The sequence below is a fragment of the Mycobacterium simiae genome (assembly GCF_010727605.1).
Lineage (GTDB): Bacteria > Actinomycetota > Actinomycetes > Mycobacteriales > Mycobacteriaceae > Mycobacterium > Mycobacterium simiae.
The window spans coordinates 570200-685262 of the sequence record NZ_AP022568.1 but is presented as its reverse complement, the minus strand read 5'-3'; the positions used below and the strand labels follow the sequence as shown (position 1 = coordinate 685262).

The window sequence follows — 115063 nt, the reverse complement described above, 5'->3', positions numbered from 1 at the left end:
GCGGACACGATGCCGTAGCCGTAGATGGTCGCGTGCTCGACGGACAGCGCATCGCTGAGCGCCGCGTTGTCGGCGTCCTTGCCGGAGCTCATATGGACGGACCCCCGGGCACCAGCGCAACGGTGTAGGACGCGGTGCACGACGCGGCGATGGAGGCGAGAAGTCCGGCACGGTACCCCGACTGCGTGCTGACCAGACGCGTGGCGTTGTCGGCCGAGGCCCGCAGCGCATTGATCACATCGGACACCGGTGGGGGCGGCGGCGGGGGTCCGGCCGGGGCCGCCGGACTCGCACTGGTCGTCTCGCTCGACGAGCTCGACGACGAAGTGAACTTGCCGGCCGCTCGCGAAATCTCGGTGGACAGCGCCCGGGCGTGGGCTGCGCGCTGGTTGGCGACCACCGACAACGCTGCCGCGATCTGCGGCGGATTGCCGACGGCCGCGGCGGCCGCACCGGCCAGCGCGCTGTCGTGTCTAGCCTGGTCCAACGGCCCCAACAGCTCTTCGACGGCGGGGGGTTTCGGTGGGGCGTCGCCGCAGGCGGAGGCGACCACCCCGAGCGCGGCAAGCGCGGCACCCCCGGCGAGCACGCCCCGCCGGCTGCTGACGGGTCCTGCGCTAGGCACAGCAATATCCTGCCATTCACACCGGGCCGGCCCTGATGCCAGGACCGCATCCTTTCGCGAACCTTTCGCGAAAGGATGCGGACCTCCGCGATCACCTCGTCATACGCGATTCCTGGCGTATCGTTAGTTTCTGGTTCTCGCGGAACGGCAGCCGCCCCGTTCCACCGGGACGCCGGAAGCCGCTTGAAGATGGCAGGGCGGCGCCACCCAGCCAGATGACCGGACAACTCAAGATGAGGAGCTCGCCGTGACCACCGGGCTACCGTCTCAGACGCAGGTGATCGAGCTACTCGGTGGCGAGTTCGCGCGCGCCGGCTACGAGATCGAAGACGTGGTCATCGATCCCCGAGCGCGCCCGCCTCGGATCACGGTCATCGCCGACGGCGACACCGCACCGGACCTGGACACCGTCGCGGCGTTGTCACGTTCGGCGTCGACGCTGCTCGACGGCCTGGACAGCGGCGCCGACAGCTACGTGTTGGAAGTGAGTTCGCCCGGCGTGGACCGCCCGTTGACCAGCGAGAAACACTTTCGCCGTGCACGTGGCCGCAAGGTCGAACTCGAGTTGTCGGACGGAACGCGGTTGACCGGGCGGGTGGGCCAGACCGGCGCCGGCGCGGTGGCCCTGGTCGTCCGCGACGGTCGCGACTGGGCGGTGCGCGATATTCCGCTCGCCGAAATCACGAAAGCCGTTGTCCAAGTTGAGTTTTCGTCGCCATCCCAAGCTGAGTTGAACCTTGCCGGTGTGGGTGAGGCGGACAGGACGGAGGCCGGAACATGAACCACGCCGGCGACGACGCAGTGGGCGCGCCCCCGGCCGCGAAGCGGCGAGGGCAACAGCGAGGGGGACAGCGAGGGGGACGTAGCGAGGTGGGGGCACCTCCAGCTGGTGGGGGAAAGGAGCGGCGCTGATGAATATCGACATGGCCGCGTTGCACGCCATTGAGGTCGATCGGGGTATCTCGGTCAACGAACTGCTCGAAACCATCAAGTCGGCTCTGCTGACCGCCTACCGGCATACCGAAGGCCATCAGGCGGACGCGCGCATCGAGATCGACCGCAAGACCGGCGTCGTGGCCGTGATCGCCCGCGAGGTCGACGAGGACGGCAACGTCATCAGTGAATGGGACGACACCCCCGAGGGTTTCGGCCGCATCGCCGCGACCACCGCGCGTCAGGTGATGCTGCAGCGCTTCCGTGACGCGGAGAACGAGCGGACCTACGGCGAGTTCTCCACCCGCGAGGGGGAGATCGTCGCCGGCGTGATCCAGCGGGACAGCCGGGCGAACGCCCGCGGCCTGGTTGTCGTCCGGATGGGCACCGAGACCAAGGCGTCGGAGGGCGTCATCCCGGTGGCCGAGCAGGTACCCGGCGAGACCTACGAGCACGGCAACCGGGTGCGCTGCTACGTGGTCGGCGTGACCCGCGGCGCGCGCGAGCCCGTGATCACGCTGTCGCGCACCCACCCCAACCTGGTCCGCAAGCTGTTCTCGCTGGAGGTGCCCGAGATCGCCGACGGGTCGGTCGAGATCGTCGCGGTGGCCAGGGAGGCCGGTCACCGCTCCAAGATCGCCGTGACGTCGCGGGTACCGGGACTCAACGCCAAGGGCGCCTGCATCGGCCCGATGGGACAACGGGTCCGCAACGTGATGAGCGAGCTGTCCGGGGAGAAGATCGACATCATCGATTACGACGAGGACCCGGCCCGTTTCGTCGCCAACGCCTTGTCGCCGGCGAAGGTGGTGTCGGTGTCGGTGATCGACCAGACCGCCCGCGCGGCCCGGGTGGTGGTGCCCGACTTCCAATTGTCGCTGGCGATCGGCAAGGAGGGGCAGAATGCGCGGCTGGCGGCCCGGCTCACCGGGTGGCGCATCGACATCCGCGGTGATTCGCCCGCCACGGCCGGCGAACAGCCACACGGCCGTCCGGAGCACGGTGCCAGCCAGCCGATGGCGCACGACCACTGACCCACATCGTCGGCGCGCGTTCGACTTTGGCGCGCGGATTCGGGTGGCAACCGGCGAGACGGCATCGCGGGCGGCGTGCGCGATCGGGTCCCGGCGCGACTGTGCACCCGCGGGTGGTTCTGACGATCGATTCGGTGACGCTAGACTGAGCCGTGATCCAGCGCGAGCCTTCGGCCCCCCGGGCCACACGGGCGCACGGTCACCCGGATGAACCCCGTGGACCTGTGCGGACGTGTGTCGGGTGCCGAAAGCGAGAGTTGGCCGCCGAATTGCTCCGAGTGATAGCTGTGCCAAGTGGGAACGGCGATTACGCCGTAATCGTTGACACAGCGACTAGCCTGCCGGGGCGGGGTGCCTGGTTGCACCCCGTGCCGCGGTGTGTACACGAGGCGATTCGGCGGCGGGCTTTCACCAAAGCGTTGCGCATCGACCGTCCTCCGGACACGTCCGCGTTGCTCGACCACGTGGAAGCGCTCGACTCGCTCGGCAACAGAACAGGTAGCAAAGAACATGAGCACACCGTGAAGTCCCGATGACTCCCACCTCTATGCGTTACAGCTAGCACCCGAGGCGCGGCCCCACGACTGTCGCCTCTTAGACAGGAGATGTAGTGGCAGGTAAGGCCCGCGTACACGAGTTAGCCAAGGAACTCGGTGTCACCAGCAAGGAAGTTCTCGCCCGGCTGAATGAACAGGGCGAATTCGTCAAATCAGCATCCTCGACCGTAGAAGCGCCGGTGGCTCGCCGGCTGCGCGAGTCGTTCGGCGGTGGTAAGCCCGCGGCCGCCGGCAAGGGCGCCGCGAAGAGCCCCGACAAATCTCTCGACAGGGCCCTGGACAAGGCGATTCAGAAGCCCTCCGGTAACGGCGAGGCGGTCAGCGCCCCCGCGAAGCCCGCCGACAACGCCGTCAGTGGTAGTGCTGCTGCCGCGCCCGCGCCGGCGTCCCCGGCCGCCGGCACTCAGACACCCGCGGTGCCGACGCCCGCTCCGCGCCGGCCGGCCCCATCGCCCGGGCGCCCGGCCGCGCCGGCGCCGGGCCAGGCGAAGCCGGCCACCCCCGGTCAGGCCCCCAGCCAGCAGCCTCCGCAGCCCGGTGCCACGCCCGGCCCGCGACCCGGCCCGATCCCGCGGCCCGCGGCGCGGACCCCGCGTGTCGGCAACAACCCATTCTCGTCGGCGCAGCCCGTCGACCGGCCCATCCCGCGGCCACAAGCGCCGCGTCCCGGTGCGCCCCGGCCGGGGGCACCGCGCCCGGGCGGTGCGTCGCCCGGCAACATGCCGCCGCGCCCCGGTGGTGCCGGGGGCCAGTTCCGCCCCGCCCGCCCCGGTGGTGGCGGTGGTGGTGGCCGTCCCGGTGGTGGCCGTCCCGGCGGTCCCGGCGGCGGTGGCGGCGGTAACTACCGTGGTGGCGGCGGCGTCGGTGCTGCGCCCGGCGGCGGCGGTGGTGGTTTCCACGGCCGGCCCGGGGGTGGCGGTGGTGGCGGTGGCCGTCCCGGTCAGCGCGGCGGTGCTGCCGGCGCGTTCGGCCGCCCCGGCGGTGCCCCGCGGCGCGGCCGCAAGTCGAAGCGGGCGAAGCGTGCCGAGTACGAGAACATGCAGGCGCCCGTCGTCGGTGGGGTGCGGTTGCCGCACGGCAACGGCGAGACCATCCGGCTGGCCCGCGGCGCGTCGCTGTCCGACTTCGCCGACAAGATCAACGCCAACCCGGCCTCGTTGGTGCAGGCGCTGTTCAACCTCGGCGAGATGGTGACCGCCACCCAGTCGGTGGGCGACGAGACACTAGAACTGCTGGGCAGCGAGATGAATTACGTCGTCCAGGTCGTCAGCCCGGAGGATGAGGACCGCGAGCTGTTGGAGTCCTTCGACCTGACCTACGGCGAGGACGAGGGCGGCGAGGAAGACTTGCAGACCCGGCCGCCGGTGGTGACCGTGATGGGTCACGTCGACCACGGTAAGACCCGCTTGCTGGACACGATTCGCAACGCCAGCGTCCGCGAGGGCGAAGCCGGTGGCATCACCCAGCACATCGGTGCCTACCAGGTCGGCGTTGATTTCGAGGGCAGCGAGCGGCTGATCACCTTCATCGACACCCCCGGCCACGAGGCGTTCACCGCCATGCGTGCCCGCGGTGCCAAGGCCACCGACATCGCGATCCTGGTGGTCGCCGCCGACGACGGCGTGATGCCGCAGACGGTGGAGGCGATCAACCACGCCCAGGCGGCCGACGTGCCGATCGTGGTGGCGGTCAACAAGATCGACAAGGAGGGCGCCGACCCGCAGAAGATCCGCGGGCAGCTCACCGAATTCGGTTTGATCCCTGAGGAATTCGGCGGCGACACGATGTTCGTCGACATCTCGGCCAAGCAGGGCACCAACATCGAGGCGCTGGAGGAGGCGGTGCTGCTGACCGCCGACGCTGCGCTGGACCTGCGAGCCAACCCCGACATGGAGGCTCAGGGTGTGGCGATCGAGGCACACCTGGACCGCGGTCGCGGACCGGTGGCTACCGTGCTGATCCAGCGCGGCACCCTGCGGGTCGGCGACTCGATCGTGGCCGGCGATGCCTACGGCCGGGTACGCCGCATGGTCGACGAGCACGGCGAGGACGTGCACGAGGCGCTGCCGTCGCGGCCGGTGCAGGTCATCGGTTTCACCTCGGTGCCCGGAGCCGGTGACAACCTGCTGGTGGTCGACGAGGATCGCATCGCCCGGCAGATCGCAGACCGGCGCAGTGCCCGCAAGCGCAACGCCTTGGCCGCGCGGTCGCGTAAGCGGATCAGCCTGGAGGACCTGGACTCGGCGCTGAAGGAAACCAGTCAGCTGAACCTGATCCTCAAGGGCGACAACGCCGGTACGGTCGAGGCCCTGGAAGAGGCCTTGATGGGCATCGAGATCGACGACGAGGTGCAGCTGCGTGTCATCGACCGCGGCGTCGGTGGCATCACCGAGACCAACGTGAACCTGGCGTCGGCGTCGGACGCGGTGATCATCGGCTTCAACGTGCGTGCCGAGGGCAAGGCGACGGAGCTGGCCAACCGCGAAGGCGTGGACATCCGGTACTACTCGGTGATCTACCAGGCGATCGACGAGATCGAGAAGGCCCTGCGCGGCATGCTCAAGCCGATCTACGAGGAGAACCAGCTGGGCCGCGCCGAGATTCGGGCGATCTTCCGGTCCTCGAAGGTGGGCATCATCGCCGGCTGCCTGATCACTTCCGGCATCGTGCGCCGCAACGCCAAGGCTCGGCTGCTGCGGGACAACATCGTGGTTGCCGACAACCTGACGATTTCCTCGCTACGCCGGGAGAAGGACGACGTCACCGAGGTCCGCGAGGGCTACGAATGCGGTATGACGCTGACCTATTCCGACATCAAGGAGGGCGACATCATCGAGTCGTTCGAGCTGGTCGAGAAAGCGCGCACCTGACGGCCGACATTGCAGTGACGCACCACCCGGGTGGGGGACGAAGCGATGAGGAAGGCGGTGATTCGGGATGGCTGACCCAGCACGGGCGCGCCGGCTGGCTAAGCGGATCAACACGATCGTCGCGTCGGCGATCGAGTTCGAAATCAAAGATCCGGGCCTGGACGGGGTGACCATCGTCGACGCGAAGGTGACCAACGACCTGCACGACGCGACGGTCTTCTACACCGTGATGGGCCGCACGTTGGATGACGAGCCGGATTATGAGGCGGCCTCGGCCGCGCTGGAACGAGCCAAGGGCACGCTGCGCACCAAGGTCGGGGCCGGCACCGGGGTGCGGTTCACGCCGACTTTGACGTTCATGCGCGACACGACGTCGGACAACGTGCAGCGAATGGAGGAGCTGCTGGCCCGTGCCCGCGCCGCCGATGCCGACCTGGCGCGGGTACGGGTGGGAGCCAAACCGGCTGGGGAGGCCGATCCGTACCGCGACAGCGGGCCGGCAACCGAGCCCACGTGGGGGGCAGCGGTCGACGCTGAGGAGACCGGTGACGACCACAGACCCCAAGACTGACTTGGCCCGCGACCGGGTTGCCGCGGACCGCATCGATGCGGCCGAGGCCGCCGAACTGCTTTCGGCCGCAACGACGGTCGCGGTGATTTGCCATGTTCATCCCGATGCCGACACCATCGGCGCGGGCTTGGCCCTGGCCACCGTGCTGCACCGCAGCGGCAAGGAGGTCGAGGTCAGCTTCGCCGCACCGGCCACGTTGCCGGAGTCGTTGCGGTCGCTGCCGGGCTGCCATCTGCTGGTCGACCCGGACGCGATGCGCCGCGATGTCGATCTCGTTGTGACCGTGGACGTTCCGAGCGTCAAACGGCTCGGCGCGCTGAGCGATTTGGCCGGCCCGGGTCGGCAGCTGTTGGTGGTCGACCATCACGCCTCCAACGCGATGTTCGGCACCGCGAACTTCGTCGACCCGACGGCGGACTCCACGACATTGTTGGTGGCCGAGCTGCTCGACGCGTGGGGCAAGCCGATCGACCGCGACGTCGCGCACTGCATCTACGCGGGGCTCACCACCGACACCGGGTCGTTCCGGTGGGCCAGCGCGCGCGCGTTCCGGTTGGCGGCCCGGCTGGTCGAGGTGGGCGTGGACAACGCGAAGATCAGCCGGACACTGATGGACACCCATCCGTTCGTGTGGCTGCCGCTGCTGTCTCGGGTGTTGGGCTCGGCGCGGCTGGTGCCGGAGGCGGTCGACGGACGCGGGCTGGTCTACGCGGTGGTCGGCAACGACGACTGGAACAACTCCCGCCCGGAGGAAGTCGAAAGCATCGTCGACATCGTGCGCACCACGCAACAGGCGGAGGTGGCCGCGGTCTTCAAAGAGGTTGAGCCGCAACAGTGGTCGGTCTCGATGCGGGCGAAGGCGGAGGTGGACCTGGCCGCGGTCGCGTCGGTGTTCGGCGGCGGTGGCCACCGGCTGGCCGCTGGCTATTCGACCGTGGGGTCCATCGACGACGTGGTGACCTCGCTGCGCGCCGCACTCGGCTGAAGCTGACCAAAAGGGCTCGCTAGAACGCCCAACTTCCGTCGGATTGCAGGACGAATCCGTGGTCCCCGCTGGTGGTGTCCAGACAAGCGAGCAGATTGTCCGCGCCCACCGCGCAAGTCACGTTGAGATAGGACAGTTTCTGGCCCACGTTCAGCGTCTTGGCGGTGTAGGGCAACGCGGCCGGATTGCCGCCGCACCCGCTGTAGGTCATTCGGCTCAGTTCATAGCCGGGTCCCTTGAAAGTCACCGACCCCTCCACGCAGTCGCCGGGTCTCGGGTGAGCGCCGCCGGGAAAGGGAATGTCGTCCATTCCCGGAACTTCGCCATTGCACTTAATGTCTTGCGACGGCCGTGGCGCGGGCGCTGGCCCACCGTAGAAGTCACACACCACTGAGTTCGGGGTCGAGAAATTAATTCGCGGCGAGTTGCCGGGAAGCGAGGTCGTGATATAGCCGTCCACCGCGACTGTGGTGAACGCGTCGAGATTGGGAAATCGTGGTGGCGGTTGCGCGCCCGCGTGCTGCCCGACGGCGATCGAAACGGCCATGACCAGGGTCAGGACGCCGACTACTCGCATGCTGAGGCCGACGACACCCCACATCGTTCCTCCTGCCGTGCGCAAATGGTTTCGGCTCGTTAGGGGGATCGTATTGGTTATCGCCTTTACTGGCGATAAAAAGTTGCGGGCCCGGCCATTTGCGCATGGCCAGCTCATGGACGAATGAATTGCGTCATCACCGAACCGCGGCTAACGGACTTGAGCACGCCCGCGTTGCAATACCGCTTCCCGATTCGCGGCGATGTCGTCGCCCGTGGTGCGGAATTGCCGGGCCGCCATCGCCTCCAGCCATAACCCCTCGTTGGTCTGCGACTCGTCGATGCGGTGGTAGGAGGCCAGCAGGGCACGAACCGCGCCTTGGTTGTTGCCGACGATGGCGGCCGCCACCTGGCGTGCGGTGGGCAGCAGATGGTCGTGCTCCACCACCTCGGTCACCAGGCCCGCCCGCAGCGCATCGGCGGCCGAGAGGTAATCGCCGGTCATGCTCATCCGCCGGGCCAGCCCGACGCCCACCTTCTGCGGCAGCCGCACGCTGAGGCCCCAGGTGGGCAGCAGGCCGACCCGGGCGTGGGTGTCGGCGAAGCGGGCCTGCTCGGAGGCGATGACGATGTCGCAGTACAGGACCAGCTCCAGCCCGCCGGTGACCGCGGCGCCGTTGATCGCGCCGATCACCGGCTTGGTCATCGACGGCCAGCGTGGCGAGATGTCCGGCAGCACCTCCTGGCCGCCGAGCTCTTTGAGATCCAGGCCCGCGCAGAATACCGGGTCCGCACCGGTCACGATGACGACGTCGACGTCGTCATCGGTCTCGGCATCGGCCAGTGCCGTGAAGAACCGGTCCCGTAGTGCCGAGGACAAGGCGTTGCGCGACTGCGGCCGGTTCAGCGTCAGGGTGCGCACCCGCTCTTCGGTGTCGATCAGCAGGATATCGTCGCTCATGGCATCACCGTAGAGGGTGACGTGAGCCCCCAGTACGGTCGGCCGGGTCTACGGGATCGCCGTGGCGGGTGCCCGTCTCAGCTGACGGCGCTCTCCAGCTCGCCGAGCCGAGCCTCGACTTCGGCGAGCCGCGCGCGCAGCGCCCGCTCTTCGTTCCGGCGTTCGGTCACCTCGCGCATGATCGCGGAAATGCCCACGATGCGGCCGTCGTGCTGCAAGAGGGCAACACTGAACTCGATCGATAGCCGGTGGCCGTCTTGGTGAGTGGCCGGCACGCTCAGCAGCTGGTCGCCGTAGCGGGTTTGTCCGGTGGCCATGGTCTTGTGGTAGCCGTCCCAGTGCCGCTTGCGCAGCTTTTCCGGGATGATGATGTCCAGGTTTTGGCCGAGCGCTTCGTCCGTCGAGTAGCCGAACATGCGCTGGGCTCCGTCGTTCCACAGTCGAATCACACCCCCGGCGTCACACACGACGATAGCCTCGGGCGTGGCGCTCACCACCGCCGCGGCGATCCACTCCTCGGTGATGTCGGCGATGCGAGCCTTTTCTGCTGCGCGGCCTGCGTCTGGGCTGTTCACTTTCTTCCTTTCTGTGATCCTGCCGACGTTGGTCCCGGGCCGACGTGAATGAGGCACTACCGACTGGTAGTCTACTGCATAATGCATACTGCATACAGTCCCAACTAATTCAGTTGGGCTTTCGGCGCGGTTGGCAGGCAAGGAGGAGGCCCGGTGCTGCTACGTCAATTGGAGTACTTCGTCGCGGTCGCAAGAGAGCGACACTTCGCCCGGGCCGCCGAGGCTTGCTACGTCTCCCAGCCCGCGTTGTCGGCATCCATCGCGAAGCTTGAACGCGAGCTCAACGTCACGCTGATTAATCGTGGACGCAATTTCGAGGGCCTGACCGTGGAGGGCGAACGTCTGGTCGTCTGGGCCAAAAGGGTGCTCGCTGTACACGACGGCCTGGTGGCTGAGGCGGCCGCGTTGCGATCCGGGATTTCGGGCGTGTTGCGATTGGGGGCGGGTGCGACGGTATTGACGACCGCGGCGCTGCCGATCGCCACCTTCTGTTCCTTGCACCCGCTGGCTCGGGTGAAAGTCCGATCGCATTTGCCAACAACGGAATTGGTACGACAGCTTCGCAATTTCGAACTCGACGTGGCGATCGGACATTTCGATGAACGGGACCATTCCGGTCTCGAGCTGATCCCGCTCTACGAGGAACAGTGCGTGTTACTGGTCTCGGGAAAGCAGCTTGCGCCGGCATCCGGAACCATCACGTGGGCTGAGGCGGCTCAGGTTCCACTTGCGCTGCCCGCACCGGAGGTTGGCTTCCGGCAATTCATCGACGACGCGTTTGCGAACGTGGGCACGACGGTCGTGCCGCAGATCGAGACCGACTCGATGGCGTCGCTGTACGCTCACGTCGCCACGGGCGCTTGGGCAAGCATCGTGCCGCACACCTGGTTTCGGGCAATGCCGGTGACCGGCGCATTGCGGGGATTGCGTTTGGTCGAACCCGAACAGCGGACCGAGATTTCGATAGCCATCCATGCTTCGGCGCCGGGTTCGTGTGCTGCCCGGGCGTTCTTGAACGTCGCGGTCGGATCACCGCTTGGGCCTGAAGAATTCAGTTTCGGTGGTCGTGAGGTAGGCGGTGAATTCGATCCGAATCTGGATGTGGTGCCAGCGAGCGCACCGGCGAGGGAATCCTATGTGGCGTGATCACGCCGTGGTGGGTGCTCCGACCCGCCCGGACCGATGCGGCCGTGATAACTCTCGCTTATCGCTTGAATACCACTAGGTCTTGGACGCGTGGTCCAGGCTAGGGAAAAGTAAAGAGCAGTAACACAATACGAAAAAGGCATGTACTGCCGGAAAGGTTGCTCGTGACGACGGCGGCTACCATCGAAGACACCGACGCTGAGGATGCCGGAGGTCTCACCGATGGAATTCATTTGGTGGTCGACGCGCTTCGGCTCAACGACGTTCATACGATCTATGGGCTCGTCGGTATTCCTATCACCGACTTGGCGCGGACGGCACAGGCATCGGGTATCCGCTACATTGGCTTCCGTCATGAGAGCGCTGCCGGACACGCCGCGGCCGCGGCCGGCTTCCTGACCCAGAAGCCCGGCATCTGCCTGACGGTTTCGGCGCCCGGCTTTCTCAATGGACTCGTCGCACTGGCGAACGCCACCACGAACTGCTTTCCCATGGTGCAGATCTCGGGTTCGAGTGAGCGCCATCTCGTCGACCTGCAGCGCGGTGACTACGAAGAGATGGACCAGCTGGCGGCAGCCCGTCCCTTCGTGAAGGCGGCGTACCGAGTATCTCGCGCCCAGGACATCGGCCGCGGCATCGCCCGGGCGTTGCGGACCGCGGCATCCGGGCGGCCCGGCGGCGTCTACCTCGACATCCCGGCCGCCGTGCTGGGCGAGGTGATCGACGCGAAGTTCGCGGCCCAAACGTTGTGGCGCGTAGTCGATCTAGCTCCGAAGCAACTGCCGAACGTGGAGTCGGTGGACGCGGCAATCGAGCTGCTCGCCGGCGCCGAGCGCCCGCTGATTGTCCTCGGTAAGGGCGCCGCATACGCCCAGGCCGACGAGCAGATCAAAGAATTCGTGGAGAGCACCGGAGCGCCGTACCTGCCCATGTCGATGGCCAAGGGACTGCTGCCTGATGACCACCCGCAGTCGGTGGCGACTTCGCGGTCTTTGGCGCTGCGCCGTGCCGACGTGGTCTTGCTGGTCGGTGCGCGGTTGAACTGGCTGCTCGGACACGGCGATGCGCCGCAGTGGAACCCCGACGCCAAGTTCATCCAGATCGACATCGAGGCCACCGAGATGGACAGCAACCAGCCGATTGCCGCTCCGCTGGTCGGTGACATCGGCTCGGTGATGCAGGCTCTGCTGGAGCGCTCCAAGCCCGGTCAGATCAGCACGTCGGCCCAGTGGCGGGAGGAGTTGTCCGGCAAGGCGAAGCAAAACATCGCCAAGATGACCGACCGCCTTGCGGCCGCACGGGAAGCCCACCCGATGAAGTTCCTGGGTGCGCTGCAGGCCATACGTGATGTGCTGCAAGACAACCCGCAGGTCTGCCTGGTCAATGAAGGGGCCAACGCGCTGGACCTGGCGCGCAACACGATCGGTATGTACCGGCCGCGGCGCCGTCTGGACAGCGGTACCTGGGGCGTGATGGGCATCGGGATGGGGTACGCCATCGCGGCGGCAGCGGAGACCGGTGAGCCGGTGGTCGCGATCGAGGGAGACAGCGCCTTCGGCTTCAGCGGAATGGAACTGGAGACCATCTGCCGCTACAACCTGCCCATCGTCACGGTCATCCTCAACAACAGTGGCGTATACCGCGGCGATGAGGCATCGGGGTCCGATGACGACCCGGCTCCCACGTCACTGCAGGCGCATCACGAATTCATGATCAAGGCCTTCGGCGGAACCGGTTACCGCGCCGAAACGCCCGACGAAGTCGCCGCGGCGCTTCGGGAGGCGTTGGCCTCCGGTCGGCCGGCGCTGATCGACTGCTTGATCGACCCGTCCGATGGAACCGAGAGCGGCAACATCGCTCACCTCAACCCGAAAGGGATCACCAACAAGGGCTGAAATCCGTTGGCATGTCGGCCTAACAATCAGGTCGTCGACACAAGGTAACTGGAAAGCACAGAAAGAAAGGAAATCCGATATGGCCGAACTGCCTTTGTCTGGGATCAAGGTCATCGACTTCACCGGCGTCCAGGCGGGGCCAGCTTGCACCCAGATGCTCGCGTGGTTTGGAGCAGACGTCCTCAAGGTCGAGCGGACCACTGGCGGTGATGTCACGCGTAATCAGCTGCGGGACATACCAGAAGTCGACGCTCTGTACTTCACCATGCTCAACAGCAACAAGCGCTCGCTGGCGATCAACACGAAGTCACCTGAGGGCGTCGAGGTCATGGAGAAGCTGATCCGCCAGGCCGACGTGCTGGTGGAGAACTTCGCTCCTGGCGCAATGGACCGCATGGGCCTGTCCTGGGACAAGTTGCAGTCATGGAACCCGCGATTGATCTTCGGTTCGGTCAAGGGCTTCAATGACGACTCGTCGTGGAACGACCTCAAGGTCTACGAGAACGTGGCGCAATGTGCCGGCGGTGCCGCTTCGACCACGGGGTTCTGGGACGGCCCGCCGACCGTCAGCGGTGCGGCGCTGGGTGACTCGAACACCGGAATGCACCTGTTGATCGGCATTCTCACGGCGCTGATCCAGCGGGAGAAGACCGGCAAGGGGCAGAAGGTCTCGGCCTCGATGCAGGACTCCGTGTTGAACCTATGCCGGGTCAAGCTGCGCGACCAGCAGCGCCTCGAACGGGTCGGATACCTGGAGGAGTACCCGCAGTACCCCAACGGCACGTTCAGCGACGCGGTGCCCCGTGGCGGAAACGCCGGCGGCGGCGGTCAGCCGGGCTGGGTGCTCAAGTGCAAGGGCTGGGAGTCCGACCCCAACGCCTACATCTACTTCACCATCCAGGAACAGAACTGGAAGCGGACGGCCGAGGCGATCGGGCGCCCGGAGTGGGCCGAGGACCCGGGCTACAACACGGCGCTTGCTCGCCAGGACAAGATCTTCGACATCTTCGCCGAGATCGAGAAGTGGCTCGCCGACAAGACGAAGTACGAGGCCGTCGACATCCTGCGTAAGTGGGAAGTCCCTTGCGCGCCGGTCCTTTCGATGAAAGAGATCGCCGTGGATCCCGATCTGCGCAAGAGCGGCAGTGTCGTCGAGGTCGAGCAGAAGGGCCGTGGGACATACCTCACGGTCGGCAGCCCGATCAAGTTCTCCTCGTTCAAGCCTGAGATCAAGGGTGCGCCGCTGCTGGGTGAGCACACCGACGACGTGCTGGCCGAGTTGGGTTACGACGCCGACACCATCGCCGAGTGGCGCAAGAACGAGATCGTGGTCTAAAAAAATACCGCCGTGCGCTTGGTGCGCTCCCCAAATCGCCGGGTCGCGGCGGGGATGGCCCCAGGGATCTGTTCCCTGGGGCCATCTCTCATTAGTGATGCATTAGTGGCCGACACCCGATGGGATTCCGGCGCCATGGGCTTGGTGTGTTGCCCGAATCGGCGGGCCGCAGACGAGACCCGGAGACCAGACCCGCGAACCAGACCCGCGGACGAGACCAGGCCCCAGGGCTTGGCTACCTGGGGCCTGGTCTCGTCATTCGCGGAAATCTGTGAGCGACGCTGCAGCGCTTCGTATTCCGGCGGCTTTGCGCACTCCCGGCAGAGCTAGTTCGGCAGCCGGCACACCGGGTAGCCGGGCCGCTGCAGCCGGCGCGGTGCGATGGCCGTGCAAAGGCAGATTAGGCCGCCGACCACCAGGGCCAGGTCCAAACGTCTGGACGGAATCAACAGCGCGGGCAGTCCCACCCCGAGTAGGCCGCCGAATATCTTGGCGCTGTAAACGAGCCCGAAGTTCGCAACCGCGCTGTGCTCGCCGAAGTAGTCGGCAACCAGGTTGATGAACAGCGAATAGAAGGCTCCGCCGGCCAAGCCGCCGAGTGCGGCGAATGCAATCAGCCCGACGGACGAGCCCGTCGATGCCGAGTACGCCAGCCCCAACAAGGCGATTCCCCCGCCGAGCAACGCCAGACTCAACGTCTGACGCCGGCCAAATCGGTCCGAGTAGCGGCTGGCGATGCCCCGACCGCCGCCGTTGACCAGTGCCAGCACCGCGACGGCAGCGGCGCCGACGGAAAGCGGCAGGCCGTGCGCGCTGGCGATGCTGGGGATGTAGACGATGGTCAGCAGCGCCGCCGACGAGGCCACCACCGCGATGAGGTAGGTGAGCACGAAGGCACGGGTCCGTGCCGTCTCGGGCGGCGAGTACTGGCGAATCGCCGGGGCGTTGCCCAACAGGCTGCGGTTTACCTGCTTGTCGACTACCCATCGTCTCGGGTCGACCTCGATCGGCCACCAGTCGGGCGGCGGGTCCTGGAAAAAGGCGCCGCACACCGTCACGACGACCAGCACGCACAGGCCGACTGCCGTGAAGACCGCGTCCAGGTTGTCCGGGCGGAGGACCAGTGCGAACAACATGACGAACGGCACCGCGCCGGCCCCGAAGGCGCCCGACACCAACGAGACCTTTGCGCCGCGGTGCTCGGGATACCACCTCGCGACGGTGGAAAGGCAAGTGGCATAAACGATTCCGGCACCGGTACCACACAGCACCGAGTAGCCGAGCATGGTGAACCCGAGATCGCCCGTCCACGACAGTGTCAATGGGCCCATGGCTGCCAAATCGGCACCGATCAGCATCGCCGTCGACGGCCCAATGCCCAAGCGCCGCCGTAGCGGTGGAGTGGCCGCGGAGGCGGCCGCCTGAAAAACGACCCATAACGCCAACACCCAGAAGGCGCCGGGGGTGACCGCATGAGGTGGCTGCTGCATGGCTACCACGGCGACTCCGTAGCCGAACTGGAGCACGCTGATGCCGGCCATCGCCGTCCACGGCAACCACAGCATCCAGCTCCGGGAGCGGGCCATGATGTCGTGCGGTCGCTCGCCGATGCGGTACGAGCACCCGTGTGCTCTGATCTGTAGGACCGACAGTCCATCTCCAGCGGTCATGGTGGTCTCCCTTGTGCATACTGTATACACTTTTCTACCCGGTTAACCCATGTGTGTCTAGGGGGAGATGGGTGCGCCGGCGTCAGCAGGGCCGCCGGGAGTTGTGAGCGCTGGGCGCAACGCTATTCGGCAAAGAAGTTTGCCCGACTAATTCCGCGCCGGCCGCGGCCATTCAATCGGCAGCGGGGAAGTCGCGGCCGGACGGCAGTGGTTGCTAGGCCTAGACAATTGAGTGAGTTTTAGTGACACTTGTCGTATACGGTATACAGTCTGCAGTAGGCACAATCGAATCCCGGCCGTTGCAGCGCAGCCACTGCTTCGGAGTCTTGCGGTGCGCGGGGGATCGACCGGGCGAAAAGCCCCGGAAAGTTGAGGTAATGGTGGGCACTGCATCCCTGTCGTGCGACACCCGGAACCACAACGGGCGGCCGCTTAATCGGCGTGGAGGGCTACGCATTCCGCGTCCATCACGACAATTCTCAGGGAGATCTCATGGGTAAGGCATTAGACGGCGTCCGGGTCTTGGACATGACTCATGTTCAGTCGGGCCCGTCTGCGACGCAGATGCTTGCCTGGCTCGGCGCCGACGTCATCAAGCTCGAAACGCCCAGGGGTGGGGACATCACCCGCAGCCAGCTCCGCGACATCCCTGACGTCGACAGCCTCTACTTCACGATGCTCAACTGCAACAAACGCAGCGTGACCGTGAACATGAAAAGTGAAGACGGTCAGGAAATTTTCAGCAGATTGGTAGCTCGCTCCGATGTTTTGGTGGAAAACTTCGGACCGGGCGTCGTCGACCGCTTCGGGTTCAGTTGGGAGCGGCTGCAAGAAATCAACCCGGGCTTGATCTATGCATCGATCAAAGGCTTCGGGCCGGGCAAGTACTTCGATTTCAAGGCCTACGAAATCATTGCTCAGGCCATGGGTGGCGCCATGGCCACAACGGGTTTCGAGGACGGTCCGCCCACTGCTACGGGTGCGCAGATTGGCGACTCGGGCACAGGAGTGCACCTTGTCGCCGCGATTCTGGCTGCGCTGCTGCAGCGCACCAATACCGGTCGTGGACAACGCGTCGAGGTTGCGATGCAAGCCGCCGTACTCAACCTGTGTCGGGTCAAACTGCGCGACCAACAGCGCCTCGCGCACGGCCCGCTGCACGAATATCCCAACGAGCACTTCGGCGACGAGGTGCCGCGCGCGGGCAACGCGTCCGGCGGGGGGCAGCCGGGGTGGGCCGTGCGTACCAAGGGCGATGGACCTAATGACTACCTCTACGTGATCATCCAGCCTGCGGTGTGGGCGCCGCTGGCCCGTCTCATCGGGCGGCCCGACCTCGCCGAGCATCCGGATTGGGATTCCCCCGAGGACCGACTACCCAAGTTGGACAAGGTTTTTGCCCTGATCGAGGACTGGAGCCAACGTCACAGCAAGTTCGATGCGATGGAGGCGCTGAACTCGATCAACGTTCCGTGCGGTCCGGTGTTGGGCACCAAGGAGCTGATCGAGGACCAAAGCCTTGCCGACCTCGGTGCGATTGTCAGCGTCGAGCACCCCGAGCGTGGAACCTTCAAGACCGTCGGCAGCCCGCTGCGGCTGTCTGACTCGCCCGTGGAGGTCGAGCGACCGCCGCTGTTGGGGGAGCACACCCAACAGATCTGTATGGAGCTCGGCTATTCACCGGAGGAAGTAGAGCAGTTCAGAAGCGCGGGAGTGGTCTGAGCGCGCGAGCTGACGCGGACGCGAGACGCATCTAGAGATCCACTGGCTCGGCGGAGAAGGACCCGGTTGTGGGAATTGACCGCGTGCGACTCGGTGTGACACCGAGGTGGCTCATCGCTGGCCGGTCGCGGTTGTGGGCGCTCCGCGCGGCGCACCGAGTGCGAAGTGCGCACGAAACCACCGGCCGCGCACCGCCATAGGTCACGTATCCACGTAACCACCGAACGCCAGCAATTCGGCGGCCCGCCGTTCGATGCATGCGGCCGCCGAGCCATCCCCTCTTCTTTATTCTCCGAAAGTGAGTCAATGATGTCTTCAACTCTCGCAACGTATCGCGAGGTAGTCGATGACAACGGTCGCGTCTATCGCATCGGCGAAACCGACCGCGAACTGCTCGGCAGATCGCGGGTAACCATGGTGTGGCTGCCATGGATTGCGATGATGGCGGTCAGCGTCTTCGAGTACGGTTACGGTGCCGCGGCCGATACACTGCGTCACGCCCATCACTGGAGCCTGTCCGAAACCTTTTGGCTGCTCTCGGTTTGGGCTGTCTTCCAGGCGGCCGTCGCCTATCCCGCCGGCCGGCTGAGGGAGAAGGGCGTCACCTCGGCCAGGTCAACCATGATCGCCGCCGCCGTGTTGTCGGCGCTGGGATTCATCACCGTGGCTCACAGCAGCAACTTGGTGGTGGCTTACCTGGGGTTCGCCCTGTGTGGCGGCTGCGGAGTCGGATTGGTGTATTCGACAGGTATCACCATCGTCGGCAAGTGGTATCCGGAGAAGCGCGGTGCGAAGACCGGATTCGTATGCGGTGGATTCGCCTACGGTGCGGTGCCTTTCATCTTCATCTTCAGCTACGCGCTGCACCCCAACACCTACGTATGGGTGCTCGATCTGGTTGGGGCCTTCATGCTGGTGGTTGTGGGGATATGCGGCTACTACTTCCAGGACCCCCCGAAGAACTGGTGGCCCGCAGATGTCGACCCGTTGCAGCACGCCGCCGCCGCCGCTACGTCCAGTCTCAAGAGCCTGCAGAAGAACCCGCCTGCCGTCCGGCAATACGGTCCAGTGGAGGCGATCAAGACCGGCATGCTGCCGTTGATGTGGCTGTCGTTGGGCATCACCACCGGGGTCTCGCTGTTCGGCATCAGCTACATGGTGCCGTTCGCCAAGCACCTCGGCTTCGGGGCGATGATCGTGGCTTCGTCGGCCGGCGCGCTCTCGATCATCAACGGTGTGGGTCGCGCAGCGACCGGGGCCATCTCGGACCGGATCGGCCGTAAGCAGACGCTGCTGGTCGTGCTGCTGGTGTCGGTCGTCGCCCTGATCGGCCTGCTGTACACCGGGCTTGCCAGAAACGAGGTCGCCTTCATCTTCTTCGCCGTGCTGGTCGGATTCGGCGGCGGTGCTTTCTACCCGCTGTTCGCCACGTTGACGACCGACTACTTCGGCGAGAACAACAACGCCAGCAACTACGGAATCGTCTACAGCGCCAAGCTCGTCGGTTCAATCCTGGGAATTGGCGTGGGCGCCAGCGTCATCGACGCTTGGGGCTACACGGGGGCCTACTGGGTGGCCGCGGCGAGCGCGCTGCTGTCGGCTGCCACCGCGGCGTTGTTGCGGCAGCCCGGACGTCGGGCGAAGGAAGTCTCGGTCTCCGAGATCGTCGGTCAGGCCACGCCTTCGGCGCCATCAGCGGCCTCCTGACGCCGCTGATGGTAGATCTCCCGGGTGCGTTCGGTGTGGCGCCGCATGAGGTCCGCGGCGCGCTTGCCGCTGCGTGCGGAGATCGCCTCGATCAGCTCGGCGTGTTCGTCCCACGCGTCTTTGCCGCGGGATAGCGCGATGGGCTGGTAGTACCACCGCACCCGGCGCCCGACCTGGCCGATGAGGTTGGCCAGGACGCTGTTGGCCGACATCGCAACGATATGGGAGTGAAAGGCATCGTTGGCGGTGACAAGGGCTTCCTTGTCACCGCCGGCGAGTGCCTTTTCGCCGGTTTGGTGCAGCTCCCACAGCCGCTCCACCTCGGCCGGTTTCGCACCACGCGCGGCCAATCGAGCCGACTCGGCTTCCAGCAGAGTGCGTACGCTCAGCAGTTCGTCCGCCTCCGCGTCGGTGGGTACGTGTACGAACGCGCCTAGGGCCGGGCGAAGATCGACCCATCCCTCGCTTTGCAAGCGCTGCAATGCCTCTCGAATGGGTTGCCGGCTTACACCCAGTTGAGCGGCCAGCTCGTTCTCGACCAGATGCTGTCCGGGGCGCAGCTCACGTGTGATGATCAGCTCCATCAGCGCCTCGTAGGCGGCCTCCCGCAACGGCGCCGGACGTTCCAGCCTCATTCGCGATCCCGCCCCATTTCGCGCGCCGGTGGTGACCATGAATTATCCCACTCCCCATTCGATGTTTTTCGTAGACAGCATACAATCCGGGCCCTTCAATTGTGGGCCTTCGACATTGTGAAATGCGCAGCAGTTTCCCACCAAAAACGCTGGTGGCGCCCAGAGTGCATACGGGATGCAAAAAACCGGCCTAGGTAGCCGGGGTTTGCTGGATGTCTCCGAATTGGGGCGGCGTGCGGCGAAGTCTGGTGCCGCGGGTATGGGTATACCTGCGGCGCGGCAAAAGAACGGGGTTGGCGAGCCATCGATCTGCTCGCCAACCCCGTGAAGATCGGCACCGGCTCAATCGGTGCCGTCGGCATTAGCTGGATGCCGGAGGACAATTTGTCCTAGGCCGCGCCGGACTTGGCGGTCGCGGTGTAGGAGCGTGCCCCGACGCCGGCCAGTGCACCACCGTCGACGATGAGGTACTCGTCGCGGATCGGCTTGCCGTTGAAGTAGCATTCCAGGATTTCCCGGGTGCCGGCCGCGTACCGAGCCTGCGCCGACAACGTGGAACCCGAGATGTGCGGCGTCATGCCGTGGTGGGGCATGGTGCGCCACGGGTGGTCAGCCGGTGCCGGCTGGGGGAACCAGACATCCCCGGCGTACCCGGCCAGTTGGCCGCTTTCCAGCGCCCGCTTGATGGCATCCCGGTCGCAGATCAGCGCGCGCGCCGTGTTGATGAGGTAGGCGCCCCGCTTCATGGTGCCGATCAGCTCTTCGTTGAACAGCCCGCGGGTTTCGGGGTGCAGCGGCGCGTTGATGGTCACCACGTCGAGGTGCGGGACCATGTCCTGCACGCTGGGGTGGAAGGTCAGGTTCAGTTCCTTCTCCACCTCGGCGGGCAGCCGGTGCTTGTCGGTGTAGTGCAGGTGCACGTCGAACGGCGCCAGCCGCCGCAGTACCGCCAGCCCGATCCGGCCGGCCGCAATGGTGCCGACGTGCATTCCCTCGAGGTCGTAAGACCGTTGCACGCAGTCGGCGATGTTCCAGCCGCCGTCGATGACCCACTTGTAGGACGGCAAGTAATTGCGGACCTGCGACAGGATCATCATCACGACGTGCTCGGCAACGCTGATGCTGTTGCAGAACGTGACCTCGGCGACGGTGATGCCGTTCTCGATGGCCGCATCAAGGTCGGTGTGATCCGAACCGATACCCGCAGTGACCGCAAGTTTCAGCTTGGGCGCGCGCGCGATCCGCTCGGCGGTCAGATAGGCCGGCCAAAACGGTTGCGAAATAACGATTTCGGCGTCCGCGAGGTGCTTGTCGAACTCGGAGTTTTCGCCATCCTTGTCCGAGGTCACGATCAGCTCGTGACCGAGGCTCTCCAGGTAGGGGCGCAGCCCCAGCTCGCCGGAGACGCTGCCCAGCAACGTGCCCGGGGTGAAGTCGATGGCCTCCGGGGTGGGCAGCGTTTGCCCATCGGGGTAACGCTGTAGAGCGGGCAGGCCGTCGCGCGGATACTCGCTGGGATATCCGGTTACTGGGTCGTCGTAAAGGACGCACACCACTTTTGACATAGAAATTCGATTCCTTTCATCCGCCGATGCTCGGCTCTCTTCTTGCCGCCACGCTGACGTGGCGGTCAAGTATGTTCGGCTGTGCGTGCCGTTGATTCACAAAACCTTTAGCTCCTCGGAGATTTCGGCAACTGAGGACTTGGCGTCGCCGAACAGCATCGATGTTTTCTCGTTGAAATACAGCTCGTTCTCGATGCCGGCGAATCCAGGATTCATGGATCGCTTCAATACGATGACGGACTTGGCCTGATCGACGTCCAGAATCGGCATGCCGTAGATCGGCGAGGCCGGATTCGACCGTGCCGCGGGGTTTGTCACGTCGTTGGCCCCGATGACCAGAGCGACGTCGGCGCGGCTGAACTCGCCGTTGATCTCGTCCATTTCCTTGAGGTGCTCGTACGGCACGTCGGCCTCGGCGAGCAGTACATTCATGTGCCCGGGCATCCGGCCCGCCACGGGATGGATGGCGTGCCGGACCTCCACGCCGCGTTCCTCGAGTAGCCCGGCCATTTCGCGCACCGCGTGCTGGGCCTGAGCCACCGCCATTCCGTAACCGGGCACGATGATTACCTGGCTGGCATAGCCCATCTGCAATGCGGCGTCGGCGGCGCTGGTCTGGCGCACGGTCTGGTCGCCGCTTGCCTCCCCGGCAGCCGCGCCCGCGCCTGAGGCGCCGAATCCGCCCGCGACGATGGCAGGAATCGAGCGGTTCATCGCCTTGGCCATCAGGTTGGTCAAGATGGTGCCCGAGGCACCGACGATCATTCCCGCCACGATCAGCGCGGTGTTGTCCAGGGCGAGCCCGGTTGCCGCCGCCGAGAGCCCGGTGAGCGCGTTGAGCAACGAGATCACCACCGGCATATCAGCGCCGCCGATCGGCAGCACCACCATGAAGCCGAGCACCGCCGCGAAGACGAGCACACCGATGAACAACAGCTGTCCTCGCTGACCGAATCCGATCGCCGCGGCGCATCCCACGGCGGCGATCAGCAGCAGCAGGTTGAGCGGCTGCTGCGCCCGACCCACGCCAATCGGTCTGCCCGGCAACACTTCCTGCAGCTTGCCGAAGGCGATCAGTGATCCCCAGAAGGACAGCGAGCCGACAATCGCGGCAAACAGCGACGCGGTCGCGACGTAGGCCGGTACGGTGCCGTAGCCCTGACTGTCGCGGAATTCCACCCACGAGACCAGGGCGACCGCGCCGCCGCCGACACCGTTGAACAGCGCCACCATCTGAGGCATCGCGGTCATCTTGACCCGCTTGGCCGCGGGGACACCGACCAGCGTCCCGAGGACCAGCCCGAGGGCGATGAGCAACCAGTTGCTGGTGCCCGGGGTCAGCAAGGTCGCCACGATCGCGATCGCCATGCCTACGGCGGCGATGAGGTTGCCGCGCGCGGCGGTCCGTGGACCGGTCAGGCCCGAGAGGCCCAGGATGAATAGGGCGAACGCGACGATATAGAGAATGGCGATAACGTCATTCACGAAGACGCAACCTTTCCAGTTTGGGCGGTGGGCTTCTTCTTGAACATGCTGAGCATGCGATCGGTAACGAGGAAGCCACCTACGACGTTGATCGCACCGAAGGCGATTGCGATGACCAGCAACACTCGGTCGAAGGCATCGGTGGCTGACTGGCCCAGCAATACCAGGCCGGCAAGCAGCACGATTCCGTGAATTGCGTTGGTACCAGACATCAGTGGGGTGTGCAGGGTGTTGGGAACCTTCGAGATCACCGCGAAGCCGACAAAGCCTGCCAGCGTCAGGATCGCGAGGTTGGCCACGAGTGTCATCGGATCTCCGTCAGTTCGTTGTCGGACTTGGTGACGCAGCAGGCGTCCAGGATTTCGTCAGAAAGGTCGGGGGTACCCGTGCCACTGAGCATGTGCTCCAGCAGGGCCTGGATGTTGCGCGCGTAGAGCTCACTGGCGTGTTCGGGCATGGTCGCCGGAAGGTTCAGCGGCGCGCAGATCGTGACGTCGTGTCGCCGTACCGTTTCGCCCGGCACGGTGAGTTCACAGTTGCCGCCGGCCTCGCCGGCCAGGTCGACGACGACACTGCCGCTGCGCATTTGGCGTACCGCGTCGGCGGTGACCAGCCGCGGTGCCGGGCGGCCGGGGACCAGGGCCGTGGTGATGACCACGTCGAAGCCGGGGATCGCCTCGGTGAGCCGGCGCTGCTGCTCGGCTTGTTCTTCCGGCGTCAGGGCGCGAGCGTACCCGCCCTCGCCCGCCGCGGTAACACCGAGGTCCAGCCACTTGGCGCCCAAGGAGCGGACTTGGTCGGCAACCTCCGGGCGCACATCGAACCCGGTGGTGCGGGCGCCGAGCCGTTTCGCCGTGGCCAGGGCCTGAAGCCCGGCCACCCCGACGCCGAGAACCAAAGCAGTTGCCGGCTTTACTGTTCCGGCTGCCGTGGTCATCATGGGGAAGAAGCGGGTGGAACACTGCGCGGCACACAAAACCGCCTTGTATCCCGCGACGTTAGCTTGGGAAGACAGCGCATCCATCGTCTGTGCGCGTGAGATTCGCGGGACGGCCTCCATGGCGAACCCCGTGACGCCGGCGCGTCGGAGTTGCTCGCCGACCTCGGGCCGGGTGCGGGGCGCCAGGAACCCAATCAGGTAGGCGCCCTGCTTCATCCGGCTGATCTCGGTCTCGGTCGGTGGATTCACTTTCACTACTACATCCGCCGACCACGGGTCGCCGATGACGGCGCCGGCCTTCTTGTAGTCCTCGTCGTGGAATAACGCTCCCTCACCTGCGCCCGTCTCGACGATGAGTTCGTGGCCGGCACCCCGCAAGCGTTCGACAACGGCGGGTACCAGGGCGACTCGGCTTTCGCCGTCGGTGATTTCGCGAGGCACTCCTATCGCAGGCATATTCCTCTTCCTTGATTGGCCGAAAGGCACACATGACGCGCCCGGGTCCGGTGCCATGCCGGCCTCCCGCCGAGAGCGCGATGGCTACAACATACAAGGATCGCATACTGTATGCAATAATGATCGAAGCCTGGCCATGGTCCTAGAGCGACTGAGTGTACGCCGGATGCAGAGGAGAATTCATGAGGATTGCAGTCGTTGGAGCCGGAGCGATCGGGGCGTATTGGGGCGCCGCGTTGCACCGCGGTGGTGCTGACGTTCACCTGATCGCGCGAAACGACAACCTGCGAGCCATGCAGAAAAACGGAGTACGCGTACTGAGCCCTCGCGGCGACTTCGTGGCACATCCTCACGTGACTGACTCCCCGGCCGAGGTGGGGCCGGTCGACTATGTGTTCTTAGGGCTCAAAGCGCACAGCTATCCCACCTGCGGTCCGCTGGTGGAGCCGCTGATGGGACCGAATACAGCGGTTGTCGCCGCGCAGAACGGCATTCCATGGTGGTACTTCTACCGGTTGGCGGGTCCGTTCGAGGGACATCGGATCGAGGCGGTTGATCCGGGCGGCGCGACCAGCGCGGTGTTGGCTCCCGAACGGGCGATCGGCTGTGTGGTGTACCCGGCGACGGTTCTGGATGAGCCCGGCGTGGTCCGCCATCTCGAGGGGACGCGCTTTTCCATCGGTGAACCGTCCGGCGAGCTGTCCGAGCGATGCAAGGCGTTGAGCGAGGCGATGATCGCCGGCGGGCTCAAATGCCCGGTGGAAGAGAACTTGCGCGACGACATCTGGATCAAGTTGATGGGCAACGTGGCCTTCAATCCCCTCAGCGCGTTGACCAGAGCGACGATGGTCGAGATGTGCCAGGACCCGCACACGCGGCAGGTGGTGATCCAACTGATGGAGGAGACCCTGGACATTGCGGCCAGATTGGGCTGCACGCCCGATATCTCGATCGACAAGCGGCTGCGTGGCGCTGAGAACGTCGGCCATCACAAGACCTCCATGCTGCAAGACCTGGAAGCGGGCAAGCAGCTCGAGCTCGACGCGATTGTCTCCGCGGTGGTGGAACTCGCCGACCTGACCAAGGCGCCCGCCCCCACGTTGCGCACGGTCCACGCGGCCACCGGTCTCCTCGCGCGCACGTGCGGGGTGGCGCCGTCACACGGTAACGGGATAGTGCAACAACAACCTCAAGCGGCTCTGCGCTAAGGGAAAGGACACCTGGGATGCGCACAACCAAGATCGTCTGCACGCTGGGACCCGCCACCGCAACAGCTCCCCGTCTGGCTGAACTCATCGACGCCGGAATGGATGTTGCCCGTTTGAATTTCAGCCACGCCACCCACGCTGAGCATTCGGCCCTATACGATCTCGTCCGCGAGATCGCGGCCAGCCGTGGCCGCGCGGTGCAAGTACTCGCAGACCTGCAGGGACCCAAGATCCGGTTGGGCCGATTCGCCCATGGACCGGTGGTCTGGAGTGCCGGTGAGAAAGTGTCGATCACCACCGACACTTGCCCGGGTGATCACGACCGGGTCTCTACCACCTACGGTGGTCTTTCGGCAGATGTGAAAACCGGCGACCGGCTGCTCGTCGACGACGGCCGCATCGACCTGGCGGTGGTGGAAGTCATCGGCGCCGACATCGGGTGCGAGGTCATCTACGGCGGACCGGTGAGCGACAACAAGGGCATCTCGCTCCCCGGGATCGCTGTGAGCGCTCCGACGTTGTCCGACAAAGACATCGCCGATCTGAAGTTCGCATTGGAACTCGGTGTCGATATGGTCGCCATGTCATTTGTGCGCGCTCCCGAAGAGGTCGAACTGGCCCACAGCGTCATGACTGAGGTCGGCAGGCGGGTGCCCGTGATCGCGAAGCTGGAGAAGCCGGAGGCCGTTTCGTGTTTGCCGGCGATCGTCGGCGCGTTCGACGGCGTCATGGTGGCCCGCGGTGATCTGGGTGTGGAGATGCCATTGGAACAGATTCCGCTGGTCCAAAAGCGAGTGATACGGCTGTGCCGCGAGGCGGACAAGCCGGTGATCGTCGCCACGCACATGCTGGACTCGATGGTTTCTGACCGCCGGCCGACCCGGGCCGAGGTCTCCGACGTGGCCAATGCGGTGCTCGACGGCGCGGACGCCGTCATGTTGTCCGCGGAAACCAGCGTCGGCGCCTATCCGGCCCACACCGTGGCCACGATGGCACGCATCGTCGAAGAGGCCGAAGCCGCGATCCACCGCGGCGAAGCGCCGTATTGGCCCGGGCGCAGCGAACAACGCCGCGATTTCCCCAGCGATGTGATCCTGGCGGCGGCCCGGGTGGTGCGGCGGCGACTCCGGGCGGTTGCCGAGCGCTACGCCCACCTGGGTGGAACCGCTGCCGCCAGCCGGGTCTACGGCTGAGCGGCTCAAGCCCAAGGAGAACAGCACCCAAGGAGAACAGCACATGTCATTCGTCAACGTCGATCCTGAAGCCTTGGCAGGAGCGGCTTCGCAGCTGGGCGCCGTCGGGGCGGCAATGGACGCCCAGAACGCGGCGGCGGCGGGACCCACGTCAGGAGTGGTTCCCGCCGCCGCGGACGAAGTGTCGGAACTGATCGCGGCACAGTTCACCATGCAGGCTCGCATGTATCAGTCGGTCAGCGCGCAAGCCTCAGCCGTACACGACAGCCTGGTCAAAACCATGGCGGCGAACGCGGATTCGTATGCCGCGACCGAGGCCGCCAACGCGGCCGCTACCGAGTGAGCCGCGTTTAGCAGGCGGCGCCGTTGTGGAACGTCGACGAGATATCGTGTGCCACGCGCTTCAACAACGGAGTGATTGTTGGCGCGGACGTCAGGGTGACCCGTACCGCGGGACCCGAAATCGATATCGCGGTAAGTGACGGCGCGTCGGGCACCGGCACGGCAAAACAACGCACCCCGATTTCCTGCTCGCCCTCGTCGACCGCGTAGCCACGGGCCCGGCACAATGTGATGTCCTGCAGCAGCCCGTCGGGCGTCGTATGCGAATTCTCGGTCGCCGCCGGCATTCCGGTGCGCGTCACCAAAGCACGCAACGCCTCGTCGGGCAGCTGCATCAGCAGCGCCTTACCTACGCCCGTGCAATGCAGATAGACGCGCCGGCCGACCTCGGTGAACATTCGCATGGAATGGGGGGACGGGACCTGAGCGACGTAAACCGCCATGTCGTTATCCATCACCGCCATGTTTGCCGTCTCGCCGGTACGTTCTACCAGCTCACCAAGATGCGGCCGGGACCACATGCCGACCAGCTCACCGGCGCTCTCGCCCAGCCGGATCAGCTTCGGCCCCAACGAATAGTGCCGGTTGGGCAGCTGCCGTAGATATCCCATACTCAGCAGCGTTCGCACTAATCGGTGCATGGTGGGTTGCGGCAGATGAGCGCGTGCCGCAAGTTCACCCAGTGCTCCCGTCCCGCCCATGGCGGCCAGAATCTCCAGCACGCCGAAAGCCCGCTCTACTGACTGAACCCCGCTCCGGCGGTCGTCTTCGCTCATCGGGTCACGGTCTAGCGGGTGATGAGCTAGTCGAACAGCATTGCAGCAGTGGGCGAATCATCGATTGTGGCCGCCAGTTCATTGTGTTCGGTGATCTTGTCGATGTCGGTGCCCATCGCGATGTTCGTGATGCGCTCCAGGAAGATCTCGACCACCACCGGAACTTTGTGCTCGCGCGCAAGTTGCTGGGCACGAGCCAGGGCTGGTGCGATCTGCTCGGGGTCTGAGACCTGAATCGCCTTGCAGCCCAACCCTTCCGCCACCCGACGATGGTCGACTCCGTAGCCCTTCGGTAGGTCGGTGTCTTCCGACTCCTGGGCGTTGATGTTATCGAACGCCAGCGAGACGAAGTAGTTCATGTCGAAGTTGAGCTGAGCCTGCCGGATCAACCCGAGGTAAGAGTTGTTCACCACGACATGGACGTAGGGCAGGTTGAACTGTGCGCCGACGGCGAGCTCTTCGATGAGGAACTGGAAGTCGTAGTCGCCCGACAGCCCGACCACCGTGGCGGAGGGGTCGGCGGCGACCACGCCGAGCGCGGCGGGCACTGTCCAACCCAGGGGGCCGGCCTGGCCGCAGTTGATCCAATGCCGCGGCTTGAACACCTGCAGGAATTGGCCGCCCGCGATCTGGGAGAGGCCGATGGCCGTGACGTAGCGTGCGTCCCGGCCGAACGCCCGATTCATCTCTTCGTACACGCGCTGCGGTTTGATCGGGATGTCGTTGAAGTGGGTCTTGCGGTGCATCGTCCGCTTGCGTTCTTGGCAACCGCTCACCCAGTCCGTGAAGTCCGGCAGGGCTCCGGCGGTGCGGCGTTCGGACGCCGCGGCCACCAGCAGTTCCAGCGCCGCCTTGGCATCGGAGACAATCCCAAGGTCCGGGGAGAACACGCGGCCGATCTGGGTGGGTTCGATGTCGATGTGGACAAACCGGCGACCCCGCCGGTAGGTGTCGAGCCCGCCGGTGTGGCGATTGGCCCACCTGTTGCCGATACCCATGACGAAATCCGATTCCAGCAACGTGGCGTTGCCGTACCGGTGTGCGGTCTGCAGCCCGACCATGCCGGCGGCCAGCCGATGATCGTCGGGAATCGTTCCCCAACCCATCAGCGTCGGCACCACCGGGACGTTGAGCACTTCGGCCAACTCGATCAGCAGTGCCGAGGCGTCGGCGTTGATGATGCCGCCGCCGGCGATGATGAGCGGGCGTTGCGCACTGCACAGCATATCGAGAGCTTTGCTGATCTGTGCCGCGGTGGCCGAGGGCTTGTAGACCGGCAGGGGAGCGTAAGCCTCTGGGTCGAAATCGATTTCGGCCAGCTGAACGTCGATCGGCAGGTCGATCAGCACCGGACCGGGCCGACCCGAGCGCATCAGGTGGAACGCCTGGGCGAAGGCCCCGGGAACCTGCCCGGGCTCGAGAACCGTCATCGCCATCTTAGTGACGGGCGCTGCGATCGAGGCAATATCGACCGCCTGGAAGTCCTCTTTGTGCAACTTGTTCACCGGGGCCTGGCCGGTAATGGCCAGGATCGGGATGGAATCGGCGCTGGCCGAATACAAGCCGGTGATCATGTCGGTGCCCGCCGGGCCTGAGGTGCCGATGCACACACCGATGTTGCCCGGTGCTGCGCGGGTGTACCCCTCGGCCATGTGACTGGCGCCTTCGACGTGGCGCGCCAGCACATGCTGAATTCCGCCGTGCGCACGCATCGCCGAGTAGAACGGGTTTATCGCCGCGCCGGGCAGCCCGAACAGTTTGGTCGCACCCTCGATTTCGAGGATCTTCACCGCCGCGTCGACAGTGCGCATTCGTGTCATTGGGTGCCACCTTCCGTGTGTCCTGACAGACGCTCGACACCGCGCAGCAAGCCGGAGTGGTCGAGGGACCCGTCTCCGTTGGCCAGGGCCGACGCCATCAGTTGGGCGACGACGGCGCCGAGCGGGATGGCCGCGCCGGCTTCGCGGGCCGCGCTGGTGACGATGCCCATGTCCTTATGGTGCAGCTCGATCCGGAAACCGGGATCGAAGTTGCGGGATAACATCTTTGACGCCTTTTGGTCGAGCACTGCGGAGCCGGCCAGCCCGCCACCGAGCACCTTGACCGCCGCGTCCAGGTCGACTCCGTAGGCGCGGAGGAAGTTGATCGCCTCGGCGAGGAGCTCGATGTTGCCTGCGACGATCAGTTGGTTGGCGGCCTTGACGGTCTGACCCGCCCCGTTGGGGCCGACATGCACGACCGTTTTGCCGACAATCTCGAGAAACGGTTTGGCGGCGGCGAAATCCTCGTCGGTGCCGCCGACCATGATCGACAGTGTCGCGTTCTTGGCCCCGGCCTCGCCGCCGGACACCGGGGCGTCGATGAGACGCAACCCGCGCTCGGTGGCTTCCTTCGCCAGCTGTGCAGTGATGTCTGGCCGGATCGAAGAAAAGTCGATCACCAGCGTCTCGGGTCGGGCGTTGGCGAAAACACCGCCCTCAGAGAGCAATACGGTTTGGACATCGGGGGAGTCGGGCACCATGACGGCCACCACATCGGCATCCTTGACCGCGTCGGCGATGGAGTCCGCTTCCGTCCCGCCGGCCTCGATCAGTGCCGCGGCTCGGCCGGGCGAGCGGTTGTAGCCGATAACCGTGTGTCCGGCGCGGGCGAAATGGCAGGCCATCGGATTGCCCATGATGCCCAGCCCGATAAATGCGATCGTGCTCACCGATTCCTCGTTCCTGTCAGTGTGTTCAGTGATTCGACGTTGAAGCCGCCGCGGCCCCGCTCGGACGCCGGCAACCAGTCGAAGGTGTCGGCCCGAGAGGGCTTGTATTCCAAGCCGATATAACCGCCGTACTCCGATCCCAGAACGCCGAAGTACTCGCCGAGCGGAACCTCGCCGGTGCCGGGCTCGCCGCGGCCGGGGGCATCGGCGATTTGGATGTGTCCGATCAGGCCCCGGTGGGCTTGCACGGCCGCGACCACATCGTCGTTGTTGACATACAGGTGGTAGAAGTCCGCCAAGAGACGCAGGTTGGTGGTACCGGCCTCCGCGTTCACGCGGTCGATGACGCCAACGGCGTCGGCAGCGGTCTTGAGCGGGTAGAGCGGTGCGCCGCTGACCGGCTCGATGAGTACCGTCGCACCGATTTGCTGCGCGGCTTGCGCGGCGTAGGCGATGTTCTTGGCCGCCACATCGTCTTGAACGTCGGGGGCCACACCCTCAATCCGGTTGCCGTACAAGGCATTGAAAGCCTTGGTGCCCAAGGCCTCGGCGATGCTGACGGCGACGCGCACGTTGTCGCGGAATTCGGTGGTCAGGGCGGGGTCAGAGAGAATACCCCGGTCGCCGCCGGCCATGTATCCGGCGAAGAAGTTCAGGCCGGACAACTGCACCCCGCCCTGCTCGATGGCGCGAATGAAGGCCGTAACGTCGGCCTCCGGGGGTGTGGCTTCGATGAAAGGCCACCAAAATTCCACTGCCTCGAAGCCCGCCGCCCGCGCGGCGGCCGGCCGTTCCAGTACGGGTAGGTCGGTGAAGAGTATCGAGCAGTTCACTGTATAGGTCGCAGTAGCCATAGTTGTCCTTCCTGCTTAGACCGCACAAAGTCGGCGTGCCCATCGAAGCGGGCCCGCTGCACGTCACGAAAGAGCATGGTTTCGTATTGCGGAATATCCGCATCGGAATACGGAATAAGTCAAGGCGATACCAACTATGGTGTCAACTCCGCCGGCGCCGGGGACAACGCCAATTGTCGCCTTTGATAGGCAGTTTGGATCGGTGGCAGGGTGTCGGGTAGGAAACTTTTGACATGAATTCCGCGCGTATGTCAGGTTGTCCAGATGGAAGTCAGATTCCGTCTGACGGAATGTTTCGCTTGCGGCTCAACCTTGATGGGATGGTCTCCTGATGCGGGGCAACATCGTGCTGGCGCCGGACAAGTTCAAGGGCTCGTTGACGGCCGAGCAGGCGGCGTGGGCGATGGCCCAAGGGGTCAATCGGGCTGACCCGGAACTGACCCCGATCGTCTGTCCGGTCGCCGATGGGGGCGAGGGGACTTTGAGCGCGGTCGTGGCGGCCGGATTCGAGCCGGTCGACGCCGCGGCGTGTGGTCCGACCGGTGCACCGGTGCGCACCGGCTATGCCAGCAAGGACGGGCGTGCGGTCATCGAAATGGCCGATATCTGTGGCCTGCAACGACTTCCGGGAGAAACGCTAGCGCCGATGACGGCGACGAGCTACGGGCTGGGGCAGGTAATCGCCCAAGCACTCGACGACGGATGCCGTGATCTGGTGATCACGGTGGGCGGAAGCGCGAGTACTGACGGCGGTGTGGGGATGCTGTTGGCGCTGGGCGCCGAGGTCCAGGATCGCCATGGAGCCGCGATTGCGCCCGGCGGACAGGGCTTGGCCGATGCCGCCCGTCTAGAGCTGAGCCGGTTGCATCCGGGTCTGAGCACGGCCACCGTCACCCTGGCCGCCGACGTAGACAGCCCACTGTGCGGGCCGCTCGGTGCCGCGGCCGTTTACGGACCGCAAAAAGGGGTCAGCGCCGATCAAGTCGGCGAATTGGATTGCGGTCTGACTCACTGGGCGGACCTGGTGGCACGGGTGACCGGCGAGGATCGCCGTAATGCGCCCGGCGCCGGTGCCGCGGGTGGGGTGGGGTTTGGCGCGCTGGCCGTGCTGGGCGCCCAGATGAAACCCGGCATCGACATGATCCTCGAGCTCGTCGAGCTCGATCGAAAGTTGTTGGATGCCATCATGGTCATCACGGGGGAGGGGTCCCTCGATCAGCAGTCCTTGCGCGGCAAGGCGCCGGTGGGTGTTTCCCGGCATGCGCGCGCACACGGCATACCCACCTTCGCTGTGGCCGGCATATCGAGCCTGACGGGCGCCCAGGCCCGCACCGCGGGTTTCCGCGCGGTGCGCACCCTCAACGAAGTCGAGCCGGATCTGACCCGTTGCACGGCCAACGCTGCGGAACTGCTGATCAGGGTGACCGAGCAGCTGGTCCGGGACAGCACCCAATCCGGGCAGTCGCAGCCCCATTCTTTCGCGGAGCGCGGTCGGTCGGTTGATATCTAAAATCAATCACACTGGGGTGTCCGGAAACCGCGCGCTAGCATCTGCTGCATACCGGATCTGGACCGCACACCGCTGGGCTGTCGGCAGTTCGTGACCGAAGGAGGTCCGCCCTATGCCAACCCTTTTGCTGGATCACCCGAGCTTCGCGCAGCATCGGACCGCGGGCGGTCATCCGGAACGGCCGGACCGCTACCGCGTGGTGGAAGCGGCGCTGCGTCAGCCGCAATTCGACACCCTGATTCGCGAGCGTGCCGAGATCGCCGATCTCGCGGCGACCCGCTATGTGCATTCCAACCGCTACGTCGACGAGCTTGAAGCCGCCCGTCCGGCGGAAGGCTATGTATACCTCGATGGCGGCGACACCATGATGGAGCCGTCGACCTGGGAGGTGGTGCTGCGCGGGGTCGGCGGCACGCTACAGGCGATCGACGGCGTGTTGAGTCGCCGCGTACAAAACGCTTTCGTGGCTTGCCGGCCACCGGGGCATCACGCCGAAACCGAACGCGCCATGGGCTTTTGCTTGTTCAACAACATCAGCATCGGCGCGCGGCACGCGCAGCAGGAGCACGGCGTGCAACGGGTTGCGATCGTCGACTTCGACGTGCATCACGGCAATGGCACGCAGCAAATTTTCTACTCGGATCCCGATGTGCTGTACGCGTCCACCCACCAGATGCCACTGTTCCCAGGCACGGGTGCCGTCGGCGAGACCGGGGTCGGCAATATCTTCAACTCACCGCTGCGTCCCGGTGACGGTGGCGTGGAATTGCGGGCGGCATTCCAGCAACGAGTCCTGCCCGCGCTCGACAGCTTTGCTCCGGAGCTGATCCTGGTGTCCGCGGGGTTCGACGCGCACGAGCGGGACCCGCTCGGCTCGCTGACGATGACCGCCGACGACTTCGGTTGGGTTACTCGCGAGTTGCTGAATGCCGCCGAAAAGCATTGCGACGGCAGGCTCGTCGCAATTCTCGAGGGGGGTTACGACTTGAGGGGTCTAGCGGATTCCGTCGTCGCGCATGTCGGCGAACTCATCAAGGGGTAACCGACGCCGTTACGCTACGGGCTGCGATCTGAGTTTGACTGCCATGCTGTATTCGGCACTGGGCACCCGGAATCGAGCCTGGCTCAGCTTGAGCAGCCGCCCGTCGATCGCGTACTGCCCGATGGCATTGATCTCGACGTGGTGCTCAGAGCCGTCAGTCTTGTTGGCTTCCAGGACGAGACGTGTGGCGTAGCGATTCCAGAACCGGAACTCCTCGACCGTGACCACATTTCCGTGCGCGATCTGCGCCCGCTCCAGGGCGCAAAAGTTGGCGAACTCGTCTCTGCTGTAGGTTTTTCCGTTGTCCCGATGCTCGTACTCCTGGGCGAAGAACGCATCCATCACGTCCGCCACACTGCGATGGGAGCAAAACAGCAACTCGCGTAGCGCATCACCGAACGATGGTCGGATCACCAAATCTCCTCCCGTCGCGATGTTTTTCCAATGTACCGGCCGCCCTGGCCTGTTGAAGCTGGCTGATATGACGAAAAGTGAAGCCATCCATCACGATAGCGAATAGGCGTTCACCTCAACCGCCGATCGGCGAACGCGGAATGAGAGTGGCCGGTACGCCGACCCGGTGAGCTGCGCTACCGGAGGCGTGAGTCACCATGCCACCGGCCGGAAGTTTGGCGTGGTGCTTGTGCGGCGCCCCGGGCGCCGATCCATGATGCCCGTCCGGGGCGGCTGCGTGCGAACCGGAGGGCCCAGACACCGCGTTGAGCCAACCGGGTGGTACGGACAAGGTTCCCAAATGGGAGGCTTGACCGAGACCCGCCGCGGGGTCGCCGCCCAATCCTGCCGACCAGGGATCGACGAGCTGATCCAACGCACCCAGCGGCCCGACCGCGCCCAATTCGGGGAGGGCTTCTTCGACACCTAAAAGTGAGTCGCCGCCCACCAATTCGAGACCAGAGCCGGCCAGATCGAGGGCAAATCCACTGATGTCGGTACTCAGCCCGAAGCCGTCTGAACCGAAGCCCAATGCGCTAGTACCGATCTCGGGAGCGCTGCTGCCACTGATGTCGACGAGGCTGTGCATCGCTAGGGCGAGTTGCGACGCGCTCTGGATTCCGGCATTGGCGGTGGTAGGGACCGCTTTGCCGGAGGTCTTGGCCACCCGCGACAGCATGCTGAGCGCGGAGAGTCCGGAGAGCCCGGAGGAGGCCAGCGGCGCGCCCGTGCCCAGCGTCGTCGACGCGCCGGAACCCGGTCCGGCCAGGCCTTGCAACGTGGTTGCCGCCGACTGCAGCAACTTGGCCGACATGCCCTGGGCGCTGCTGTCGGGCCCGCTCGCATCGGCCGTTCGTGGGGGAGCTGTAAATGCCGAAAGTCCGGACGCGGCAACCGCGTTAGCCGCGTAGCCGTACATCGCCGCCGCGTCGATTGCCCACATGTCGGCGTACTCGGCCTCGGTGGCCATAATGGCCGGCGTGTTCTGGCCAATCAGGTTGCTGGCAATGAGCGCGGCTAGGCGTGCCCGGTTGGCGGCGATCAGCGTCGGGGGCACCGTCATCGCAAAAGCCGTTTCGTAGGCGCGGGCCGCGGCGGTGGCCTTCATCGCGACGTCTTCGCACTGGGCTGCGGTGGCCCGCACCCATCCGGTGTAGGGCAGTACCGCGGCTGTCATCGCTATCGAGGACGGCCCCGTCCAGGATTCACCGATCAATTCGGCGACCACCGACTCGCATCGGCCGGCCGCAACGTACATCTCCGCGGCCAGCTCCTCCCACTCGGCGGACGCGGTCAGCAGAGTCCCAGGACCGGGGCCCGAGTACATCCGGCCGGAGTTCACTTCCGGTGGTAGCGCTCCGAAGTCCATGTTTGCCTCGCTTGTGGTCATGCGATGTGTCGCTGATCTCATCGCGCCTCGAGCGCGTGTTGTATACAGTATTCAGTTAGCAGGTTTGCTCGGTGGTTTCGAAGCCCACTCATATGAAACTCATATGTCCCCTAGCTCGGGTGCGGACTGGGACGGCTAAGCGGGAAAACCCGGCCTATCGTGGAGCCATGTGCCGGAACATCACCGAACTACGCGGTTTGCAGCCAGCTGCCACCGCGGAAGAGATCGCGGCTGCGGCGCGTCAGTATGTGCGTAAAGTCAGCGGCATCGTTCACCCGTCCGCGGCGAACGTCGAGGCGTTCGAGGCGGCGGTCGCCGAGGTCACGCAGACCACGACGCGGTTGCTGGAGGCGCTACCGCCGCGCCGGCAACCGCCCAAGACTGTCCCGCCATTGCGCCGGCCCGAGGTCCGGGCGCGGCTGGCCGTGGCCGAATGACGCTCACCGCAACGACTGCCGCGCTCAAGGAGTGGAGCGCGGCTGTGCATGCGCTGCTGGACGGCCGGCAATATGTGCTGCTGCGCAAGGGTGGGATCAAGGAGAAGCGGTTCGAAGTGGCCGCGCCGGAGTTCTTGTTGTTCCCCACTGTTGCGCACAGCCACGAAGAGCGCGTGCGGACTGAACATCGCGATCTGTTGGCGCCGGCGGCGGCCGACAGCGCCGAAGACCGGCTGGTGATCCGTGCCGCCGCGAAAGTGGTTGCCGCGCTGGCTGTTAACCGACCGGAACGGCTCGAGGAGATCGAGGACTTGCATATCTGGACGGCGGAATCGGTGCGCGCTGACCGGCTCGACTTCCGGCCCAAGCACAAACTCGCGGCGCTGGTGGTGTCGGTGACTCCGCTGCTCGAGCCCCTTGCCCTGACCCGCATCCCCCAGTACGGGGGTTGCACAAGCTGGGTCCAGCTGCCCGCGCGGCCGGCGCTGGGGGCGCCGATCCACGACGACGCGGTGTTAGCCGGCGTCGCGGCCCGGGTCCGCGACGCCGTGGGCTGACAGGTCAGTCGGGCCGACCGGAAGCAGCAGGCGGGACCGCCCGTAGACAATGGCATGGGTGGCCGGCTTCGTCTGGCGGGCGGTAAGCATCGGCTCGTCGGTGCCCGAGTTCGGGGCATAGCGCGGCGACCAGCTGCCGGTGACCAGCACCCGGATGCGGCAGCCGGCGCGGAAGCGGTGCGCGATCGGGTCGAGTTCGATGGTGACCAGCTGCGCCGGGGCGCTCAACCGGCGGTAGGCATCGCTGACATTGCGCGACCTGCCCTTCGCGTCGACCTCGCTGACTCGCACGAACAAGTCGACGTTGGGGTTATCCGAGCTGTGCTCCAGCTCGATCACCGGGTTGCCGTATACGCCCAGATCGTCCAAAAGCGTTGCGCTGTCGAATGTCAACACGTCGTCGCGCCGTGCCAGCGGGCTGTCGTCGCGGTAGCCGCCGACCGGGGCCAGCAGCGCACCGCCGGTAGTCGGTGTGGGGTTGGCGGGGTCGTAGCGGAACGTCACCGGTGCCAGCCCCTTGGCTTCGGGGGGTGTGTCGTGCAGGTAGCGGCCGGGCCATAGATACAACGCGCGCTGGGTGGTGACGGGCGGCCAATCCGGCAAGTTACGCCAGCCCTGTCCGGTCACGCAGACCCGAACCCGGCTCGGCCGTCGCAACGCCGAAATTCCGGCCAGATGGGTGTCCAGCCAGTCCAGCGATTCGCGCGCGCCGGTGGACAGTCCCTTGGTGAGCAACTCGCTGTGCGTCCACGGGCCAATGGTCATCGCCACGTCGACGCCGCGCCCGCGCAGGTGGCGGTACTGCTCGACGGTCTGCCGCAAAAAGATGTCCTGCCAGCCGCCCAGCAACAGCACCGGTACGTCGACGCGGTCCAACGATGTGCCGAACCGCAACCGCTCCCAGAACGGAAGTTCTAAGTCGGTGTTCTGTACCCACGACTCGAACCATGGCGCCCCGGCGCCGAGCATCCGACGGGCCGCCGCGCCGAAGGGGGCCTCGGCCACCGCGGCCGCCACCCGCTGCGGCGCCCGCAGCTGACGCAGCCCCGCCTTGAGGCGCACTGAATCTTCCTGATGGGCCATCATGTCGCTCCAGCCCAAAAAGTCCCCCGCCGCAAAGGATCCGGTGTCCCACACCGATGCGGCGAAATCGTGGGGGCCTGCCACAATGACGGCCGCGGCCAACTGCGGCGGCGGGTCCTGCAAGATCGCCCACTGCGTGAAGCCCAGATACGACGGTCCAAGGGTAGCGAATCGGCCGGTGAACCAGGGCTGCTCGATGAGCCATGCGACGGTGTCCGCCCCGTCCTCGGCCTCGTGAATCATCGGCTCGAATTCGCCCGCGGAGCCGAAAGTTCCACGCGCACTTTGCAACACGACGTGATAGCCACGCGACGCATACGGCTGGGCGAACAACAGCGAGAACGGAAACCCGCGCCCGTACGGCCCACGCACCAGCACGGTGCCGACAGGACTGGAGGTGGTGGGCGCGTAGTGGTCGGCCACCAGGCGCGCCCCGTCGCGCATCGGTACTTCGACCCGGTTCACCGTGTACCCCGTGCTGGCCGGCCGCAGACCCAACACGCGCCCCAGCGCGTTGCCCCCGAATTGGCGCAGGCTGCGCAGCGCCGGTTCGCCGGGACGCGTCGATGTCATGCACACGCCCACCAGGTTAAGGCCGAGGCGTTTGCTGTTCCGGGAGGGTCAGAACTTGTAGTACGGGGTGAGGTCGTTGGCCCGTTGCAGATTGGTGGACGGGCAGTCGACTTCGGGGTTGGAGTAGACCGTGGAGAAATACAGGGCCTGCTGCAGCACACCGTAGCTGGTTTTGAACGCCACCATGCAGGAGAAGTACCAGTAGCTGTTGTGGTAGGTCGGCTTGAGCACCCAGTATGTCGCGGCGCGGTGTCCCTGGATCGTCGTTTCGAGCGCGTCGGGTGGCAGCGATTGTTCGTAGGTGCGCCAGATGATCGGCTCGACGGCCAGCTGGTAGTTGCCCGCATCCAGGTGGCAGCGCAGACCGTCCTCGTGTTCGGGCGGCGTGAAGGCCAGGCCCAGCCGCTGCAGGACGTCAAAGGGGATGTCTTCGCACGCGTCGAACGGCCGCGGGTCGGTGGTGGCGATGATCGGACTCTTCATCGTGGTTTCCAGCGGCAGCGCGGTGGACCGCAGCTGGAAGGTATTGCCACCGGCAGTCGATGCCGGCGGCGAACTGTGCCAACCCAGCACGACCGCTGTCATCACCGCGCCGAGCGCCCCGATCAGGCGCACCTTGGTGAACATGACACCCCCTACCCTCGGCGGTCCTTGCCGGGAGTGTACAAGTCACCTGAGCGGAGGCCACAGCTAAACCCGAACCGGGGTGGTCGGCATGGCCGTCGCGGCGGTGAACGGCCTAGCGGGACCGGCCGCGGCGCGCCGAGTCGTTAGGCTGGTTAGTCGTGGTGACACCGGACTCGACCAACGGAGGCCAACAGACCTCCCAACCGACACTGTGGGCGGTCTCGGATCTGCACACGGGTCACTTGGGCAACAAGCCGGTCACCGAATCTTTGTATCCGTCCTCTCCCGACGACTGGCTGATCGTCGCCGGTGACGTTGCCGAGCGCACCGACGAGATTCGCTGGGCGCTTGACCTGCTGAGACGGCGGTTCGCCAAGGTGATCTGGGTGCCAGGCAACCATGAGCTGTGGACGACCAATCGGGATCCCAACCAGGTTTTCGGTAAGGCTCGCTATGACTACCTGGTGAACATGTGCGACGAGATGGGCATCGTCACGCCGGAACATCCCTTTCCGGTGTGGACCGAGCGCGGTGGCCCGGCGACGATCGTGCCGATGTTTCTGCTCTACGACTACACCTTCTTGCCGGACGGGGCGCTGAGTAAAGCCCAGGGTCTGGAGATCGCACGCGAGCGCAACGTGGTCGCCACCGACGAATTTCTGCTGTCTCCGGAGCCCTATCCGACCCGCGACGCATGGTGTCGGGAGCGCGTGGACATCACCCGCGCCCGCCTCGAGCAACTCGACTGGATGACGCCGACTGTGTTGGTGAATCATTTCCCGCTGGTGCGTGAGCCCTGCGACGCGCTGTTCTACCCGGAGTTCTCGCTGTGGTGCGGCACCACCAAGACCGCCGACTGGCACACCCGTTACAACGCGGTCTGCTCGGTCTACGGTCATCTGCACATCCCCCGTACCACCTGGTATGACGAGGTGCGCTTCGAGGAAGTTTCGGTGGGCTACCCCCGAGAATGGCGGCGTCGCAAGCCATTCAGCTGGCTGCGCCAGGTGCTGCCCGATCCGAGATATGCGCCGGGCTACCTCAACGAATTCGGGGGACATTTCACCATCACCCAAGAGATGCGGGAACAGTCCGCGAAATTCCGGGAGCGGTTGCAGCAACGGCAGTCCCGATGACCGCCGACATGTTGATGTCGTCGGTGCTGCCGGCGACGCAGGACATGGCGTATTCGGAGGTGTACTCGGACCCGCCCGGCCTGACCCCGTTGCCCGAAGAAGAGCCGCTGATCGCCAAGTCGGTGGCCAAGCGGCGCAACGAGTTCATCACCGTTCGGCACTGTGCCCGGATCGCTCTCGGTGAGCTGGGCGTGCCGGCGGTACCGATCCTCAAGGGCGACAAGGGCGAGCCGTGCTGGCCCGACGGGGTGGTCGGCAGCCTGACGCACTGCACCGGCTACCGTGGTGCGGTGGTGGGGCGCAGCCCCGCCGTGCGTTCGGTGGGCATCGACGCCGAGCCGCACGATGTGTTGCCGCACGGTGTGCTGGACGCGGTCAGCCTCCCCGCGGAGCGCAGCGAGATCCCGCAGGCCATGCCGACGGGCTTGCATTGGGATCGAATCTTATTCTGCGCCAAGGAAGCAACGTACAAGGCGTGGTTTCCGCTGACTAAGCGGTGGTTGGGTTTCGAAGACGCCCACATCACCTTCGAGGTCGATGGCACCGATGCGACGACCGGTCAGTTCGTCTCCCAGATCCTGATCGACCCGGAGGCATTGTCGGGGCCGCCGCTAAACGAGCTGCGCGGGCGTTGGTCGGTCGAGCGCGGGCTAGTGCTCACCGCGATCGTGCTATGAGCGAAGGCTCCGGCGGGCCCAGCGGCCCCGGGTTGGTCGTCGTGGACAAGCCGGCCGGAATGACCAGTCACGACGTCGTGGGCCGTTGCCGCCGTATCTTCGCCACCCGGCGAGTTGGCCATGCGGGGACGCTGGATCCAATGGCCACCGGTGTGCTGGTGATCGGGATCGACCGCGCCACCAAGATCCTCGGCCTGTTGACGGCCTCGGCCAAGTCGTATGCGGCCACCATCCGGCTGGGGCAAACCACCGCCACCGAGGATGCCGAAGGTGAAGTCCGGCAAACCATTTCGGCCGCGCATCTGACGGACGAACAGATCGCCGCCGCGGTCGCCGGACTTCGCGGCGACATCGAACAGGTGCCGTCGGCGGTCAGCGCGATCAAGGTCGGGGGCCGTCGCGCCTATCAATTGGTCCGCGACGGCCAGGAGGTCGAACTCAAGGCCCGTCCGGTGCGGATTGACCGGTTCGAGATTTTGTCGACCCGCCGCGATGCCGCACTGATAGACCTCGACGTCGAGGTCGACTGTTCGGCGGGAACCTACATCCGGGCACTGGCCCGTGACCTCGGCACCGCGCTCGGCGTGGGCGGGCACCTGAGGGCGCTGCGGCGCACCCGCGTGGGGCGGTTCGAGCTGGACCGGGCCCGGTCACTCGACGAATTGGCGGAACGGCCGCAGCTGAGCTGGACGCTGGACGAAGCGTGCCTGCTGGTGTTCCCGCGGCGGGTCCTCACCTTCGAAGAGGCCGAGGCCACCCAACACGGCCGGCCCCTGTCGCCGGCGGGGATCGACGGTGTCTATGCGGCCGCCGATCCGGCCGGCAGGGTGATTGCGTTGCTGCGCGACGAGGGCGCGCGGACAAAGCCCGCGGTGGTCCTCCGCCCCGCGACGATGCAGGACTGGAAGTCCTGGTGAGGAGTGGGGTGTTGGGATTGGGCCCCGCGACGATGCAGGAGTGGAGGTCCTGGTGAGGAGTGGGGTGTTGGGATTGGGCCCCGCGACGATGCAGGAGTGGAAGTCCTGGTGAGGAGTGGGGCGACGCTCTCGCGCTCAGAGCCGCCCGAGCAGTTCGGCCTTCTTGGTGGCGAACTCCTCGTCGGAGAGGATGCCGCGCTGATGCAGGCCGGCTAGTGATTCGATGGCCGCGACGATCGCGGCAGGATCCTCGGCGCCGCCGGAAGCCGGCCTGGGTGCCGGCGGCTCGGCTGCCGGTGGCTCGGGTGCCGGCTGCGGCGGCGGGCCGGACTGGTACTGCGACTGAACGTGCGGCTGGTATGCAGTGGATGGCGTTTCGGCCGACTGCTGCCCGCTGACCTCACGCAAGCTGGAAACGCCGAAGCTGCCGAGCTGACTGGTGAAGGTCACCGAGCTGTACCCGCCGCCCTGCTGCTGTTGCACACCGGCAATCCGGTGCTCGCCGGTGTCGAAAACCTTTGCGACGCCGTTGATCTCGATCACCAGACGTCTGGTGCCGGGAAAGAATGCGTAGCGCACGTCGTTCTGCCCGCCGACCGCACTGGGCGCCCCGAGTTCGGCCGGCCACCAGTTGTTCGAGCCGAGTCCGCCCAGGGCTGGCGCGGCCGCAGGCGGAAACACCTCGGTGGTGGACAGCAGCTGGGCCAACTCGTTGCACAGCGCGTCGACCCGTGCCTTGAGCGCGTTGTCGAACATGTTGCCGACCATCGTCATTCCGCCGCGCATCCATTGCCCGTTCCCGCCGAGCTCCGGGATGGAGAACTGGGCCATGGTGCCGCCGCCGGCGCGGAGGGCAACCAGCATGGCCAGGACGGCATCCTGCGAGAGGCCGTGGCGCGCGGCGACGTCGGCGATAGCGGTGGCGGCTTCGGGAGTCACCGTTGCCTTCATGTCGTGCATCCTTCGTCGTCGGTATTAATTCGAGCCTACGCAAACGGCGAACAATAAGCACCGCACTGCGGCGTCGCCAGCGGGGGTTCCAGCAACCAATGCGGCACGGCTAAGCTGCCGACTAGACGGGTGTCAAAACCCCATGGCCCGGAGGTGTGCGCAATGTCCAACAAGGTTTACGTCATCGGCGTCGGCATGACGAAGTTCGAGAAGCCGGGCCGCCGCGAGGGGTGGGACTACCCGGACATGGCCCGCGAGTCGGGGACCAACGCGCTGACCGATGCCGGCATCGACTACAGCGAAATCGAGCAGGGTTACGTCGGCTACGTGTACGGCGAGTCCACCGCCGGGCAGCGTGCCCTCTACGAACTGGGCTTGACCGGCATCCCGATCGTCAACGTCAACAACAACTGTTCGACCGGCTCCACCGCGCTGTTTCTGGCGGCCCAGGCGATTCGGGGCGGGTTGGCCGACTGCACCATTGCGCTGGGTTTCGAGAAGATGAAGCCCGGATCGCTGGCGACGACCTACGAAGACCGCACCAACCCGATGGACAAGCACGTCAAGGCGATGGCCGAAATCAGTGAGTTCGCCTTCCCGGCGGCACCCTGGATGTTCGGCGCGGCCGGCCGCGAGCACATGAAACAGTTCGGAACCAGCGCCGAACACTTCGCCAAGATCGGCTACAAGAATCACAAGCATTCGGTGAATAACCCGTTCGCGCAATTTCAGGACGAATACACCCTCGACGACATCCTGGCGGCGAAGATGATCTACGACCCGCTGACCAAGCTGCAGTGCTCGCCGACATCGGACGGGTCCGGCGCCGCGATCCTGGCCTCGGAAGGATTCGTCGACCGCCATGGACTCGCGGGTCAGGCGGTGGAGATCGTCGGGCAGGCGATGACCACCGACTTCAAATCCACCTTCGATGGCAGCGCGAAGGCGCTAATCGGCTACGACATGAATGTCCAAGCCGCGCAACGGGTTTACGATCAATCCGGGCTCGGCCCCGAGGACTTTCAGGTGATCGAGCTGCACGACTGCTTCTCGGCCAACGAGCTACTGCTCTACGAGGCTCTCGGACTGTGCGGCGAGGGTGAGGCGCCCAAGCTGATCGACAACGGCGACACCACCTACGGCGGACGCTGGGTGGTCAACCCGTCCGGTGGATTGATCTCCAAGGGGCACCCGCTGGGCGCGACCGGACTGGCGCAGTGTGCCGAGCTGAACTGGCAGTTGCGCGGCCAGGCCGACCGGCGTCAGGTCGACAACGTCACCGCCGCACTGCAACACAACATCGGGCTGGGCGGTGCCGCCGTCGTGACCGCGTACCAAAGGGCCGAACGCTGAGCGGCGCGGCGGGCGGGCTGGCCCAGGGGCATAAGCCGTGATCGAGTGGTCCGAAACCGACCTGATGATGCGCGACGCCGTTCGGCAGTTCGTGGACAAGGAGATCCGCCCGTACCTGGATGAGCTGGAAACCGGAGCGCTGTCGCCATATCCGATCGCCCGAAAGTTCTTCAGCCAGTTCGGCTTGGACGCCATGGCCGCCGAGGCGGTCAAGAAGATGCTGGACCGCGAGCGAGCCAGGTTGAACGGGGACAGCGCAGGCGAAAAAGCAGAGCGGGCAGGCGATTCCGGGGGCATGGGTGTCCAGGGCTCGATGATTGCGGTGCTGGTCTCCGAAATCGCCCGAGTCAGCATCGGGTTGCTGAGCACCGCGTCAGTCAGCCTCGGTTTGGGCGCGGCGACCATCATGAGCCGCGGCACGCTTGCGCAGCAGGAACGCTGGCTGCCCGAGTTGATGACGTTGGAAAAGATTGCGGCGTGGGCGATTACCGAGCCCGACTCCGGGTCGGACGCGTTCGGCGGCATGAAGACCTACGTCAAGCGCGACGGCGACGACTACATTTTGAACGGGCAGAAGACGTTCATCACCAACGGTCCCTACGCGGACGTCCTGGTTGTCTACGCGAAGCTGGACAACGGCGATACGACGCTGGATGCGGAAGACAAGCGCAACCGCCCAGTGCTGGTGTTCGTGCTCGACGCCGGCATGGAAGGCCTGACTCAGGGTAAACCGTTCAAAAAGATGGGCATGATGTCTTCGCCCACCGGGGAACTGTTCTTCGACAACGTTCGGCTAAGCCGGGACCGGTTGCTCGGCGAGAGCGAGCAGCATGCCGGCGGTGACGGCCGCGAAAGCGCCCGCGACAATTTCGCCGCTGAGCGGATCGGGATCGCGATGATGGCGCTGGGCATCATCGACGAGTGTCATCGGTTGTGCGTGGATTACGCCAAGAACCGCACATTGTGGGGCAAGAACATCGGGCAATTCCAGCTGATTCAGCTGAAGCTGGCGAAGATGGAGATCGCCCGGATGAATGTGCAGAACATGGTATTCATGACGATCGAGCGTCAGCAGGCCGGTAAGTCCCTGACCCTGGCCGAGGCGTCGGCGGTCAAGCTGTACGCCTCGGAGGCCGCCACCGAGGTGGCGATGGAGGCCGTGCAGTTGTTCGGCGGCAACGGCTATATGGCCGAATACCGGGTGGAGCAGCTGGCGCGGGATGCAAAATCATTGATGATCTACGCCGGCAGCAACGAGGTACAGGTCACCCACATCGCCAAGGGTCTGCTGGCCGGATGAGTTCGTCTGGCCGACACCGCGTCGGTTAGGCCACCACCCACACCGCCCGGGCGGCCGGACTGCCCAGATCGACCGTGGTCTCGGCGCCGTCGGACGATTCGATCGCGACCGAGATCATCCCGGCAAATTCCCGCCGGGTCAGCACCCGCAGCCGTGAGTCGAGGTTGATCCCAACGCTGGAGAAGTAGCGCAGCATTTCGGGGTCGGCGTCGGAAATCCGCGCCACCGTCGCGCTCTCGCCGTCGTCGCACACCCACAGCTGCCGCGCCGGAGGTGTGGGTATCTGGCCGTCGGAGGCCGGGATGGGGTCGCCGTGCGGGTCGCGTTGGGGGTATCCGAGCTTGGCGTCGATGCGCGCCACCAGCCGCTCCGACACCGCGTGCTCGAGCACCTCGGCCTCGTCGTGAACCTCGTCCCATCCGTAACCCAGCTCGTTGACCAGGAAGGTCTCCAGCAACCGGTGCCGGCGGACCACCGCCAGCGCCGCCCGTCGACCGGCTTCGGTCAGGCTCACCGCGCCGTACTTCGCGTGGTCGACAAGCCCTTGCTCGGCGAGTTTGCGGATCGACTCCGATGCGGTGCTGGCCGATACGCCGATCCGGTCGGCCAGCATCTTGGTGCTCACTTTCTGCGGCGTGCCGTCAGGGGACCACTCCTGGGCATTCCAGATGACCTTGAGGTAGTCCTGGCCGACCGCGGTAAGACCGCCAGCCTCGTCGTCAGCACTCACAACCGCAAAGTTTAGGCAAACTATCTCTGATCCGGTGGCGGACCGGCATCAGATTGGCGGGAATCGGCATCCATCGGCGCGCCGGGCGGCTGTGCACCGTAGGCTTGCGATCGTGCAGCGGTGGCGCGGCCAAGACGAGATCCCCACTGACTGGGGCAGGTGTGTTCTGACGATCGGGGTGTTCGACGGTGTGCACCGCGGTCATGCCGAATTGATCGCCCATGCGGTGAAGTCCGCCCGGGCACGCAACGTGCCGTCCGTGCTGATGACTTTCGATCCGCATCCGATGGAGGTGGTTTATCCGGGCAGCCATCCTGCCCAGCTGACCACCCTGACTCGCCGCGCCGAGTTGGTCGAGGAGCTTGGTATCGATGTCTTCCTGGTGATGCCGTTCACGACGGATTTCATGAAGCTCACCCCGGAGCGCTACGTGCACGAGCTGCTGGTGGAGAATCTGCACGTCGTCGAGGTCGTGGTGGGAGAGAACTTCACCTTCGGCAAGAAGGCGACCGGCACCGTCGACACCCTGCGCAAGGCCGGTGATCGGTTCGGGTTCGCGGTCGAAGCCATGTCGCTACTCTCGGAGCACCACAGCAACGAGACGGTGACGTTCTCGTCCACCTACATCCGGTCCTGCGTCGACGCCGGCGATGTGGTGGCGGCCATGGAGGCACTGGGCCGTCCGCACCGCGTCGAGGGCGTCGTCGTGCGGGGCGAGGGGCGGGGCATGGAGCTGGGATTCCCGACCGCCAACGTCGCGCCGCCGATGTATTCGGCGATCCCGGCCGACGGCGTGTACGCCGCGTGGTTCACCCTGCTCGGGCACGGGCCGGTGACCGGTACCGTCGTCCCGGGCGAGCGTTACCAGGCCGCGGTGTCGGTCGGCACCAACCCGACCTTCTCCGGGCGGACCCGCACCGTCGAGGCTTTTGTCCTGGACACGACGGCCGATCTCTATGGCCAGTACGTGGCGTTGGACTTCGTCGCGCGCATCCGCGGGCAGCGCAAGTTCGACTCGGTGAAGGATCTCGTCGAGGCGATGGGCACCGACACCGAACGGGCCCGCAGCACCCTCTCGGCCCAGGACTGATGCGCGGGAGGCGTCAGGCGGCGACCAGGTCGTCGATCTGGTTGATGGCCGACGAGGCGCCCTCGACGACGCCCATGTCGAGTACCTGCTGAAGCGCCTCGGCGGAGGAGTAGGTGCTCACGTAGGTCGCGCGAGTGCCGCCGTGGTGCGCGGCGAACGTATACACATTCCTCGAGACTGGGAGGTCGGTGTTCGGGTTGAAGTCCAGGTCGGCGAAGCCGTCGAGGAAGGAGAAGCTGGTCGGCTCGTCCACGGCCGTGATCTCCCAATACCCGGCGTACTTCTCGCCGTCCGGGCCGGTCATGAAATATGTCGTGCGACTTCCGGGGGTGAGGCTGTGGTCGACGACGGTCGCCGGGTGGGACGGCGGTCCCCACACCTTCTCCAACTGACGCGGGTCGGCATACACCTGCCAGATTCGGGCCACCGGCGCGGCGAAGTCCGCCGTGATGGTCAGCGTCAGGTTGTCCGGGTCGTGCTGGACATCGATCACGGGCATGGTTCAGTCCTCCTGGTTTGAGTCGGATGCGATGAGTTCGTCGACGCGGGCGATGCGATCCCGCCAGAGCGATTCGAGCTCGGTGAGCATGGCGGCCACCGACCGCACGGCCGCCACGTCACCGCTGGCCAGCTGCTGGCGACCGCTTCGTCGTTTGGTGAGCAGGCCGGCCTTTTCCAGCACGACGACGTGCTTCTGCACCGCGGCGAAGCTCATGTCGTACTTGAGTGCCAGTGCGGAAACCGAGTGCTCGCCGGCGAGTGTCCGGCGCATGATGTCGCGCCGGGTTCGGTCGGCGAGCGCGTGGAACAAGGCGTCCACCCGGTCTTCTTGGTCTACGGTCACCCCAGTAACCTACAACCAATTGGTTGTAGGTTGTCAAGGGTGTCGCGCGTCCTGCGATTTCGGTAGACGTCGCCGCCGCTGATAGACTCGCCAGCCGATAACGGTGTGCGCTGCAGTCCGCGGCGGCGATGCACGAGATTTTTTCGCGGCACCAATTGATGGAGATATTTTCGTGGCGCTTACTGCCGAGCAGAAGAAAGAAATTCTGAGCCAATACGGGCTGCATGACACCGATACCGGCTCGCCGGAGGCGCAGATCGCGCTGCTAACCAAGCGGATCGCCGACTTGACGGAGCACCTCAAGGTGCACAAGCACGATCACCACTCCCGGCGTGGCCTGTTGCTGCTGGTTGGACGCCGGCGCCGGCTGATCAAGTACATCTCGCAGATCGACGTCGAGCGTTACCGCTCGCTGATCGATCGCCTGGGCTTGCGTCGCTGACGCACGGTTCCGTCGGGTGACGTTCGCCCGTGTAGAGTAAGAGCGTTCTGGGCCGTCTGGCCCGAGCAAACGGTGCGGTCCGCGCAGATCCGCGTGTTCCGTTCCAGCGTGTCACTACGCATGTTCGTCAGAGCAGCCCAGTCTGCATCGGGCGGTCTTCGGTAGTGGCAGCCGGGCTCTCCGGATCTGGGGCAGGTCGGCTGCTTCGATCGACGGCCGTAGCCGCATTCAGACTCTCCTCTCGGGTAGCTCTCGAGGTACTCGCGCATGACGACGCGAAATAGCTGAATAACCCAGAGAGGCTGTACGGACACCCATGTCTGTAGCTGAAATTGATGAGGGCGTGTTCGAATCGACCGCCACGATCGACAACGGGAGCTTCGGTACCCGGACCATTCGTTTCGAGACCGGCCGGCTGGCCCTGCAGGCCGCCGGTTCCGTCGCCGCCTACCTCGACGACGAAAACATGCTGCTGTCCGCGACGACGGCAAGCAAGTCGCCCAAGGAACACTTCGACTTCTTCCCGCTCACGGTCGACGTCGAGGAGCGGATGTACGCCGCGGGCCGCATTCCCGGCTCCTTCTTCCGTCGCGAGGGACGTCCCTCCACCGACGCGATCCTGACCTGCCGGTTGATCGACCGGCCGCTGCGCCCGTCCTTCGTCGACGGCCTGCGCAACGAAATCCAGATCGTCGTGACGGTCCTGAGTCTGGACCCCAACGACCTGTACGACGTGCTGGCGATCAACGCCGCGTCGGCCTCCACCCAGCTGAGCGGCCTGCCGTTCTCGGGACCGATCGGTGGGGTGCGGGTCGCGCTGATCGACGGCACCTGGGTCGCGTTCCCGACGGTCGAGCAGCTCGACCGCGCCGTGTTCGACATGGTCGTCGCCGGACGCAAGGTCGGCGAGGGTGACAACAAAGACGTCGCGATCATGATGGTCGAGGCGGAGGCCACCGAGAACGTCATCGAACTCGTCGAAGGTGGCGCCCAGGCGCCGACGGAAACCGTTGTGGCCGAAGGACTTGAGGCTGCCAAGCCATTCATCGCCGCATTGTGCACCGCACAGGAGGAGTTGGCCGGCGCCGCCGCCAAGCCGACCGGCGAGTACCCCACATTCCCCGATTACGCCGAGGACGTCTACTACTCCGTCGCCTCGGTGGCCACCGACGAGCTGGCCAAGGCGCTGACCATCGGGAGCAAGGCCGAACGCGACGCGCGCACCGACGAGCTCAAAGCGGAAGTGCTGGCGCGGCTCGCCGACACCCATGAGGGCCGGGAAAAAGAGATCTCGGCGGCTTTCCGTTCGCTCACCAAAAAGCTGGTGCGCCAACGCATCCTGACCGACCACTTCCGTATTGACGGCCGTGGCATCACCGACATCCGGGCCCTGTCGGCCGAGGTCGCCGTCGTCCCCCGGGCGCATGGCAGCGCGCTGTTCGAACGCGGTGAAACCCAGATTCTGGGCATCACCACGCTGGACATGATGAAAATGGCTCAGCAGGTCGACTCGCTGGGACCCGAGACCACCAAGCGGTACATGCACCACTACAACTTCCCCCCCTACTCGACGGGTGAGACTGGCCGCGTGGGCTCACCCAAGCGCCGCGAGATCGGGCATGGCGCGCTCGCCGAGCGGGCGCTGATCCCGGTGCTGCCCAGCGTCGACGAATTCCCCTACGCCATCCGCCAGGTGTCGGAAGCGCTGGGCTCCAACGGTTCGACCTCGATGGGGTCGGTCTGCGCGTCCACGCTGGCGTTGCTGAATGCCGGTGTGCCGCTGAAGGCTCCGGTGGCCGGCATCGCGATGGGCCTGGTCTCCGACGACGTCGACGTGAATGGCAAGTCAGAGCGTCGCTTCGTCACGCTGACCGACATCCTGGGCGCCGAGGACGCGTTCGGCGACATGGACTTCAAGTGCGCGGGCACCAAGGACTTCGTGACCGCCCTGCAGTTGGACACCAAGCTCGACGGCATCCCGTCGCAGGTGCTCGCCGGTGCGCTGGCCCAGGCCAAGGATGCGCGTCTGACCATCCTCGAGGTGATGGCCGAGGCCATCGATGCGCCCGACGAGATGAGCCCGTACGCCCCACGCGTGACCACCATCAAGGTCCCGGTCGACAAGATCGGTGAGGTCATCGGGCCCAAGGGCAAGGTGATCAACGCGATCACCGAGGAGACCGGCGCGCAGATCTCCATCGAGGACGACGGCACCGTGTTCGTCGGCGCGACCGACGGCCCCTCGGCCCAGGCCGCGATCGACAAGATCAACGCCATCGCCAACCCGCAGCTGCCGACGGTCGGCGAGCGATTCCTCGGGACCGTCGTCAAGACAACGGATTTCGGCGCTTTCGTGTCGCTGCTGCCCGGCCGCGACGGTCTGGTGCACATCTCCAAGCTCGGCAAGGGCAAGCGCATCGCCAAGGTCGAGGACGTGGTCAACGTCGGCGACAAGCTGCGGGTGGAGATCGCCGACATCGACAAGCGGGGCAAGATCTCGCTGGTCCTGGTGGAAGAGGACAGCGCCGCACCCGTTGACGCCGGAGTTCCCGAGGAGGCCGCGCCAGCCGATGCCGCGACCGCCAGCAGCTGACGACGCGGCCGGGGCGCGCTCCGGCCGGGCGGGGGCGCTGCGGCGAGGTAAACAGGCCGTCAAGGCCCAGCCTGCGCCGCAAGAAACGTTGCGGCGCACCACATTGCCGGGCGGTTTGCGGGTGGTCACCGAATACCTGCCCGCGGTCCGTTCCGCGTCGGTCGGGGTGTGGGTGGGCGTCGGCTCGCGGGACGAAGGCGCCACCGTTGCCGGTGCGGCGCACTTCCTCGAACATCTACTGTTCAAGTCGACGCCTACCCGCACCGCGGTCGACATCGCTCAGGCGATGGACGCCGTCGGCGGCGAGCTGAACGCGTTTACCGCCAAGGAGCACACCTGCTACTACGCGCACGTGCTCGACAGTGACCTGGCGCTGGCCGTCGACCTGGTGGCCGACGTCGTCCTCAACGGCCGCTGCGCCGTCGAAGACGTCGAGCTGGAACGCGACGTCGTGCTGGAAGAGATCGCGATGCGCGACGACGACCCGGAGGACGCTCTCGGAGACATGTTCCTTTCGGCGCTGTTCGGGGATCATCCGGTCGGGCGGCCGGTCATCGGTACCGCGCAATCGGTGTCGGCGATGTCGCGCGCCCAGCTGCACTCGTTCCACGTGCGGCGCTACACACCGGAACGGATGGTCGTGGCGGTGGCCGGCAACGTCGACCACGACGAGGTGGTGGGGTTGGTTCGCGAGCACTTTGGGTCGCGCCTGGTGCGCGGGCGCCCACCCATATCGCCGCGCTCGGGTGCCGGACGGATCGCCGGCCGGCCGGGATTGGCGTTGGCAAAGCGCGAGGCCGAGCAGACTCACGTGTCGCTGGGTGTGCGCACGCCCGGGCGCGGTTGGGAGCATCGTTGGGCGTTGTCGGTGCTCAACACCGCCCTCGGTGGCGGGCTGAGCTCGCGGCTGTTCCAAGAAGTTCGGGAGCTGCGCGGGCTGGCCTACTCCGTCTTCTCGTCGGTCGACACCTTCTCCGACAGCGGCGCGCTGTCGGTGTACGCCGCGTGCCTGCCCGAGCGGTTCACCGACGTCGTGCGGATCACCAGCGCGGTGCTCGAATCGGTCGCGCGCGACGGCATCACCGAGGCGGAGTGTCGTATCGCCAAGGGCTCGTTGCGTGGCGGGATGGTCCTGGGGCTGGAAGACTCCAGTTCTCGTATGAGCCGCATCGGGCGTAGCGAGTTGAACTATGGCAAGCATCGCAGTATCGAGGACAGCCTTCGCAAGATCGACGCCGTCACCGTCGACGAGGTCAACACCGTGGCGAGCCGATTGTTGACCAAGCCTTACGGTGCGGCTGTCATGGGACCGTATGCGTCCAAACGATCACTGCCGCAACAACTTCGGGCGATGGTACGGTAGCTCAATGTTCGTCTCCTCACTCGCGCCGTGCCGGCGCTCGCCGTCGCCGGACTAGCCAGATGGTGCTGGGTTTTTGGGACATCCCGGTCCCGATCGTGGGTGCACCGATGGCCGGCGGGCCCGGCAGTCCGGCATTGGCGGCGGCGGTGTCCAATGCCGGCGGCCTCGGTTTCGTGCCCGCCGGCTACCTGAGCGCCGAACAGTTCGCCGCCGATGTCGCCGCGGCACGTGCCGCGACTACCGGCCCGATCGGCGTGAACCTGCTCGTGCCGCAACCCAGCGTTGCCGACTGGGTAGCGCTGGACTTCTACGCGGACGAACTCGAAGGCGTCGCCGAGCACTACCAGGTACACGTCGGCCGGCCCGAATACGGCCACGACGACGACTGGGCGCGCAAGCTCGAGGTGGTTGCCGACCTGCGCCCAGAGCTGGTGTCCTTCACCTACGGCGTGCCCTCACCAGACGTGATCCGCCGGTTCGGCGCGCTGGGATTGCTGGTGATGGTTACCGTGACCTCGCAGTACGAGGCTGGGGTGGCGGTCGCCGCGGGCGCGGACAGCCTGGTGGTCCAAGGCCCCGAGGCGGGGGGGAACCGCGCGACCTTCGCGCCCGACATGGAGCCAGGGAACGAATCGCTGCATCAACTGATCGACCGCATCCACCGGGCGCATCGCGACGTCCCGATCATCGCCGCCGGCGGGTTGGGCACCGCCGAGGATGTCGCCGGGGTGTTGCGCAGGGGAGCGGTGGCCGCGCAGGTGGGGACCGCGCTGCTGCTCAGCGACGAGGCCGCCACCAGCCCGGCCCATCGCGGCGCGATGAAGAACCAGCTGTTCGCCAGGACCATCGTTACCCGCGCCTTCTCGGGCCGCTATGCCCGCAGCCTGGAGAACGAATTCATCCGCCATTTCGACAACATCGCACCGCTGGGCTACCCCGAGGTCAACCAGATGACGCTGCCGATCCGCGAAGCCGCCGCCGAGCGGGAAGATCCGAACGGTATGAACCTTTGGGCGGGAACGTCTTTCCGCGAGGCGCGGCCGGGGCCGGTGGCCGATATTGTCGCGAGCCTCACACCCAACGACTAAGTGCCAGGACTGTCCCGCCGGCGGTTATTGCTGGCCGCCTCGACGGTTCCGGCGCTGAGCGCCTGCGCCACCGCACGCTCCGACCCGCCGCAGTTCTACGACCGCCTGGCCGAGCTCGAGCGCCAATACAACGCGTACATAGGGCTTTTCGCGACGAATGTGGGCTCGGGCCGCACCTTGGCGCATCGCGACGACGACCCGTTCGCGATGTGCTCGACGTTCAAGGCCTACGCCGCGGCGCGAGTGCTGCAGCAGGCGCAACGCGGCGAGTTGGATTTGCAGCAACGAATTTTCGTCGATCCGGCCGCACTGTTACCCAACTCGCCGGTCACCGCGCCACAGGCCGGCAACGCCATGCCGCTTGCGCAGCTGTGCGCGGCCGCATTGCAGCACAGCGACAACGCGGCAGCCAACCTGCTGCTGGCGCAGATCGGCGGACCGCCGGCCATCACCGACTTCGCCCGCTCCATCGGCGACCAGCGCACGCGGCTCGACCGGTGGGAGATCGACTTGAACACCGCTATCCCGGGCGACCCGCGCGATACCAGCACCCCGCGGGCCCTGGGCACCGGAATCCAAAGGCTGCTGACCGGAACGGTTCTCGGCGAGGCGCAGCGCAGCCAGCTAGAACGGTGGCTGCGTGACAATGTGACCTCGAGCATGCGGGCCGGCCTGCCGCCGGGATGGATTACCGCCGACAAGACCGGCAGCGGAAATTACGGCAGCACCAACGACGTAGGAATGGTCTACGGGCCGAGCGGGCAACGCGTGTCGCTGTCGCTGATGACGCGCTCGCAGTCGGCGAACGTCGACGCCGATGGGCTGCGGCCGCTGATCGCCGAGGTGACGAAATCGGTGCTGGGCTGCCTGGCCGGTCCGGGCTGAGCGTCAGCCCAGCACGCCGGCCGGCTCGGTGAACGGCAAATCCAGGTCGGCGGCCACCCGCTCGGACAACAGCGCGCCCCCATGCGTGGAAAGTCCCTTCGCCAGAGCGGGATCCGAGCGGCATGCCCCTCGCCAACCCTGCTCGGCGATCTTGAGCACGTACGGCATGGTGGCGTTCGTCAGCGCGTAGGTCGAGGTCTTCGGAACAGCGCTGGGCATGTTCGCCACGCAGTAAAACACTGTGTCATGCACCGCGAACGTCGGGTCGTCGTAGGTGGTGGGTCGCGAGTCCTCGAAGCAACCGCCCTGATCGATGGAAATGTCGACCAGCACGGCGCCGGGTTTCATCTGCGCCACAAGGGAATTCGTGATTAGTTTGGGCGCCTTGGCACCGGGCACCAAGACCGCGCCGATCACCAGGTCAGCTAGTTTGACCGCGCCCTCGAGCTCATAGGCCGATGAGTAGCGGGTCTGGACGCGGCCGGTGAACTCGGCGTCGAGCAGCCGCAGCTTGTTGACGTCGAGGTCGAGGACCCGCACGCTGGCCCCCATACCGCTGGCCACCCGGGCGGCGTTGTAGCCGGCGGTTCCGGCGCCGATGACCACCACATCGGCGGGTTTGACACCCGGCACGCCGCCCATCAGCACGCCGCGGCCACCGCCTGTGCGCATCAGGTGGTACGCCCCGATCTGGGCGGCCAGCCGGCCGGCCACTTCGCTCATCGGCGCCAGCAGGGGCAGTCCACCGTCGGCGGTTTGCACCGTCTCGTAGGCGATGGATGTTGCGCCGGACGCCATCAGCGCCTCCGTCCCGGCACGCGACGCGGCCAGGTGCAGATAGGTGAACAGCACCTGCCCCTGTCGGAGCAAGCCGTATTCGGATGGCATGGGCTCCTTCACCTTGAGCAGCAGGTCGGCGTTGGCCCAGACTTGCTCGGCGGTGCTGAGCAGCTGGGCACCCGCCGCCTTGAACTCCATGTCGGCGATCGCCGATCCGTCTCCGGCGCCGGCCTGAACCAGCACGTCGTGGCCGAGCCGGGTCAGTTCGGCGACCCCCGCCGGCGTAATGGCCACCCTGAATTCGTTGTTCTTGGTCTCGGTAGGAATGCCGACTCGCATGCTTCTAGTGTGAAGAAACTTCGACGAAGCGGCAAACAAGCTGATGTTAATTCTATATGATGCCTTCGTGACCGATAACCGCACGGATATCGCCGATACTCCGGGCGGTTCGTCGAAGAATGTTCGGCCCGCCGACCTCGACACCGTCGACCGCAAGATTCTGAGCCTGCTGCACGCCGACGCACGCATCACCAACAACGCACTTGCCGAGGCCGTCGGGATCGCCCCGTCGACGTGCCACGGCCGGGTGCGGCGCCTGGTGGACCTCGGTGTCATTCGCGGTTTCTACACCGACATCGACCCGGTGGCGGTGGGCATGCCGTTACAGGCCATGATTTCGGTGAACCTGCACTCCAATGCGCGCGGCAAGATCAGCAGCTTCATCCGCCAGATCCGGACCAGGCGACAGGTGATCGATGTGTATTTCCTCGCCGGTGCGGACGATTTCCTGCTCCACGTCGCGGCGCGCGACACCGAGGACCTGCGGTCGTTCGTGGTGGAAAACCTCAACGCCGACGCCGACGTGGCCGGCACCCAAACCTCGCTCATCTTCGAACATCTCCGCGGCGCCGCACCTATTTAACGGGCGGTTTGCTGTGGCTATGATCCACGAATGGGCGACCCGTGCGTAGCGGCCACGCCGACGGCGAGACGCGACCCCGCCGTAGCCGTCGTCGGAGCGGGTATGTCCGGGATGTGTGTCGCAATCGCCTTGCTGCGCAGCGGTATTGATGACGTCATCATCTACGAAAAAGCGCACGAGGTGGGCGGCACCTGGCGGGAGAACACCTATCCGGGTCTGGTCTGCGACATCCCCTCGAGGGTTTACCAGTACAGCTTCGCCAGGAATCCGAATTGGTCCCACCTGTTTTCGCCCGGAGACGAAATCCAGGCTTACTTTTGCGCCATTGCGGACCAATTTGGGCTGCGAGACCGGATCCGGTTCGACACCGAGATCACCCACGCCCGTTTCGAGGACGGCCGATGGCTGCTGCGCACCGATGCCGGAACGGAATCGAGGGTCGACTTTTTGATCTCGGCCACCGGTGTACTCCACCATCCGCGGATCCCGTCGATCGCGGGTCTGGGTAAGTTTGATGGACACGTTTTCCATTCCGCGCGCTGGGATCACGACGTGGCGGTGCGGGGCCGCCGTATCGCCGTGATCGGCAACGGATCCACCGGTGTCCAGCTGGTGTGCGGCTTGGCCGGCGTGGCGGGCAAGGTGTTGACGTTCCAGCGCACGCCGCAATGGGTGCTGCGGCTGGCGAATCCGCGCTATAGCAGGGTCACCACGATGATCCGGCGACGGCTTCCGTGGCTCGATCGGGCGGCGTACCGCACCTACAGCCGCGGCTACGACTTCTTCGCGGTGGGGCTGACCAAACCCGGATTTCGACGGTGGATCATGGCGGCGTTGTGCCGCGCCAGCCTTTGGGAGGTGCGCGATCGGCAGCTGCGCCGGGCCCTGACCCCCGACTACACACCGGCCTGCAAGCGGCTGGTGATGTCGAATGGCTTTTACCGTGCCATCCAGCGCGACGACGTCGAGCTGGTCACCACCGGTATCGATCATGTGGAGCGGCGTGGCATCGTGACCGACGACGGCATGCTGCACGAGGCCGACATCATCGTGTTGGCAACGGGATTCGACACCCACGCGTTCTTCCGGCCGCTGGAGCTGATCGGTCGCGATGGCATCGCCGCGAATGACGTCTGGCGCGACGGTCCACACGCTTACCAAACCGTGGCGTTGTCCGGGTTTCCCAACTTCTTCATGATGCTGGGACCGCACAGCCCGGTGGGCAACCTTGCTCTGACCACCGTCGCCGAATCGCAGGCCAACCACATCCTGGGCTGGATTGAGCGCTGGCGTCGCGGTGAATTCGACACGATCGAACCCACCGCGGCGGCGACCGAGCGGTTCAATGCCAAGCTGCGGGCCGCGATGCCGGACACAGTGTGGACGACCGGCTGCAACAGTTGGTACCTCAACAAGAACGGCGTGCCGGAGGTGTGGCCGCTGACGCCAGCCGAACATCGCAGGATGCTCTCCCACCCCGACACCGGCCAGTACGACCTGCGCCGTAACGTGTCGGCCCGCTGAGCAAAACCCGGTACCGGCGGTTTCGCATATTCGCCCACGAACTTATACTTGCCATGCCCGATGTTCGCTGACGACCTTCAAGTCCGGGTAAACGCTGAGGTAGGGGGCGTATGTTCACTGTCGACGACCGGGCCGTGGGGCCGCACTCAGGCAGGTCGGGTACATCCCTGGACCACGAACGTCTGATGCTCGAGGCGCGCGATGTCGCGTTCGACTGGGCCCGACTCCCGGTCCACTACGTGCCGAATGAACCATTCACCACCCACATGCTCAACGTCCTGCATTTGCTACTGCCCGCGGGCGAAGAGTTCTTCGTCGAGGTGTTCAAGAAGGCGTTGCCGTTGCTCAAGGACGACCAGTTGCGCCTGGATGTGCAGGGCTTCATCGGCCAGGAGTCGGTGCACTCACAGGCCCACTCGGGGGTGCTGGACCGTTTCGACGCCCAAGGTATCGACGTGACGCCCTACACCGACCAGATTCGGTGGATGTTCGAGAAGGTGCTCGGAGATCGCCCCGGATGGAGTGCGCGGCGCCAGCACAGCTGGCTGGTCGAGCAGGTGTCGTTCATCTCGGCGATCGAGCACTACACCGCCATCCTCGGCGAATGGATTCTGAACACCCCGGCGCACGACGCGATCGGTACGGACCCGGTGATGCTGGACATGCTGCGCTGGCACGGTGCCGAGGAGGTCGAGCACAAGGCGGTCGCCTTCGACACGATGCAACACCTGCAGGCCGGCTACTGGCGTCGGGTGCGGGCCCAGTTGGTCGTGTCGCCGGCCATGTTGCTGTTGTGGATTCGCGGTGTGCGCTACCTGTACTCGGTGGACCCACAGTTGACGCCGGGCACCAAGCCGCGCTGGCGGGACTACTTCCGGGCCGCCCGCCGGGGCCTGTTGCCGGGGCCGCTGCGCTTCGTGCGGGGTATCACGAACTACTACCGGCCGGGGTTCCATCCGTCCCAACTGGGTGGAGTCGGGTTGGCGGTCGATTATCTGGCCGTGTCGCCGGCGGCACGGGCGTCGCGCTGACCCATGGCGAGCGACTCCGAATTCATGACGTCCGACGGCGTGGTGCTGGCCGTCCATCGTTACACGGACATCGACCCGCGGCGGCCGACCATCGTGGCCATCCACGGCTGGCCCGACAACCACCATGTCTGGGATCCGGTCGCCGAGGAATTCGTCGGCAATTACCCCGGCCGCTACAACGTGGTCGCCTACGATGTGCGTGGCGCAGGCGAATCATCAAGTCCGGCAAAACGTTCCGGGTACGCCTTCGCCCATCTAATCTCGGACCTAGCCGCGGTGATCGACGACTTGGGCGTCGAGCGCGTCCACCTGCTGGCGCACGACTGGGGCTCAATTCAGGCCTGGGCGGCGATCACCGACCAATCGGTGATGAGCAAAATCGCCTCGTTGACTTCGATTTCGGGACACATTTGCAATACGCCGGTGCCTTTCTGCGTTCGGCGCGTACGCCGCGGACACTGGCCCAGGTCGCCGGGCAGCTGCTGGGTTCGGCCTACATCGGTCTGTTCTTGTGCCCTGGTCTGCCGGAGCTGGTGTTTCGCTCCCGGATAGGGGTGAAAGTCGTTGAGGCCATCGAACGTATCGGGCGATCGAGTACGCGCAGTCAACGGCGTGTAACGCCGCGGTCGATGGCCGACTACATCAACGGGCTCAATCTGTACCGCGCCAACATGCCCGCGCCCATGTTGGCGCCCGGCCGTGATTTGCCGAAGACCGACGTCCCGGTCCAGGTACTGGTGCCCCGCCGAGACCTGTTCGTCACCCCGGCGCTGCAACGGTTCACCGGCGCGATTCCGGCTGACAGCCGGGTTGTTTCGATCGAAGGCGGGCATTGGGTGGTGACGTCGCGGCCCGACGTCATCGCCCGGTTGACCAGTGAATGGATTGATCGAGACGCCGGGATGGTCATGGGGCATGGTGGTCCCGGCGAAATAGCGGGGCAGCTCGCGCTGGTCACCGGGGCGGGCGCCGGCATCGGCCGGGCCACCGCGGTGGAGTTGGCCCGCCACGGTGCGCGCAAGGTGATCATCGTCGACCGAAACATGGCCGCCGCCAACGAGACCGCCGATGCCGTCCGCGCCGCGTGCGCCGAGGCGGCGGTTTACCAGGCCGATGTCAGCGACGAAGAGACGATGAATATTCTTGCCGCACAAGTACTCAACGACCACGGTGTGGTGGACATCCTGGTGAACAACGCGGGGATCGGGATGGCCGGGCGATTCCTGGAGACCAGTCCGCAGAACTGGGAAGACATCATCGGGGTCAACCTGCGTGGCGTCATCGCCGGCAGCAGGGCATTCGGTGCGCAGATGGTGGAGCGCGGCGCGGGTGGGACGATCGTCAACGTGTCGTCCGCGTCGGCGTACCTGCCGTCGAAATCCATGGTCGCCTACAGCACCACCAAGGCAGCAGTGCTCGCGTTCAGCGAATCGTTGCGCGCCGACTTCGCCGACGAGGGGATCAGCGTCACCGCGGTCTGCCCCGGCTTTGTCAACTCCGACATCGCCAAGAACACCATCTACGCCGGGATGTCGGGCGACGAACAGGAGCGCGCCCGGGCCAAGGCCGCAGCCAGCTACCGCCGGCGAAACTACACACCGGAAGCCACCGCCGCCGCAATCGTCAAGGCCATCAAGACCGGTCCCGCGGTGGTGCCGATCGCCGCCGAGGCCAGGATCGGCTACGCGATGCGCCGGATCAGCCCGTCGCTGATCCGGCTGCTCGCGCGGGTGGATATTCGTCCGAAGTAGGGGAAGTTGGGGAGGTAGGGGACTGACTGTGCGGGAAAGCCTTTGGGACAGCAGGCCCGTCGACCTCTATGGGCGTCGCGCCCACGACAGGCTGGGCTCGGTGTTGTGCGGCGTCCGTAAGGTGTTCGACGGATTCAACTCCGTGTCACGATGGGAGCCGTCCCGAATCGCTCCGGTGCGGCGCACCCGGTCCGCAGTCGTCGCCAGACGGGAATTCGTCGCGCCCGACGTGGTCGCCCTGACACTGGCCGACCCGGACGGTGGGCTATTGCCGTCCTGGACGCCCGGCGGGCATATCGACGTGGTGCTGCCCTCCGGGCGGCGACGGCAATATTCGTTGTGCGGTCCGCCCGAGCGGCGCACCGACTACCGAATCGCCATCCGCCGGATCGCCGACGGCGGCGGCGGTTCGATCGAAATGCATGATGGGTTCCGGGTGGGCGACCGACTGGCGTTCGAAGGTCCGCGCAACGCGTTCTATCTCGGCACGGCGGAGCGCGAGGTGCTGTTCGTGATCGGCGGCATCGGCGTCACGCCGATCCTGCCGATGATGCAGGTAGCCCAGCGACGGGGAATCGATTGGCGCGCAGTCTATGCCGGGCGCAGCCGGAAGTACATGCCGTTGCTGGACGAGGTGTTGTCGGTGGCCCCGCAGCGGGTGCGAGTGTGGGCCGACGACGAACACGGCCGGTGCGCCGCGGTCGACGAGCTCTTGGCCGGCGCCGGGCCGGCGACGGCCGTTTATGTGTGCGGCCCGTCCGGCATGCTCGAGGCGGTACGGACTGCCCGTAACGAACACGCCAACGCGCCGCTGCATTACGAGCGGTTCAGCCCGCCGCCCGTTGACGGGGCGCCCTTCGAACTCGAGCTGGCGCGGTCGCAATGTGTGCTACAGGTACCCGCCAACCGCTCCGCGCTGGACGTGATGCGTGACCACGATTCGAGCACCCCGTACTCTTGCCAGCAGGGCTTCTGCGGGACATGCAAGGTGAAAGTGCTTGCCGGACAAGTCGATCACCGCGGCCGAATGGCAGTCGATGGCGACGAAATGCTGGTGTGCGTGTCGCGGGCCGAACGCGGCCGGCTCGTCATCGACGCCTGAGAACGCCTTAACGCCGCGGCGACTGCTCGAGGTAGGTGACCAGGGCGTTGACCAAGCCGCGGCGGGCCACATCCAGATCGACGTAAGAACCCAGTTGGCGCTCTGAGACCAGGCCGCGCATCGCGCCAGGAATGAGCGCCGCCACCTCGCGCACCCGATCCGGATCGACATCGAGACCGGCGAAGGCGTTCTGGCAGGTTTCCAGCCAGCTCTTGCCCCAGGAAAACAACTCGGCGGCGGTGCGCGGGTACAGCCGCTCGAGCTCGTCGGGGTTGCGCGGCAGGGCCGCACGCAGATTTTCGATCGCGCGAGAATCCGCCGATGCCAGGCCGCGGTAGAGCGTCTCGATGATGCCGCTGACGCGCTCACGCAGCGGGGTGTCGGGAGACACCGGAGTCGACAGCGCCGAGAATGTGCCTTGACGCCGCTCGGCGGTGCGATGCAGCACCGCGGCCCAGAAACCGTCGGTGTCGCCGAACTGGTACTGCACCGCGCCCCACGTGGCGCCGATCTCCTTGGCGATGCGGTTGGCCGACACCGATCCCGGTTCGCCCGAGGCGAGCGATCGCAATGCGGCCTCGAGCATGTTCTCCCGGGTCGCGCTGCCGCGCCGGTTGGGACGGCGGCCGACGATGCCCGCCTTCGAAATGTGCTGGGTAGCCCGCTGCGCCATCGGCCGATCGTAATCGATTTCTTGCGTGGGGCGGGGGGACCGATTATCTTTTCATAGAGGGTACGTTGATTATTGGGCGGCGGGGGCGATCACTCGTACGCGAGGAGGACAGCGCAGATGGGTGAGTTCGGTGGCTAAGCCGCCGTTGTCGATGAAACCGACCGGATGGTTCCAGGTCGCCTGGTCCGACGAGATCGGTGTCGCCGACGTCCACAAGATGAAGTATTTCGACCAGGAAATGGTCGCGTGGCGGGCGGAGTCCGGCCAACTCACCGTCATGAATGCCTACTGCGAGCATCTGGGGGCACATCTGGGATACGGCGGCAAGGTCGTCGGCGAGGTGTTGCAATGCCCATTTCACGGGTGGCAGTGGAGCAGTGAGGGACGCAATGTTTGTATCCCGTACCAGGACCGCCCCAACCGCGGCCGGCGGATACGCACCTATCCCGTGGTGGAGCGCAACGACTCGGTCTACATCTGGCACGACGTCGAGCGGCGGGCGCCGTTCTTCGATCCCCCGGACGTGTTCGCCGCCTTTCCCGACGGCAGCAGTGCGGACGGCTACCATCCGCAGCAACGGTTGTACCGCGCGGGGCTGGAATTGCATCCGCAGTACGTGCTCGAGAACGGGGTCGACTTCGCGCACTTCAAGTTCGTGCACAACACACCCATCGTTCCGGTATTCACCCGCCACGACTTCGCCGGCCCGGTGTCCTTCGTCGACTTCACCATCACCTTCGAGGGCGACGACGGTCAGAAGATAGAGGACGTCAACAGCGGTGTGGAGGCGATCAACGGCGGGCTGGGCATCGCCGTGACCAAGAGCTGGGGCATGATCGACAACCGCACAATTTCGGCGGTCACGCCGGTCGACGAGTTCACCTCCGACGTCCGGTTCATGGTCTACATCGGCCGGGCGCCGGGCAAAGACCCGGACCGCGCCGAACGCAAGGCGGCGGAGTTCGGGCGTGAGGTCATTCGGCAGTTCGAGCAGGACATCGAAATCTGGCAGCACCAGCGTTACTCCGACCCGCCCGCATTGGCGACCGACGAGTATGCGGGCTTCACCGCAATTCGCAAGTGGGCCAAGCAGTTTTATCCCGAGGCATTCATATCGCAGGAAGGCTTGAGGCAATGAGTACAGCACCGATTCGCGTCTTCCAGGTCGGAAGCGGCAACGTCGGCTCGGAGATGATCAGGCGGATCGCGGCCCAGCCCGATCTGGACTTAATTGGCGTGCACTGCTATTCGCAGGAGAAGGTAGGTAAGGACACCGGCGAGTTTGCCGGCTTACCGGCCAACGGGGTGAAGTTCACCGGGACCATCGAAGAGATCATCGCCGCGAAGCCCGATGTGCTGACCTTTCACGGCGTTTTTCCCGACGAAGACCTCTACGTCAAAGTGCTCGAGGCGGGAATCGACATCGTCACCACCGCCGACTGGATCACCGGATGGCACCGCGACACCAATCATCCGCACCCGTCCGGCAAACTGGTGACCCAACTCCTGGCCGAGGCGTGCGAGAAGGGCGGCGCAACCTTCTACGGCACCGGGATGAACCCGGGACTCAACCAAATCCTCGGCGTCGTATGCTCGGCCGACGTCGCCGAGATCGAAAACGTCACGACCATTGAGTCCGTCGATGTGTCGTGTCACCACTCCCGAGACACCTGGATCGAGGTGGGTTATGGCCTGCCGGTGGATCATCCGGAGATCCCGGGGAAACTGGAGAAATACACGCGGGTGTTCGCCGACAGCGTGCTGATGATGGCCGACTGCTTCGATCTTCAACTCGACGAGGTCAAGTTCAGCTACGAATTGGGCGCCTGTACGAAGGATGTCGACCTGGGCTGGTACACCTTGCCGAAGGGATCGCTGGGTGGCAACTACATCAAGTACCAAGGCATGGTGAACGGGGTACCGCGGGTCGAGACACACCTGGAATGGCAGATGACGCCGCACACCGATCCGCATTGGGACATCAAGGGTTGCTACATCACTCAGATCAAGGGTGACCCGTGCATCTACAACAAACACATGATTTTCCCTAAGCCCGGCGTGGACCTGTCCAACCCCGAGAACTTCGCCTCGATCGGCATGACCGTCACGGGTATGCCCGCGCTGGCGGCGATCAGGTCGGTCGTGGCCGCGCCGCCAGGCCTGATTACCAGCGGTGACCTTCCGCTGCGCGCGTTTGCGGGCCGATTCAAGAAGTAGCGGCTAGTCCCGAGTGAGCCGGAGCATGCTGATGGCGTCATCAATTGCGGCTTCCAGGTAACTCCGATCGCCGGTGGCCAGCAGTATTTCGGCTCCTCCCTGAACGCCGGCCAGCAACGCCGCCGCGCTTTGATCCGCGTCGATGTCGTCGGGTGCCCTGCCGTCACGCTGTAAGCGGCGAATAGCCGTGGCGATCTGATCGTGCCAACGCCGCACCAGCGCCGGCGTGACGGCCTGCCTACCCTGCGACACCGTCGCCGCCGCCTCGAGCAACGATGCCCAAATCCGCGGATCCGTCGGTTCGGGCACCGGACGCTCGTCGCTCATGAGGGGTCCACGTCATTTCCCTGACGTCGCTGGGTGCCGCGCATGACCATTCATCAACAGCTGAAGCTACAGGCAGCTGCGGTCGCTGCTTAGCTGCCGAGACAGACTCGGCAGTTGACTGTACTTATTACGAACGATTCCGGTCCAGGATGACTATTTACCGGCCGTTCGCAGTGCGTTGATCGCACCGTCGATGGCGGCTTCGAGGAAGGTCGCGTCGCCGATCGTCAGCAGGATTCCGGCGCCGCCCTGAATGCCGGCCAACAGAGCGGCCGCGGTGCGGTCGGCATCGACGCGGCGATCGATCTTGTCCTGGTGCTGCATACTTCGAATGCCCGCGGTGATCTGGACGCGCAGTTGCCGGATCAGTGCCGCCATGACATCCTGCGCGTCCGGCGACGTACGGCCCAGATCGGACATGAGGATCGCGTTCGGGCGACTTCGTGCCTGGACCCGGCAGCGCTCGACAACGGCGTTACGCCACCGTTGCCACCCGGCCCACGAGGTCAGCTCGTCCAGATACGGCTGGTGGTCGGCCAGCACGAAATCCGCTTCATGCTGAGCCACTGCCAACAACAAGTCCTCCCGGCCACCCGGAAAGTAATGGAAGAGCTGGCTCTTCGACGTTCGGGTACGGGCGAGGATGTTGTCGAGGGTGGTCAACACGACACCGTTGGCACGAATCTCCTCGGCTGCGCCCTCGATGATCCGGCGACGCGTGGCGATGCCCTTCCCAGTGAATTTTTGGACTTGCGAGTCCATTTTTTTCGACTCAGACTCCGGAGTCATGCTTTACCACCCTACGCCAGGGGTGGGACGCGTAGCCATATTCGCCAGCGGTGTCATCGGTCCGAGTCGGCAATTGTTCAGTCGCTGACGACAATGACGAAGGGACGGAAGTGATTACATGTAACATCGCCGCGCCATCCCGCGACCGAACGACACTTTATGCGTTTGACCAGACGCGTAGCGTGTTTCCGTTTCAAGATTCGGTGGGGGTGGTCGACGAGGACAGCAGATTCTCACTGACCCAGCGTGCCGGGCAGCTCGGACCGCTGACCGTCCTCGACTTAGCATTCGGCACCGACACCTGGATCCGGTGTCTCGACGAACGTCCTTACTACATGGTCAGCCTTCCCGTCGCAGGTCGAATAGAGCTGATACACAGGAGAACAACGCTCGATGTTGCGCCCGGGCATGCCTCGTTGTGTCTGCCGGAAGGCGAACTCTTCGTCTCGCGGTGGGCCGGTCGCGGGCGAACTATTGCGCTTCGCATCGACCGCAGTGCCATCGAAGACGCTCTCAGCGATGCGATCGGGCAGCAGCTGACGTCACAGATTGCTTTCAAGCCTTCATTGACGACCACTCGAGGTTCGGTGCGCAGCCTGGTGCAGATGCTGTTGATGCTCAATCACGAAATTTTCAAGGTTGACAACGCGCTTTGCCAACCGCTTGTCGCCGCGCCGTTTGTCGAGAGTTTGGTGTACGCCTTGCTGGTGGCCGCCGATCATCCCTACCGGGATTTGCTTGACGCCGAGGTCAAACATGTCGCGCCCCATACGATACGGACCGCAGTGGAGATCATCGAGGCGGAGCCCCACCTGCCCTTGCGGGTGTCGTCGCTGGCGCAGCGCACCAACGTCAGCGCACGCGCTCTGCAGCAGGGCTTTCAGCGCCATGTCGGTATGTCGCCGATGAATTACCTGCGTCAGGTGCGGTTGCGACGCGCGCATCAGGATCTGCTGGAAGCCGACCCTTCGCTGAAAACGGTCGAATCGATCGCGTTGCGTTGGGGTTTCACCAATGCAGGGCGTTTCGCTGCCGTACATGCCGCTCGCTACGGCGAGAACCCGGCACAAACCCTCCGGCGTTCTCGCTACCCGCGCGCCCTGACGTTGGAAGTCGACGACACCACCAAACCGACCGCCTGACCGCGCGCCTGCGCTTGCGCCGGATGATCGTGTGGTGCACCGACGACGCGCTAGCATGGCTGGTCGCCCCCGGCAAGACGTTCCGGGTGATGGTAGTCGTTGGTACGCGCGCCGACGTCGAGCTCCGGAGGCGGGATCCACTCGGTGCGGCCGTTGGCGAGTTTCCTCGTCTGCCAACCTAATCCGGCAAGCTTGTGGTGGGGCCGACAGGCGAACGTCAGCGCATCGGCATCGGTAGAACCGCCCGCCGCCCATTCCTCGACATGGTGGACTTCACACCAATAACCCGGCACGTCGCAACCAGGGTGCGTGCAGCCGCGATCCTTGGCGTAGAGGACGACACGTTGGTCGGGTGAGGCGACACGACGGGACCGGCCGAGATATAGTGGCCGGCTTTGATGTTCGTCGAATACGGCTAAGTAGTGGTAGGCGTGGCGGGCCAACCGGATCAGGTCGGGAATCGGCAACACGGTACCGCCGCCGGTCACCGCCCGTCCCGCGGCCGCCGCCAGCTCCTGCACCGTGGCAGAGACGATGACGGTCACCGGCAGACCGTTGTGCTGGCCGAGCTTTGGGTCACCCAGCTGACCCCGGACCAGGGCGTTGAGTGCGTCGTGCTGACGCTGGGCCGGTGTTCGCGCGTCATTACCGACGGACTCCTCGCTGGGTTCGCCTCCGATACAAGGGGATTGGTCGTCCGGGTTACACATTCCGGGAGCGGCGAATCGCCCGAGCCACGCGTCGATATTGGCGCGCAGTTCCGGGGACGCGACGAGCTTTCCGAGGCTCATCCCGTCACGGCGCTGACCACACCAGGTGAACCCGCGCTGGCGCGCGCGGTCGGAGTCGGAGAACTTGCCGTCGGGATTGATGTGCAACGCGAGTCGGTGCGCGGCCCGCTCCAGTTGGTCCGGACGTAGTTTGACGGCCTGCTCGGCGAGGAAGCGCTCGGCGTCGGTCACCGTGGCTGGCGGTGTCGCGTCGGGCAGGTCGCGGGCGAATGCCTGGATCACGCGCAGGTGCTGAGCATCGAGGAGACCCTCGCGCCAGACATCGGCGGTCGCCGGCAGTTCCGGTGGCAACTCCTGGCCGGTGAGAGTCAGCCGCTTGGAGAGCTGTGCGGCCTCTCTGACGCGTCGGCGAGCCTCGGCATAGCTGATGCGCAGCCGGTCGGCGATCACCTTGGCGACCGGTCCGCCGAGTGCGGCGGGCTCCTCTGGGCCGAGAGTTGCGATCACGTCGTGGCTCACCGCAATCTGCCGGCGTCGCGAGGCCTCCATGCGTCCCAGCACATGCAGCCGGGCGGCGGGGCCCAACGCATCGAAGTTCAAGCCCCGGACGGCGGCGTCGGCCATGTCCAGCCCGTCCAAGGCATCGGCTACCTCCGCCGGAAGTTCAATCGAATGCATGTTCGAATGCTAGGTCCGATCTCGGTCCCAAGTCGCGGGCCAAATCGCCGGCTGTGGAGCAATGCCGAACTGTGCATAAAGCCCGATGGGCGGCCCGTCTAGGGTGAAAGCCATGCGGGTAGCAGTACTGGGAGCCAAGGGCAAGGTCGGGTCGGCAATGGTGGCGGGTGTGCGCGCGGCCGATGACCTGACCTTGTCGGCCGAAGTGGATGCCGGCGATCCGATGAGTCTGCTCACCGAGGCCAGCACCGAGGTCGTCATCGACTTCACCCACCCCGATGTGGTGATGGCGAACCTAGAGTTCTTGATTGCCAACGGCATTCATGCGGTGGTCGGTACCACCGGCTTCACCGCCGAGCGGCTGCAGCAGGTCGAGGAGTGGCTGGCGGGCAGCCCTGCCACGTCGGTGTTGATCGCGCCCAACTTTGCGATCGGGGCGGTTTTGTCCATGCATTTCGCTAAGCAGGCCGCCCCGTTCTTCGAGTCCGCGGAGGTCGTCGAGCTGCACCATCCGCACAAGGCCGACGCCCCCTCGGGAACCGCCACCCGCACCGCGAAACTGATCGCCGAATCTCGAAAAGGCCTGCCGCCCAACCCCGATGCCACCAGCACCGGCCTGCCCGGTGCACGCGGGGCCGACGTCGAGGGCATCCCGGTGCATTCGGTGCGGCTGGCCGGGCTGGTCGCCCACCAGGAGGTGTTATTCGGCACCGAGGGCGAGACCCTGACCATCCGCCACGACAGCCTGGACCGCACGTCGTTTGTGCCCGGTGTGCTACTGGCGGTACGTCGCGTCCGGGAACGTCCCGGGCTGACCGTGGGGTTGGAGCCCCTGCTCAACCTGCAATGAACAAGTCACTGCGCACGCAATTGCTGATCGCGTTCCTGTGCGTGGCGATGCTGGTCTATTTCGTGCTGCTCGGCCGGCTGGCCGTCGTGATGATCGGTGCGGGGCGGGCGCCGGCCGTGGGTCTCGGGCTGGCGATTCTGATCATGCCGGTGATTGGACTGTGGGCCATGGTTGCCACGCTGCGGGCCGGATTCGATCATCAGCGATTGGCCCGGCTGATCGCCGAGGACGGGATGGAACTCGACACCAGCGCGCTGCCCCGACGGCCGTCGGGCCGCATCCCGCGTGACGCGGCCGATGCGCTGTTCACGACCGTGCGCGGCGAGGTCGAAGCCGACCCCGACGACTGGCGGCGGTGGTACCGGCTCGCCCGAGCCTACGACTACGCCGGTGATCGTCGCCGTGCCCGGGAAGCCATGAAGACCGCCGTGCGGTTGCAGGGACGCCCATGACCAAGACGCTGCTGATCGTCCACCACACACCATCACCACACACCCAGGAGATGTTCGAGGCGGTGCTGGCGGGCGCCACCGACCCCGAAATCGAAGGCGTGCAGGTTATTCGGCGGCCGGCGTTGACGGTCTCACCGGTGGAGATGCTGCAGGCGGACGGTTACCTGTTGGGCACGCCGGCCAACCTCGGCTACATCTCCGGCGCACTCAAGCACGCATTCGACTGCGCGTACTACCAATTGCTCGACACGACACGCGGGCGCCCGTTCGGCGTCTACCTGCACGGCAACGAAGGCACCGAAGGTGCCGAACGGGGACTCGACGCCATCACGACGGGGCTGGGCTGGGTGAAAGCCGCGGAGACGGTGGTGGTTTCCGGCAAGCCGAGTAAGGACGACGTGGAAGCATGCTGGAACCTCGGGGCCACCGTCGCCGCTCAGCTGATGGAGTGAATACCGGTCAGCGAGAAGGTGTTTCGCCGGCTTCCCGCACGCTGGCCGAAACGTCGGGAGTGGAAAACAGCGAGACCGGCGCGGCCGGCGGTGATGCTACCGGCCCCACGCGCTGCATGGCGCTGACGAAAGCCGACCCGACGTTGGGGTGGGGGACTGCTTCCACCATCCGGCGCGCAGCTTCCGGTCGAGCCGATAACGTGACAGGGTCGGGCATTTGGAATCGCTCGCCGGGATCGTCGAACGGACTCGCCGCCGGCTCCAAGTCGATGGCGGCGAGTTGGGATTGGTGAAAATGGCTGGGCGCTCGATCCACCAGCTTCGGCGGTGGTATCGGATCGGATTTCTTGTGCTCATCGCTCTGTAGGGCGCTTATGCCGCCCGGCGGGTCGGTGGGCGGGACGGGCAGGTCGGGCCGGCCGGTCGTGCCGCCATCGTTGGCGGGGCGCGCCGCGGATCGTTGGACCGCGGATTGTTGGACGCTGCCTGCCCGCGGCGTGCCTGCGGCCGCGGCCTGTTCGAGGTACTGCCGCCAGGCCTGCAGGTAACTGAAGAGCTGCTGGGCGTAATCGCCCGGCGCGGGTGGCTGCGGCGCTGGCGGCGCCGGCGGCCCAGAGGGAACCGGTGACACCGGAGCCGCGGGCGGCACCGGGAGCCCGAACGGCGGCGCGAACGGTGGTATGAACGGCATGAATTGCATGGGCGGCGCGGGCGGCATGGGTGACGCGGTCAAAAACGGTGCCCCGGCCGCCATCGCGGCCCACTGTTCCAGCAGCTGTCGCCAGGTCTGCAGATACCAGAGCAGCTGTTGGTGGTAATCCGTCGTCGGCATGGTCATTTCGTTACCTCCAGCTAATGCGGGAACAGGGGCATCGGGACGCCGGACGAAAATGCGGCCGGCGTGTCCAACGGATGCGGCAGCGACTGCTCACAAAGATCCGAATCGAGGTTACGCAGCGCGCGGGTGTCGGCCGGTTCCCGGTTTTCGATGTCGAACACATAGCAGTAGTCACCGGCCGGTGTGGGCATGCGAATCGGACTCGACAGGCCTTGGTCGAGGAACCCGTAGGGAAACTCCCACGCGAGCGGCGGACTCTGCTCCCGCCGATCGACACCCTCCGATTCGACCCAGATGTAATGGTCGAGAATCGCATTCACGGCATGGCGTCCCGACTCACACGCGGACTCCATGGACGTCACCCGCGTGAAGGTTTTGTTCCATGTACCCGCGAACACCACCGAGTTGTTGTGCACCTGATAGCCACCATGGCGGGCCTGCCAGACGTTGCGCACCTCGAGATCTTCAAGCCACCCGACGTCGTCCGGCGTGCTGGTCCAGGACGTGCCGTGCGGGTTCCACGGGTCGCTGCCGGGGCGGTTGTTCCAATCTCCAACGATGGGAACCAGATACGGTGATTCGTTGCGGATGATTCGGCCCTGCCCTTGACCGGGGCCGGTCGCCATGATCAGGCCGCGGTCGAGCGCGTACCACACCGGCCACGGCATGACCTCTGCCCCAACCGATCTGTCGGCGTTGGTGAGCGCGGAGACGATCTGGCGCCATACCTCTGCGGCGATTTCGTCGGGTGTGCAGTCGCGGGCGGTCTTGCCGCGGCCCGATTCGTCGACCAGCTCATCAGAAGGGGTATTGAAATCTCCGATGTCGACCGAGAGCACCGAGACATGGCCGTCCGCGTCCAGATTCGGCCGATTCTCCCACAATCCGGTCTGGTTGATCGATGACAGCGCCCACCGTGTGCCGGTGAGCAACATGTGTCCGCGGAGCAATTGGAACTCCGTGTCGAAGTAATACTGGATGCCGCATAGGGTTTGAAACCGATCCCATGGCACCCGCCCCATCTCATCCATCGAGTAGGGATTCCGTCGCCCGCGGGGGCGGGTCGCGGCGGGTTGCAACGGCCCGTCGGGTGGGGGCGGGATGGTGGTGAAACCGTCCAGGCTGGCCACGGTTCCCCCGGTGCCGGCCGCGCGTAGCGCGGTGGTGACGTACTCGGCCGCCGGGGCGTCGACGGCCACGACCATATAGTCCGGACTCACCCGGGTGCCGTCGGTGAACGTGATCCGCGCGCGTGGCCGCAGGTGCGGTGGCTGTGTGGGGTCGGATGCGGGCGGGTCGAGACGACTCGCCGCGTTGTGGACGAAGCGCACGCCGAGCCTGACGAGGTGGCGATACCAGTGGTCCAACCATGCCTCGGTGGTGGGCCCGTTGAGAACGCCGTCGGCCTTGTTGTCCCGACGGTCCATATTTAGGTACAGCTGCAGATAGGTGCTCATATTGGTGCGCGCGTCGCCCCACAGGGAATCCAGAGCCACCAGAATTCTTGGCATTTGGCGCAATAGCCTGTCGCAACTCGGTGAATAGGTGAACTCGTTGATTCCGGTCCTGCTGTCGTATCCGACCAAGAAGTCGTAGGCGGACAGGTTCTGCAGTTCCCGCGCACGGCGCAACGGGCTGGTGGACAGATAGCGAAGCAGCCTGCTCAGGTAGGTTCCGACGTCGCTGGGTGTGAAGCCCAATGTCGCTAGCTCGCTGAGCACGCCGAGAAACTCGGCGGGGCTGCGGGGCAGTTCGCTGGGAAATACCAGGGAGGGTCGGTCGTGCACCGTGACGCCCTTGGTCACCACGCGCCGGACGTTGTCGTAGACGGTGCGCGACGTTGGTGTCCACGACGTGCCATCGGCTGTCTGGGTGAGTTGATAGACCGGGATCCGCTGGAACAGATCCCAAATGTGTAGGTAGAACGCGGGAAAGAAGCGGAAGCCATGCTCGCCCGCCACCGCGCGCCGGGGTGCACGCGGGCGACCGCGTCGTCCCGGGAATGGCCGTAGCTCGGCTTGGCTCCCGTCGCTACTGCCTACCGTCGAGTACTGAGAAGCGGCGAGGCCGCCCAGCTTGACGGCCGGGTAGGTGTCCGCCGGCGTGGCACCCAGCGCAGTGCGTTCATCCGGTCGCGCCTCGTACACCGTGACGGCGAAACCGCGCTCGGCGAGTTCATGTGCGGCGGTGAGGCCGGCGATGCCGGCGCCGAGGACCGCCACCGTGGGACGGGGTTCGCGTGAGGCTGGCGTCGTTATCCGTTCGGTCACGACGCCGCCCGAAGTCGGCTCAGCAGTGCCGGCTGGGAGGATGCCCGGACCGCGGCGTGCACGTAGGCCTGCAGTGCGTCATGCACGCGCTGGACGTCGTCGAGCGAGCCGTGCACTCGAACCATGCCGGCCTCCACAGCCTCACCAAGCCCCACCCTGGCGTCGATCAGGTCGAGAACGGCGAGCCGCGAGGTGGCAATCCGGACACCGGCCCCCGGTGCCGTACCGTTCGACACCCGTAACCGGTCACCGCCGCGCAGCGCAAACACCTCGCCGTCCACGTCGAGTTGGACCACCAGCGAGCCGAGCGTTGTGACCAGCACGCGATAACTCTGGGGCACCTCGTCTTCCAGGTGCGCGATCGAGCGCCGCAATAGCGACGAAACCCACTCAGCCATAAAGGAACTCGAATACACCGGTACCAGCGAAGTTGAAGTCCGTGCCGCCGATGGTGCCGTGCGCCGCGGTGCTGCCAACCGTTTCGCAGAGCACGGTCGAATGGTCGAGACGAGTCTCGCTCGGCTGCGCCACGCGGGCATACGACCGTGCGCGGAACTCGGCGTGCACCGTGTCGCCCGCACGTGTTGCGGTGATATCGACGTGCCCCGGTACTCCCGGTACCTCGCCATCCAGCAGCAACCGCATCGGGGGCGGCAAGGTGCAATCGGCCGGGACGCAAAGCCGCCCGTTCGAGCGGGTCCGCACCGCCGCGTGCCGGAATATGGCGGCGGGCTCGTCGCGGTGCCAGACGTAGAGGGCTTGGGACAGGCAGCGCAGCCGGCTCCCATCGGTCGTCTGCAGGTAGACCATCGACCACGGGTCCCCGGGTTCGGTCGGCAGGATCGTGCCCCATGTCCAGCCGAAGTCGTCGCCCCACCGAAAATGTCCCCAGTTGTGGTCGTGATAGGCGAGTTCGTCATCGAAGCGGTGCTCGTGAGAGCCGACGGCCAATCGGCCCCGCACGCGCAGTCGTGGTACGAACAGCCAGCTGATCCGACCCTCACCCAGCGATTGGTTGCGCACCACGAACGGCCTGGTGGTCGAGGCGAAATGCAATTCGCCGTGAATGCCTTTGTCGGGCAGGTTAAGTGCCACCTGGTAGCCGTCGGGCCGGATAGACATCCGGTTGTCGCCAATGGTCAGTTCACCCAGATCGGCCGAGACGTTTGCGGCGTGTGGGTCGAACCGCTCGATGGCGCCGGTCCAGTTTTCGTCGTGGGCGATCACGATGAGGCGCGGTGCGAGCCGGCTATCACCAGCGCCGAATACTTCATTGTTGAGACTGAAGTTGATCAACAGCCGCACGCCCCGCCCGTGGATCACGAAGTGATGCCACTCCTTGAATCCCGCCGGCCGAGCAGTTGCCAGCATCGGGGCGCGAAGGAAGTCGTTGCGTGCCAGCAGCGCGTTCATTGCAGCCACCGCGTAACGGATTGCTCAACTGAACATCGTTGCGGCGGACGGCATTTCGCGAGACGTTCGATTCCTGAACCGAGACTAGCGAGCCCAAGCAGGGCGTAGACGAAGTCATCGGGGTCGTCGTGAAGCGCTGCGGTCGGGCCGGCATCGTCGGCCAGGACGCGAATCATCCGGGCCACTGCAGCGAGGCCAATCAGGTAACCGATGAAACTGCTGTGGTCGGCCAGAGCTTCGCGAGCATCGGTGAGTGTCATGCGAACCCCTCGGGCCGCAGGCGGGCGAGGATGGAGTCGTCGAGACCGCGGCCGATGACCGCGTCCGCTATCAAATCCGCCCAGGCTTCGGGGGCGGCGTTGGGGGCGGCCGGACCATCGAGAACGTTGAGGCTCACCATCTCCCAGACGCGCCGGAGGTTCTCCACTGCTTCGGAGGCAGCCAACCCCTGGCACAACCGCGCCCCGCGTGGGGTGCTCGCATAGCGTCGACCCTCGCCTACGAGCAGGTCGTGCAGGCCTCGGGCGGCCGCCGGGCTGCCCAGGACCGCGCGACGCGCGCCCAGGAGGAGTTCGAACGCCGACCGCTGCGCCCCGGTCTCGTCGTCCGGCGGCGCCGGGCGTAGCGGTGGCGTCTCGCGGTCGATCAGGTCGAGCGTGAGTTCGCGGATCCGCTCGAGTTCCGCCAGCATGGCGAGTAAGGTCTCCGGGTTCATCGGGTCCGTCCGTGCACATAGTCGACCAGGGCGGCCAGCAGGTCCCGGTGGCGGCTGGGCGGCAACCAGTCAAGGCCGGCCAGCGCGGCGGCCGCCTTCCGGGCATGCTCAGCGGCGACGTCCCGGGCGTGTTGCAACGAACCGACGCCCTGCATCAATTCGTAGAGCCAGCGAATGTCGCTGAGGCTCTTCGGCTCCGACGGATGGTGTCCCTGCAGCCGGGCCTTGATTTCGGCCCGACCCGACTGGGATAGTTCGCCTCGGGTCGCAAGTCGGTCGAGTAGCTCGGCGAGGCCCAATTCATCGTCGGGGGCCGGGCGCCGCTTGGCCAGAATCCGCACCACGCGTTGCTGGTCGCTCGGTTCGGCGCATCGCAGCGTGTGCAGCAACATCAGGGTCCGCTTGCCCTCCCAGAGATCGCCGCCGATCTCCTTGCCGTACTCCTCAGGATCCGCGCGCAGGTTCAGCAAATCGTCGGTGATCTGAAAGGCCGCTCCGAGGTGCCGACCGAGCGACTCCAGTGGGGGCATTCGCTCGGGTCCGGCGCCGGCGGCGATCGCACCGGCCTGTAGTGGCGTGATGAACGTGTACCAGCTGGTCTTGAGCTCCACCATCGTGAGGTAGTCCGCATCATCGAGGCGCCAGGTGTTGGAGCGGACCCACTCGAGTTCGATCGCCTGGCCGTCGACGGTCATTCGGGTCATCTTGGCGATGGCGCGCAGGATGCGCAGCGCGGGCCCAAGCCCCACTCGTTCGACGTTGTCCAATAACGGCTGTAGCGACAGGGACAACATCGCGTCGCCGACGTTGACGGCGATCGGCACGCCGTGGTCGATGTGCAATGTGGGTTTACCTCGCCGCCACCACGATTCGTCCTCGATATCGTCGTGGATGAGAAACGCGTTGTGATACAGCTCGAGTGTGGCCGCGGTCGGAAGTATCGCCTCGAGATGGCCCCCGAGTCCCAGGCAGGTGGCGATGCTCAGGGCCGGTCTCAGCGCCTTGCCGCCGCGCAGGGGATAGTCCAGGATCAGGTCGTAGAGCCCGTGCGAGCCGGGGTCTGCGGGACCGTACAGCCGCTGGATTTCCCGGTCGCACGCCTCCTTGCACAGGGCGAGGTAGCCCTCGAGCGTATTGGGGCCCGTCGGAAAGATTGTGCCGTCTAGGGGTTTAGACGTGGAGGGCGGCGAGGCCGTTGGCATCCGTGATCCTCTTTGCATAGCGGATCCGGGCGGTCAGCTGGATATTGCCCCCGGTTTCTCCGTCGACCTCCAGGCTGGGCGGTAGGGCGACCGCGAGATCCACCGGTTCCTCACCCGGTGATGCCTGCGGTGCCCCGCCTTGGGGGATGCGTCGGCGGCGGCCGACGAAGACCAACTTGAGAACGCCATCAGACGGATTCAGCGGCACGGTGCGGTAAAGGGAATTCACGTTGGCCGCGGCGGTCAGCTGCCCAAGGATGGACACCCCACTGGAGAATTGGCTGAGCTTCAGCAGCCCTTCAGTGTTCGTGATGATGCACGACGGCGCCCGGTAGCCGGCGTCCTCGATGAGCGCCCTGGTTTTGATCAACGATGCAAGCAGGGCGGCCGGTCCGCCGCCCGTCGCGGTGTTGGTCGACGCGCCAGTGAAAATCAGCGGGAGGACAGCGTCGTCAACCTGCTGGGCGAGATCCTTGGCGGTTGCCATGACTTGGGTGAGCAACAGATCGGGCGTCGGCGCATTCGCTTCGGCCAAGGTGATCACGAAGGGTATGGCCTTTTGGTCGATGGGTAGAAAGCCCGCGGGGTTGTACTTGCCATCCGCGACCGTGATCTGGCCCGGATCACCGGTATCCCAATGCGGGATGGCTTGCCAGACAATGCTGCACTGCTCGAAAGTCTCTTTGACTGCCTGATTGGCCAGGGCTAACCGCTCGGCGCTGAGATACATGGCTGCCACTCCTTGACGGCCCCCGATTGTCCTCAAATCATGCAGACACAATCGGCACGTGCGCAAGTAATTCCCCAAAGTTGGCAAACTGAAGTAGTGCGCTACTTGTTCAGCAGCGCTATTTCTTGACCAGGGGTCATCTCCCCGCGCGCCACCGCGTCGCAGTGCGCCAGATGCAGCGGCGCGACGGGATCCTCCGGCAACAACTCGCGGCATCGTTCGAACGCGGCGCGCGCTCCGTCGACGTCGCCCGCGTCGAACAGCGCGAAGGCCTCGTCGAACTCGGCCTGCGCCGCGCGCTTCGCGGCACGCAGTACGGCCGAATCTTCGTCGTACACTTCGTAAATCGTCACGGGTCGACGCCGGTTGACCACCATGACGCGCTCCATGCGACGAACATCGAACCGCTCCGAGGCCGCGATGCGCTGGTAGGTCCGGTCGGAGATGAGCAACGCGGAGCCGTAGCGTTTATTGGTGCTTTCAATGCGGGCAGCGAGGTTCACCGCGTCACCGATGATGGTGAGCACCATCCGGTTGACCCCGCCGACCAGCCCGACCGCCACCGCGCCGGTATTGATGCCGATGCCCGCCCGCAACTCCTGGGAGCCCAGCGCCCTGCGCTCCTCGTTGTGCTCACGCAAGGAGCGCAGCATGCCCAATCCGGCGCGGACGGCATCGGATTCGGACTCGAACACGGCGACGATTTCGTCGCCGCGCACGTCTTGGATCATGCCGTTATAACTGATGATCGGGAGCTCGACGGCGCGTAAAAAGCCCATCGCCAGGTTGCCCGCCTCGGCGACGTTCATGTCCTCGATCATGGTGGTGTAGCCGCGGATGTCGCTGATGAGCACCGTCATTTCGCGTTCCACCCGATAGCCGGCGCGGACGCGGCGAAGGTCGTCGATGTCGAGGATGCGCAGCAGTTCGTTAGGCACGAATCTGGATTGCACGTCCATCAACGACTGTCGGTATTCGTCGGCGGCCCGCAGTCTTGCCTCGAGCTGGAAGTTCCACAGGGGAGCGGCGGCCTGGGCGCAGAGGAAGGTGACCGCCCGCTCGTCGTTGGCGTCGAAGCTGCGTCCGGACACCTCCTGCTCGGCATAGACTACGCCAACGATGCTGTCCTGCACCGTGATTGGGACAATGAGTAACGACGGCGCCACTGGCGTAACCGGCCGGTGCGCATCGGGTGCCGCGGAACGGCCGCCCGGCTGCACGCACCCGGCAGCGACGATCAGCGCGGAGCCGGCGTCCAACGCGCGGCGCACGGCGTCCCCGTCGTAGCACACTTCGGTCCACGGGCCGTCCACGGTCGTGATGTTGCCGTGGTCGTTGACGGCGCGCACCGACAGGTTCTCCGCGTCCCCGGTCAAAAACAGGACTCGCCCCGCACCGGTCGTGTCGGCAACCGAGCCCAGCACGATGTTGGCCAAACCGTCCGGGGTGCGCGCCTTCGATAATGCGTGCAGCAGTTGATGCGCGCCCACCGGGTCGATCCCACCCGAACCCGTCAGATCGCGCCGGAGGAGCCAAGGATGTTGCCGCGCAAGCCGATCCGTTCGCACCGCGAAGCCCAGATTGAGCCAGCGCTGGTATGCCGAACGCAGCATGTGCTCACGCAGCGTCGCAGGCCCGGTGTCGGCGTAGAGAGCGGCAGCCTGTTCATGGGCGCACGCACTGATCGTTGGCAGCTGGTTCTTTTCGGCGAGCTCGATCGCTCGGTGCAGACAGCGCTCCGCTTCGGCGTGTCGGCCTCGCGTTCGCGCCCAGGCACCCTGGATCAGGGCGTGCGCCGCGGCGTAATTGTCGGGTGCACCCGCGGCCCACTTGCGGTGCAAGGCCAATGCGTGGCGCACGAAGTGGACCGTCGAGACGTCCCGCGGTGCGCACTGAATCATGCTGAGGGCGCCGGCCAGGTAGACCAGTTGTGACGCGGCCGTGCCGGTGAGGCCGCCGAGATGTTCGATCGCCTCCGGGGTGGCGGCGACCGCGCCGGCGTAATCGCCGCACCAGAAGTGCAGCCCTTGCTTCATGGTCGCCGCTACGCCCAAGGCGACTTCGTCGCCCTCACGCAGGGCCGCCGGCACCACATCCCGCTCGTCGTAACCGCTCTCGCCGGCAAGCAGGAAGGGATCGGCGGTGCGGCCCATCAGGTTGAGGCAAAGCTGCTGCATGGCTTGGCAGAGCGCGGTGGGCACCGGCTGCGACCGCGTGTGGGGGATCAGAGAGCTTGCCAGAGCATCGATTTCGGCCAGTGGCCGGCCGGCCCAGAACGACTGGGCGAGCAGGCAGGCGAGTAGAAACCCGGCATATTCTTGGTCGCCTTGGTCGAGCGCTTCCTCGACGGCGTCACGGAGCTCGCCCAAACCGTCGCGCAGCGGGTGGCGCCAATGCCGGATGTAGCCCAGGTGGGTGAATACCGTCTGCGGTCGCGCTTCGCGGAATTCCGGTCGCTGGGCCAGCTGCATGCCGACCTCGCCGAATCGCTGGCTGCCCGCGAGGTCACCGAGCACGACGCGGACAATCCCGTAACCGCCGATAACCAGCGGCGACGACGGAGTGTGGCCATGGGCCAGCGTGAGGTCGAGTTGCTTTCGGACTATCAGCGGAAAAAGGTTGGGCCGGACGAGGTAGGACATGTTGCGCAGTTCGAGAAGAATCCGGTGGATCTCGACGACCCGGCGGTCATCGCAGTGCGGCAGTTGCAGTAGCCGCTCGGTGCTCCAGCGGTGAGTCGTCAACATCATTCGGGCGATCGCATAGCCAATGCGTGGCTTGCCCGCGTCATGCGGCACCGGTTCGCCGAGTTCGTCGAGCGCCTGAAGGCCGATCTCGAGCGCCTCACGCAGCCGGTTCTGCGCGACCCGCCCTTTGAGTCGCAAATGAGCGATACGAGCGCGGTCGGCGGGTTCGTTCAGGATCTGTTCGGCCTCGTCGAGCAGCGCGTTGAGCGCGTCCACATCGCCGACCAGCAACGCGGCGTCGGCAGCGTCGAGCTGCAGCTCCCGGGACAACTCGAAGTGTTCGGTCCAGCGGGATTGCCCGAGCAGCTGCAAAGCGTTGCGGCAGTACCCGAGAGCCAACGGGAAGGACGCCTGCGCCCGGGCCTTTTGCGCCGCCCGCCGCACCACGCCGACGAATGTGATGCGTTCGATGTCGCCGATGAGCCCCAGACCGCCGATGCCGATGTGGCGTGCGGCTTCGAACAGGCGGTCGTCCCCACCTGCGAGCAGCCGTCGACCGATGCGCAGGTGAACGGCCCGCATGTCGTCCTGCGATACGCCCGCGCGCGCCGCCTCGGCCACCCGGTCGTGACTGAAGCGGTATCGGGCGTCGCGGCTGATCGCATTGCTGATCCGCTGGCCGCCGCCGTCAAGGGCGTCGAGCAACCGCAGTTCCAGACATGCCCACACGGCGTGCGCCACGACGTCGGGGGACCGGGCCGCCGCGGCTGTCGCGTCGTCGAGGTCGAACTCACCGCCGATGCACGCGAGCGAACTCAGCACGTCCCGGTCGGTGGGGCGCAGCTGGTCGAGGTAGCGCCCCAGGAACTCCGCGGTCGTGGCGGACACCTCGATCGACGTGAGCACCCGCAGGTCCCAACTCGCATGACCACCCGGACCGATCCGGACGAGCGCGCCTTCGCGCTGGGCGCGGTAGAGCAGCTGACGGAGCTGCAACGGGTTGCCGCCCGTGCGGTGGTGGAACTCGGTCGCGACATCGCCCAGTTCCATGCTCCGGCCGCAGACGTCTGCCAGCAGCTCCTCGATAGCGTCGGGGGCCAGCGGTTCGAGGTGCAAAGTGGTGAGGTTTTCCGACGTGATGCCCGCCGCGACCGGATCGAACTCACCCGTGCGATAGGCACCCAGGACCAAGACGTTGCGCAGCGACACCGTCAAGAGCTCGCCCAGCAGCAGCAGCGTGTCCCGGTCGGCCCACTGCAAGTCGTCGACCGCCAACACGACGGTTCGATACTCCGAGGTCGCGCAGAGCAGGCGGATCACGGCGCGGTGCAGTTGGCGGCGCGAATCCGCGGCGTCCAGGTCCGCGACAGCCGAGGGTTCGCCCAGCAGCGGTGCCAGTTCGGGTACGAGTTCGGCGAGAATACCCGCGAACCCGGACATCTCGCGGACGATGTCGGCGCGCCACCGATCGCGCTCGGCCGGCCCGGTGGCCCGCATGCCACGCAAGATCGCACTGAGTGCGTCGGACAACGCCGAGTACGGTGCGGGCGCCCCGTCCCGGCACCTCCCGTAGGCGAATACGCACCCGCGCCCGGAGACGTCGGCGCCGAGCGCCTGGGTGAGCGTCGACTTGCCCACCCCCGGCGCGCCGTCGAGCAGGAAGCAGCCGCCCCCGATGCGGCCCGCCGCTTCCACCGCATTTCGAAGTTCGGTCAGCTCCTGCTGCCGGTCGATCAGACGGCCGTCGAGGTCGAGAATCGGCGTAGTCACGAGGCGGGCCACCTTGCAGCGGGCACCGTCGCAGCGACGGTGCGGCAAGGGGTTAGCGGGTCATAGCGCATGCGCATGGCGCCTTCCCCTCCCAGGGAATGTCCACCCGCCGCCGTGACGGTCCCCCCGCTGCGGCTGTGCAGACCCGTTCGGCGGCTGGTGCACAGCAGCATAGCCCCAATGTCTGCCGCGTGCAGAGGGTTAGCGCTAGGGCGCCGGCAAAGCGACTAGGTATGGGTCGGGTTGAACGCGTCGGCGGGCTGAGCGACGGCCGTCGCGAAGCTGGCACCGAGCGGGCCGTGGCGGTCGAACAGCGTTGCGGTGCCGGTGGCCACACCTGCCGTGCCGTAATGGTTTTGCGCGGCCAGCCCCAGAAATTCGCCGTCGGGCAGTCGGCTGGCGGTGACGGTGTAGTCGGCATTGATGTAACGCAATCCGCCTGTGCCCCAATGGGTGACCGAACTGGTGATGTCGCCGACGAATGCCAGGCGGGTGAATGGTGTCAGCGGATGGCCCTGGACCATCGGGCGAAACAGCCGGGCCCACGCGAACTTTTGGGCATGGGACTGTTGCCACTCGCCGGCGGCGATGCCGGGACTGCCTTCGAGTGTGGCGCCGTATCCCCAGATATGAAACGGCATGTCCGCCGGGAAGCCGTCGTGGCGGGTCGGCAGCGGCGGCATCTCGACCGGAGCCGACCACACCTGACCATCGGGATGTGCACCGCGGCGCAGGAACAACGCACTGGCGCGGGCGACGATGGTGTCGCGTTGGATCAGCGTCGCCTCGAGCAGCCTGATGCGCCGCCCTTCGCGCAACACCGAGGTCTGAATCTGGACCGGCAGCAGCAGCGCCGGCCGCAACAGGTCCACCGTCAAGCGGGTGGGCTGGAAATGGGGATCGAGGCCCGATTGTTCTATGCCCCAACCCAACAGGCCGCCGACGATTTGGCCACCCATCGCCGCCCCCCAGGGCCCGCGGGTCATCGGTCCGGGAACGTAGGAGCCGCCGTCGACAGTGAAGAATGCCTCGGGCATGATGGCGGAATCCGCGATCGTCACCGCTCTCACGATAGGACACCGAATAGTAAGGAGCGGGCATGCTTCCAGTGATTGGGGTTCCGCGCAACCATAACCCGTTCTCGACGGCGGGCGTATCCCGGGATCTCGACGGCGTCCCCCGCTATGACGATGTGCCCGCCACGCTGCTGGACATGCTCGCCGTTCACGTGGCGAGCCATCCGGACGGGGAGGCGGTGGTGGAGGTCGGCGCCGGCCGATTGACCTATCGGCAGTTGTGGGACCGCGCCGCGCGGGTGGCCGGCGGGCTGCGCGCGGCCGGCGTGCGGCCGGGCGACCGGGTGGCGGTGCGCTACCCGGCCGGAATCGATTGGGTGCTGGCTTTCTGGGGCGCGGTGATGGCCGGCGGCGTTGCGGTGGCGGTCAATACGCGTTCGGCGCAGCCCGAGGTCGAGTTCGTACTCTCCGACGCCGGTGCCCGGGTGGATTTGGCCGCGGGTGCACCACTACCCGACGATCGACCATTCGTGATCGAGGGACTCCAACGCGCGGACACTGCCGCGCTGTTTTACACGTCGGGGACGACGGGGCGCCCCAAAGGGGTGCCGACGACGCACGAGGCGTTCATTACCAACACCGAGAACACGAATCGGTGCGTGGGATTGTCCACCAGCCGCGGTGCGGACCTGCGCACCCTGATCTCGGTGCCGCTGTTCCACGTGACCGGTTGCAACTCACAGCTCTTGGCCGCCGCGCGGCTCGGCGGAACGGCGGTGATAATGCCGACTCTCAGCCTCGACCTGCTGATCGCCACCCTGGCGGCCGAGCGGATCTCGCTGATGGTCACCGTCCCCGCCGTCTATGCCCTGCTGCTGCGGCACAAGGAGTTCGGCAGCACCGACGTGTCGGGTGTGGGTTGGGTGGGGTACGGCGGCGCGCCCATCGCGCCCTCGCTGGTGCGGGCGGTGAAAGACGCCTTTCCGCAGGCCACGGTGTTCAACGGTTATGGCATGACCGAGTCCGCGTCGCTGATGACCGTGCTGCCCGATCACGACGCCATCGACCACGCCGACTCGGTCGGATACGCGGTGCCCTCGGTCGAGCTCGGCCTGATCCCGGACGGCGACGATCCGCGCGTCGGCGAATTGGTGGCCCGCGGCGCCAATCTGACCACCGGATATTGGAACCGGCCGCAGGCCACCGCGGATACCATCGTCGACGGCTGGCTGCGCACCGGCGACGTGGTGCGGCTCGACGACGCGGGCCGCGTGTACATCGTCGACCGGCTCAAGGACATCATCAATCGCGGCGGCGAGAATGTGTCCAGCGTCGAAGTCGAAGCCGTCCTGTTGGCCGCGCCGACGGTCGCCGACGCGTGTGTGCTGGCGGTGCCCGATGACGTCCTGGGCGAAAAGGTCGGAGCCGTGCTGGTCGGCGGTGAGACGCCCATCGATGTGGCCGCCGTCCTCGAGCACTGCCGCGGGCAGCTCGCCGACTACAAAATCCCGCAGTACGTCTCAGTCGTGTCAGAAGCGTTGCCGCGCAATGCCGGTGGCAAATTGCTAAAGGCCAAGCTGCGCGGTGAAGTGCACTGGGGCGACCCACTTCGATGACCCTGTTGATCGCCAACCGCGGCGAAATCGCCCTGCGGATCATGCGTACTGCCGCTGAAGTGGGACTGCCAACGGTCGCGGTCTATGCCGAGGACGATGGCGACAGCCCGCATGTGCATGCAGCAGACGAAGCAATCGGGCTGCCGGGTACCGGCGCGCAGGCCTATCTCGACCAGTCGTCGATACTGGCGGCGGCCACGAACGCGGATGCACAGCTGATCCATCCGGGTTACGGCTTCCTTTCCGAGAGCGGCGATTTCGCCCGCGCATGCACGGCCGCCGGGCACACGTTCGTCGGACCCGATGCCAAGGTCCTCGACATGGTCGGTAACAAATCCTCGGCGCGTGCTGCCGCGATGGCCGCCGGTGTACCGGTGCTGCCCGCGACCGAGGGGCCGAGCACGGTCGAGGACGTGCACGCGTTCTTCGCCGCGCAGCCCGGACCGGTGATGATCAAGGCGTTGGCCGGTGGCGGCGGGCGCGGCATGCGTCGAGTGGACAGCGCGGAGCAGATCGACGGGGCCTACCGCCGGTGCGCGGCGGAGGCGCGGCTGGGATTCGGCACCTCCGCGGTATTCGCCGAGGCGTTGCTCGCGGGCGCACGGCACATTGAGGTGCAAGTCGTGGCGGCGGCTGCCGGGCCCCGCACGCACGCGCTGGCCCTCGGCGACCGTGATTGCAGTATTCAGCGCCGTTATCAAAAGCTCGTTGAAATTGCGCCTGCGCAAGGCCTTTCGGAGGCGTTGCGGCGCGAGTTGCATCTGGCCGCTGCCCGGCTGTGCGGCCGAGTAGGACTCCGTGGCCTCGCCACGGTCGAATTTATGGTCCGCGGTGAAGAATTCGTCTTCCTCGAGGTGAACCCGCGCATCCAGGTCGAGCACACAATCACCGAGGAGACCACCGGCGTCGACCTGGTGGCTGCGCAGCTCGCGATCGCCGGTGGCGCTTCCTACTATCAACTGGGCCTACCGCCTGGAATTGCGTCCGACGGTGACGAGGTGATCGGCGAGCCCGCCGCGCCGCGGGGTATCGCCATACAAACCCGAGTCAACACCGAAACGTTGTCGGCGGACGGGGCCGTGGCACCCGCATCCGGAACCCTGACCGTGTTCGGCCCGCCGACCGGCCCGGGGGTTCGGGTGGACACCCACGGCCGGACCGGGCTGGCGTTGACCGCGCGGTACGACTCCTTGCTGGCCAAGGTGGTCACCCATGTGCACGGAGCGTCCTTCCCGGCGGCGCTGCGCAAATCGCGAACCGCATTGGCGGAGTTCGATGTCGAGGGTGTTCGCACGAATCTGAATTTCCTACGGGAGCTGTTGTCAGACGTTGAGCTTCAGTCGGGAGTGGTGACGACGGATTTCCTCGACGACAAGCTTCCCGAGCTGGCCGCCGCCGCGCTGTCCCACGTGCACGACACCGCGATGCCCGCCGTCGAGCTGCATCCGGGGGAGGAAGCACTGCGCGCGCAGCTGGCCGGCACCGTGGTCGAGATCGCGGCGCAGGGCAGCGAGGCCGATCCCGGCGAACAGTTGGTGTTACTCGAAGCGATGAAGATGCACCATGTGCTCGCTGCACCGGATGCCCTGCGCACGGTGCGGAATCTGGTGGCCGCGGGTCAGGTCGTCGGCACCGGTGATCCGTTGCTGGTGTTCGTCCGCACCGGCGCCGGCTTGGATGGCGAATCGACCAGCGCGGCAGTCGATCTCGATCGGCCCAGGGCGGACCTCGAGGAGGTCCGACAGCGCCATCTGCTGACGCTCGACGAGGGCAGGGCAGCGGCGGTGGCCAAGCGACACCAGCGGGGCCGCCGCACCGCACGAGAGAACATCGCCGATCTGGTCGACGCGGGCAGCTTCGTCGAGTACGGCGCGTTGGCCATCGCAGCGCAGCGCAGCCGCCGCTCCGAAGCGGACCTCATCGCCAACACGCCCGCCGACGGCCTGGTCGCAGGCCTGGCCACGATCGGCGCCGACCGGTTCGGGCCGGCGGCGGCCGGGGCGGTGGTGGTCTCCTACGACTACACCGTGCTCGCCGGAACGCAAGGTATGCGCAATCACGCCAAAACGGACCGTGTGTTCGAGCTGGCCGCCCGAAGACGCTTGCCCGTAGTGCTTTTCGCCGAAGGTGGCGGTGGCCGACCGGGCGACACGGACGTCGGCGGCGCGGCCGGACTGGACGTGCCGACCTTCCGGGTACTGGCGGGATTGCGTGGCCGGGTGCCGTTGGTGTCGATCGTCTCCGGACGTTGTTTCGCCGGTAATGCGGCGCTCGCGGGGGTGTGCGACGTGATCATCGCGACGCCCGACGCCAACATCGGCATGGGCGGGCCGGCGATGATCGAAGGCGGCGGGTTGGGAGTGTATCCGCCGGAAGCGATCGGGCCGATCGACGTGCAGCGCCACAACGGCGTGGTGGACCTGGTGGCACGCGACGAAGCGGATGCGGTGTCCCTGGCCAAGCAATATTTGTCCTATTTTCAAGGCCGCGTTGCCGATTGGTCGGCACCCGATCCGCGGCTGGCCCGACAAGTGGTGCCGGAGCACCGATTACGTGCCTACGACGTGCGACGCGCCATCGAGTCGATCGTCGACGTCGGCTCGGTGCTCGAATTGCGGCCCGACTACGGCGTGGGCATCGTCACCGCGCTGGTCCGCGTCGAGGGGGTGGCATACGGATTGCTCGCCAACAGCAGTCATCATCTGGGCGGCGCGATCGACGCCGATGCGGCCGACAAGGCCAGCGACTTTCTTACGCTGTGCGAGTCGTTTCGACTGCCGGTGATTTCCTTGTGCGACACACCGGGATTCATGGTGGGGCCCGATTCGGAGAAACGCGCGACAGTCCGCCGGTTCGGCCGGATGTTCGTGGTCGGTGCGCACCTGACCGTGCCGATCGGAATGATCATCTTGCGCAAGGGCTATGGGCTTGGTGCGATGGCCATGGCGGGCGGTTCGTTTCGCGCCCCACAATTCACCGTCGCGTGGCCGACGGGCGAGATCGGCGGCATGGGACTCGAAGGCGCGGTGCGGCTGGGCTTCAGCAAAGAGCTGGCAGCCGCGGGCGGCCCCGCCGAGCAGGAACAGCTTTTCAGCCGGCTCGTCGCCGCGGCTTACCAGCACGGCAAAGCCTTGCGTGCCGCGTCGACGTTCGAACTCGACGATGTAATAGACCCCTCGGACTCCCGGGCATGGATAGCCAGGCTGACCGGAGCCCGAGGGGTCTAAACCGAGGATTTATCAGGCGTGACCGGATCCGCAGCCAACGCCCGGTAGACAGCCGGTCCCGCCCGGAACGCCGCCCGGACCGGCGAACTGGCCGCCGGAACCGCAGCCGACGCCGGGGACGCAGCCCTGGCCGCCAGGACCGCCGCCCGGACCGTTGTTCTGGCCACCGGAACCGCAGTTGCCGTTGGCGTCGCAGCCACCGCCACCGGGATCATCCTTGAACACGATGTGAGTGGGAGCAGGACCTGTCATTGCCGGGCTGGTCGCAAAACTGTCCGCAGCGGCAATCGGGGCGGCGGCGATCGCGGCAGCGACGGCGCCACCGACCACCAGTGGTTTCAGGAGGGTGAATTTCGCTAACATGCGTCAACGCATACCACGCGCATGCGGTGACAAAACCTCTCCCGGAAGATTAATTGGGTTCGACACTCACCGTTGGCGAAGTCGGGCTCCCCCACAACAAAAGGTGTTCAACGATGACCACATTGGATTTGACCGGCCGCACCGCGATCATCACGGGAGCCTCCCGTGGGATCGGGTTGGCGATCTCGCAGCAGCTCGCCGCCGCCGGCGCCAACGTGGTGCTCACCGCCCGCAAGCAGGAGGCCGCAGACGCGGCCGCGGCACAGGTGGGTGAGGCGGCCGTCGGGGTAGGGGCACACGCTGTCGATGAGGACGCCGCGCGCCGGTGTGTGGATCTCACCCTGGAGAGGTTCGGCAGCGTCGACATTCTGATCAACAACGCCGGCACCAACCCGGCCTTCGGCCCGCTGATCGAACAGGATCACGCCCGCTTCAGCAAGATCTTCGACGTCAATCTGTGGGCGCCACTGCTGTGGACATCGTTGGTTGTCAAGGCCTGGATGGGCGAGCATGGCGGCGCGATCGTCAACACCGCGTCGATCGGCGGACTGCATCAATCGCCGGGGATGGGCATGTACAACGCCACCAAGGCCGCGCTGATCCACGTCACCAAGCAACTGGCTCTCGAACTCTCGCCGCGCATCCGCGTCAATGCCATCGCCCCGGGCGTGGTGCGCACCAGGCTGGCTGAGGCATTGTGGAAGGACAACGAGGACCCGCTCGGGGCGTCGATTGCGTTGGGGCGCATCGGCGAACCCATCGACGTAGCAAACGCGGTGACTTTCTTGGTCTCCGACGCGGCCAGCTGGATCACCGGCGAGACGATGGTGATCGACGGCGGCCTGCTGCTCGGCGGAGCGCAGGGCTTTCAAATGCGGCCGCAGAGCTAAAAGTTCTTGCACCAACAGCGATCAGCTGGCATTCGACCTCCCGGCCTCGTAGTCCGGGGAATGGAGTAAGCGCAATGCGTGTGTTGCTGTCGACATACGATTCGCGCGGCGGTGTCGAACCACTGCTGGCGCTGGCAGTGCAGCTGCAGGCACTCGGCGCACAGGCTGTGCTGGCCTGCCCACCGGATGACGAATTTGCCGAGCGCGCAGCAGGATTCGGAATTCCGCTGGTGGCCTTCGGCCCGTCGGTGCGTGCGGTGACCACCGCGGCGACACGATCCTCGGAGGAGCAGCTGCGTACGCATGTGCTCGGCCTGATCGATGCCCAGTTCGACACGGTCGCGGCGGCAGCGCAGGGGTGTGACGCGCTGGTGTCGACCGCACTGGTGTGGACGGCGGCCGGCGCGCGGTCCGTCGCCGACAAGCTGGGCATCCACTATGTCTACGCCAGTTATCACCCGACCCACCTGCCGTCGCCGTATCACCCGCCGCCGGAGTATGTCGGCCGGGGGATGGGCACCAGCGAAATCGACAATCGGGTGATGTGGGATCACAACGCCCGCAACGCCAATGCGTTGTTTGGTCCGACGCTCAACAGCCGTCGGGCGTCGATCGGCTTGCCCCCGGTGAGCGACGTGCGCGGCTACGCCTACACCGACCGGCCGTGGCTGGCCGCCGACCCGACTCTGGGCCCGTGGCAGCGGCTGCCCGGCTTCGACGTCATGCAAACCGGCGCGTGGCTGCTGCCCGACGACCGCCCACTCTCGGCCGAATTGGAGGAGTTTCTCGACGCCGGTCCGCCGCCGGTGTACCTCGGCTTCGGCAGCATGCCGCTGTGGGGTGCCAAGGAGGTCGTGCCGATGGCGATCGCAGCCATCCGCGCTCAGGGCCGGCGGGTGCTGCTCGCCCGGGGCTGGGCGGACCTGGCGCCCGACGGCGACGCCGACGACTGCTTCGCCATTGGCGAGGTCAACCAGCAGGCGTTGTTCCGGCGGGTGGCCGCCGTCGTGCATCACGGCGGGGCGGGCACCACGACGACCGCCGCCCGGGCCGGCGTGCCGCAAGTGGTGGTGCCGCAGGGCCCCGACCAGGTGTACTGGGCGCTGCGGGTGATCGCGCTGGGGATCGGCAGCGCGTGCGACGGCCCCACCCCGCCGGTGGGGGCGCTGCCGGCCGCGCTGGAGGTGGCGCTGGCCGACGAGACCCGCGCGCGCGCCGACGCGGTGGGCCGCGACATCGCCGCCGACGGCGCGGCGGTAGCGGCGAAGCTGCTTTTGGAGGCGGTGAGCGGCGAAAAGCTTTAGCGCGGCAGCGCGGCGGCGAAGACCTCCGTCATCGCCGCCCAGTGCCGCTCGGCGGCCGCCTCGTCGTAGGGCGCGTTGTCCGGGACCGCGAAGCCGTGGCCGGCCTGATACCACTCGATGGTGTGCGGCACCTGGGCCGCCGTCAGCGCCTTGTCGAGCTGTTCGGCGTCGTCGGTCGTGAACGACGCGTCGTTCTGGGCGCCGCCGACGTAGATCGTGGCCGTCATGCGGTGCGCGAGCAGATGGGGGCTGTCCGCGGCGTCGGTCACCAGGCCACCGCCGTGGAAGGACGCGGCCGCAGCGACGCGGTCGGGAACGCGACCGGCCACCAACAGCGAGATCCGCCCGCCCATGCAGTAGCCGCACACGCCGAAACGTTCGCCGCTGACCTCGGGCCGGTCCGCGAGGTAGTTGAAGAACGCTCGCGCGTCGCTGGCCACCTTGTCCGGTGTCAGCGTGCCGATCATGGCGAACAGCCGCTTGCGTTCGCTCTCGTCGCCGAACACGGTGGCCATGTCGAACGGCGCCCAATCGCCGCTGCGGTAATACACATCGGGTAGCAACACGGTGTAGCCGTACGAGGCCAGTTTGGCCGCCATGTGCTGGAAGGTGTCGCGTAGTCCGCCGGCGTCGGGGTACATGACCACGCCCGGCCATGGGACCCGGGCCTCGTGGCCGTTGGGGGTGAGCAGGTGGACGGTGCAGCTTCCGTCGGCGGTGGTGACGGTGTCGATGATGTTCGGCATGGCACCGTTGTACTCCGCGGCGTTGAACCCCGGATTTTCGGTATCGACCCGCTAAGCTGGCCGCGTGCCCATCCCCACGCCCTACGAGGACTTGCTGCGCCTGGTCCTGGCAACGGGATCGGCCAAGGCGGACCGCACCGGCACCGGAACCCGCAGCCTGTTCGGCCAGCAACTGCGCTACGACCTGTCGGCCGGTTTCCCGCTGCTGACCACCAAGAAGGTGCATTTGAAGTCGGTGGTCTATGAGTTGCTGTGGTTTTTGCGTGGCGACTCCAACGTCGGCTGGCTACACGAACACGGCGTCACCATCTGGGACGAATGGGCCAGCGACACAGGCGATCTGGGCCCCATTTACGGCGTGCAGTGGCGGTCTTGGCCCACCCCGTCGGGGGACCACATCGACCAGATCAGTGCCGCCCTGGAGTTGCTGCGCACGGACCCGAACTCGCGGCGCAACATTGTGTCGGCGTGGAATGTCGGCGAAATCCCGCAGATGGCGCTGCCGCCGTGTCATGCGTTCTTCCAGTTCTACGTCGCCGACCGGCGGCTGAGCTGCCAGCTCTACCAGCGCAGCGCGGACCTGTTCCTCGGCGTGCCGTTTAACATCGCCAGCTACGCGCTGCTCACCCACATGATGGCGGCCCAGGCCGGCCTGGACGTCGGCGAGTTCATCTGGACCGGCGGCGACTGTCACATCTACGACAACCATGTCGACCAGGTCCGTATCCAGCTCAGCCGCGAGCCGCGGCCGTATCCGGAACTCTTTCTTGCCCATCGGGATTCGATCTTCGACTACACCTACGAAGACGTCGTCGTCAAGAATTACGATCCGCACCCGGCGATCAAAGCGCCCGTCGCTGTATGAGAGAAGTCGGTCTGGTGTGGGCTCAGTCCACCTCCGGCGTCATCGGCCGCAACGGCGACATCCCGTGGCACGTGCCCGAAGACCTGGCCCGCTTCAAGCAGGTGACGGTGGGCCGCACCGTGATCATGGGACGGCGGACCTGGGATTCGCTGCCGGCCCGGGTGCGGCCGCTGCCCGGTCGCCGCAACATCGTGTTGTCCCGGCAGGCCGACTTCACCGCCGACGGAGCCGAGGTGGCCCGCTCACTGGATGCCGCTTTCGCGTCCCTGTCGGCGCCCGCCTCAGAGTCCCCAGCGTGGGTGATCGGCGGTGCACAGATCTACGCGCAGGCGTTGCCACTGGCGACGCGGTGCGAGGTCACCGAGATCGAGGTCGACCTGGTGCGCGACGACGAGGACGCGCTGGCCCCGGTGCTCGACGAGGCGTGGCTCGGCGAGACAGGGGAATGGCACGTCAGCCGCTCCGGGCTGCGGTACCGCTTCCACAGCTATCGTCGGGCCTAGCGCGCTCGACTCGGCGCCGCTAGCCCGACCTGACATACTCGACGGAGTCGGTGGGGTCGGCGAGACGGGGTTTTGCACTTCCAGGGAGGGGAAAGTGGCAGTGATGACCGAACCCACCAAGGCGTTCAACCGCAAGTTCATGGGCTACGAGCCGGCGGCAGTCGATGCCCACATCGACATGCTGACCGCAAAGCAAAAGTTGTTGGTCGACGACGTCGACAGCCTGCGGGCGCGGCTGCAAAATTCCGCCGACGAGGTGGCCGCACTGCGCAAGGAGGTCGCCCTGCTCACCGACACGTCGCCGACGCCACACGCGATGCAGCAACGGATGGCCAAGATGCTGCGCAGCACGGTCGACGAAATCTCGGAGATGCAGGCCGAGGCGCGGGCCGAGGCGGAGGCGATGATCACGGCGGCCGAAGCGGAGATCGAGGCCGAGCGGCGACAGCACGAGCAGAGGTTGGCGGACATGGCGTCGCGGCACAAGGCCATGGAGACCGAGTACCGCGAAGCCAAGGAGGCGCTCGAGGCGGAACTGGCCGGCATGCACGACGATGCCCGGCGGGCGCGGGAACAGCTGCTGGCCGAAGCGAAGGAGCAGCTAGACCGCGAGCGCGAGGAGGCCCGACGGGCCATCGCCGCCGCGCGGGAACAGCGAGTCAAGGTCTTAGAGCAACTGTTGGCCGTGCATCGCGACTTGGACTCGGTTCCGGCCGCCCTGGAGGCGGCCTACCGCGAACAAGAGGAACCGCTGCAAGACGGCGCCGCCGCCGTGGACGAGAAGGTGAGCGCGGGGTGAGCCTGCGCTGAACATGGCGTGCCGACCGGTATTCTCGGCGCGTGTCGACTCCGACGCTGACCGTCGCTCAGGCCCGACGGATAGCCGTTGCGGCCCAAGGGTTTAACCAGCCCCGCCCCGGCGGCCCGGTCAACCGCGCGCACCTTCGTCGATTGATCTCCAGAATCCAAGTGCTGCAACTGGATTCGGTCTCGGTATCGGTGCGGGCTCATTACGCGCCGGTGTTCAGCCGGCTCGGCCCGTATGACCGCGACGTGCTGGACCGCGCCGCCTGGGGCCCCCGCTCGGCGCGGTTGCTGGCCGAGTACTGGGCGCACGAGGCCGCGCTGATCGCGGTTGACGATTGGCCGCTGTTGCGCTGGCGGATGCGCCAGTACCGGCACGGCCGGTGGGGCACACACATCGTCAAGGCCAATCCACACCTCGCCGACAAGATCGTCGCCGCCGTCAGCGAACTGGGCCCGAGCACCGCCGGACAGATCGAGGCTCATCTCGAGGCGGAGTCTCGCGGCCCCAGAGGCAGCTGGTGGGGCAGCCGCAGCGACACCAAGTGGGTCGCCGAGGCGCTGTTTGCGTCCGGCGTGCTCACCACGGCCACCCGGGTGGGCTTCGCCCGCCACTACGACCTGGTGGAACGGGTGTTGCCGGCGAGCGTGCTGGCCCGCCAGGTCGACGATGCCGAAGCCGTCCGCGAACTCGTACTGCGGGCGGCCACCGCGCTGGGCGTGGGCACCGAGCCCGACATCCGCGACTACTTCCGGCTGTCGCCGCGGCAGGTCAAGCCCGCGCTGGCCGACTTGGTGGCCGCGGGGGAGATTGAGGCGGTCACCGTCGACGGCTGGCCGGGCCCCGCATATCTGCGAGCAGGCCAGTCGACGCCGCGGCAGGATCGCGGCACCGCGCTGCTGTGCCCCTTCGACCCGCTGATCTTCTTCCGGCCCCGGGTGGAACGGCTGTTCGGCTTCCACTACCGCATCGAGATTTATGTGCCCGCGCGGCAACGAAAATACGGTTACTACGTCTGGCCGGTGCTGGTGGACGGTCAGCTGAGGGCGCGGGTCGATCTCAAGGCCGACCGCATTGCCGACAGGCTGCGGGTGGTGGGTGCGTTCGCCGAGCCCGAGGCGCCGCGGCCGAAGGTGGCCGATGCGTTGGCCGGCGAGCTCGCGTCGATGGCGTCCTGGCTCGGCCTGGGCGGCGTCAGCGTGTCCGGCCGCGGCGATTTGGCTGCCGACTTGCGCGCTGCCGTCAAGCGACTCGGCTGATGACACAGTCCAAAGAGCTCAAGGCCACGCTGTGGAAGGCGGCTGAGAAGTTGCGCGGCTCGCTGTCGGCCAGTCAGTACAAGGACGTGATTTTGGGTTTGGTGTTCCTCAAACACATCTCGGCGTCGACCTGGAACACGTTGGCCGACAACGCAGGTAACGACGCCATCGGCCGGCTGGTGGATGCCGCGATGATCGAAGCGACGGCAGCCGACCATGCGCTCGGCGTGGCGCCCGGGTTGTATGAAAACCTCGATCAGCGCCGGCTCGGGGAGCTGGTGCGCCTGCTCGACGGTGTGCCGGTCGGCCAGCATCCCGGGGATGCGCTGGGAGAGGTGTACGAGTACTTCCTGGGCCATTTCGCCCGCGCCGAGGGCAGACGGGGCGGCGAATTCTTCACCCCGCCCAGCGTCGTGCGGCTGATGGTGGAAGTTTTGGAACCAACCGGCGGACGGGTGTACGACCCATGCTGCGGGTCGGGCGGAATGTTCGTCCAGACAGAGGCTTTCATCGCAGAGCACGCCGGTGATTCCACCAATGTCCGCATCTACGGCCAGGAAAGCATCGAACAAACCTGGCGAATGGCGAAGCTGAACCTGGCGATTCGAGGCATCGACAACACCGGCCTGGCCCGGGGCGACACGCTTGTCGAAGACCTGCACGCCGGGCTGCAGATGGACTACGTGATGGCCAATCCGCCGTTCAATATCAAAGATTGGGCTCGCGACGAAAATGACCGGCGCTGGTGCTTCGGTGTTCCCCCCGCCGGCAACGCCAACTACGGCTGGATTCAGCACATCCTGGCGAAGCTGACACCGGCCGGCAAGGCCGGTGTAGTGATGGCCAACGGTTCGATGTCATCGAATGCCTCGGGAGAGGGCGCTATTCGCGCTCAGATTGTCGACGCGGACCTGGTTTCCTGCATGGTCGCACTGCCCACACAGCTGTTTCGCAGCACCAGCATCCCGGTGTGCCTGTGGTTTTTCGCCAAGGACAAGGGCCGGCGGGCCGGGCAGGTACTGTTCGTCGACGCCCGTGGGTTCGGCTACCTCGTCGACCGCACCGAACGCGTACTGACCGACGCGGAGGTGGGCCATATCGCCGACACCTATCATGCCTGGTGCGGCACTGCCTCCGCGAAAGGCATTGAGTACCAGGACGTTGCGGGATATTGCCAATCGGTTTCCCGAGACGACATCGCAGCCGCGGGCTATCTGCTCACGCCCGGGCGCTACGTCGGTACTCCAGTGGCCGAGGACGACGCGGAGCCGGCCGCCGCGAAGATCACCCGGCTGACCAAGGACCTGTTGCGCGCGCTCGACGAGTCCGCGCGATTGGAGACGGCGGTGCGCGAGCAGGTGCAGCGACTGTGCTGACCGCGATGCTGGGCGAATACCTCGACTTCAGCACCGGCAGCGGCGCACCGGTACGGGTATCGGACGGGCGTTTTCCCGTGTACGGCGCCAACGGCGTCATCGGCTTTACGGCCCGGCCCAACGCGCGCGGCCCGCTGATCGTGCTCGGTCGCGTCGGATCCTATTGCGGCAGTGCGCATTACTGCGAGTCCGACGTGTGGGTCACCGACAACGCGCTGGTGTGCCGCGCCAAAGAACCCGCCGAGACCAGATATTGGTACTACGCGCTGCAAACCTGCCGGCTCAACGAGTACCGCGCCGGATCGGGACAACCGCTACTGAATCAGGGGATTCTGCGCGACGTGTCGGTGCGGACGGTGCCGGAAGGGCAGCGGCGCCGAATCGCCGAACTGCTCGGCGCTTTCGACGACAAGATCGCCGCCAACCACCGCGTGATCGCCGCGGCCGAACACCTGATGGTTGCCCTCGTCGAGACGGTCGGCGATCGGGTGCCGCTGTCGTGCCTGGCCGAACACTCCACGGCGCTTCGGCAACCAGGACACTTCGACGACATGGTGGCCCATTTCAGCCTGGCCGCCTTCGACGACGACGCCATGCCACGTCTCGTTCGCCGGTCAACCGTGCGCAGTGGCAAGTTCCTGCTGTCCGGGCCGTGTGTGCTGTTCGCCAAGCTGAATCCGCGAATTCCGCGCATTTGGAACGTGACGCGGTTACCTACCGAAATGGCAGTCGCCAGTACCGAATTCGTCGTGCTGACCCCCGCGGGCGCCGACACCGGTCCAGACACCTCGGCCTTGTGGGCGGCGCTGCGGCAGCGCGACGTCGTCGAGAGTCTGCAGCAAAAAGTCGCCGGGACCTCGGGCAGCCACCAGCGCGTCCGGCGCGCTGACCTGATGGCCGTCGCGGTTCGTGACGTTCGGCGGCTGACCGCGTCCACGGCGCGGACGATCGCCGGCCTGGGGGCGCTGTGCCATGCGCGACGTAGCGAATCAGTCCGACTGTCGGCGCTGCGCGACGCCGCGCTGCCGTTGCTGATCTCGGGTGATGTCCGACTCCGGGCGGATTGAACTGCCCGGCTAAGGTAAGCGCCGTGGCCGAAATTGCGCCGCTGCGCGTGCAACTGATCGCCAAGACGGAGTTCCTGGCGCCGCCGGACGTCCCCTGGAGCACCGACGGCCCGGACGTCCAAGGCGGGTCGGCGCTCGTCGAGTTCGCCGGCCGGGCCTGCTACCAGAGCTGGTCGAAGCCCAACCCCAAGACCGCGACCAACGCCGGCTACATCAAGCACATCATCGACGTCGGCCACTTCTCGGTGCTCGAGCATGCGAGCGTCTCGTTCTACATCACCGGCGTCTCGCGTTCGTTGACGCACGAGCTGATCCGACACCGGCACTTCTCCTACTCGCAACTGTCCCAGCGCTACGTGCCGGAGGTTCAGGCCCAGATCGTGGTGCCGCCTGGCATGGCGGACGACCCCGAGCTGCAGGAGATACTGGCCGCGGCCGCCGACGCCAGCCGGGCGAGCTACCTGGAACTGCTGGCCAAGTTGGAAGCCAAGTTCGCTGACCAACCCAACGCGGTCCTGCGGCGTAAGCAAGCGCGACAGGCCGCCCGTGCCGTGCTGCCGAACGCCACCGAGACCCGGATCGTCGTGACCGGGAACTATCGGGCCTGGCGGCACTTCATTGCGATGCGCGCCAGCGAACATGCCGACGTGGAGATCCGTCGCCTGGCCATCGAATGTCTGCGTCAGCTGAGTCAGGTGGCGCCGGCGGTATTCGCCGATTTCGAGATTTCCGCGCTGGCCGACGGCTCCGAGGTCGCTACCAGCCCTTTAGCGACCGAAGCCTGAGCCGGCCTTGAGCCGGCGAAGGCTGCAGGTCGCAATCCGGCTCGAGCGACCGAAGCCTGAGCCGGCCCTGAGCCGGCCCTGAGCCGGCGAAGGCTGCAGGTCGCAATCCGGCTCGAGCGAGCGTGCATTCGCGGCGTGGCGTGTGCGTCCTGGGCGGCCTCGTTCGGCGTGTCGGCACCCGGAGAGCACATCCGAAACCCTGAGTGCACACGCGAGGGTCGCGCAGCCCGGTGTTGCCTCGCGCGGCGGCGAAATCCCATTGGCGTCGCCAGGTAATCTGAGACCCGTGAGTTCCGTCGGATTCGATGCCCCCGCTCGTCTGGGGACCTTGCTGACCGCAATGGCCACGCCGTTCGGTGCCGACGGCTCCCTCGACCTGGCGGGTGCCGCGAAGCTGGCAAATCACCTGGTCGACGCCGGCTGCGACGGGCTGGTCGTCTCCGGAACCACCGGTGAATCGCCGACCACCACCGACAACGAGAAGCTCGAGCTGCTCCGGGCCGTCCTGGAGACGGTCGGCGACCGGGCCCGCGTCATTGCCGGGGCGGGCACCTACGACACCGCGCACAGCATCAAGCTGGCCCAAGCCAGCGCCGCGGAGGGCGCGCATGGTTTGCTGGTCGTCACTCCGTACTACTCCCGGCCGCCGCAAAGCGGGCTGATCGCCCATTTCACCGCCGTCGCCGACGCGACCGAGCTGCCGGTGCTGCTCTACGACATCCCTCCGCGGTCGGTGGTGCCGATCGAGCCCGACACCATCCGCACGCTGGCGTCGCACCCGAACATCGTCGGCATCAAAGACGCCAAGGCCGATCTGCACAGCGGCGGCCAGATCATCGCCGAAACCGGATTGGCCTACTACTCCGGAGACGACGCGCTCAACTTGCCCTGGCTGGCGATGGGCGCCACCGGCTTCATCAGCGTGATCTCTCATCTCGCGGCCAGCCAGCTGCGAGAGTTGTTGTCCGCCTTCAGTTCCGGAGACATTGCGACCGCTCGCAAGATCAATGTCGCGGTCGCCCCATTGTGCAACGCGATGAGCCGGTTGGGTGGGGTCACCCTGTCCAAGGCCGGTCTGCGCCTGCAGGGACTCGACGTCGGCGACCCGCGGCTGCCGCAGGTGCCGGCAACGCCGGAACAAATCGAGGCACTGGCGGCCGACATGCGCGCGGCCTCGGTGCTGCGGTGACCCGAAGGCTGGCCTAGAAGTGGACGAAGCTCTCAGCCCGCCCGGTCCGTTGACCGCTGGTGGGTTACGGGTGACCGCGCTGGGTGGCATCAGCGAAATCGGTCGTAACATGACCGTTTTCGAGCATCTCGGCCGACTGCTGATCATCGACTGCGGGGTGATGTTTCCCACCCACGACGAGCCCGGCGTCGATTTGATCCTGCCCGACTTGCGGCACATCGAAGACCGGCTCGATGACATCGAGGCGTTGGTGCTGACCCATGCCCACGAGGACCACATCGGGGCGATCCCATTCCTGCTCAAGCTGCGGCCCGACATCCCGGTCGTCGGCTCCAAATTCACCCTGGCGATGGTCGCCGCTAAATGCCGCGAGCACCGCCTCAAGCCGGTGTTCGTCGAGGTCAAAGAGGGCCAGCGGACCCGGCACGGCGTGTTCGAGTGCGAGTACTTCGCGGTGAACCATTCCATCCCCGACGCGCTGGCCATCGCCGTGTCCACCGGAGCCGGGACGGTGTTGCACACCGGCGACATCAAGCTCGACCAGCTACCGCTGGACGGCCGGCCCACCGACCTGCCCGGTATGTCACGGCTCGGCGGCACCGGCGTGGATCTGTTCCTGTGCGATTCGACCAACGCCGAGATCCCCGGGGTCGGTCCATCCGAAAGCGAAGTGGGCCCGACGCTGCACCGGCTGATCCGGGGTGCCGACGGCCGCGTCATCGTGGCGTGCTTCGCCTCCAACGTCGACCGGGTGCAGCAAATCATCGATGCGGCGGTGGCGTTGGGGCGGCGGGTGTCCTTCGTCGGCCGATCCATGGTGCGCAACATGGGCATCGCCCGCGAGTTGGGCTTTCTGCGTGTCGCGGATTCCGACCTGATCGACATCGGCGCCGCCGAGATGATGCCACCCGAGCGGGTGGTGCTGATCACCACCGGAACCCAGGGCGAGCCGATGTCGGCGTTGTCGCGGATGTCCCGCGGCGAGCACCGCAGCATCACGCTGACCGCGGGCGATCTCGTGGTGCTGTCGTCGTCGCTGATCCCCGGCAACGAGGAAGCGGTCTACGGCGTCATCGACGCGCTGTCCAAGATCGGCGCCCGAGTGGTCACCAATTCCCAAGCGCGCGTGCATGTTTCGGGACACGCCTATGCCGGGGAGCTACTGTTCTTGTACAACGGGGTGCGGCCGCGCAACGTGATGCCGGTGCACGGCACCTGGCGCATGCTGCGCGCCAACGCCAAGCTGGCCGCCAGCGCCGGGGTGCCCGAATCCTCGATCCTGCTGGCGGAGAACGGCGTCAGCGTCGATCTGGTGGGCGGCCGGGCGTCGATCGCCGGGGCGGTACCGGTCGGCAAGATGTTCGTCGACGGTCTGGTCACCGGCGACGTCGGCGACATCACCCTGGGGGAGCGGCTCATTCTGTCCGAGGGCTTCGTCGCGGTGACCGTCGTGCTGCACCGCGGCACCGGCCGGTCGGCGACCACGCCGCACCTGCATTCGCGGGGATTCTCCGAGGATCCCAAGGCGCTCGAACCGGTCGTGCGAAAAGTCGAAGAAGAGCTGGAAGCGCTGCACGCCGCCAACGTGACCGACCCGATCCGGATCGCTCAGGGGGTGCGGCGCACCGTCGGCAAATGGGTGGGCGAAACCTACCGCCGGCAACCGATGATCGTGCCGACCGTCATCGAGATCTAGATTTTCTGCGCATAAGCCGACCATTCCAGCTGCGACGCCTTGAGCTTGCGGCCGGTGGGCCGCACGTAGCGCGCCACCAGTTCGTCCGGCCCGGCCTGTTCGATCAGCCGCCAGCCGTACTCGCCGATGAAGTCGGCGACCTCGTCGGGCTCCAGACCGAAATGCCACAGTTGCTTGCGCTGACGGACGTTGCGGTACAGCGTGCGAGTGCCATAGCGGTTGGTGCCGTCGATGAAGTCGCGGCGGACGTAGGTGAACACCAGCCGGCTGCCCGGTGCCGCCGCGCGCAGTCCGTCGAGCGTGCGCCGCACGCCGTCCTCGGTGAGGTACTGGGTCACCCCTTCGCAGATGAAGAACGCTCGATAGTCGGGCAGATAACCGTGCTCGGCCAGCGCGGTGAGCAGGTCGTCGCGCTCGAAATCCAACGCCACCAACCGAACCGACAGCGGCGGCCCACCCAGCACCCGCCGGACCGTCTTGGCCTTGCGGGCGATGTTCACCGGCAGGTCGACTTCGAAGACCGGGATCCGGATCTGCCGGTTCAACAGATAGGCACGGGTGTCCAATCCGGCGCCCAGGATGACCACCGCGTTGATGTCGTCCCGCGCCTCGGCAATCTTGTCGGTGATGAACCGCTTCCGGCAGGCCAGATTGGCCCACAGACCCGGCCCGGCCCACTCCGACCCGCGAATCATCAAGCGGCGCATTGGAGTCAGCCGCGACACGCCAACCAGCCAGCGCAGCGGAGCAGGCAGGAACAGGTCCGCGAGATCGTCGTCCACCAAACGGCGTGCCGGCGGTTCGTTCTGCTCGACGGCGGCCAGCACCATCGGGCCGAATGCAGTCTGTGCCGCGGGGTTTCGTGCCATGGCCACTACCTGTTCAGGTAGCCCGCATCGACCGGCAGTGTGACGCCGGTGATGTAGCGGGCCTGATCGGAGACCAGCCACGCCACCGCGTTGGCGACGTCTTGCGCGTCGAGCACCTCCACCGGCATGGCGTTGCCCATCGCGCCGCGCGTATCGGTCGCGGCGGCCATGTTGGCCAGCCACTCCCGGGTGAACTCGTTGTTGATCATCGGGGTATCCACGCCGGACGGGTGAATGGAGTTGACCCGAATCATCTGTCCGGCAAGCAGGTTCGCGTACACACGCATCAACCCTACGACGCCGTGCTTGGCGGCGGTGTAGCCGACGGAACCGGCGTCGGCGCTGCCCACCCCGGCCAGTCCCGCACTGGAGCTGATCAGCACAATCGAGCCACCCGTGCCCTGCTTGACCATGGTCGGGATCGCGGCAGTGATGGTGTTGTAGACCCCGGTGAGATTGACGTCGATGACGTCGCGCCAGCCGTCGTCACCGGATTGCATCGGTGCGATCCCGGCGTTGGCCACCACGATGTCGAGCCGGCCGAACTCGTCGAGACCCGCCCGCACGGCGTCGGTCAGCGAGGCGCGATCACGCACGTCCCCCTGCCTGGCCAGGATGCGGGCACCGGCGTCTTCGACGAGTTTGACGGTGGCTGCCAAGTCCTCGGGCGTAGCCAGCGGGTAAGGGACACTGGCGATCTGCTCGCACAGGTCGACCGCGATGATCGCGGCCCCGTCGGCGGCGAGGCGAACCGCGTGTGCCCGGCCCTGTCCGCGGGCCGCACCGGTGATCAGCGCGACCTTTCCGGTCAGGGGTCCCGACGGACCGGCCTTGGTCACTTGCGCAGTTGCCCCTTGTCCGGGTCGCCCGCGGGGATGGGCTGCAGGGTCTTGATGTCGGGCGGTCCGGCCAGGTGGTCGCCCGCCGCCGCGAACAGCTTGCCGATCGCGGGTGCGGTGCTGTGGACCTTGAGCGCCTCTTCGTCGGCCCACTGCTCGATGAAGACGAAAGTCTCGCCGCTTTGATGCACCGAGTAGAGCTGGCATCCCGGCTCCTCGTGCACTTCTTCGACGGCGGTCGTGAGGATCTCGCGGACAGTGTCGACCGACTCGGGCTTCACGGTCAGGGTGGCGACGACGACGACGGGCATCGGGGCTCCTTGCGGGTAGCGGGCGGGGGATTGCTGTCACCCTACTCACACCGCCGGTGCCGCCGGTGTCACGGTTGCGGGCGGCGACATGCGGCGATCCGGCCGCTTTGTGGCCCCGTCGTTTTGTGGCCCGGCGTTTTCGGGCCCCTCGTTTTCGGGCCCCTCGTTTTCGGGCCCCTCGTTTTCGGGCCGTAGTGCTGGGATGACCGAACCGACACCGTCTTGTGACCAGTGTGGCAGATGGTGAATATGGGGCGATTGCGACTAGGCTGGACCCCATGGCTAGTAAGACCGCCGCCCGCTCCGGAACCCGAACGAGCAGGTCAAAGGCCACTTCGCGGACCGGCGTGTCCCGAAGTGCGCGTCCGGCACCCCGCAAAAGGCCGGGCAGGCCCGCGAAACGGCGCAACCGGTCGGTGCTGGTCGCCACCGGGGTGACCTGTGGCCGCGCGCTGCGCGCCACGTGGCTGATGGCCGCGCGGGGCACCGGCGGCGCCGCCCGGTCGATCGGGCGCGCCCGCGACATCGAACCGGGGCACCGCCGCGACGGCATCGCGCTGGTGCTGCTTGCCCTGGCCGTCGTGGTCGCCGCCAGTTCATGGTTTAACGCCGCCCGACCGGTCGGCGCCTGGGTCGATGCGGTGCTGCGCACCTTCCTCGGCGCGGGGGTCCTGGCCCTGCCGGCAATCCTCGGCGCGGTGGCGGTGATGCTGATGCGCACCGAGCCCAACCCTGAGGCACGGCCCCGGCTGATCCTGGGCGCCAGCATGATCAGCCTGTCGCTGCTCGGCCTGCGGCATCTGTGGTCAGGTTCGCCGGGCGACCCCGAATTGCGCCGTCGCGCGGCGGGATTCATCGGCTTTGCCATCGGCGGTCCACTGTCGGATGGGCTGACCTCCTGGATCGCCGCGCCGCTGCTGTTCATCGGTGCGTTGTTCGGATTGCTGCTGCTGACCGGGACCACGATCCGCGAGCTGCCCGAGGTCATGCGCGCCATGTTCCACACCCGGTTCGTCGACGACCAATACGACGACGAATACCCCGATGAGTACGCCGACGATTACGACTACGCCGAAGACCAACCGCGCGAAGATCTTTCCGATGGCTACTACGACGACGGCGTGCGCGACGACGAGCCGCGGGCGTGGCCCTCGAGCGGCGCGCCCGGCACGCCGGTCTCGCTGGACGAGCCACCCGCCGACGAAACCCCGACCGTTCCGGCCCTGAAAGACGGCTCCGGCAAAAACCGTAGGCGCGGCGCCAAGAAGCAGGACACCCAGGTGCTGGACCGGGTCGTCGAAGGTCCGTACCACCTGCCGCCGCTCGAGCTGCTCGTCGCCGGCGACCCGCCCAAGAAACGCAGCGCGGCCAACACACAGATGGCCGAAGCCATCGGCGAGGTGCTGACCCAGTTCAAGGTCGACGCTGCCGTCACCGGCTGTACCCGCGGACCGACCGTCACCCGCTACGAAGTGGAGCTGGGACCCGGTGTCAAAGTCGAGAAAATCACTGCGCTGCAAAAGAACATCGCCTACGCGGTCGCCACCGAGAGCGTCCGGATGCTCGCCCCGATCCCGGGCAAGTCGGCGGTCGGTATCGAGGTGCCCAACACCGATCGGGAAATGGTGCGGCTGGCCGACGTGCTCACCGCGCCGTCGACCCGTCGCGACCACCACCCGCTCGTCATCGGGCTGGGTAAGGACATCGAAGGCGATTTCATCTCCGCGAATCTGGCGAAGATGCCGCACCTGCTGGTGGCCGGCTCCACCGGCTCCGGTAAGTCCAGCTTCGTCAACTCGATGCTGATCTCGCTGTTGACCCGGGCCACGCCGGAAGAGGTCAGGATGATCCTGATCGACCCAAAGATGGTGGAACTGACGCCTTATGAAGGCATTCCGCATCTGATCACCCCGATCATCACCCAGCCCAAGAAGGCGGCGGCCGCGCTGGCCTGGCTGGTCGAGGAGATGGAGCAGCGCTACCAGGACATGCAGGCGTCCCGGGTGCGCCACATCGACGACTTCAACGAGAAGGTGCGCTCCGGCGCCATCACGGCGCCGCTGGGCAGCCAGCGCGAATACCGGCCGTACCCCTACATCGTCGCGATCGTGGACGAGCTGGCCGATCTGATGATGACCGCGCCGCGCGACGTCGAGGACGCCATCGTGCGGATCACCCAAAAAGCCCGCGCCGCAGGCATTCACCTGGTGCTGGCCACCCAGCGCCCGTCGGTGGACGTGGTCACCGGCCTGATCAAGACCAACGTCCCCTCGCGGCTGGCGTTCGCGACGTCGTCGCTGACCGACAGCCGCGTCATCCTGGACCAGGCCGGTGCGGAGAAGCTGATCGGGATGGGCGACGGCCTGTTCCTGCCGATGGGCGCGGGCAAGCCGATCCGCCTGCAGGGCGCCTTCATCACCGACGAGGAGATCCAGGCCGTCGTCGCCGCTTGCAAGGACCAGGCCGAGCCCGAGTACACCGAGGGCGTCACCACCGCCAAGCCCACCGGCGAGCGCACCGACGTCGACCCGGACATCGGCGACGACATGGACGTCTTCCTGCAGGCCGTCGAACTCGTCGTGTCGTCGCAGTTCGGCTCCACCTCGATGCTGCAGCGCAAGCTGCGCGTCGGCTTCGCCAAAGCCGGCCGGCTGATGGATCTGATGGAGACGCGCGGCATCGTCGGGCCGTCCGAGGGCTCCAAGGCCCGCGAGGTGCTGATCAAGCCCGACGAACTGGCCGGGACGCTGGCGCTGATCCGGGGCTCGGGTGCTGGATCGGCCGGCGCCGACGGCGGAGACGACTTCCCGGAGGACTGACCCAGCGCGCCGAACGTGCACCTACTGGGAAAAAGCGGTCCGGATTCGCACCGGCCGTCAGAGCTTGAGCAGCATGCGGGTGTTGCCCAGGATGTTCGGCTTGACGTAGCTGAGGTCCAGGAATTCGGCAACACCGATGTCGTAGGAGCGGCACATCTCCTCGAACACCTCGGCGGTCACGGGCGTGCCCTCGATCTCGGTGAACCCGTGCTTGCCGAAGAACTCGGTCTCGAAGGTCAGCACGAAGATCCGCTCCAGCTGAAGTTCGCGGGCGACCTCGATCAGTTTGGTGACGATGGCATGGCCGACACCGTGGCCCGTCGTAGCGGGGTCGACCGCGACGGTGCGGATCTCGCCCAGGTCGGACCAGAACACGTGCAGGGCGCCGCAGCCGACCACCGCGCCGTCCAGGTCGGCAACCCAGAACTCCTGGACCGCCTCATACAGCGTCACTAGGGCCTTCTCCAACAAAATCTTGCCCGCATAGGTGTCGACGAGGTGCTTGATCGAGGGGACGTCGGAGGTCCGCGCGCGTCGGACGACAACCGTCTGGTTTCCCGGTGGGCTTTGGGTCACGGGTAACAGTATTGACATCCGGGGCGGCTGCGCTGGTCAACCGTTATTCTGATGCGGTGTCGGGCCAGCCGCAGACGGGACCTGCGGCAGGACGTGTCAGTATCGCCAACCTGGCCAACGTCCTGACGCTACTGCGGCTCGTGCTGGTGCCGATCTTCCTGCTCGCATTGTTTGCCGGCGGAGGCCACGAAACGGTCGCCCGAATCGTGGCGTTCGTGGTGTTCGCCGTGGCGTGTATCACCGATCGGCTCGACGGCCTGCTGGCCCGCAACTACGGCATGGCGACCGAGTTCGGCGCGTTCGTCGATCCGATCGCCGACAAGATGCTGATCGGCTCCGCGCTGGTTGGCCTGTCGATGCTGGCCGAGCTGCCCTGGTGGGTCACCGTGCTGATCCTGGTCCGCGAGATCGGGGTGACGCTGTTACGGCTCGCCGTGATTCGCCGCGGTGTCATCCCGGCCAGTTGGGGCGGCAAACTGAAGACTTTCGTCCAGGCGGTGGCGATCGGGCTGTTCGTGCTGCCGCTGTCTGGATCGCTGCTGACGGCGGCCTCGGTGGTGATGGGCGCTGCGCTCGTGCTGACGGTCGTCACCGGAATCGACTATGTCGCTTCAACCGTCAGAGAAATACGGCGGACGGGAACCTAGACCGTGGCGGCCGGCGTTGACCTGATTGAAGCCGCTTGGCCGGACGAAGGAGAGCAGAATGCCGCCACTGGTGCGCGAAGTCATCGGCGAGGTGTTGCGCGTGGCCCGAACCTCGCAGGGCCGGACGCTGCGCGAGGTGTCGGACACGGCGCGGGTGAGCCTTGGATACCTCTCGGAAGTGGAGCGCGGCCGCAAAGAAGCCTCCAGCGAACTGCTGAACGCCATCTGCGACGCTCTGGACGTCCCACTGTCGACCGTGCTCACCGACGCCGGTCAGCGGATGGCGACCGAGGAACGCGCGACCTCGCGCGCGGCGAACATCGACGCCAGTACCAAGGTCGTCATTCCGCCGGTGGCCTCGCTCGCGGTGGCTTGAGTGCCCGTTACTGCTCGCCAATGCCGATCGCGCGTCAAGGGTAGGGCGAACGGCGCCGACCCGATAAATTGGGCGGCAAGGTGATCGCCAGGACCTATCGGGGGTCCTCCGGCACACAGAACCGAAGGTGGAGCTAACTCATGGCCAATCCGTTCGTCAAAGCGTGGAAATACGTCATGGCGCTGTTCAACGCGAAGATTGACGAGCACGCCGACCCGAAGATCCAAATCCAGCAGGCCATCGAGGAAGCGCAGCGCACCCACCAGGCGCTGACCCAGCAGGCCGCGCAGGTGATCGGCAACCAGCGGCAACTGGAGATGCGGCTCAACCGGCAGCTGGCCGACATCGAAAAGCTTCAGGTCAACGTGCGTCAGGCGCTGACGCTGACCGACCAGGCCACCGCCGCCGGCGACGCCGCCAAGGCCACCGAGTACAACAACGCCGCCGAGGCCTTCGCGGCCCAGCTGGTGACCGCCGAGCAAGGCGTCGAAGACCTCAAGGCCCTGCACGACCAGGCGCTGCAGGCCGCCGCGCAGGCAAAGAAGGCCGTTGAGCAGAACTCGATGGTGTTGCAGCAGAAGATCGCCGAGCGGACCAAGCTGCTCAGCCAGCTCGAACAGGCCAAGATGCAGGAACAGGTCAGCGCATCGCTGCGCTCGATGAGCGAGATCGCCGCGCCGGGCAACACGCCCAGCCTCGACGAGGTGCGCGACAAGATCGAGCGTCGCTACGCCAACGCTGTCGGCGCCGCCGAACTCGCCCAGGGATCGGTGCAGGGCCGCATGCTCGAGGTGCAGCAGGCCAGCGTGCAGATGGCGGGGCATTCCCGCCTCGAACAGATCCGGGCGTCGATGCGCGGCGAGGCCCTGCCGACCGGCGGGGCGGCCGCTCCCGGCACCACACCCGCCACTCCCGCTCCCGCCGAGGGCGCCGGCGGACAGGTCGCCGAGAAGCCGTTTGGCCAGTAACCGACGGTCGGTGTGACATGGCGGTGAAAGCCACCCACGGCGGGCTCTGGCGCAACCTGCTGCAGCAGGGCTTCGACACCGCCGCCGATCTGTTCGGCTTCGTCGCCCAAAAGATCAGCGCCGCCGCGGATCCGCGGGCCCGGCTGCTGCGCCGCCGCCGCCGCGCGTTGCGGTGGGCGTGGATCTTCACACTGGGCGCCGTGTTCTGGGCCGTGCTGACCGCGGTGCTCGCGTGGTGGGGCTGGTTCGCGCTGTTGCTTCAAATCACCGGCGGGATCGCGGTGCTCGAGGTGATCCCTGCGACGTTGCTGTTCTTCCGCTACCACTGGCTGAAGTCGGAGCCGCTACCGGCGACCCGCCCCGCCGCCGCGCGCCGGTTGCCGCCGCCCGGTTCCGCGGCCCGACCGGCGATGTACGCCCTCGGCGCCTCCGAGCGAGGGTTCTTCTCGCTGCTGGGCGTCATCGAGCGCGGCGCCATGCTGCCGGCCGACGAAATCGGCGGCCTGACCGCGGCGGCCAACAAGACCTCGGCCGCCATGGCCGCCACGGCGGCGGAGGTGGTGTCGATGGAGCGGGCGGCGCAGCACACCGAATCCTCCCGGTCCTATCTGGTGCCCACCATCAACGCGTTCACCGCGCAGTTGAGCTCCGGCGTGCGGCAGTACAACGAAATGGTTACCGCCGCAGCGCAATTGGTCTCTTCGGCCAACGGCGATGCCGGGCTCGCGGCCGCCCACCAGCGCTACCGGGCCGAATTGGCCGAGGCCACCGATCGACTCACGGGTTGGGCCAAGGCGTTCGACGAACTCGGCGGACTACCGCGCTAGAACGACGCTTTGAGCGACGGAATCGCCAGGGCCGCCAGCCCGCGCAGCAACGCCTTGGTCATGTCGAAGAAATCAAAGTAGTCCCGCCACAGCGTGATTCGGCCATCGTGGACCTCGAAGACGCCACACACCCAGAACTGCAGGCGCAGCGGGCCGAAGATCAGCGCGTCGGAACGCTCGGTCAGCACCGCCGCGCCGTCGGCGGCGATGCGGTGGATCTTGACCTCGAAACCCGCCCTGCCGTCCATCCGGCGGAACAACTGCATGGCCCGGCGGCGGCCATGGATCGTAGGCAGGCCCACGTTCTGGTAGATGAGGTTTTCGTCCAAGGCGGCCGCTGCGGTCTCGAGGTCCACATCCTGCAGCGCATTCAGAAATCGTTCGACCGTGCGCGTGTTTGCGACGGCTGTCTGGGTCAGCTCGGTCATGGTGCCAGCGTAGGCGCGTGCCGGCGGCGCGTTGTGGCAGGGTAAGGCGGTGCGAGTCGCCGTCGTCGCCGGCCCAGATCCCGGGCACTCGTTTCCCGCGATCGCGCTCTGCCTGCGGTTCCGCGACGCCGGCGATGAGCCCACCCTGTTCACCGGCGAGGAATGGCTCCCGACCGCGCGCGACGCCGGCATCGCGGCGCTGCCGCTCGACGGGCTGGCGGCCACCGACGAAGACCTCGACGCCGGCGCCCGCATCCACCGGCGAGCCGCGCGGATGGCCGTGCTCAACGTGCCGGTGCTGCGCGCGCTGCAACCCGACCTGGTGGTCTCCGACGTGATCACCGCCGGCGGCGGCATGGCCGCCGAGTTGCTGGGCGTCCCATGGATCGAGCTCAACCCGCATCCGCTGTACCTGCCATCGAAAGGGCTGCCGCCGATCGGCAGCGGGCTGGCGCCCGGCACCGGTATCCGCGGCCGGTTGCGCGATGCCACCATGCGCGCCCTGACGGCGCGGTCGTGGCGGACCGGGCTGCGGCAGCGGGAGCTGGCACGCGCCGAGATCGGTCTGCCCGTCCGCGACCCCGGGCCGCTGCGCCGGCTGATCGCCACCCTGCCGGCGCTGGAGGTGCCCCGCCCGGACTGGCCGGCCGAGGCCGTCGTGGTGGGTCCGCTGCACTTCGAGCCGACCGACCGCATCCTGGAGGTCCCCGACGGTTCGGGCCCGGTCGTGGTCGTCGCGCCGTCAACCGCGTTGATCGGGACTGAAGGTCTGGCCGAAGTCGCGCTGGCGTGCTTGACGCCGGGGCAGACGTTGCCGGCCGGGTCGCGACTGCTGGTGTCGCGCCTGGGCGGAGCCGAGCTGACCGTGCCCCCCTGGGCCACGGTCGGGCTGGGACGCCAGGACGCACTGTTGGCGCATGCCGACGTGGTGATCTGCGGCGGGGGCCACGGCATGGTCGCCAAAACGCTGCTGGCCGGCGTGCCGCTGGTGGTGGTGCCCGGCGGTGGCGATCAATGGGAGATCGCCAACCGGGTGTCCCGGCAGGGCAGCGCGCGGCTGATTCGCCCATTGACCGCCGAGGCGCTGGTGGCAGCCGTCGGCGACGTCTTGTCGTCACCCCGCTACCGCGGTGCCGCACGCACCGCGGCGGCCGGCATCCGCCAGGTCGACGACCCGGTGCGGGTCTGCCATCAGGCGCTGGCCCGGGCGGGCTGAAAAGTCTCGGGATGTTGGCTGCCCAGTATGTTGGCTGATGTGCGTCTGACGGAGTTCAACGAGCGAGTGGTGTTGCGGTTCGGCGCCGCGTACGGCGCATCGGTGCTGGTGGACCACGTATTGGCGGGCTTCGGCGGCCGCACCGCCGCGCAGGCGATCGAGGACGGCATCGAACCCCGTGAGGTTTGGCGGGCGTTGTGCGCCGACTTCGACGTGCCCCGCGACCAGTGGTGAGACCGCCGGCTCAGCCGCGGGTTCACCAGCGGGCCGGCCCGCGCGCCCGAAACACGCAGTCGGCGCAGACGGATCGCCCCGGCAGCCGATAGAACAGGCAGCAGCTCGCCCGCCGAAAGCCCAGCTGCGCGTCGGTGATGGCGCCGGTTCCCGACAGCACGCCGGTGTCCAGCAGCGCGCCGGTGATCTGCAGGATCGGGCCGCGCAGGTCGGGCCGCGCGGACAGCAGCGCTCGCGCGGCGCCGACGAGGGCGGACGCGAGGTTGCCGGCTAACAGGGCCGGGGCCAGCTTGACCCGCAACCCGGCCGCGAACGGCTGCATGTGTCGCTGCACCACAGCGCGGTACAGCATCTTCGCCGCAGCGTCGGAGTCCCCGGAGACGGCCCGCCCGACGGGTTCGGGAAGGCGCAGCCGGGCCCCGTCGTCGGCACGTTCGAGGGTTTTCAGGTCCGGGACGACCTGGTGTGCCACCGCGCAGCCCAGCACCGGTGACCACAGCCGGCTGGCGTGGCCCAGATGCACCAGTGAGGCGCCGATCCGCAGATCGCCGGTGCGGTAGCGGCGGGCGGTGGCGTCGATCAAATCGGCGAAGCCGTCGGCGTAGTCCCTGCGGACCGGGTGCCATCCGATCGCGGTGCCGCCCACCGGCAAGGCGAAAAACCCTTTATACGAAGCTATTTGGGCAAGCTCGCCCGAGATGTCCATGCGTGTGCGACCGCCCTCCCCGGGGAGATCCGCCCCGGTGTCTGGTGAGCAGGCGCCGACGGTGAGTATCTGGCTTTCGGGTTCGGATGTGCCCGATCACAGTGGCGGGACCGCACCGGATTCGCACCGGTTTCCTCGAGCTTTCGCGCGGGCCCGTCGTCGCCCTTTTCGATAGCCGATGTTGCCACACGCGCGGCGTGTCGAACTTGAATCGAACAGGTGTTCGGCTACTGTGGGGAGCGCTGAAGCGGAATTGTCGGACCCCGCGCCTAGTGTCACGGCCAACCGACCGAAACAGGTCATCGAACACACTGCTATAGGAGAGGCACCATGACGCAAGCCCCCGACCGCGAGAAGGCTCTCGAACTGGCGATGGCCCAGATCGAAAAGAGCTACGGCAAAGGCTCGGTGATGCGTCTCGGCGACGAGATGCGGCAGCCGATCTCGGTCATTCCGACCGGATCCATAGCACTAGACGTGGCCCTGGGCATCGGCGGCCTGCCGCGCGGCCGGGTCGTGGAGATCTACGGCCCGGAGTCCTCGGGTAAGACGACCGTCGCACTGCATGCGGTGGCTAACGCCCAGGCGGCCGGCGGCGTCGCGGCGTTCATCGACGCCGAGCACGCCCTGGACCCGGATTACGCCAAGAAACTCGGCGTCGACACCGATTCGCTGCTGGTCAGCCAGCCGGACACCGGTGAGCAGGCCCTGGAGATCGCCGACATGCTGATCCGCTCCGGCGCGCTGGACATCCTGGTCATCGACTCGGTGGCCGCACTGGTGCCGCGCGCGGAGCTCGAGGGCGAGATGGGTGACAGCCACGTCGGTCTGCAGGCCCGGCTGATGAGCCAGGCGCTGCGGAAAATGACTGGCGCGCTGAACAATTCGGGGACCACGGCGATCTTCATCAACCAGCTTCGCGAGAAGATCGGGGTGATGTTCGGCAGTCCGGAAACCACCACGGGTGGAAAGGCTTTGAAGTTCTACGCGTCGGTGCGCATGGACGTGCGCCGGATCGAGACGCTCAAGGACGGCACCAACGCGGTGGGTAACCGCACCCGGGTCAAGGTCGTCAAGAACAAGGTGTCGCCGCCGTTCAAGCAGGCCGAGTTCGACATCCTCTACGGCCGGGGTATCAGCCGGGAAGGCTCGCTGATCGACATGGGTGTGGACCAGGGCTTCATCCGCAAGTCCGGTTCCTGGTTCACCTACGAGGGCGAGCAGCTCGGGCAGGGCAAGGAGAACGTCCGCAACTTCCTGATGGAGAACGCCGACATCGCCAACGAGATCGAGAAGAAGATCAAGGAGAAGCTCGGCATTGGCGCGGTGGTGACCGATGATGACGTCCTGCCAGCCCCCGTCGATTTCTGAGCCCACCCGCGACGAGCAGGCGCGTGCGTTGTGCCTGCGCCTGCTCACCGCGAGGTCGCGTACCCGGGCCGAGCTGTCCGGTCAGCTCGCCAAGCGCGGATACCCCGGCGACGTCAGTGCGCGCGTGCTCGATCGGCTGACCGCCGTTGGGCTCGTGGATGACCGGGATTTCGCGGAACAGTGGGTGCGGTCGCGGCATTCCAGGGCGGGAAAAAGCAAGCGCGCGTTGGCTGCCGAGCTGCACACCAAAGGCGTCGCCAAAGAGGTGATCGCCGCGGCGCTGGCCGACATCGACGGCGCCACTGAGCGAGAGCGGGCCGAAGAACTGGTCCGGGCCAAGCTGCGCCGCGAGACGCTGAGCGGCGACAGCAACGATGAGGCGCGGATCACCCGCCGGCTGGTGGGCCTGCTGGCCCGCCGCGGTTACAGCCAGAACCTAGCCTGCGAGGTCGTTCTTGCCGAGCTCGCCGCCGAACGGGAACGCCGTCGGGTCTGACGGGGAGTTCTAGCTGCGGGTTAATCCGCGGGGCACTGGTCGCCGTACCATGGCCCCGTGACTTCGACAGTGGCGCCCGACGCCGCGAGCCCGAGTGGGCCCGCGACGGGATCGGTGCGCACCTATCAGGTCCGCACCTACGGCTGCCAGATGAACGTGCACGACTCCGAGCGACTGGCCGGCCTGCTCGAGGCGGCCGGCTACCAGCGCGCCGCCGACGGAGCTGACGCCGACGTGGTGGTCTTCAACACATGCGCCGTGCGTGAAAACGCCGACAACAAGCTGTATGGCAACCTCAGCCATCTGGCGCCACGCAAGCGGGCCAACCCCGCCATGCAGATCGCCGTCGGTGGCTGTCTGGCGCAAAAGGACCGAGACGCGCTGCTGCGCAAGGCCCCCTGGGTCGACGTCGTCTTCGGCACGCACAACATCGGGTCGCTGCCCACGCTGCTAGACCGGGCCCGGCACAACCGGGCCGCGCAGGTGGAAATCGTCGAGGCGTTGCAGGAGTTCCCGTCGTCATTGCCCAGCGCCCGCGAATCCGCCTACGCGGCTTGGGTTTCCATCTCGGTCGGCTGCAACAACAGCTGCACGTTCTGCATCGTCCCGTCGCTGCGGGGCAAGGAGGTCGACCGCAGCCCGGCCGACATCCTCGCCGAAGTCCGCTCGTTGGTGGACGACGGGGTGCTGGAAGTCACGCTGCTGGGCCAGAACGTCAACGCCTACGGCGTCTCGTTCGCCGACCCCGCGCTGCCCCGCAACCGCGGCGCCTTCGCCGAATTGCTGCGCGCCTGCGGCCGCATCGACGGGTTGGAACGCGTTCGGTTCACCTCGCCGCACCCGGCGGAATTCACCGACGACGTCATCGAGGCGATGGCGCAGACCCCGAACGTCTGCCCCGCCTTGCACATGCCGCTGCAGTCGGGTTCCGACCGGATGCTGCGCGCGATGCGGCGGTCCTACCGCGCCGAGCGTTACCTCGGCATCATCGACCGGGTTCGTGCCGCCATGCCACACGCTGCCATCACCACGGACCTCATCGTCGGCTTCCCCGGCGAAACCGAAGAGGATTTCGCCGCCACCCTCGACGTGGTGCGCCAGGCCCGGTTCGCCGCGGCGTTCACCTTCCAGTACTCGAAACGGCCCGGCACGCCCGCCGCCGAACTCGACGACCAGGTGCCCAAACCCGTTGTACAGCAACGGTATGAGCGACTGATTGCGCTGCAGGAACAGATTTCGCTGGACGGCAATCGCGACCTGATCGGCCGCACCGTGGAATTGCTAGTCGCCACCGGTGAGGGCCGCAAGGACGCGCGCACGGCACGCATGACCGGCCGGGCGCGCGACGGCCGGCTGGTGCACTTCGCCGCCGACCCGTCGGTGCGTCCCGGCGACGTTGTCACCACGACCGTCACCGAGGCCGCCCCACATCACCTGATCGCCGACGCGGGCATCCTGGCCCACCGTCGCACCAAGGCCGGTGACGCTCATGCCGCCGGGCAACGTCCGCGCAGTATCGGCTTGGGTATGCCCGGTGTCGGGCCGGTCGCCACACCAGCAGAAATTTTGGGGTGTTCCCAATGACGAAGAAGCACACCGACTTCGACGCCCTGCGTGCCGAGATCGAGGCCGCGGAGCGCCGCGTCGCCCGCGAATTCGACCCGGGCGCAAGGGCATTGGTCGTTGCGATCCTGGTGTTGGTGCTGTTGGGCTCGTTCATCTTGCCGCACACCGGCTCGGTGCGGGGCTGGGACGTGCTGTTCGGCGGCCACGGCGCGCAGGCGGCCGCGTTGTCGCTGCCGTCAAGGGTCTTCTGTTGGCTGGCACTGGTTTTCGGCGTCGGCTTCTCGATGCTGGCGTTGCTGACCCGGCGCTGGGCGCTGGCCTGGATTGCGCTGGCCGGTTCGTCGCTGGCCAGCGGAACGGGGCTGCTGGCAGTCTGGTCGCGCCAGACCGTCGCCGCCGGTCACCCCGGGCCGGGCGTGGGGCTTTTCCTGGCATGGATCGCCGTGATCCTGCTGACCTTCCACTGGGCCCGCGTGGTGTGGTCGCGAACGATCGTGCAACTCGCGGCCGAGGAAGAGCGCCGCCGCGTCATTGCCGAACAGCAGTCCCGGACCCTGCTGGACACACTCGGCGACCAGGACGGCGCGGTGGACACCGCACCGCCGGATCAACCCGATACCCGCCCCGATACCCGCTAAGACTTGCGGCTCAGCGCCTCGGCGGCCGCCTTCGCCCACTGCCGCCATTGCTCGGCGTTTGCCTGGGCCTCCTGCGCTTCCTTGGTCCGGCCGG

General features: G+C 66.4%; 107 protein-coding genes, 3 pseudogenes and 1 riboswitch (2 of these 111 cut by a window edge). Of the genes and pseudogenes, 64 read left to right on the top strand and 46 right to left on the bottom strand.

Features of this window, described 5'->3' with window-relative positions; genetic code table 11:
* Positions 1–92 carry the 5' portion of a ferritin-like domain-containing protein gene (locus tag G6N33_RS03125; RefSeq protein ID WP_044510881.1) on the bottom strand. Its footprint begins 355 nt before the window's first position, so 92 of the gene's 447 nt are visible here — the first part of the coding sequence; it begins with the start codon at positions 90–92; the stop codon falls past the left edge of the window.
* Positions 89–625 (bottom strand): hypothetical protein, encoded by a 537-nt coding sequence (locus G6N33_RS03120; RefSeq protein ID WP_044510883.1) that lies wholly within the window; start codon positions 623–625, stop codon positions 89–91. Before G6N33_RS03120 ends, G6N33_RS03125 begins: the two co-directional genes overlap by 4 nt.
* 247 nt (positions 626–872) lie before the next feature.
* Here G6N33_RS03120 and rimP point away from each other — a divergent pair, with 247 nt between their 5' ends.
* From rimP to G6N33_RS03090, 6 genes are all read left to right on the top strand, one after another.
* Positions 873–1406, top strand: coding sequence for a ribosome maturation factor RimP (rimP, locus tag G6N33_RS03115; RefSeq protein WP_044510884.1), 534 nt, complete (start codon positions 873–875; stop codon positions 1404–1406).
* 130 nt (positions 1407–1536) lie between these two features.
* Entirely contained in the window at positions 1537–2592 is a 1056-nt protein-coding gene (nusA, locus tag G6N33_RS03110) for a transcription termination factor NusA (RefSeq protein WP_044510886.1), read from the top strand.
* A 152-nt stretch (positions 2593–2744) separates the two neighbouring features.
* Complete coding sequence (locus tag G6N33_RS03105; RefSeq protein WP_179962660.1) at positions 2745–3128, top strand: YlxR family protein; 384 nt, start codon at positions 2745–2747, stop codon at positions 3126–3128.
* A 74-nt stretch (positions 3129–3202) separates the two neighbouring features.
* On the top strand, positions 3203–6019 hold the full coding sequence (infB, locus tag G6N33_RS03100; protein WP_163771454.1) for a translation initiation factor IF-2: 2817 nt from the start codon (positions 3203–3205) through the stop codon (positions 6017–6019).
* A gap of 67 nt (positions 6020–6086) precedes the next feature.
* Complete coding sequence (rbfA, locus tag G6N33_RS03095; protein ID WP_044510891.1) at positions 6087–6590, top strand: 30S ribosome-binding factor RbfA; 504 nt, start codon at positions 6087–6089, stop codon at positions 6588–6590.
* Positions 6565–7575: a DHH family phosphoesterase gene (locus tag G6N33_RS03090; protein ID WP_044510892.1), complete on the top strand. Its 1011-nt coding sequence runs from the start codon at positions 6565–6567 to the stop codon at positions 7573–7575. The genes rbfA and G6N33_RS03090 overlap by 26 nt, the downstream gene beginning before the upstream one ends.
* 19 nt (positions 7576–7594) lie before the next feature.
* Here G6N33_RS03090 and G6N33_RS03085 read toward each other — a convergent pair whose 3' ends face one another.
* From G6N33_RS03085 to G6N33_RS03075, 3 genes are all read right to left on the bottom strand, one after another.
* Positions 7595–8176 (bottom strand): hypothetical protein, encoded by a 582-nt coding sequence (locus G6N33_RS03085; RefSeq protein ID WP_044510894.1) that lies wholly within the window; start codon positions 8174–8176, stop codon positions 7595–7597.
* 147 nt (positions 8177–8323) lie between these two features.
* Positions 8324–9073, bottom strand: a complete 750-nt coding sequence (locus G6N33_RS03080) for an enoyl-CoA hydratase (protein ID WP_044510896.1) — start codon at positions 9071–9073, stop codon at positions 8324–8326.
* Positions 9074–9150: 77 nt separating this feature from the next.
* Positions 9151–9648 (bottom strand): PAS domain-containing protein, encoded by a 498-nt coding sequence (locus G6N33_RS03075; RefSeq protein WP_231382609.1) that lies wholly within the window; start codon positions 9646–9648, stop codon positions 9151–9153.
* A gap of 153 nt (positions 9649–9801) precedes the next feature.
* Here G6N33_RS03075 and G6N33_RS03070 point away from each other — a divergent pair, with 153 nt between their 5' ends.
* The 3 genes from G6N33_RS03070 (at position 9802) to frc (G6N33_RS03060) (ending at position 14025) form a co-directional block, all read left to right on the top strand.
* Positions 9802–10794, top strand: a complete 993-nt coding sequence (locus G6N33_RS03070; RefSeq protein WP_081662246.1) for a LysR family transcriptional regulator — start codon at positions 9802–9804, stop codon at positions 10792–10794.
* A 182-nt stretch (positions 10795–10976) separates the two neighbouring features.
* Positions 10977–12689 carry an oxalyl-CoA decarboxylase gene (gene oxc, locus G6N33_RS03065; RefSeq protein ID WP_101528521.1) on the top strand — a complete coding sequence of 571 codons (1713 nt, stop codon included), beginning with the start codon at positions 10977–10979 and terminating at the stop codon, positions 12687–12689.
* A gap of 79 nt (positions 12690–12768) precedes the next feature.
* The gene (frc, locus tag G6N33_RS03060) at positions 12769–14025 is read left to right on the top strand and encodes a formyl-CoA transferase (RefSeq protein ID WP_044510899.1); all 1257 of its coding nucleotides are present in this window, start codon (positions 12769–12771) and stop codon (positions 14023–14025) included.
* A gap of 326 nt (positions 14026–14351) precedes the next feature.
* Here frc (G6N33_RS03060) and G6N33_RS03055 read toward each other — a convergent pair whose 3' ends face one another.
* On the bottom strand, positions 14352–15695 hold the full coding sequence (locus tag G6N33_RS03055) for an MFS transporter (RefSeq protein ID WP_044510900.1): 1344 nt from the start codon (positions 15693–15695) through the stop codon (positions 14352–14354).
* Between the two features lie 492 nt (positions 15696–16187).
* On the opposite strand from G6N33_RS03055, the gene frc (G6N33_RS03050) reads away from it, so the two are divergent.
* Together frc (G6N33_RS03050) and G6N33_RS03045 are read left to right on the top strand one after the other, a co-directional pair.
* The gene (gene frc / locus G6N33_RS03050; RefSeq protein ID WP_044513161.1) at positions 16188–17417 is read left to right on the top strand and encodes a formyl-CoA transferase; all 1230 of its coding nucleotides are present in this window, start codon (positions 16188–16190) and stop codon (positions 17415–17417) included.
* Between the two features lie 309 nt (positions 17418–17726).
* Complete coding sequence (locus G6N33_RS03045) at positions 17727–19124, top strand: OFA family MFS transporter (RefSeq protein ID WP_084952757.1); 1398 nt, start codon at positions 17727–17729, stop codon at positions 19122–19124.
* Here the strand turns inward: G6N33_RS03045 and G6N33_RS03040 are convergent.
* The 5 genes from G6N33_RS03040 to G6N33_RS03020 all read right to left on the bottom strand — a co-directional run bounded on the left by G6N33_RS03040 (position 19088) and on the right by G6N33_RS03020 (position 24205).
* Complete coding sequence (locus G6N33_RS03040) at positions 19088–19759, bottom strand: GntR family transcriptional regulator (protein ID WP_231382610.1); 672 nt, start codon at positions 19757–19759, stop codon at positions 19088–19090. The two genes, G6N33_RS03045 and G6N33_RS03040, sit on opposite strands and share 37 nt — an antisense overlap.
* A 389-nt stretch (positions 19760–20148) precedes the next feature.
* Positions 20149–21324, bottom strand: a complete 1176-nt coding sequence (locus G6N33_RS03035) for an NAD-dependent formate dehydrogenase (protein ID WP_044510903.1) — start codon at positions 21322–21324, stop codon at positions 20149–20151.
* Between the two features lie 96 nt (positions 21325–21420).
* Entirely contained in the window at positions 21421–22809 is a 1389-nt protein-coding gene (locus G6N33_RS03030; protein WP_044510905.1) for an NAD(P)(+) transhydrogenase (Re/Si-specific) subunit beta, read from the bottom strand.
* Complete coding sequence (locus G6N33_RS03025) at positions 22806–23117, bottom strand: NAD(P) transhydrogenase subunit alpha (protein WP_044510907.1); 312 nt, start codon at positions 23115–23117, stop codon at positions 22806–22808. The genes G6N33_RS03030 and G6N33_RS03025 overlap by 4 nt, the downstream gene beginning before the upstream one ends.
* Positions 23114–24205: a Re/Si-specific NAD(P)(+) transhydrogenase subunit alpha gene (locus G6N33_RS03020; RefSeq protein WP_044510908.1), complete on the bottom strand. Its 1092-nt coding sequence runs from the start codon at positions 24203–24205 to the stop codon at positions 23114–23116. Before G6N33_RS03020 ends, G6N33_RS03025 begins: the two co-directional genes overlap by 4 nt.
* Before the next feature lie 182 nt (positions 24206–24387).
* On the opposite strand from G6N33_RS03020, the gene G6N33_RS03015 reads away from it, so the two are divergent.
* The 3 genes and pseudogenes from G6N33_RS03015 (at position 24388) to G6N33_RS03005 (ending at position 26949) form a co-directional block, all read left to right on the top strand.
* Entirely contained in the window at positions 24388–25413 is a 1026-nt protein-coding gene (locus G6N33_RS03015) for a 2-dehydropantoate 2-reductase (protein ID WP_044510909.1), read from the top strand.
* A 17-nt stretch (positions 25414–25430) separates the two neighbouring features.
* Positions 25431–26552: pseudogene (gene pyk / locus G6N33_RS03010) on the top strand (pyruvate kinase); the annotation flags it as partial.
* A 97-nt stretch (positions 26553–26649) separates the two neighbouring features.
* A complete protein-coding gene (locus tag G6N33_RS03005; protein ID WP_044513164.1) occupies positions 26650–26949 on the top strand; it encodes a PE family protein in 300 nt (99 codons plus the stop codon).
* A 7-nt stretch (positions 26950–26956) separates the two neighbouring features.
* Here G6N33_RS03005 and G6N33_RS03000 read toward each other — a convergent pair whose 3' ends face one another.
* Genes G6N33_RS03000 through G6N33_RS02985 form a run of 4 tightly spaced genes read right to left on the bottom strand, consistent with a single transcriptional unit; the run spans position 26957 to position 31288 of the window.
* Positions 26957–27724, bottom strand: a complete 768-nt coding sequence (locus G6N33_RS03000) for an IclR family transcriptional regulator (RefSeq protein WP_044510910.1) — start codon at positions 27722–27724, stop codon at positions 26957–26959.
* Positions 27725–27750: 26 nt separating this feature from the next.
* Complete coding sequence (gcl, locus tag G6N33_RS02995) at positions 27751–29544, bottom strand: glyoxylate carboligase (protein WP_084952737.1); 1794 nt, start codon at positions 29542–29544, stop codon at positions 27751–27753.
* Positions 29541–30434 carry a 2-hydroxy-3-oxopropionate reductase gene (locus G6N33_RS02990; protein WP_044510911.1) on the bottom strand — a complete coding sequence of 298 codons (894 nt, stop codon included), beginning with the start codon at positions 30432–30434 and terminating at the stop codon, positions 29541–29543. Before G6N33_RS02990 ends, gcl begins: the two co-directional genes overlap by 4 nt.
* Positions 30431–31288 (bottom strand): hydroxypyruvate isomerase family protein, encoded by an 858-nt coding sequence (locus G6N33_RS02985; protein WP_101528519.1) that lies wholly within the window; start codon positions 31286–31288, stop codon positions 30431–30433. Before G6N33_RS02985 ends, G6N33_RS02990 begins: the two co-directional genes overlap by 4 nt.
* 331 nt (positions 31289–31619) lie before the next feature.
* Here G6N33_RS02985 and G6N33_RS02980 point away from each other — a divergent pair, with 331 nt between their 5' ends.
* On the top strand, positions 31620–32798 hold the full coding sequence (locus G6N33_RS02980) for a glycerate kinase (RefSeq protein WP_044510916.1): 1179 nt from the start codon (positions 31620–31622) through the stop codon (positions 32796–32798).
* Between the two features lie 112 nt (positions 32799–32910).
* Entirely contained in the window at positions 32911–33840 is a 930-nt protein-coding gene (locus tag G6N33_RS02975) for a histone deacetylase family protein (protein WP_044510917.1), read from the top strand.
* A 9-nt stretch (positions 33841–33849) separates the two neighbouring features.
* Here the strand turns inward: G6N33_RS02975 and G6N33_RS02970 are convergent, their stop codons facing one another.
* Both G6N33_RS02970 and G6N33_RS02965 read right to left on the bottom strand, forming a co-directional pair.
* Positions 33850–34254, bottom strand: coding sequence for a hypothetical protein (locus tag G6N33_RS02970; RefSeq protein ID WP_044510919.1), 405 nt, complete (start codon positions 34252–34254; stop codon positions 33850–33852).
* Positions 34255–34369: 115 nt separating this feature from the next.
* Positions 34370–35683, bottom strand: coding sequence for a PPE family protein (locus tag G6N33_RS02965; protein ID WP_231382611.1), 1314 nt, complete (start codon positions 35681–35683; stop codon positions 34370–34372).
* A 167-nt stretch (positions 35684–35850) separates the two neighbouring features.
* Here G6N33_RS02965 and G6N33_RS02960 point away from each other — a divergent pair, with 167 nt between their 5' ends.
* Both G6N33_RS02960 and G6N33_RS02955 read left to right on the top strand, forming a co-directional pair.
* Positions 35851–36120, top strand: a complete 270-nt coding sequence (locus tag G6N33_RS02960; RefSeq protein ID WP_044510923.1) for a DUF2277 domain-containing protein — start codon at positions 35851–35853, stop codon at positions 36118–36120.
* Positions 36117–36677, top strand: coding sequence for a DUF1802 family protein (locus tag G6N33_RS02955; RefSeq protein WP_044510925.1), 561 nt, complete (start codon positions 36117–36119; stop codon positions 36675–36677). The genes G6N33_RS02960 and G6N33_RS02955 overlap by 4 nt, the downstream gene beginning before the upstream one ends.
* On the opposite strand, the gene G6N33_RS02950 is transcribed toward G6N33_RS02955, so the two are convergent.
* Together G6N33_RS02950 and G6N33_RS02945 are read right to left on the bottom strand one after the other, a co-directional pair.
* Positions 36636–38339, bottom strand: coding sequence for a CocE/NonD family hydrolase (locus G6N33_RS02950; RefSeq protein WP_044513166.1), 1704 nt, complete (start codon positions 38337–38339; stop codon positions 36636–36638). The genes G6N33_RS02955 and G6N33_RS02950 overlap by 42 nt on opposite strands.
* A gap of 42 nt (positions 38340–38381) precedes the next feature.
* Positions 38382–38960 (bottom strand): hypothetical protein, encoded by a 579-nt coding sequence (locus G6N33_RS02945; RefSeq protein ID WP_044510926.1) that lies wholly within the window; start codon positions 38958–38960, stop codon positions 38382–38384.
* Positions 38961–39121: 161 nt separating this feature from the next.
* Between G6N33_RS02945 and G6N33_RS02940 the strand changes: the two genes are divergently transcribed.
* The 3 genes from G6N33_RS02940 to truB are packed head-to-tail and all read left to right on the top strand — an operon-like array spanning position 39122 to position 41690.
* Complete coding sequence (locus G6N33_RS02940) at positions 39122–40096, top strand: metallophosphoesterase family protein (protein ID WP_044513167.1); 975 nt, start codon at positions 39122–39124, stop codon at positions 40094–40096.
* Positions 40093–40773, top strand: a complete 681-nt coding sequence (gene pptT / locus G6N33_RS02935) for a 4'-phosphopantetheinyl transferase PptT (RefSeq protein ID WP_044510928.1) — start codon at positions 40093–40095, stop codon at positions 40771–40773. Before G6N33_RS02940 ends, pptT begins: the two co-directional genes overlap by 4 nt.
* Positions 40770–41690: a tRNA pseudouridine(55) synthase TruB gene (truB, locus tag G6N33_RS02930; RefSeq protein ID WP_044510930.1), complete on the top strand. Its 921-nt coding sequence runs from the start codon at positions 40770–40772 to the stop codon at positions 41688–41690. The genes pptT and truB overlap by 4 nt, the downstream gene beginning before the upstream one ends.
* Before the next feature lie 135 nt (positions 41691–41825).
* On the opposite strand, the gene G6N33_RS02925 is transcribed toward truB, so the two are convergent.
* On the bottom strand, positions 41826–42641 hold the full coding sequence (locus tag G6N33_RS02925; RefSeq protein WP_044513169.1) for an SHOCT domain-containing protein: 816 nt from the start codon (positions 42639–42641) through the stop codon (positions 41826–41828).
* A gap of 162 nt (positions 42642–42803) precedes the next feature.
* On the opposite strand from G6N33_RS02925, the gene G6N33_RS02920 reads away from it, so the two are divergent.
* Together G6N33_RS02920 and G6N33_RS02915 are read left to right on the top strand one after the other, a co-directional pair.
* A complete protein-coding gene (locus G6N33_RS02920) occupies positions 42804–43994 on the top strand; it encodes a lipid-transfer protein (RefSeq protein WP_044510932.1) in 1191 nt (396 codons plus the stop codon).
* Between the two features lie 37 nt (positions 43995–44031).
* Positions 44032–45294, top strand: coding sequence for an acyl-CoA dehydrogenase family protein (locus G6N33_RS02915; RefSeq protein WP_044510934.1), 1263 nt, complete (start codon positions 44032–44034; stop codon positions 45292–45294).
* A 25-nt stretch (positions 45295–45319) separates the two neighbouring features.
* Here the strand turns inward: G6N33_RS02915 and mntR are convergent, their stop codons facing one another.
* Positions 45320–46024: a manganese-binding transcriptional regulator MntR gene (gene mntR, locus G6N33_RS02910; protein ID WP_061559009.1), complete on the bottom strand. Its 705-nt coding sequence runs from the start codon at positions 46022–46024 to the stop codon at positions 45320–45322.
* Positions 46025–46136: 112 nt separating this feature from the next.
* Between mntR and G6N33_RS02905 the strand changes: the two genes are divergently transcribed.
* On the top strand, positions 46137–47114 hold the full coding sequence (locus G6N33_RS02905; RefSeq protein ID WP_044510939.1) for a bifunctional riboflavin kinase/FAD synthetase: 978 nt from the start codon (positions 46137–46139) through the stop codon (positions 47112–47114).
* A gap of 13 nt (positions 47115–47127) precedes the next feature.
* Here the strand turns inward: G6N33_RS02905 and G6N33_RS02900 are convergent, their stop codons facing one another.
* Entirely contained in the window at positions 47128–47613 is a 486-nt protein-coding gene (locus G6N33_RS02900; RefSeq protein ID WP_044510941.1) for an SRPBCC family protein, read from the bottom strand.
* A 3-nt stretch (positions 47614–47616) separates the two neighbouring features.
* Positions 47617–47958, bottom strand: coding sequence for an ArsR/SmtB family transcription factor (locus tag G6N33_RS02895; RefSeq protein WP_044510943.1), 342 nt, complete (start codon positions 47956–47958; stop codon positions 47617–47619).
* 172 nt (positions 47959–48130) lie between these two features.
* On the opposite strand from G6N33_RS02895, the gene rpsO reads away from it, so the two are divergent.
* From rpsO to bla, 5 genes are all read left to right on the top strand, one after another.
* On the top strand, positions 48131–48400 hold the full coding sequence (rpsO, locus tag G6N33_RS02890; RefSeq protein WP_044513170.1) for a 30S ribosomal protein S15: 270 nt from the start codon (positions 48131–48133) through the stop codon (positions 48398–48400).
* Positions 48401–48716: 316 nt separating this feature from the next.
* Positions 48717–50993 (top strand): polyribonucleotide nucleotidyltransferase, encoded by a 2277-nt coding sequence (locus G6N33_RS02885; protein WP_044510944.1) that lies wholly within the window; start codon positions 48717–48719, stop codon positions 50991–50993.
* On the top strand, positions 50971–52356 hold the full coding sequence (locus tag G6N33_RS02880; RefSeq protein ID WP_081662248.1) for a M16 family metallopeptidase: 1386 nt from the start codon (positions 50971–50973) through the stop codon (positions 52354–52356). Before G6N33_RS02885 ends, G6N33_RS02880 begins: the two co-directional genes overlap by 23 nt.
* Positions 52357–52415: 59 nt before the next feature.
* Positions 52416–53444, top strand: coding sequence for a nitronate monooxygenase (locus G6N33_RS02875; RefSeq protein WP_044510946.1), 1029 nt, complete (start codon positions 52416–52418; stop codon positions 53442–53444).
* Positions 53445–54329, top strand: a complete 885-nt coding sequence (gene bla / locus G6N33_RS02870) for a class A beta-lactamase (RefSeq protein WP_044510948.1) — start codon at positions 53445–53447, stop codon at positions 54327–54329.
* A 3-nt stretch (positions 54330–54332) separates the two neighbouring features.
* On the opposite strand, the gene ald is transcribed toward bla, so the two are convergent.
* Entirely contained in the window at positions 54333–55448 is a 1116-nt protein-coding gene (gene ald, locus G6N33_RS02865; protein ID WP_044510950.1) for an alanine dehydrogenase, read from the bottom strand.
* Between the two features lie 43 nt (positions 55449–55491).
* On the opposite strand from ald, the gene G6N33_RS02860 reads away from it, so the two are divergent.
* From G6N33_RS02860 to G6N33_RS02840, 5 genes and pseudogenes are all read left to right on the top strand, one after another.
* Positions 55492–56031 (top strand): HTH-type transcriptional regulator AldR, encoded by a 540-nt coding sequence (locus G6N33_RS02860; RefSeq protein ID WP_044510952.1) that lies wholly within the window; start codon positions 55492–55494, stop codon positions 56029–56031.
* 30 nt (positions 56032–56061) lie between these two features.
* Positions 56062–57555: a flavin-containing monooxygenase gene (locus tag G6N33_RS02855; protein ID WP_044510954.1), complete on the top strand. Its 1494-nt coding sequence runs from the start codon at positions 56062–56064 to the stop codon at positions 57553–57555.
* A 110-nt stretch (positions 57556–57665) separates the two neighbouring features.
* The gene (locus tag G6N33_RS02850) at positions 57666–58586 is read left to right on the top strand and encodes a metal-dependent hydrolase (protein ID WP_044510956.1); all 921 of its coding nucleotides are present in this window, start codon (positions 57666–57668) and stop codon (positions 58584–58586) included.
* A 3-nt stretch (positions 58587–58589) separates the two neighbouring features.
* Positions 58590–60337, top strand: a pseudogene (locus G6N33_RS02845) (SDR family oxidoreductase).
* 22 nt (positions 60338–60359) lie between these two features.
* Complete coding sequence (locus G6N33_RS02840; RefSeq protein WP_081662249.1) at positions 60360–61439, top strand: PDR/VanB family oxidoreductase; 1080 nt, start codon at positions 60360–60362, stop codon at positions 61437–61439.
* Between the two features lie 7 nt (positions 61440–61446).
* On the opposite strand, the gene G6N33_RS02835 is transcribed toward G6N33_RS02840, so the two are convergent.
* Entirely contained in the window at positions 61447–62025 is a 579-nt protein-coding gene (locus G6N33_RS02835) for a TetR/AcrR family transcriptional regulator (RefSeq protein ID WP_044513173.1), read from the bottom strand.
* Between the two features lie 217 nt (positions 62026–62242).
* Between G6N33_RS02835 and G6N33_RS02830 the strand changes: the two genes are divergently transcribed.
* Together G6N33_RS02830 and G6N33_RS02825 are read left to right on the top strand one after the other, a co-directional pair.
* Entirely contained in the window at positions 62243–63250 is a 1008-nt protein-coding gene (locus G6N33_RS02830; protein ID WP_044513175.1) for a Rieske 2Fe-2S domain-containing protein, read from the top strand.
* Positions 63247–64329: an NAD(P)H-dependent amine dehydrogenase family protein gene (locus tag G6N33_RS02825; RefSeq protein WP_044510960.1), complete on the top strand. Its 1083-nt coding sequence runs from the start codon at positions 63247–63249 to the stop codon at positions 64327–64329. Before G6N33_RS02830 ends, G6N33_RS02825 begins: the two co-directional genes overlap by 4 nt.
* 3 nt (positions 64330–64332) lie before the next feature.
* Here the strand turns inward: G6N33_RS02825 and G6N33_RS02820 are convergent, their stop codons facing one another.
* Entirely contained in the window at positions 64333–64656 is a 324-nt protein-coding gene (locus tag G6N33_RS02820) for a TetR family transcriptional regulator C-terminal domain-containing protein (RefSeq protein ID WP_049919266.1), read from the bottom strand.
* 153 nt (positions 64657–64809) lie between these two features.
* Complete coding sequence (locus G6N33_RS02815) at positions 64810–65418, bottom strand: TetR/AcrR family transcriptional regulator (protein ID WP_044510962.1); 609 nt, start codon at positions 65416–65418, stop codon at positions 64810–64812.
* Positions 65419–65654: 236 nt separating this feature from the next.
* Here G6N33_RS02815 and G6N33_RS02810 point away from each other — a divergent pair, with 236 nt between their 5' ends.
* Complete coding sequence (locus G6N33_RS02810) at positions 65655–66587, top strand: helix-turn-helix transcriptional regulator (protein ID WP_163771452.1); 933 nt, start codon at positions 65655–65657, stop codon at positions 66585–66587.
* Between the two features lie 50 nt (positions 66588–66637).
* Here the strand turns inward: G6N33_RS02810 and G6N33_RS02805 are convergent, their stop codons facing one another.
* On the bottom strand, positions 66638–67996 hold the full coding sequence (locus tag G6N33_RS02805; RefSeq protein ID WP_044510965.1) for an HNH endonuclease signature motif containing protein: 1359 nt from the start codon (positions 67994–67996) through the stop codon (positions 66638–66640).
* A 112-nt stretch (positions 67997–68108) separates the two neighbouring features.
* On the opposite strand from G6N33_RS02805, the gene dapB reads away from it, so the two are divergent.
* Genes dapB through G6N33_RS02790 form a run of 3 tightly spaced genes read left to right on the top strand, consistent with a single transcriptional unit; the run spans position 68109 to position 69750 of the window.
* The gene (gene dapB / locus G6N33_RS02800; protein WP_044510967.1) at positions 68109–68846 is read left to right on the top strand and encodes a 4-hydroxy-tetrahydrodipicolinate reductase; all 738 of its coding nucleotides are present in this window, start codon (positions 68109–68111) and stop codon (positions 68844–68846) included.
* On the top strand, positions 68843–69298 hold the full coding sequence (locus G6N33_RS02795) for a tetratricopeptide repeat protein (RefSeq protein WP_044510968.1): 456 nt from the start codon (positions 68843–68845) through the stop codon (positions 69296–69298). Before dapB ends, G6N33_RS02795 begins: the two co-directional genes overlap by 4 nt.
* Positions 69295–69750 (top strand): flavodoxin family protein, encoded by a 456-nt coding sequence (locus G6N33_RS02790; protein WP_044510969.1) that lies wholly within the window; start codon positions 69295–69297, stop codon positions 69748–69750. Before G6N33_RS02795 ends, G6N33_RS02790 begins: the two co-directional genes overlap by 4 nt.
* Positions 69751–69757: 7 nt before the next feature.
* Here the strand turns inward: G6N33_RS02790 and G6N33_RS02785 are convergent.
* From G6N33_RS02785 to G6N33_RS02745, 9 genes and pseudogenes are all read right to left on the bottom strand, one after another.
* Positions 69758–72858: pseudogene (locus G6N33_RS02785) on the bottom strand (FAD-dependent oxidoreductase).
* Complete coding sequence (locus G6N33_RS02780; protein WP_044510971.1) at positions 72855–73256, bottom strand: hypothetical protein; 402 nt, start codon at positions 73254–73256, stop codon at positions 72855–72857. The pseudogene G6N33_RS02785 and the gene G6N33_RS02780 overlap by 4 nt, the downstream one beginning before the upstream one ends.
* Complete coding sequence (locus G6N33_RS02775; protein WP_044510972.1) at positions 73249–74271, bottom strand: hypothetical protein; 1023 nt, start codon at positions 74269–74271, stop codon at positions 73249–73251. The genes G6N33_RS02780 and G6N33_RS02775 overlap by 8 nt, the downstream gene beginning before the upstream one ends.
* Positions 74268–74531 carry a hypothetical protein gene (locus G6N33_RS02770; RefSeq protein ID WP_044510974.1) on the bottom strand — a complete coding sequence of 88 codons (264 nt, stop codon included), beginning with the start codon at positions 74529–74531 and terminating at the stop codon, positions 74268–74270. Before G6N33_RS02770 ends, G6N33_RS02775 begins: the two co-directional genes overlap by 4 nt.
* Positions 74528–74986, bottom strand: a complete 459-nt coding sequence (locus G6N33_RS02765; RefSeq protein WP_044510975.1) for a hypothetical protein — start codon at positions 74984–74986, stop codon at positions 74528–74530. Before G6N33_RS02765 ends, G6N33_RS02770 begins: the two co-directional genes overlap by 4 nt.
* Complete coding sequence (locus G6N33_RS02760; RefSeq protein ID WP_081662251.1) at positions 74983–76188, bottom strand: polyprenyl synthetase family protein; 1206 nt, start codon at positions 76186–76188, stop codon at positions 74983–74985. Before G6N33_RS02760 ends, G6N33_RS02765 begins: the two co-directional genes overlap by 4 nt.
* Complete coding sequence (locus G6N33_RS02755) at positions 76157–76918, bottom strand: hypothetical protein (protein ID WP_044510977.1); 762 nt, start codon at positions 76916–76918, stop codon at positions 76157–76159. The genes G6N33_RS02760 and G6N33_RS02755 overlap by 32 nt, the downstream gene beginning before the upstream one ends.
* 101 nt (positions 76919–77019) lie before the next feature.
* Positions 77020–81363 carry an AAA family ATPase gene (locus tag G6N33_RS02750; protein WP_101528522.1) on the bottom strand — a complete coding sequence of 1448 codons (4344 nt, stop codon included), beginning with the start codon at positions 81361–81363 and terminating at the stop codon, positions 77020–77022.
* A 239-nt stretch (positions 81364–81602) separates the two neighbouring features.
* Positions 81603–82436, bottom strand: coding sequence for a thioesterase family protein (locus tag G6N33_RS02745; protein WP_179962658.1), 834 nt, complete (start codon positions 82434–82436; stop codon positions 81603–81605).
* Between the two features lie 38 nt (positions 82437–82474).
* Here G6N33_RS02745 and G6N33_RS02740 point away from each other — a divergent pair, with 38 nt between their 5' ends.
* Positions 82475–84007 (top strand): class I adenylate-forming enzyme family protein, encoded by a 1533-nt coding sequence (locus G6N33_RS02740; protein WP_179962657.1) that lies wholly within the window; start codon positions 82475–82477, stop codon positions 84005–84007.
* Positions 84004–87234 (top strand): acetyl-CoA carboxylase family protein, encoded by a 3231-nt coding sequence (locus G6N33_RS02735; protein ID WP_044510982.1) that lies wholly within the window; start codon positions 84004–84006, stop codon positions 87232–87234. The genes G6N33_RS02740 and G6N33_RS02735 overlap by 4 nt, the downstream gene beginning before the upstream one ends.
* A gap of 12 nt (positions 87235–87246) precedes the next feature.
* Here G6N33_RS02735 and G6N33_RS02730 read toward each other — a convergent pair whose 3' ends face one another.
* Positions 87247–87576 (bottom strand): hypothetical protein, encoded by a 330-nt coding sequence (locus tag G6N33_RS02730; protein WP_044513183.1) that lies wholly within the window; start codon positions 87574–87576, stop codon positions 87247–87249.
* A 134-nt stretch (positions 87577–87710) separates the two neighbouring features.
* On the opposite strand from G6N33_RS02730, the gene G6N33_RS02725 reads away from it, so the two are divergent.
* Positions 87711–88487, top strand: coding sequence for an SDR family oxidoreductase (locus G6N33_RS02725; RefSeq protein WP_044510983.1), 777 nt, complete (start codon positions 87711–87713; stop codon positions 88485–88487).
* Between the two features lie 74 nt (positions 88488–88561).
* The gene (locus G6N33_RS02720; RefSeq protein ID WP_101528237.1) at positions 88562–89791 is read left to right on the top strand and encodes a glycosyltransferase; all 1230 of its coding nucleotides are present in this window, start codon (positions 88562–88564) and stop codon (positions 89789–89791) included.
* Here the strand turns inward: G6N33_RS02720 and G6N33_RS02715 are convergent.
* The gene (locus G6N33_RS02715) at positions 89788–90537 is read right to left on the bottom strand and encodes a dienelactone hydrolase family protein (RefSeq protein WP_044510988.1); all 750 of its coding nucleotides are present in this window, start codon (positions 90535–90537) and stop codon (positions 89788–89790) included. The two genes, G6N33_RS02720 and G6N33_RS02715, sit on opposite strands and share 4 nt — an antisense overlap.
* Before the next feature lie 64 nt (positions 90538–90601).
* Between G6N33_RS02715 and G6N33_RS02710 the strand changes: the two genes are divergently transcribed.
* From G6N33_RS02710 to G6N33_RS02670, 9 genes are all read left to right on the top strand, one after another.
* Positions 90602–91402, top strand: coding sequence for a thymidylate synthase (locus G6N33_RS02710; protein WP_044510989.1), 801 nt, complete (start codon positions 90602–90604; stop codon positions 91400–91402).
* Complete coding sequence (locus G6N33_RS02705; RefSeq protein ID WP_101528236.1) at positions 91399–91905, top strand: dihydrofolate reductase; 507 nt, start codon at positions 91399–91401, stop codon at positions 91903–91905. The genes G6N33_RS02710 and G6N33_RS02705 overlap by 4 nt, the downstream gene beginning before the upstream one ends.
* A gap of 100 nt (positions 91906–92005) precedes the next feature.
* A complete protein-coding gene (locus G6N33_RS02700; RefSeq protein WP_044513185.1) occupies positions 92006–92704 on the top strand; it encodes a DivIVA domain-containing protein in 699 nt (232 codons plus the stop codon).
* A gap of 41 nt (positions 92705–92745) precedes the next feature.
* Positions 92746–93969, top strand: coding sequence for a winged helix-turn-helix domain-containing protein (locus G6N33_RS02695; RefSeq protein ID WP_044510992.1), 1224 nt, complete (start codon positions 92746–92748; stop codon positions 93967–93969).
* Positions 93969–95345: a class I SAM-dependent DNA methyltransferase gene (locus G6N33_RS02690; protein ID WP_044510994.1), complete on the top strand. Its 1377-nt coding sequence runs from the start codon at positions 93969–93971 to the stop codon at positions 95343–95345. The genes G6N33_RS02695 and G6N33_RS02690 overlap by 1 nt, the downstream gene beginning before the upstream one ends.
* A gap of 5 nt (positions 95346–95350) precedes the next feature.
* Positions 95351–96412, top strand: coding sequence for a restriction endonuclease subunit S (locus tag G6N33_RS02685; RefSeq protein ID WP_044513186.1), 1062 nt, complete (start codon positions 95351–95353; stop codon positions 96410–96412).
* 23 nt (positions 96413–96435) lie between these two features.
* Entirely contained in the window at positions 96436–97197 is a 762-nt protein-coding gene (thyX, locus tag G6N33_RS02680; protein ID WP_044510996.1) for an FAD-dependent thymidylate synthase, read from the top strand.
* 286 nt (positions 97198–97483) lie between these two features.
* Positions 97484–98386 carry a 4-hydroxy-tetrahydrodipicolinate synthase gene (gene dapA / locus G6N33_RS02675; protein WP_044510998.1) on the top strand — a complete coding sequence of 301 codons (903 nt, stop codon included), beginning with the start codon at positions 97484–97486 and terminating at the stop codon, positions 98384–98386.
* 19 nt (positions 98387–98405) lie between these two features.
* Complete coding sequence (locus G6N33_RS02670; protein WP_044510999.1) at positions 98406–100082, top strand: ribonuclease J; 1677 nt, start codon at positions 98406–98408, stop codon at positions 100080–100082.
* Here G6N33_RS02670 and G6N33_RS02665 read toward each other — a convergent pair.
* Genes G6N33_RS02665 through G6N33_RS02655 form a run of 3 tightly spaced genes read right to left on the bottom strand, consistent with a single transcriptional unit; the run spans position 100079 to position 102101 of the window.
* Positions 100079–100951, bottom strand: coding sequence for an SAM-dependent methyltransferase (locus G6N33_RS02665; protein ID WP_044513188.1), 873 nt, complete (start codon positions 100949–100951; stop codon positions 100079–100081). The two genes, G6N33_RS02670 and G6N33_RS02665, sit on opposite strands and share 4 nt — an antisense overlap.
* Positions 100952–100956: 5 nt before the next feature.
* Complete coding sequence (locus G6N33_RS02660) at positions 100957–101790, bottom strand: mycofactocin-coupled SDR family oxidoreductase (protein WP_044511001.1); 834 nt, start codon at positions 101788–101790, stop codon at positions 100957–100959.
* A complete protein-coding gene (locus G6N33_RS02655; RefSeq protein ID WP_044511002.1) occupies positions 101787–102101 on the bottom strand; it encodes a putative quinol monooxygenase in 315 nt (104 codons plus the stop codon). Before G6N33_RS02655 ends, G6N33_RS02660 begins: the two co-directional genes overlap by 4 nt.
* A gap of 278 nt (positions 102102–102379) precedes the next feature.
* On the opposite strand from G6N33_RS02655, the gene G6N33_RS02650 reads away from it, so the two are divergent.
* The gene (locus G6N33_RS02650; protein ID WP_101528235.1) at positions 102380–104920 is read left to right on the top strand and encodes an FtsK/SpoIIIE family DNA translocase; all 2541 of its coding nucleotides are present in this window, start codon (positions 102380–102382) and stop codon (positions 104918–104920) included.
* Positions 104921–104977: 57 nt separating this feature from the next.
* Here G6N33_RS02650 and G6N33_RS02645 read toward each other — a convergent pair whose 3' ends face one another.
* Positions 104978–105514 (bottom strand): amino-acid N-acetyltransferase, encoded by a 537-nt coding sequence (locus tag G6N33_RS02645; RefSeq protein ID WP_044513193.1) that lies wholly within the window; start codon positions 105512–105514, stop codon positions 104978–104980.
* Between the two features lie 38 nt (positions 105515–105552).
* Here G6N33_RS02645 and pgsA point away from each other — a divergent pair, with 38 nt between their 5' ends.
* From pgsA to pspM, 4 genes are all read left to right on the top strand, one after another.
* On the top strand, positions 105553–106143 hold the full coding sequence (gene pgsA, locus G6N33_RS02640) for a CDP-diacylglycerol--glycerol-3-phosphate 3-phosphatidyltransferase (RefSeq protein ID WP_196806430.1): 591 nt from the start codon (positions 105553–105555) through the stop codon (positions 106141–106143).
* A gap of 58 nt (positions 106144–106201) precedes the next feature.
* Positions 106202–106519: a transcriptional regulator ClgR gene (gene clgR / locus G6N33_RS02635; RefSeq protein WP_044511004.1), complete on the top strand. Its 318-nt coding sequence runs from the start codon at positions 106202–106204 to the stop codon at positions 106517–106519.
* 140 nt (positions 106520–106659) lie between these two features.
* Complete coding sequence (gene pspA / locus G6N33_RS02630; protein WP_044511005.1) at positions 106660–107487, top strand: phage shock protein PspA; 828 nt, start codon at positions 106660–106662, stop codon at positions 107485–107487.
* Positions 107488–107504: 17 nt separating this feature from the next.
* Positions 107505–108314, top strand: a complete 810-nt coding sequence (gene pspM / locus G6N33_RS02625) for a phage shock envelope stress response protein PspM (protein ID WP_044511008.1) — start codon at positions 107505–107507, stop codon at positions 108312–108314.
* Here the strand turns inward: pspM and G6N33_RS02620 are convergent.
* Positions 108311–108742 carry a limonene-1,2-epoxide hydrolase family protein gene (locus G6N33_RS02620; RefSeq protein WP_061559065.1) on the bottom strand — a complete coding sequence of 144 codons (432 nt, stop codon included), beginning with the start codon at positions 108740–108742 and terminating at the stop codon, positions 108311–108313. The genes pspM and G6N33_RS02620 overlap by 4 nt on opposite strands.
* A gap of 49 nt (positions 108743–108791) precedes the next feature.
* Between G6N33_RS02620 and G6N33_RS02615 the strand changes: the two genes are divergently transcribed.
* Together G6N33_RS02615 and G6N33_RS02610 are read left to right on the top strand one after the other, a co-directional pair.
* Positions 108792–109958 (top strand): glycosyltransferase, encoded by a 1167-nt coding sequence (locus G6N33_RS02615; RefSeq protein WP_044511011.1) that lies wholly within the window; start codon positions 108792–108794, stop codon positions 109956–109958.
* Between the two features lie 39 nt (positions 109959–109997).
* The gene (locus G6N33_RS02610; RefSeq protein ID WP_408632761.1) at positions 109998–110192 is read left to right on the top strand and encodes a DUF3046 domain-containing protein; all 195 of its coding nucleotides are present in this window, start codon (positions 109998–110000) and stop codon (positions 110190–110192) included.
* Between the two features lie 22 nt (positions 110193–110214).
* Here the strand turns inward: G6N33_RS02610 and G6N33_RS02605 are convergent, their stop codons facing one another.
* A complete protein-coding gene (locus tag G6N33_RS02605) occupies positions 110215–110898 on the bottom strand; it encodes a (2Fe-2S)-binding protein (RefSeq protein WP_044511014.1) in 684 nt (227 codons plus the stop codon).
* 43 nt (positions 110899–110941) lie between these two features.
* Positions 110942–111071: riboswitch (cobalamin riboswitch) on the bottom strand.
* 157 nt (positions 111072–111228) lie between these two features.
* On the opposite strand from G6N33_RS02605, the gene recA reads away from it, so the two are divergent.
* From recA to G6N33_RS02585, 4 genes are read left to right on the top strand one after another with little or no spacing between them, the layout of a single operon-like run.
* A complete protein-coding gene (gene recA / locus G6N33_RS02600) occupies positions 111229–112269 on the top strand; it encodes a recombinase RecA (protein WP_044511015.1) in 1041 nt (346 codons plus the stop codon).
* Positions 112235–112765, top strand: coding sequence for a recombination regulator RecX (recX, locus tag G6N33_RS02595; protein ID WP_044511017.1), 531 nt, complete (start codon positions 112235–112237; stop codon positions 112763–112765). The genes recA and recX overlap by 35 nt, the downstream gene beginning before the upstream one ends.
* 57 nt (positions 112766–112822) lie before the next feature.
* A complete protein-coding gene (miaB, locus tag G6N33_RS02590) occupies positions 112823–114349 on the top strand; it encodes a tRNA (N6-isopentenyl adenosine(37)-C2)-methylthiotransferase MiaB (protein WP_044511018.1) in 1527 nt (508 codons plus the stop codon).
* A complete protein-coding gene (locus G6N33_RS02585; RefSeq protein ID WP_044511020.1) occupies positions 114346–114969 on the top strand; it encodes an Rv2732c family membrane protein in 624 nt (207 codons plus the stop codon). Before miaB ends, G6N33_RS02585 begins: the two co-directional genes overlap by 4 nt.
* On the opposite strand, the gene G6N33_RS02580 is transcribed toward G6N33_RS02585, so the two are convergent.
* Positions 114966–115063: the 3' portion of a DUF349 domain-containing protein gene (locus G6N33_RS02580; RefSeq protein WP_081662254.1), read on the bottom strand. Its footprint extends 1243 nt past the window's final position; 98 of the gene's 1341 nt are visible here — the last part of the coding sequence; its start codon lies beyond the right edge, outside the window — the gene reads right to left on this strand; its stop codon occupies positions 114966–114968. The genes G6N33_RS02585 and G6N33_RS02580 overlap by 4 nt on opposite strands.

Bases quoted from the DNA above. Each gene is read 5' to 3' on its own strand.
- nusA (WP_044510886.1), top strand. From the start codon at position 1,537: ATGAATATCGACATGGCCGCGTTGCACGCCATTGAGGTCGATCGGGGT.
- rbfA (WP_044510891.1), top strand. From the start codon at position 6,087: ATGGCTGACCCAGCACGGGCGCGCCGGCTGGCTAAGCGGATCAACACG.
- G6N33_RS03085 (WP_044510894.1), bottom strand. From the start codon at position 8,176: ATGTGGGGTGTCGTCGGCCTCAGCATGCGAGTAGTCGGCGTCCTGACC.
- G6N33_RS03080 (WP_044510896.1), bottom strand. From the start codon at position 9,073: ATGAGCGACGATATCCTGCTGATCGACACCGAAGAGCGGGTGCGCACC.
- frc (WP_044510899.1), top strand. From the start codon at position 12,769: ATGGCCGAACTGCCTTTGTCTGGGATCAAGGTCATCGACTTCACCGGC.
- G6N33_RS03055 (WP_044510900.1), bottom strand. From the start codon at position 15,695: ATGACCGCTGGAGATGGACTGTCGGTCCTACAGATCAGAGCACACGGG.
- frc (WP_044513161.1), top strand. From the start codon at position 16,188: ATGGGTAAGGCATTAGACGGCGTCCGGGTCTTGGACATGACTCATGTT.
- G6N33_RS03045 (WP_084952757.1), top strand. From the start codon at position 17,727: ATGTCTTCAACTCTCGCAACGTATCGCGAGGTAGTCGATGACAACGGT.
- G6N33_RS03040 (WP_231382610.1), bottom strand. From the start codon at position 19,759: ATGAGGCTGGAACGTCCGGCGCCGTTGCGGGAGGCCGCCTACGAGGCG.
- G6N33_RS03035 (WP_044510903.1), bottom strand. From the start codon at position 21,324: ATGTCAAAAGTGGTGTGCGTCCTTTACGACGACCCAGTAACCGGATAT.
- G6N33_RS03025 (WP_044510907.1), bottom strand. From the start codon at position 23,117: ATGACACTCGTGGCCAACCTCGCGATCCTGACGCTGGCAGGCTTTGTC.
- G6N33_RS03020 (WP_044510908.1), bottom strand. From the start codon at position 24,205: ATGCCTGCGATAGGAGTGCCTCGCGAAATCACCGACGGCGAAAGCCGA.
- G6N33_RS03015 (WP_044510909.1), top strand. From the start codon at position 24,388: ATGAGGATTGCAGTCGTTGGAGCCGGAGCGATCGGGGCGTATTGGGGC.
- G6N33_RS03005 (WP_044513164.1), top strand. From the start codon at position 26,650: ATGTCATTCGTCAACGTCGATCCTGAAGCCTTGGCAGGAGCGGCTTCG.
- G6N33_RS03000 (WP_044510910.1), bottom strand. From the start codon at position 27,724: ATGAGCGAAGACGACCGCCGGAGCGGGGTTCAGTCAGTAGAGCGGGCT.
- gcl (WP_084952737.1), bottom strand. From the start codon at position 29,544: ATGACACGAATGCGCACTGTCGACGCGGCGGTGAAGATCCTCGAAATC.
- G6N33_RS02985 (WP_101528519.1), bottom strand. From the start codon at position 31,288: ATGGCTACTGCGACCTATACAGTGAACTGCTCGATACTCTTCACCGAC.
- G6N33_RS02980 (WP_044510916.1), top strand. From the start codon at position 31,620: ATGCGGGGCAACATCGTGCTGGCGCCGGACAAGTTCAAGGGCTCGTTG.
- G6N33_RS02975 (WP_044510917.1), top strand. From the start codon at position 32,911: ATGCCAACCCTTTTGCTGGATCACCCGAGCTTCGCGCAGCATCGGACC.
- G6N33_RS02965 (WP_231382611.1), bottom strand. From the start codon at position 35,683: ATGACCACAAGCGAGGCAAACATGGACTTCGGAGCGCTACCACCGGAA.
- G6N33_RS02960 (WP_044510923.1), top strand. From the start codon at position 35,851: ATGTGCCGGAACATCACCGAACTACGCGGTTTGCAGCCAGCTGCCACC.
- G6N33_RS02955 (WP_044510925.1), top strand. From the start codon at position 36,117: ATGACGCTCACCGCAACGACTGCCGCGCTCAAGGAGTGGAGCGCGGCT.
- G6N33_RS02945 (WP_044510926.1), bottom strand. From the start codon at position 38,960: ATGTTCACCAAGGTGCGCCTGATCGGGGCGCTCGGCGCGGTGATGACA.
- pptT (WP_044510928.1), top strand. From the start codon at position 40,093: ATGACCGCCGACATGTTGATGTCGTCGGTGCTGCCGGCGACGCAGGAC.
- truB (WP_044510930.1), top strand. From the start codon at position 40,770: ATGAGCGAAGGCTCCGGCGGGCCCAGCGGCCCCGGGTTGGTCGTCGTG.
- G6N33_RS02925 (WP_044513169.1), bottom strand. From the start codon at position 42,641: ATGAAGGCAACGGTGACTCCCGAAGCCGCCACCGCTATCGCCGACGTC.
- G6N33_RS02920 (WP_044510932.1), top strand. From the start codon at position 42,804: ATGTCCAACAAGGTTTACGTCATCGGCGTCGGCATGACGAAGTTCGAG.
- G6N33_RS02900 (WP_044510941.1), bottom strand. From the start codon at position 47,613: ATGCCCGTGATCGATGTCCAGCACGACCCGGACAACCTGACGCTGACC.
- G6N33_RS02885 (WP_044510944.1), top strand. From the start codon at position 48,717: ATGTCTGTAGCTGAAATTGATGAGGGCGTGTTCGAATCGACCGCCACG.
- G6N33_RS02880 (WP_081662248.1), top strand. From the start codon at position 50,971: ATGCCGCGACCGCCAGCAGCTGACGACGCGGCCGGGGCGCGCTCCGGC.
- G6N33_RS02875 (WP_044510946.1), top strand. From the start codon at position 52,416: ATGGTGCTGGGTTTTTGGGACATCCCGGTCCCGATCGTGGGTGCACCG.
- ald (WP_044510950.1), bottom strand. From the start codon at position 55,448: ATGCGAGTCGGCATTCCTACCGAGACCAAGAACAACGAATTCAGGGTG.
- G6N33_RS02860 (WP_044510952.1), top strand. From the start codon at position 55,492: ATGTTAATTCTATATGATGCCTTCGTGACCGATAACCGCACGGATATC.
- G6N33_RS02855 (WP_044510954.1), top strand. From the start codon at position 56,062: ATGGGCGACCCGTGCGTAGCGGCCACGCCGACGGCGAGACGCGACCCC.
- G6N33_RS02850 (WP_044510956.1), top strand. From the start codon at position 57,666: ATGTTCACTGTCGACGACCGGGCCGTGGGGCCGCACTCAGGCAGGTCG.
- G6N33_RS02835 (WP_044513173.1), bottom strand. From the start codon at position 62,025: ATGCTCGAGGCCGCATTGCGATCGCTCGCCTCGGGCGAACCGGGATCG.
- G6N33_RS02825 (WP_044510960.1), top strand. From the start codon at position 63,247: ATGAGTACAGCACCGATTCGCGTCTTCCAGGTCGGAAGCGGCAACGTC.
- G6N33_RS02820 (WP_049919266.1), bottom strand. From the start codon at position 64,656: ATGAGCGACGAGCGTCCGGTGCCCGAACCGACGGATCCGCGGATTTGG.
- G6N33_RS02815 (WP_044510962.1), bottom strand. From the start codon at position 65,418: ATGGACTCGCAAGTCCAAAAATTCACTGGGAAGGGCATCGCCACGCGT.
- G6N33_RS02805 (WP_044510965.1), bottom strand. From the start codon at position 67,996: ATGCATTCGATTGAACTTCCGGCGGAGGTAGCCGATGCCTTGGACGGG.
- dapB (WP_044510967.1), top strand. From the start codon at position 68,109: ATGCGGGTAGCAGTACTGGGAGCCAAGGGCAAGGTCGGGTCGGCAATG.
- G6N33_RS02795 (WP_044510968.1), top strand. From the start codon at position 68,843: ATGAACAAGTCACTGCGCACGCAATTGCTGATCGCGTTCCTGTGCGTG.
- G6N33_RS02790 (WP_044510969.1), top strand. From the start codon at position 69,295: ATGACCAAGACGCTGCTGATCGTCCACCACACACCATCACCACACACC.
- G6N33_RS02780 (WP_044510971.1), bottom strand. From the start codon at position 73,256: ATGGCTGAGTGGGTTTCGTCGCTATTGCGGCGCTCGATCGCGCACCTG.
- G6N33_RS02775 (WP_044510972.1), bottom strand. From the start codon at position 74,271: ATGAACGCGCTGCTGGCACGCAACGACTTCCTTCGCGCCCCGATGCTG.
- G6N33_RS02770 (WP_044510974.1), bottom strand. From the start codon at position 74,531: ATGACACTCACCGATGCTCGCGAAGCTCTGGCCGACCACAGCAGTTTC.
- G6N33_RS02765 (WP_044510975.1), bottom strand. From the start codon at position 74,986: ATGAACCCGGAGACCTTACTCGCCATGCTGGCGGAACTCGAGCGGATC.
- G6N33_RS02760 (WP_081662251.1), bottom strand. From the start codon at position 76,188: ATGCCAACGGCCTCGCCGCCCTCCACGTCTAAACCCCTAGACGGCACA.
- G6N33_RS02755 (WP_044510977.1), bottom strand. From the start codon at position 76,918: ATGTATCTCAGCGCCGAGCGGTTAGCCCTGGCCAATCAGGCAGTCAAA.
- G6N33_RS02740 (WP_179962657.1), top strand. From the start codon at position 82,475: ATGCTTCCAGTGATTGGGGTTCCGCGCAACCATAACCCGTTCTCGACG.
- G6N33_RS02735 (WP_044510982.1), top strand. From the start codon at position 84,004: ATGACCCTGTTGATCGCCAACCGCGGCGAAATCGCCCTGCGGATCATG.
- G6N33_RS02725 (WP_044510983.1), top strand. From the start codon at position 87,711: ATGACCACATTGGATTTGACCGGCCGCACCGCGATCATCACGGGAGCC.
- G6N33_RS02720 (WP_101528237.1), top strand. From the start codon at position 88,562: ATGCGTGTGTTGCTGTCGACATACGATTCGCGCGGCGGTGTCGAACCA.
- G6N33_RS02715 (WP_044510988.1), bottom strand. From the start codon at position 90,537: ATGCCGAACATCATCGACACCGTCACCACCGCCGACGGAAGCTGCACC.
- G6N33_RS02705 (WP_101528236.1), top strand. From the start codon at position 91,399: ATGAGAGAAGTCGGTCTGGTGTGGGCTCAGTCCACCTCCGGCGTCATC.
- G6N33_RS02690 (WP_044510994.1), top strand. From the start codon at position 93,969: ATGACACAGTCCAAAGAGCTCAAGGCCACGCTGTGGAAGGCGGCTGAG.
- G6N33_RS02685 (WP_044513186.1), top strand. From the start codon at position 95,351: ATGCTGGGCGAATACCTCGACTTCAGCACCGGCAGCGGCGCACCGGTA.
- G6N33_RS02665 (WP_044513188.1), bottom strand. From the start codon at position 100,951: ATGGCACGAAACCCCGCGGCACAGACTGCATTCGGCCCGATGGTGCTG.
- G6N33_RS02655 (WP_044511002.1), bottom strand. From the start codon at position 102,101: ATGCCCGTCGTCGTCGTCGCCACCCTGACCGTGAAGCCCGAGTCGGTC.
- G6N33_RS02650 (WP_101528235.1), top strand. From the start codon at position 102,380: ATGGCTAGTAAGACCGCCGCCCGCTCCGGAACCCGAACGAGCAGGTCA.
- G6N33_RS02645 (WP_044513193.1), bottom strand. From the start codon at position 105,514: ATGTCAATACTGTTACCCGTGACCCAAAGCCCACCGGGAAACCAGACG.
- clgR (WP_044511004.1), top strand. From the start codon at position 106,202: ATGCCGCCACTGGTGCGCGAAGTCATCGGCGAGGTGTTGCGCGTGGCC.
- pspA (WP_044511005.1), top strand. From the start codon at position 106,660: ATGGCCAATCCGTTCGTCAAAGCGTGGAAATACGTCATGGCGCTGTTC.
- pspM (WP_044511008.1), top strand. From the start codon at position 107,505: ATGGCGGTGAAAGCCACCCACGGCGGGCTCTGGCGCAACCTGCTGCAG.
- G6N33_RS02620 (WP_061559065.1), bottom strand. From the start codon at position 108,742: ATGACCGAGCTGACCCAGACAGCCGTCGCAAACACGCGCACGGTCGAA.
- G6N33_RS02605 (WP_044511014.1), bottom strand. From the start codon at position 110,898: ATGGACATCTCGGGCGAGCTTGCCCAAATAGCTTCGTATAAAGGGTTT.
- recA (WP_044511015.1), top strand. From the start codon at position 111,229: ATGACGCAAGCCCCCGACCGCGAGAAGGCTCTCGAACTGGCGATGGCC.
- recX (WP_044511017.1), top strand. From the start codon at position 112,235: ATGATGACGTCCTGCCAGCCCCCGTCGATTTCTGAGCCCACCCGCGAC.
- G6N33_RS02585 (WP_044511020.1), top strand. From the start codon at position 114,346: ATGACGAAGAAGCACACCGACTTCGACGCCCTGCGTGCCGAGATCGAG.